The 113,478-nt window shown below is 67.3% G+C and carries 99 protein-coding genes and 3 pseudogenes (2 of these 102 cut by a window edge); 51 read left to right on the forward strand and 51 right to left on the reverse strand.

All coding sequences use genetic code 11. The annotated features are described in order from the left end of the window. On the reverse strand, nt 1–629 hold the 5' portion of the coding sequence (locus POR01S_RS11435) for a diguanylate cyclase (protein ID WP_042135899.1). The gene continues 436 nt to the left of window position 1, outside the view; only the first 629 of its 1,065 coding nucleotides appear in the window; it begins with the start codon at nt 627–629; its stop codon lies off the left edge, out of view. A 222-nt stretch (nt 630–851) separates the two neighbouring features. On the opposite strand from POR01S_RS11435, the gene POR01S_RS11440 reads away from it, so the two are divergent. Beyond that, nucleotides 852–1,289, forward strand: a complete 438-nt coding sequence (locus POR01S_RS11440; RefSeq protein ID WP_007159287.1) for an HPF/RaiA family ribosome-associated protein — start codon at nt 852–854, stop codon at nt 1,287–1,289. Between the two features lie 81 nt (nt 1,290–1,370). Further along, nucleotides 1,371–2,429: an oxidoreductase gene (locus POR01S_RS11445; protein ID WP_042135901.1), complete on the forward strand. Its 1,059-nt coding sequence runs from the start codon at nt 1,371–1,373 to the stop codon at nt 2,427–2,429. On the opposite strand, the gene POR01S_RS11450 is transcribed toward POR01S_RS11445, so the two are convergent. Both POR01S_RS11450 and rlmKL read right to left on the reverse strand, forming a co-directional pair. Further along, nucleotides 2,423–3,457: an acyltransferase family protein gene (locus POR01S_RS11450; RefSeq protein WP_042135903.1), complete on the reverse strand. Its 1,035-nt coding sequence runs from the start codon at nt 3,455–3,457 to the stop codon at nt 2,423–2,425. The two genes, POR01S_RS11445 and POR01S_RS11450, sit on opposite strands and share 7 nt — an antisense overlap. A gap of 167 nt (nt 3,458–3,624) precedes the next feature. Then, complete coding sequence (rlmKL, locus tag POR01S_RS11455) at nt 3,625–5,796, reverse strand: bifunctional 23S rRNA (guanine(2069)-N(7))-methyltransferase RlmK/23S rRNA (guanine(2445)-N(2))-methyltransferase RlmL (protein ID WP_042135905.1); 2,172 nt, start codon at nt 5,794–5,796, stop codon at nt 3,625–3,627. Nucleotides 5,797–6,113: 317 nt separating this feature from the next. Between rlmKL and rmf the strand changes: the two genes are divergently transcribed. Further along, nucleotides 6,114–6,329 carry a ribosome modulation factor gene (gene rmf, locus POR01S_RS11460; RefSeq protein WP_007159291.1) on the forward strand — a complete coding sequence of 72 codons (216 nt, stop codon included), beginning with the start codon at nt 6,114–6,116 and terminating at the stop codon, nt 6,327–6,329. A 119-nt stretch (nt 6,330–6,448) separates the two neighbouring features. On the opposite strand, the gene POR01S_RS11465 is transcribed toward rmf, so the two are convergent. Then, nucleotides 6,449–7,468 (reverse strand): quinone-dependent dihydroorotate dehydrogenase, encoded by a 1,020-nt coding sequence (locus tag POR01S_RS11465; RefSeq protein ID WP_007159292.1) that lies wholly within the window; start codon nt 7,466–7,468, stop codon nt 6,449–6,451. 185 nt (nt 7,469–7,653) lie between these two features. Here POR01S_RS11465 and POR01S_RS11470 point away from each other — a divergent pair, with 185 nt between their 5' ends. Continuing rightward, nucleotides 7,654–8,529, forward strand: a complete 876-nt coding sequence (locus POR01S_RS11470) for a DUF6685 family protein (RefSeq protein ID WP_042135907.1) — start codon at nt 7,654–7,656, stop codon at nt 8,527–8,529. Nucleotides 8,530–8,536: 7 nt separating this feature from the next. Here the strand turns inward: POR01S_RS11470 and POR01S_RS11475 are convergent, their stop codons facing one another. The 4 genes from POR01S_RS11475 to POR01S_RS11490 form a co-directional block, all read right to left on the reverse strand. Then, on the reverse strand, nt 8,537–9,106 hold the full coding sequence (locus POR01S_RS11475; protein WP_169742422.1) for a biliverdin-producing heme oxygenase: 570 nt from the start codon (nt 9,104–9,106) through the stop codon (nt 8,537–8,539). 27 nt (nt 9,107–9,133) lie between these two features. Then, nucleotides 9,134–11,545, reverse strand: coding sequence for a PAS domain-containing hybrid sensor histidine kinase/response regulator (locus POR01S_RS11480; protein ID WP_027602659.1), 2,412 nt, complete (start codon nt 11,543–11,545; stop codon nt 9,134–9,136). A gap of 99 nt (nt 11,546–11,644) precedes the next feature. Continuing rightward, entirely contained in the window at nt 11,645–12,106 is a 462-nt protein-coding gene (locus POR01S_RS11485) for a response regulator (protein ID WP_007159296.1), read from the reverse strand. A gap of 8 nt (nt 12,107–12,114) precedes the next feature. Beyond that, nucleotides 12,115–14,364 (reverse strand): ATP-binding protein, encoded by a 2,250-nt coding sequence (locus POR01S_RS11490; protein ID WP_042135911.1) that lies wholly within the window; start codon nt 14,362–14,364, stop codon nt 12,115–12,117. A gap of 214 nt (nt 14,365–14,578) precedes the next feature. On the opposite strand from POR01S_RS11490, the gene POR01S_RS11495 reads away from it, so the two are divergent. Then, nucleotides 14,579–15,604: an alpha/beta fold hydrolase gene (locus POR01S_RS11495; protein ID WP_042135912.1), complete on the forward strand. Its 1,026-nt coding sequence runs from the start codon at nt 14,579–14,581 to the stop codon at nt 15,602–15,604. Nucleotides 15,605–15,712: 108 nt separating this feature from the next. Here the strand turns inward: POR01S_RS11495 and POR01S_RS11500 are convergent, their stop codons facing one another. From POR01S_RS11500 to POR01S_RS11510, 3 genes are all read right to left on the reverse strand, one after another. Next, nucleotides 15,713–20,560: an NAD-glutamate dehydrogenase gene (locus tag POR01S_RS11500; protein ID WP_042135914.1), complete on the reverse strand. Its 4,848-nt coding sequence runs from the start codon at nt 20,558–20,560 to the stop codon at nt 15,713–15,715. Between the two features lie 192 nt (nt 20,561–20,752). Next, a complete protein-coding gene (locus POR01S_RS11505; protein WP_042135916.1) occupies nt 20,753–20,962 on the reverse strand; it encodes a SlyX family protein in 210 nt (69 codons plus the stop codon). Next, complete coding sequence (locus tag POR01S_RS11510) at nt 20,959–21,375, reverse strand: HIT domain-containing protein (RefSeq protein WP_042135918.1); 417 nt, start codon at nt 21,373–21,375, stop codon at nt 20,959–20,961. Before POR01S_RS11510 ends, POR01S_RS11505 begins: the two co-directional genes overlap by 4 nt. 368 nt (nt 21,376–21,743) lie before the next feature. On the opposite strand from POR01S_RS11510, the gene POR01S_RS11515 reads away from it, so the two are divergent. Both POR01S_RS11515 and POR01S_RS11520 read left to right on the forward strand, forming a co-directional pair. Continuing rightward, entirely contained in the window at nt 21,744–23,057 is a 1,314-nt protein-coding gene (locus tag POR01S_RS11515) for an OprD family porin (protein WP_042135920.1), read from the forward strand. 154 nt (nt 23,058–23,211) lie between these two features. Continuing rightward, complete coding sequence (locus tag POR01S_RS11520; protein WP_042135922.1) at nt 23,212–24,918, forward strand: proline--tRNA ligase; 1,707 nt, start codon at nt 23,212–23,214, stop codon at nt 24,916–24,918. Nucleotides 24,919–24,934: 16 nt separating this feature from the next. On the opposite strand, the gene POR01S_RS11525 is transcribed toward POR01S_RS11520, so the two are convergent. Both POR01S_RS11525 and POR01S_RS11530 read right to left on the reverse strand, forming a co-directional pair. Continuing rightward, nucleotides 24,935–25,222, reverse strand: a complete 288-nt coding sequence (locus POR01S_RS11525) for an acylphosphatase (protein ID WP_081875204.1) — start codon at nt 25,220–25,222, stop codon at nt 24,935–24,937. Further along, the gene (locus POR01S_RS11530; protein ID WP_027602651.1) at nt 25,219–26,469 is read right to left on the reverse strand and encodes a YihY family inner membrane protein; all 1,251 of its coding nucleotides are present in this window, start codon (nt 26,467–26,469) and stop codon (nt 25,219–25,221) included. The genes POR01S_RS11525 and POR01S_RS11530 overlap by 4 nt, the downstream gene beginning before the upstream one ends. Nucleotides 26,470–26,560: 91 nt before the next feature. Here POR01S_RS11530 and arsC point away from each other — a divergent pair, with 91 nt between their 5' ends. Beyond that, the gene (arsC, locus tag POR01S_RS11535; protein ID WP_042135924.1) at nt 26,561–26,914 is read left to right on the forward strand and encodes an arsenate reductase (glutaredoxin); all 354 of its coding nucleotides are present in this window, start codon (nt 26,561–26,563) and stop codon (nt 26,912–26,914) included. Further along, a complete protein-coding gene (gene wrbA, locus POR01S_RS11540) occupies nt 26,911–27,510 on the forward strand; it encodes an NAD(P)H:quinone oxidoreductase (protein ID WP_042135927.1) in 600 nt (199 codons plus the stop codon). The genes arsC and wrbA overlap by 4 nt, the downstream gene beginning before the upstream one ends. Nucleotides 27,511–27,525: 15 nt before the next feature. On the opposite strand, the gene hda is transcribed toward wrbA, so the two are convergent. Next, nucleotides 27,526–28,230 (reverse strand): DnaA regulatory inactivator Hda, encoded by a 705-nt coding sequence (hda, locus tag POR01S_RS11545; protein ID WP_017638945.1) that lies wholly within the window; start codon nt 28,228–28,230, stop codon nt 27,526–27,528. A 97-nt stretch (nt 28,231–28,327) separates the two neighbouring features. After that, complete coding sequence (locus tag POR01S_RS11550; protein WP_042135928.1) at nt 28,328–29,407, reverse strand: DUF2066 domain-containing protein; 1,080 nt, start codon at nt 29,405–29,407, stop codon at nt 28,328–28,330. 285 nt (nt 29,408–29,692) lie between these two features. Here POR01S_RS11550 and purM point away from each other — a divergent pair, with 285 nt between their 5' ends. From purM to POR01S_RS11570, 4 genes are all read left to right on the forward strand, one after another. Further along, nucleotides 29,693–30,754 (forward strand): phosphoribosylformylglycinamidine cyclo-ligase, encoded by a 1,062-nt coding sequence (gene purM, locus POR01S_RS11555; RefSeq protein ID WP_027596992.1) that lies wholly within the window; start codon nt 29,693–29,695, stop codon nt 30,752–30,754. Further along, a complete protein-coding gene (gene purN, locus POR01S_RS11560; RefSeq protein ID WP_042135930.1) occupies nt 30,751–31,419 on the forward strand; it encodes a phosphoribosylglycinamide formyltransferase in 669 nt (222 codons plus the stop codon). Before purM ends, purN begins: the two co-directional genes overlap by 4 nt. Before the next feature lie 15 nt (nt 31,420–31,434). Next, nucleotides 31,435–32,148 carry a DUF3108 domain-containing protein gene (locus POR01S_RS11565; RefSeq protein WP_007159312.1) on the forward strand — a complete coding sequence of 238 codons (714 nt, stop codon included), beginning with the start codon at nt 31,435–31,437 and terminating at the stop codon, nt 32,146–32,148. A gap of 352 nt (nt 32,149–32,500) precedes the next feature. Next, nucleotides 32,501–32,680: a hypothetical protein gene (locus tag POR01S_RS11570; protein ID WP_007159313.1), complete on the forward strand. Its 180-nt coding sequence runs from the start codon at nt 32,501–32,503 to the stop codon at nt 32,678–32,680. A gap of 229 nt (nt 32,681–32,909) precedes the next feature. Here POR01S_RS11570 and POR01S_RS11575 read toward each other — a convergent pair whose 3' ends face one another. The 3 genes from POR01S_RS11575 to POR01S_RS11585 are packed head-to-tail and all read right to left on the reverse strand — an operon-like array spanning nt 32,910 to nt 36,645. Next, nucleotides 32,910–35,135, reverse strand: a complete 2,226-nt coding sequence (locus tag POR01S_RS11575) for a xanthine dehydrogenase family protein molybdopterin-binding subunit (protein WP_042135932.1) — start codon at nt 35,133–35,135, stop codon at nt 32,910–32,912. Then, the gene (locus POR01S_RS11580; protein WP_042135934.1) at nt 35,132–36,118 is read right to left on the reverse strand and encodes an FAD binding domain-containing protein; all 987 of its coding nucleotides are present in this window, start codon (nt 36,116–36,118) and stop codon (nt 35,132–35,134) included. Before POR01S_RS11580 ends, POR01S_RS11575 begins: the two co-directional genes overlap by 4 nt. Next, nucleotides 36,115–36,645, reverse strand: coding sequence for a (2Fe-2S)-binding protein (locus POR01S_RS11585; protein ID WP_027602643.1), 531 nt, complete (start codon nt 36,643–36,645; stop codon nt 36,115–36,117). The genes POR01S_RS11580 and POR01S_RS11585 overlap by 4 nt, the downstream gene beginning before the upstream one ends. Before the next feature lie 318 nt (nt 36,646–36,963). On the opposite strand from POR01S_RS11585, the gene paoA reads away from it, so the two are divergent. From paoA to POR01S_RS11600, 3 genes are read left to right on the forward strand one after another with little or no spacing between them, the layout of a single operon-like run. Then, nucleotides 36,964–37,632 carry an aldehyde dehydrogenase iron-sulfur subunit PaoA gene (gene paoA, locus POR01S_RS11590; protein WP_027602642.1) on the forward strand — a complete coding sequence of 223 codons (669 nt, stop codon included), beginning with the start codon at nt 36,964–36,966 and terminating at the stop codon, nt 37,630–37,632. After that, nucleotides 37,629–38,609 (forward strand): FAD binding domain-containing protein, encoded by a 981-nt coding sequence (locus POR01S_RS11595; protein WP_042135936.1) that lies wholly within the window; start codon nt 37,629–37,631, stop codon nt 38,607–38,609. The genes paoA and POR01S_RS11595 overlap by 4 nt, the downstream gene beginning before the upstream one ends. Before the next feature lie 10 nt (nt 38,610–38,619). Beyond that, entirely contained in the window at nt 38,620–40,842 is a 2,223-nt protein-coding gene (locus POR01S_RS11600) for a xanthine dehydrogenase family protein molybdopterin-binding subunit (protein WP_042135938.1), read from the forward strand. Nucleotides 40,843–40,858: 16 nt separating this feature from the next. Here the strand turns inward: POR01S_RS11600 and POR01S_RS11605 are convergent, their stop codons facing one another. Next, entirely contained in the window at nt 40,859–41,755 is an 897-nt protein-coding gene (locus tag POR01S_RS11605) for a DMT family transporter (protein WP_042135940.1), read from the reverse strand. 22 nt (nt 41,756–41,777) lie between these two features. Further along, nucleotides 41,778–42,680 carry a DMT family transporter gene (locus tag POR01S_RS11610; protein ID WP_042135943.1) on the reverse strand — a complete coding sequence of 301 codons (903 nt, stop codon included), beginning with the start codon at nt 42,678–42,680 and terminating at the stop codon, nt 41,778–41,780. A gap of 104 nt (nt 42,681–42,784) precedes the next feature. On the opposite strand from POR01S_RS11610, the gene POR01S_RS11615 reads away from it, so the two are divergent. The 5 genes from POR01S_RS11615 (at nt 42,785) to POR01S_RS11635 (ending at nt 45,770) form a co-directional block, all read left to right on the forward strand. Further along, a complete protein-coding gene (locus POR01S_RS11615; RefSeq protein ID WP_042135945.1) occupies nt 42,785–43,741 on the forward strand; it encodes a LysR substrate-binding domain-containing protein in 957 nt (318 codons plus the stop codon). A gap of 54 nt (nt 43,742–43,795) precedes the next feature. Then, nucleotides 43,796–44,173, forward strand: coding sequence for a lysozyme inhibitor LprI family protein (locus POR01S_RS11620; protein WP_042135947.1), 378 nt, complete (start codon nt 43,796–43,798; stop codon nt 44,171–44,173). A 70-nt stretch (nt 44,174–44,243) separates the two neighbouring features. Then, nucleotides 44,244–44,900, forward strand: coding sequence for a DUF2726 domain-containing protein (locus POR01S_RS11625; RefSeq protein WP_042135949.1), 657 nt, complete (start codon nt 44,244–44,246; stop codon nt 44,898–44,900). Between the two features lie 16 nt (nt 44,901–44,916). Then, nucleotides 44,917–45,243 (forward strand): hypothetical protein, encoded by a 327-nt coding sequence (locus tag POR01S_RS11630; protein WP_042135951.1) that lies wholly within the window; start codon nt 44,917–44,919, stop codon nt 45,241–45,243. Between the two features lie 20 nt (nt 45,244–45,263). Then, on the forward strand, nt 45,264–45,770 hold the full coding sequence (locus POR01S_RS11635; RefSeq protein ID WP_255211828.1) for a GNAT family N-acetyltransferase: 507 nt from the start codon (nt 45,264–45,266) through the stop codon (nt 45,768–45,770). Nucleotides 45,771–45,990: 220 nt separating this feature from the next. Here the strand turns inward: POR01S_RS11635 and gntR are convergent, their stop codons facing one another. After that, a complete protein-coding gene (gene gntR, locus POR01S_RS11640) occupies nt 45,991–47,007 on the reverse strand; it encodes an HTH-type transcriptional regulator GntR (protein WP_042135955.1) in 1,017 nt (338 codons plus the stop codon). 186 nt (nt 47,008–47,193) lie between these two features. Here gntR and POR01S_RS11645 point away from each other — a divergent pair, with 186 nt between their 5' ends. Next, a complete protein-coding gene (locus tag POR01S_RS11645; protein WP_042135957.1) occupies nt 47,194–47,727 on the forward strand; it encodes a gluconokinase in 534 nt (177 codons plus the stop codon). A 61-nt stretch (nt 47,728–47,788) separates the two neighbouring features. Continuing rightward, nucleotides 47,789–49,141, forward strand: coding sequence for a GntP family permease (locus tag POR01S_RS11650; protein WP_007159329.1), 1,353 nt, complete (start codon nt 47,789–47,791; stop codon nt 49,139–49,141). 4 nt (nt 49,142–49,145) lie between these two features. On the opposite strand, the gene POR01S_RS11655 is transcribed toward POR01S_RS11650, so the two are convergent. The 4 genes from POR01S_RS11655 to POR01S_RS11670 all read right to left on the reverse strand — a co-directional run bounded on the left by POR01S_RS11655 (nt 49,146) and on the right by POR01S_RS11670 (nt 51,894). Beyond that, on the reverse strand, nt 49,146–50,699 hold the full coding sequence (locus POR01S_RS11655; RefSeq protein ID WP_052382656.1) for an alkaline phosphatase D family protein: 1,554 nt from the start codon (nt 50,697–50,699) through the stop codon (nt 49,146–49,148). A 62-nt stretch (nt 50,700–50,761) separates the two neighbouring features. After that, entirely contained in the window at nt 50,762–51,064 is a 303-nt protein-coding gene (locus POR01S_RS11660) for a putative quinol monooxygenase (RefSeq protein ID WP_027602631.1), read from the reverse strand. An 88-nt stretch (nt 51,065–51,152) separates the two neighbouring features. Continuing rightward, nucleotides 51,153–51,557, reverse strand: coding sequence for an RcnB family protein (locus POR01S_RS11665; protein WP_027597011.1), 405 nt, complete (start codon nt 51,555–51,557; stop codon nt 51,153–51,155). Nucleotides 51,558–51,642: 85 nt separating this feature from the next. Next, nucleotides 51,643–51,894 (reverse strand): hypothetical protein, encoded by a 252-nt coding sequence (locus tag POR01S_RS11670; RefSeq protein WP_027597012.1) that lies wholly within the window; start codon nt 51,892–51,894, stop codon nt 51,643–51,645. Nucleotides 51,895–52,066: 172 nt separating this feature from the next. Here POR01S_RS11670 and POR01S_RS11675 point away from each other — a divergent pair, with 172 nt between their 5' ends. The 3 genes from POR01S_RS11675 to trmA all read left to right on the forward strand — a co-directional run bounded on the left by POR01S_RS11675 (nt 52,067) and on the right by trmA (nt 56,030). Beyond that, nucleotides 52,067–53,458 carry an MFS transporter gene (locus tag POR01S_RS11675; RefSeq protein ID WP_042135961.1) on the forward strand — a complete coding sequence of 464 codons (1,392 nt, stop codon included), beginning with the start codon at nt 52,067–52,069 and terminating at the stop codon, nt 53,456–53,458. A 124-nt stretch (nt 53,459–53,582) separates the two neighbouring features. Continuing rightward, the gene (locus tag POR01S_RS11680; RefSeq protein ID WP_027602630.1) at nt 53,583–54,878 is read left to right on the forward strand and encodes an NCS2 family permease; all 1,296 of its coding nucleotides are present in this window, start codon (nt 53,583–53,585) and stop codon (nt 54,876–54,878) included. A 63-nt stretch (nt 54,879–54,941) separates the two neighbouring features. Next, a complete protein-coding gene (gene trmA / locus POR01S_RS11685) occupies nt 54,942–56,030 on the forward strand; it encodes a tRNA (uridine(54)-C5)-methyltransferase TrmA (RefSeq protein WP_027602629.1) in 1,089 nt (362 codons plus the stop codon). A gap of 506 nt (nt 56,031–56,536) precedes the next feature. Here the strand turns inward: trmA and POR01S_RS11690 are convergent. Both POR01S_RS11690 and ptrR read right to left on the reverse strand, forming a co-directional pair. Next, nucleotides 56,537–57,457, reverse strand: a complete 921-nt coding sequence (locus POR01S_RS11690) for a Gfo/Idh/MocA family protein (protein WP_027597016.1) — start codon at nt 57,455–57,457, stop codon at nt 56,537–56,539. A 50-nt stretch (nt 57,458–57,507) separates the two neighbouring features. Next, nucleotides 57,508–58,392 (reverse strand): putrescine utilization regulator PtrR, encoded by an 885-nt coding sequence (gene ptrR / locus POR01S_RS11695; protein WP_027602627.1) that lies wholly within the window; start codon nt 58,390–58,392, stop codon nt 57,508–57,510. Between the two features lie 109 nt (nt 58,393–58,501). Here ptrR and POR01S_RS11700 point away from each other — a divergent pair, with 109 nt between their 5' ends. The 4 genes and pseudogenes from POR01S_RS11700 (at nt 58,502) to POR01S_RS24300 (ending at nt 63,901) form a co-directional block, all read left to right on the forward strand. After that, on the forward strand, nt 58,502–59,647 hold the full coding sequence (locus POR01S_RS11700) for a YbfB/YjiJ family MFS transporter (RefSeq protein ID WP_027602626.1): 1,146 nt from the start codon (nt 58,502–58,504) through the stop codon (nt 59,645–59,647). Between the two features lie 152 nt (nt 59,648–59,799). Continuing rightward, nucleotides 59,800–61,446 (forward strand): acetolactate synthase large subunit, encoded by a 1,647-nt coding sequence (locus POR01S_RS11705; protein ID WP_027597019.1) that lies wholly within the window; start codon nt 59,800–59,802, stop codon nt 61,444–61,446. A gap of 622 nt (nt 61,447–62,068) precedes the next feature. Continuing rightward, a pseudogene (locus POR01S_RS24295) lies at nt 62,069–62,995 on the forward strand (methyl-accepting chemotaxis protein); the annotation flags it as partial. 201 nt (nt 62,996–63,196) lie between these two features. Next, complete coding sequence (locus tag POR01S_RS24300; RefSeq protein ID WP_426945175.1) at nt 63,197–63,901, forward strand: methyl-accepting chemotaxis protein; 705 nt, start codon at nt 63,197–63,199, stop codon at nt 63,899–63,901. A gap of 659 nt (nt 63,902–64,560) precedes the next feature. On the opposite strand, the gene POR01S_RS11715 is transcribed toward POR01S_RS24300, so the two are convergent. After that, a complete protein-coding gene (locus POR01S_RS11715; RefSeq protein ID WP_042135967.1) occupies nt 64,561–65,430 on the reverse strand; it encodes a LysR substrate-binding domain-containing protein in 870 nt (289 codons plus the stop codon). A 149-nt stretch (nt 65,431–65,579) separates the two neighbouring features. Between POR01S_RS11715 and POR01S_RS11720 the strand changes: the two genes are divergently transcribed. Beyond that, nucleotides 65,580–66,203, forward strand: coding sequence for a DUF998 domain-containing protein (locus POR01S_RS11720; RefSeq protein WP_156045020.1), 624 nt, complete (start codon nt 65,580–65,582; stop codon nt 66,201–66,203). A gap of 27 nt (nt 66,204–66,230) precedes the next feature. Here POR01S_RS11720 and POR01S_RS11725 read toward each other — a convergent pair whose 3' ends face one another. Then, entirely contained in the window at nt 66,231–66,491 is a 261-nt protein-coding gene (locus POR01S_RS11725) for a DUF2798 domain-containing protein (protein ID WP_042135969.1), read from the reverse strand. Between the two features lie 117 nt (nt 66,492–66,608). On the opposite strand from POR01S_RS11725, the gene POR01S_RS11730 reads away from it, so the two are divergent. Then, nucleotides 66,609–67,541, forward strand: coding sequence for a LysR family transcriptional regulator (locus POR01S_RS11730; RefSeq protein ID WP_042135971.1), 933 nt, complete (start codon nt 66,609–66,611; stop codon nt 67,539–67,541). A gap of 26 nt (nt 67,542–67,567) precedes the next feature. Here the strand turns inward: POR01S_RS11730 and POR01S_RS23115 are convergent, their stop codons facing one another. The 7 genes from POR01S_RS23115 to POR01S_RS11765 form a co-directional block, all read right to left on the reverse strand. Beyond that, complete coding sequence (locus tag POR01S_RS23115; RefSeq protein ID WP_052382657.1) at nt 67,568–68,269, reverse strand: ATP-dependent Clp protease proteolytic subunit; 702 nt, start codon at nt 68,267–68,269, stop codon at nt 67,568–67,570. Nucleotides 68,270–68,365: 96 nt separating this feature from the next. Next, the gene (locus tag POR01S_RS11740; protein ID WP_007159345.1) at nt 68,366–68,722 is read right to left on the reverse strand and encodes a YajD family HNH nuclease; all 357 of its coding nucleotides are present in this window, start codon (nt 68,720–68,722) and stop codon (nt 68,366–68,368) included. 78 nt (nt 68,723–68,800) lie between these two features. Beyond that, on the reverse strand, nt 68,801–70,420 hold the full coding sequence (locus tag POR01S_RS11745) for a bifunctional aspartate transaminase/aspartate 4-decarboxylase (RefSeq protein ID WP_042135973.1): 1,620 nt from the start codon (nt 70,418–70,420) through the stop codon (nt 68,801–68,803). Nucleotides 70,421–70,436: 16 nt separating this feature from the next. Then, a complete protein-coding gene (aspT, locus tag POR01S_RS11750; RefSeq protein ID WP_042135975.1) occupies nt 70,437–72,134 on the reverse strand; it encodes an aspartate-alanine antiporter in 1,698 nt (565 codons plus the stop codon). A gap of 486 nt (nt 72,135–72,620) precedes the next feature. Beyond that, nucleotides 72,621–73,052: a carboxymuconolactone decarboxylase family protein gene (locus POR01S_RS11755; protein WP_042135977.1), complete on the reverse strand. Its 432-nt coding sequence runs from the start codon at nt 73,050–73,052 to the stop codon at nt 72,621–72,623. Nucleotides 73,053–73,055: 3 nt separating this feature from the next. Beyond that, on the reverse strand, nt 73,056–73,694 hold the full coding sequence (locus POR01S_RS11760; protein ID WP_042135979.1) for an FMN-dependent NADH-azoreductase: 639 nt from the start codon (nt 73,692–73,694) through the stop codon (nt 73,056–73,058). Further along, entirely contained in the window at nt 73,691–74,140 is a 450-nt protein-coding gene (locus POR01S_RS11765; protein WP_042135982.1) for a GNAT family N-acetyltransferase, read from the reverse strand. Before POR01S_RS11765 ends, POR01S_RS11760 begins: the two co-directional genes overlap by 4 nt. 86 nt (nt 74,141–74,226) lie before the next feature. Between POR01S_RS11765 and pdxR the strand changes: the two genes are divergently transcribed. From pdxR to POR01S_RS11800, 8 genes and pseudogenes are all read left to right on the forward strand, one after another. Beyond that, the gene (gene pdxR, locus POR01S_RS11770) at nt 74,227–75,627 is read left to right on the forward strand and encodes a MocR-like pyridoxine biosynthesis transcription factor PdxR (protein ID WP_042135984.1); all 1,401 of its coding nucleotides are present in this window, start codon (nt 74,227–74,229) and stop codon (nt 75,625–75,627) included. A 349-nt stretch (nt 75,628–75,976) separates the two neighbouring features. Then, nucleotides 75,977–76,750, forward strand: a pseudogene (locus POR01S_RS24305) (CHASE3 domain-containing protein); the annotation flags it as partial. A gap of 261 nt (nt 76,751–77,011) precedes the next feature. Continuing rightward, nucleotides 77,012–77,608: pseudogene (locus POR01S_RS24310) on the forward strand (methyl-accepting chemotaxis protein); the annotation flags it as partial. 129 nt (nt 77,609–77,737) lie between these two features. Continuing rightward, nucleotides 77,738–78,931 carry a DUF2252 domain-containing protein gene (locus tag POR01S_RS11780; RefSeq protein WP_042135988.1) on the forward strand — a complete coding sequence of 398 codons (1,194 nt, stop codon included), beginning with the start codon at nt 77,738–77,740 and terminating at the stop codon, nt 78,929–78,931. A 228-nt stretch (nt 78,932–79,159) separates the two neighbouring features. After that, nucleotides 79,160–79,675 (forward strand): sigma-70 family RNA polymerase sigma factor, encoded by a 516-nt coding sequence (locus POR01S_RS11785; protein ID WP_027597031.1) that lies wholly within the window; start codon nt 79,160–79,162, stop codon nt 79,673–79,675. Next, the gene (locus tag POR01S_RS11790; RefSeq protein ID WP_042135990.1) at nt 79,672–80,625 is read left to right on the forward strand and encodes a FecR domain-containing protein; all 954 of its coding nucleotides are present in this window, start codon (nt 79,672–79,674) and stop codon (nt 80,623–80,625) included. The genes POR01S_RS11785 and POR01S_RS11790 overlap by 4 nt, the downstream gene beginning before the upstream one ends. 134 nt (nt 80,626–80,759) lie before the next feature. Continuing rightward, a complete protein-coding gene (locus POR01S_RS11795) occupies nt 80,760–83,156 on the forward strand; it encodes a TonB-dependent siderophore receptor (protein WP_042135992.1) in 2,397 nt (798 codons plus the stop codon). Nucleotides 83,157–83,269: 113 nt separating this feature from the next. Continuing rightward, complete coding sequence (locus POR01S_RS11800; protein WP_042135994.1) at nt 83,270–85,882, forward strand: excinuclease ABC subunit UvrA; 2,613 nt, start codon at nt 83,270–83,272, stop codon at nt 85,880–85,882. Here POR01S_RS11800 and POR01S_RS11805 read toward each other — a convergent pair. Then, entirely contained in the window at nt 85,879–87,102 is a 1,224-nt protein-coding gene (locus POR01S_RS11805; RefSeq protein WP_420893617.1) for an MFS transporter, read from the reverse strand. The two genes, POR01S_RS11800 and POR01S_RS11805, sit on opposite strands and share 4 nt — an antisense overlap. Before the next feature lie 113 nt (nt 87,103–87,215). On the opposite strand from POR01S_RS11805, the gene cobF reads away from it, so the two are divergent. Then, a complete protein-coding gene (gene cobF / locus POR01S_RS11810; RefSeq protein WP_027597036.1) occupies nt 87,216–87,977 on the forward strand; it encodes a precorrin-6A synthase (deacetylating) in 762 nt (253 codons plus the stop codon). Here the strand turns inward: cobF and POR01S_RS11815 are convergent. After that, complete coding sequence (locus POR01S_RS11815; RefSeq protein WP_042135998.1) at nt 87,944–88,489, reverse strand: GNAT family N-acetyltransferase; 546 nt, start codon at nt 88,487–88,489, stop codon at nt 87,944–87,946. The genes cobF and POR01S_RS11815 overlap by 34 nt on opposite strands. Nucleotides 88,490–88,592: 103 nt before the next feature. On the opposite strand from POR01S_RS11815, the gene POR01S_RS11820 reads away from it, so the two are divergent. The 3 genes from POR01S_RS11820 to POR01S_RS11830 all read left to right on the forward strand — a co-directional run bounded on the left by POR01S_RS11820 (nt 88,593) and on the right by POR01S_RS11830 (nt 91,710). Then, the gene (locus POR01S_RS11820) at nt 88,593–89,000 is read left to right on the forward strand and encodes a hypothetical protein (protein ID WP_042136000.1); all 408 of its coding nucleotides are present in this window, start codon (nt 88,593–88,595) and stop codon (nt 88,998–89,000) included. Nucleotides 89,001–89,089: 89 nt separating this feature from the next. Further along, nucleotides 89,090–90,454 carry a PepSY-associated TM helix domain-containing protein gene (locus tag POR01S_RS11825; protein ID WP_042136003.1) on the forward strand — a complete coding sequence of 455 codons (1,365 nt, stop codon included), beginning with the start codon at nt 89,090–89,092 and terminating at the stop codon, nt 90,452–90,454. Between the two features lie 647 nt (nt 90,455–91,101). Further along, nucleotides 91,102–91,710 (forward strand): FMN-dependent NADH-azoreductase, encoded by a 609-nt coding sequence (locus POR01S_RS11830; RefSeq protein WP_042136005.1) that lies wholly within the window; start codon nt 91,102–91,104, stop codon nt 91,708–91,710. Nucleotides 91,711–91,842: 132 nt separating this feature from the next. Here POR01S_RS11830 and hutC read toward each other — a convergent pair whose 3' ends face one another. The 7 genes from hutC to POR01S_RS11865 all read right to left on the reverse strand — a co-directional run bounded on the left by hutC (nt 91,843) and on the right by POR01S_RS11865 (nt 102,129). Beyond that, nucleotides 91,843–92,556: a histidine utilization transcriptional repressor HutC gene (hutC, locus tag POR01S_RS11835; protein ID WP_042136008.1), complete on the reverse strand. Its 714-nt coding sequence runs from the start codon at nt 92,554–92,556 to the stop codon at nt 91,843–91,845. A 76-nt stretch (nt 92,557–92,632) separates the two neighbouring features. Next, a complete protein-coding gene (gene hutH / locus POR01S_RS11840; protein ID WP_042136010.1) occupies nt 92,633–94,165 on the reverse strand; it encodes a histidine ammonia-lyase in 1,533 nt (510 codons plus the stop codon). Between the two features lie 3 nt (nt 94,166–94,168). Then, nucleotides 94,169–95,839: a urocanate hydratase gene (gene hutU / locus POR01S_RS11845; RefSeq protein ID WP_042136011.1), complete on the reverse strand. Its 1,671-nt coding sequence runs from the start codon at nt 95,837–95,839 to the stop codon at nt 94,169–94,171. Nucleotides 95,840–95,872: 33 nt separating this feature from the next. Further along, complete coding sequence (hutG, locus tag POR01S_RS11850) at nt 95,873–96,817, reverse strand: formimidoylglutamase (protein WP_042136013.1); 945 nt, start codon at nt 96,815–96,817, stop codon at nt 95,873–95,875. Continuing rightward, the gene (gene hutI / locus POR01S_RS11855; RefSeq protein WP_042136015.1) at nt 96,807–98,021 is read right to left on the reverse strand and encodes an imidazolonepropionase; all 1,215 of its coding nucleotides are present in this window, start codon (nt 98,019–98,021) and stop codon (nt 96,807–96,809) included. Before hutI ends, hutG begins: the two co-directional genes overlap by 11 nt. Before the next feature lie 746 nt (nt 98,022–98,767). After that, nucleotides 98,768–99,649, reverse strand: a complete 882-nt coding sequence (locus POR01S_RS11860; protein WP_042136017.1) for a transglutaminase family protein — start codon at nt 99,647–99,649, stop codon at nt 98,768–98,770. Continuing rightward, entirely contained in the window at nt 99,649–102,129 is a 2,481-nt protein-coding gene (locus POR01S_RS11865) for a circularly permuted type 2 ATP-grasp protein (protein ID WP_156045021.1), read from the reverse strand. The genes POR01S_RS11860 and POR01S_RS11865 overlap by 1 nt, the downstream gene beginning before the upstream one ends. 312 nt (nt 102,130–102,441) lie before the next feature. Between POR01S_RS11865 and POR01S_RS11870 the strand changes: the two genes are divergently transcribed. Then, on the forward strand, nt 102,442–103,647 hold the full coding sequence (locus POR01S_RS11870; RefSeq protein ID WP_042136021.1) for a zinc-binding metallopeptidase family protein: 1,206 nt from the start codon (nt 102,442–102,444) through the stop codon (nt 103,645–103,647). Between the two features lie 12 nt (nt 103,648–103,659). On the opposite strand, the gene POR01S_RS11875 is transcribed toward POR01S_RS11870, so the two are convergent. Then, nucleotides 103,660–104,028: a diacylglycerol kinase gene (locus POR01S_RS11875; RefSeq protein WP_007159374.1), complete on the reverse strand. Its 369-nt coding sequence runs from the start codon at nt 104,026–104,028 to the stop codon at nt 103,660–103,662. 109 nt (nt 104,029–104,137) lie between these two features. Beyond that, entirely contained in the window at nt 104,138–104,788 is a 651-nt protein-coding gene (gene erdR, locus POR01S_RS11880) for a response regulator transcription factor ErdR (protein ID WP_042136023.1), read from the reverse strand. 172 nt (nt 104,789–104,960) lie between these two features. On the opposite strand from erdR, the gene POR01S_RS11885 reads away from it, so the two are divergent. After that, nucleotides 104,961–105,857, forward strand: a complete 897-nt coding sequence (locus POR01S_RS11885) for a DMT family transporter (protein WP_042136025.1) — start codon at nt 104,961–104,963, stop codon at nt 105,855–105,857. Here POR01S_RS11885 and POR01S_RS11890 read toward each other — a convergent pair. Continuing rightward, complete coding sequence (locus POR01S_RS11890) at nt 105,850–106,587, reverse strand: tRNA-uridine aminocarboxypropyltransferase (protein ID WP_042136028.1); 738 nt, start codon at nt 106,585–106,587, stop codon at nt 105,850–105,852. The two genes, POR01S_RS11885 and POR01S_RS11890, sit on opposite strands and share 8 nt — an antisense overlap. 141 nt (nt 106,588–106,728) lie before the next feature. On the opposite strand from POR01S_RS11890, the gene POR01S_RS11895 reads away from it, so the two are divergent. Continuing rightward, complete coding sequence (locus POR01S_RS11895; protein WP_027597050.1) at nt 106,729–107,136, forward strand: quorum-sensing-regulated virulence factor family protein; 408 nt, start codon at nt 106,729–106,731, stop codon at nt 107,134–107,136. 15 nt (nt 107,137–107,151) lie between these two features. Continuing rightward, the gene (locus tag POR01S_RS11900; protein ID WP_042136030.1) at nt 107,152–108,231 is read left to right on the forward strand and encodes an LOG family protein; all 1,080 of its coding nucleotides are present in this window, start codon (nt 107,152–107,154) and stop codon (nt 108,229–108,231) included. Nucleotides 108,232–108,611: 380 nt separating this feature from the next. On the opposite strand, the gene recX is transcribed toward POR01S_RS11900, so the two are convergent. From recX to POR01S_RS11915, 3 genes are all read right to left on the reverse strand, one after another. Further along, nucleotides 108,612–109,064: a recombination regulator RecX gene (gene recX, locus POR01S_RS11905; protein WP_007159380.1), complete on the reverse strand. Its 453-nt coding sequence runs from the start codon at nt 109,062–109,064 to the stop codon at nt 108,612–108,614. Nucleotides 109,065–109,129: 65 nt separating this feature from the next. Next, complete coding sequence (recA, locus tag POR01S_RS11910; protein ID WP_007159381.1) at nt 109,130–110,173, reverse strand: recombinase RecA; 1,044 nt, start codon at nt 110,171–110,173, stop codon at nt 109,130–109,132. An 86-nt stretch (nt 110,174–110,259) separates the two neighbouring features. Further along, on the reverse strand, nt 110,260–110,760 hold the full coding sequence (locus POR01S_RS11915) for a CinA family protein (RefSeq protein WP_027597052.1): 501 nt from the start codon (nt 110,758–110,760) through the stop codon (nt 110,260–110,262). A gap of 163 nt (nt 110,761–110,923) precedes the next feature. Here POR01S_RS11915 and POR01S_RS11920 point away from each other — a divergent pair, with 163 nt between their 5' ends. The 3 genes in view from POR01S_RS11920 to POR01S_RS11930 are tightly spaced (at most 57 nt apart) and all read left to right on the forward strand, a layout consistent with a single transcriptional unit that may run on beyond the window. Beyond that, nucleotides 110,924–111,961: a LacI family DNA-binding transcriptional regulator gene (locus POR01S_RS11920; protein WP_042136032.1), complete on the forward strand. Its 1,038-nt coding sequence runs from the start codon at nt 110,924–110,926 to the stop codon at nt 111,959–111,961. A gap of 57 nt (nt 111,962–112,018) precedes the next feature. Further along, the gene (locus POR01S_RS11925; protein WP_042136034.1) at nt 112,019–112,801 is read left to right on the forward strand and encodes a sugar phosphate isomerase/epimerase family protein; all 783 of its coding nucleotides are present in this window, start codon (nt 112,019–112,021) and stop codon (nt 112,799–112,801) included. Further along, a protein-coding gene (locus POR01S_RS11930) for a sugar kinase (protein ID WP_042136035.1) crosses the window boundary here: on the forward strand, nt 112,794–113,478 show its 5' portion. It continues 245 nt past the right edge of the window; only the first 685 of its 930 coding nucleotides appear in the window; the start codon lies at nt 112,794–112,796; its stop codon lies off the right edge, out of view. Before POR01S_RS11925 ends, POR01S_RS11930 begins: the two co-directional genes overlap by 8 nt.

Genomic DNA, 113,478 nt, shown 5'->3' on the forward strand with positions numbered 1-113,478 from the left:
TTGCAGCGGGCGAATTCCCGGTGCAGCAGCTGATCCCAGTGGGTTCTGTTGTGCAGCCCGGTCATGCCGTCCTGCTTGCTGATCAGCTCCAGCTCCTGCTGGCGCCGCGACAACTGCTGCGCCAGGCGAAAGCTCACCAGGCCCAGGGCCCAGGGATAGGCGATGATCATCGGCAGGCAGGCATAGATCTGTGCGGTGGAGGTCTCGATGGCGACCGGATGGCGCAGCACCACGAGGCCGACCAGGATGCCCGCCAATTGCGCGACCAGCCCTCGGCGCCAGAACGCCAGGCCACCGGCGCCGAGCATGTTGAGACCGGTCATGGCGAGCAGCGTCGCGCTGGGCAGGAGGTTGAAGCCCATGCTCGCCGCCCAGAAGCCGGCCGAGCCGCAGTCCAGTAGCAGATTGCCCAGTTCGGTGCGATAGGGATCGCGCGCACGGACGGCGCGCCAATAGGCCAGCGGCGACCAGAGCAGCGCATTGGCCAGCAGCAGGATCCACAGTCCGATGGACACCGGCTGGGTGAGCTGCACCGAGACGATGCAACTCAGGCTGAGCAACAGACCAATCGCACGGGGTAGCCAGAGCCGCCGGGCAAAATTGCGGCCACGGGTGAGCACATCTGGCATTGACGATCCCCACTGCGACGGACGATGAAAGGTCGCGCATTATCAGTGGACAAGGGCAAAACGCCAGCGACCGCGACCTGAACGTCGTGTTCCGAACCTTACGACGCCCCTAGACACTGCCAGAAGGAAACATCGGGTGACACGCACACCGGACGAACAGCCTTGAACCTCGGCCTGACCGGCCTCATCCAATGGTCAGGCCCGTCAAAAAGAGGAAGCCGCATGCAAGTCCAAGTCAACAGTGACCACAACATCGAAGGCAGCGCCGGTTTGCAGAATTGGGTGGCGTCCGTGGTGGAAGACCGCCTGGATCGCTTCGACGAACTCCTGACCCGCGTCGAGGTGCACCTCAACGACGAGAACGCCGGCAAATCGGGCGCCCAGGACAAGCGGTGCCAGATGGAGGCCCGCATCAAGGGCCATCAGCCGCTTTCGGTGACGCACAAGGCCGAATCCCTGGAACAGGCGGTGGATGGCGCAGCCGACAAGCTGCACCGGGCCATCAGCAACCTCTCCGGCAAGCTGGAAAAGAAGCGGCTGTCGGGCGGTGAACTCAATGACCCCCTGGCCCTGGAAGATTCCGAAGAATTCCAGGACTCGCTGCGGCAGGACGAATTTCTCGAACGGGAGCAACTGGCTCACGATCACCAGTTGAAGTGATGCGCCGTTAGACGCTAGCGTTCAACCGAGGCCGCTCCCTGAGCGGCCTCGCTGTTTTCCACCCCGGCACAAGGAAGCCCCATGCCCTCCCCCTTTCGCGTCGCCCTGATCGGTTACGGCTTCGTCGGTCAGACTTTTCATGGCCCCCTGCTGAGCTCCATCCCTGGGCTCTCCCTGGAGCTGGTGGCCTCACGGGATGCCGCACGTGTGCAGGCCGATCTGCCCGGGGTGCGCGTCACCGCGGATTACCTGGCGGCCGTGAGGGATCCGGCCATCGACCTGGTGGTGATCGCCTCACCCAACCAGACCCATGCGCCTCTCGCCAGCGCCGCCCTGGCCGCCGGCAAGCACGTGGTGGTCGACAAGCCCTTTACCGTGACCCTGGCCGAAGCTCGGCAACTGGTCGAGGAAGCCGAACAGGCCGGCCGGTTGCTGTCGGTGTTCCAGAATCGTCGCTGGGACAGCGATTTCCTCGGCTTGCAGGCAGTCCTGGCCAGCGGCGCCCTGGGTGAGTTGACCAGCCTGGAATCCCGTATCGAGCGCTTTCGTCCCGAGGTGCGGACGCGCTGGCGCGAAGCCGCGCTGCCCGGCAGTGGCCTCTGGTTCGATCTCGGTCCCCATCTGCTGGATCAGGCGCTCTGCCTGTTCGGCCTGCCCGAGCGCCTGCAGGCGCAGCTGGTGCGGCAACGACCCGGCGCCCTCACCGACGACTGGTTCCAGGTGCAGCTGGACTACGGCGCTCGCCAGGTGACCCTGAGAGCCGGGATGCTGGCCGCCGGTGGCGTGCCGCGCTTTCTAGCGCAGGGCACCGCGGCCAGCTGGATCAAGCAAGGCGCGGATCGTCAGGAGGACGCGCTCAAGGCCGGCGTACGCCCCGGTGGTCCCGACTGGGGCCAGGATCCGGATCCTGGCTGGCTGATCGAGGCCAGCGGCGAGCGCCAGGCCCTGCCGACGCCGGCGGGCGATCACCGTCGCTACTACCTCGCCTTGGTCGAAGCCCTCGCCGGTCGCGCCGGCAATCCCGTCAGCCCGGCCCAGGCTTGCGCCCTCATGGCCCTGCTGGAAGCGGCGCAGCGTTCCTCGGCGGAAGGTCGGGCGCTGATGCCCGAACTCAGCGCGGCGGAACGCGCGGCCTACTGACCGGCCACCCACTGCGGGCGCCGTCCGGCCAGGCGCTCGCCCAGCTGGCGCAGGGTGCGCGACAGGCGGCGCTCGATCCACTCGTAGCTGGCCCAGGCCAGCAGCAGGATCACCGGCAGGCAGACCATCAGGGTCTGGTAGGGACTGAATCCCCACTGCTGGTGCAGCCAGTAGTCGCCCAGCCAGAGCACGATCACGTGCACCAGATAGACCGAATAGGACCAGTCCCCCAGCGCCTTGCACAGCCGCGAGCCGGCGAACCAGGGTTCGAGGATCACGCAGGCGCCGACCAGTACCGCACTGGGCACGCCCCAGGTCAGCAGGCGCCAGGGATGATCGGCGGGAAAAGCCACCAGGCAGGTCAGTGCCGCCAGGGCCGCCACCAGAGCCAGGGGTTTGGGTCCGCGCAGGGCGCCACGGCGATAGAGCGCCGCCAGGCTCACGCCTAGCAGGAATTCGAAGATGATCGGATTGCGATAGAAGCTGCTGACAAAGGACTCGCGGGCCAGCACCAGGCTGACCAGGATTACCAGCAGGCTGACCATCCCGATGCGCCAGCGCTCGGCCACACCAAAGGACAGGGCGAACAGCAGGTAGAACAGCATCTCGAAGTTGAGCGTCCAGCCCACCGGCAGGATCGGATAGTGGCCGAAGCCCGCCGGATTCTCGCTGGGAATGAAGAACAGCGAAAGCAGCAGTTCGCGCGCGGCGACGCCATAGATGGGCATCACGTCGCTGGCGAGATAGAGGATCAGCGCCGTCACCGCGGTGTACAGCCAATAGGCCGGGACGATGCGGGCGATGCGATGCCAGAGGAAGGTACTGCGCCTGAGCGGTCGGCCCGCGGTGGACAGGTGGATCACGAAGCCGCTGAGCACGAAGAAGATGTCGACCCCGACCTGTCCCCGGGTGGAGAGCAGATGGCCACCGAGGCTGTCGGCGTGGAAATCGAAGAACACCTGCATGAAGTGATGAAAGACCACCAGCCAGGCGGCCAGGGCCCTGAGAGCCTGCAGTGAAACCAGCATCGTAGAACCTTTCCCTCCTCATCCCGCCAGGCACGACCCAGCGCTGCGCCGTCATTGTGGACGGCACGGGCTGCTGGGGCGTTCGTGGGAAAAGGCTGGATTGCGCCGGTTCACAGGCTGAACAGCTCGATGCCCGACCCGTTCAGCGGCAGTTCAGGCGGCTGACCTCATTGCAGGCTGAACCGCCAGGCGCGATGGATCTTGGGATTGCGCGCGAAATCCGGATCCAGGGTGCTGGCGCTGATCTCTTCGACGCGATAGCGCTCGGCGAGACTCGCATCCAGTTCGAACTTGCGGAAGTTGTTGGAGAAATACAGCACGCCGTTGCGACTCAGGTGGGCCATGGCCGAGTCGAGCAGGGCGACGTGATCGCGCTGGACGTCGAACACCCCTTCCAGGCGCTTGGAGTTGGAGAAGGTCGGCGGGTCGACGAAGATCAGATCGTATTCGCCGCGATCGTTTTCCAGCCAGTGCAGGACATCGCCCTGTTCCAGGCGGTGCCGCTCGGAAAAGCCGTTGAGCGCCAGGTTGCGCCGGGCCCAGTCCAGGTAGGTGCGCGAGAGGTCGACGCTGGTGGTGCTGCGTGCACCGCCCACTGCCGCCTGCACCGTGGCGGCGCCGGTGTAGCAGAACAGATTGAGGAAACGCTTGCCCTGGGCTTCCTGGCGCAGCCGCAGACGCAGCGGACGGTGATCGAGGAACAGCCCGGTATCCAGGTAGTCGGTGAGGTTGACCAGCAGCTTGGCGCCCGCTTCTTCCACCTGCAGGAATTCACCCTGGGCGGCCTGGCGTTCGTACTGCTTGGTGCCGCTCTGCCGCTCACGGCGCTTGACCACCACCAGTGACGGATCGATGTTCAACGCCTGGGGAATGGCGGCCAGGGCGTCGAGCAGGCGCGCCTGGGCCTTGTCCGGGTCGATGGAGCGCGGCGGTGCGTATTCCTGCACGTGCACGCGATCGCCGTAGAGATCCACCGCCACCGCGTACTCGGGCATGTCGGCGTCATACAGGCGATAGCACTGCACGCCCTGGCTGCGGGCCCACTTGCCGAGCTGCTTGAGATTCTTCTGCAGCCGATTGGCGAACATCTGCCCGCCTTCGCTGAGCTTGGCCGGCTCCGCCGCCTGGGCATTGGCCGGGCGTTCGCCACTGCGACTGCCGGTGACGAACTGGCGGGTCTCCACCTCGAACATCAGCAGCTTGCAGGGCAAGGCGCCATTCCAGAAGGCGTATTGCTTGTGACTGCGGATGCCCATGCGCTTGCCCAGCTCGGGCGCGCCGGTAAAGACCCCTGCACGCCAGCCCAGGCAGGCCTGGCGCAGGCGCTCGCCAAGATTCTGGTAGAGGTACAGCAGGCTGGCTTCGTCACCCAGGCGCTCGCCATAGGGCGGGTTGCAGATCACCAGGCCGGTCTGGCCCTTGTCCGGACGCGGCTCGAAGCTGGCGACCTCGCCCTGGTAGACCCTGATCCACTCGGACAGCCCGGCCCGCTCGATGTTGTTGCGCGCCGGCTGGATCAGCCGCGGATCGGCTTCGTAGCCGCGAATCCAGGCCGGCGTCCTGGCCAGGCCCGCAGTGGCTCGCGCTTCAGCCTCCTGGTGCAGTTGCTGCCAGAGGGCGGGCACATGGCCCAGCCAGCCGGAAAAGCCCCAGCGCTCGCGGCGCAGGTTGGGGGCGATGTCCGCCGCCATCAAGCCGGCCTCGACCAGGAAGGTGCCCACCCCGCACATGGGGTCGGCCAGGGCGCCACCGGCCGCGGCCAGGGCCGGCCAGCCCGCACGGATCAGCACCGCGGCCGCCAGGTTTTCCTTGAGCGGCGCCGCGCCCTGCTGCAGGCGATAACCGCGCTGGTGCAGGCTCTGACCGGAGAGATCCAGCGAGAGGATGGCCTGGCCGCGCTCCAGGTGCAGGTGGACGCGCAGATCCGGAGCAACCTTGTCCACCGTGGGCCGCTGCCCGGTGCGCTCGCGCAGGCGGTCGACGATGGCGTCCTTGACCTTGAGGGCACCGAAATGGGTGTTGTCGATGCCCGCGCCCTGGCCGCTGAAGCCCACCGCCAGGGTGCCGGTGGGCGCCAGGTGTTCTTCCCATTCCACCCCGTGCACGCCCAGGTACAGCCCCTGGGGGTCTTCCACCGGGAAGCGCGCCAGCACCAGCAGCACCCGGTTGGCCAGGCGCGACCAGAGGCATAGGCGGTAGGCATCCGCGAGACTGGCCTCGCCGCGCACCGCCGCGGTCTGGCTGCGGGCCTCCTGCAAGCCGAGGCCCTGGGCCTCTTCCAGCAGCAGGGTCTCGAGTCCCTTGGGACAGGTGAGGATGAGTTGTTGCATCGCGGACATCGTTGAATCCATAGGTTAGCGCAAGGAACTTTCTGCCTTTGGTCGGATTGACCGATGAGGACAGCCCCTTGCGTGAAAGTTTGACTGCGTCTCAACAAGCCGCAGTGACGGCATTCCAGCGGCGGTTTATCGCCATTTCATTTCGATTTGATTACGGCTTATAGCTAAAAGGTCGTTCCCAGCCAGAGCGCCATTGGTTAGTAATTGACCACCCGCAGCGCGAAGGTGCGGGGCGGATGTCAGGACGCCGGCTCTGGCATCCAGGCCTGCAACGGGCCATGGACAATCTGCAAGTCAACCTACGAGGGCACTACCCTATGAGAAGACTCAAGCGTGATCCAATGGAACGAGCTTTCCAGCGTGGTTATCAGCACGGCATCGTGGGCAAATCGCGGGACCTCTGCCCCTTCACCCAGGACGCCGTCCGGCAGGCCTGGCTCAATGGCTGGCGTGAGGGCCGTAGCGACCAATGGGACGGCTACGTAGGCACCGCCGGTCTTCAACGCATGAATCAACTTCAAGCCGTAGGCTAATTCGATTTCACTAGCGGAAGCCCAGGGCTTCCCATAGCGTTCTGGTTGTTTTCCAGTCAGATCCTCTCCCAGGATCAGGGACCCGGTCCCACGGGGGCTCCCAGCGAGCCCCCTCCCCCTCAGGGGCGCGCTGCCGCGATGGCATCCACGGCTTCGCGGATCAAGGCCGGTCCGCGATAGATGAAGCCGCTGTAGAGCTGCACCAGACTGGCACCCGCCGCGATCTTCTCCGCCGCATCCTCGCCCGACAGGATCCCGCCCGCCGCGATGATCGGCAGCCGACCACCCAGCTCGCCGGCCAGCACCCGCACCACATGGGTGCTCTTCTCGCGTACCGGGGCGCCCGACAGACCGCCGGCCTCGGCGGCATAGGGCAGATTCTCCACCCCTTCGCGACCCAGGGTGGTGTTGGTGGCGATGATGGCGTCCATCCCGGCATCGCGGATCGCCTGGGCGGTCAGCACGATCTCTTCATCGGTCAGGTCCGGGGCGATCTTGATGGCGATGGGCACGCGGCGGCCATGCTGGACCGCCAGGTCTTCCTGGCGCTGGCGCAGGGCTTCCAGCAGGCTCTTGAGCGCGTCGCCGAATTGCAGGCTGCGCAGGCCGGGCGTATTGGGCGAGCTGACGTTCACCGTGATGTAGCTGGCATGGGCATAGACCCGGTCCAGCCCAATCAGGTAGTCGTCCACCGCCCGCTCCACCGGAGTAGTGGCATTCTTGCCGATGTTGATCCCCAGTACGCCCCGGAAGCGGGCGGCCTTGACCCGTTCGATCAGCGCATCCACGCCCGCATTGTTGAAACCCATGCGGTTGATGATGGCGTCGGCCTGCTCCAGGCGGAACAGCCGCGGCTTGGGATTGCCCGGCTGCGGCCGCGGCGTCACGGTACCGATCTCGATGAAGCCGAAACCCAGGCCGGCAAAGCCGTCGATGGCGGCGCCGTTCTTGTCGAGTCCGGCGGCCAGGCCCACCGGATTGGGAAACTCCAGGCCCATGACCTGGACCGGTAGCCGACCCGGCCGCCGGCCGAGCCCGGTCAGGCCCAGACGACCCGCGGCACCGATCAGGTCCAGCGCCAGATCGTGCGATCCTTCGGGAGACATTTTGAAGAGCAGAGGACGGAGCGCGTCGTACATGGCGGACTCACAGGCGATTCGGAAAGCGCGCATTATACAGGCTTGCCACCGGCCATACGTCGCTCGCTCCGGAGGCGAACGGTCACTCGCACAAAAGATCCTACCTTTCGGGAATCATTTGACGATAGCGCGGTCTTTCCCACGCTAGACTCGGTCGTGCAGTTCCTATCCGCCCCGGAGACCTCATGAGCAACAGTGCCAACCTCCTGGGCAGCCCCTGGTCTTCGCTGGCCTTGCATCTGCATCCCTCCCTGGCCAGCCGCCGGATCCAGCGTTGCCTGGAACGCCTGGCCGACGCCTTCGTCCCCTTGCCCGCGCCTACCGACAGCCTTTGGTGGGATGAAGGCCATCCGCTGCACCTGTTGCTCGGCTTGCCCCGCGCCGCCCTGTCCGGACCGACCCAGGAGATCAAGGGCCACGCCCATGCCCTGCTCAGTCAGTTGGTGGTCGCCGATACGCTGCAAGCCGCCGCCCTCGACCTGCGTGCCATCGATGGCCTCTGCCAGCGCCTCGGCGACAGCACGCTCGATACGGCGGTACAGCTGGAGGAACTGGCCGCCCTGCCCGCAGCGCGCGAGCAGGTGCGGATCATCGGCTATCGGGATTTCCAGGCGGCGCTCTATCGCACCTTGCCGAACCTGTCTGCGGAACAGCCCCTGCGTCTGCGCCAGGCCAGCTGGCGAGGTACCCGACTGTTCCTGGAAAACGATACGGCCACCACCCTCGCCTTCGCCAGCATCATCGCCTACGCCCGCATCCGCGGGATCGCCGTGGAGGTGCCGGCGCAGATCCAGTGCCTGCGCCTGGATCCGGCGGCCATCGACCGCCTGCAGGAGGCTTTCGCAGTCTATGCCCTGCCCAATGCGGTCTGGAACCACCCCGACTTCATCCAGGTGCTGCTGGGCCTGAAGCTCGACTATGCGCGCCTGCCACTGCCCGCCCCGGGCCAGGATCTGGAGTGGTTGCTGCTGCCCAGCGAGCTGGCGAGTACCCGGGTCCTCAGCGAGATTCTCGAACGCCTGGGCGCTGCCGAGGTGATCGGCTACCTGCAGGCGCTCTAGAGACCGCTCAGGGGGCGGCTACCGCCGGCGCATGTCGCTGCCCCGCCGCCAGAAAGACCTCGAAGGCTAGCCGCTGGCCGGCCAGCATCGCCGGATGCAGGCGCGCATCGCTGCCCGCCTCGTCCAGACGCTGCAGAAAGCCTGGCCAGGCGCCCTTGGGCGGCACGTGGCCCAGATAGGCCCGGGCGTCGCGCACCGCCTCGTCGGGACTCTCGCCGGCATGGCGATCCAGCATTCGCGACCCCAGCCGAGACCCTTCGAGGACATAGGCCACCCCCCAGCACTCGCCTTCGTCGAGCAGGCGCTCGAGGATGACGGGTTCGGGCTGCTCGGCGGCCAGGCGCTGCAGATCCTCTGCCAGCACCCCGGTGCGGCGACGCTCCGCCCAGTCGGGCAGCAGGCGCTGGATGCCGGAGCGCTCCAGCAGGTCTTCCAGACCGATCAGGGCCTGGGCATGGGCCTGCAGAAAGGCGGTGTAATGCAGCCGGGTCTGCAGCGCATAGCGGCCAAAGGTCGCATCGACCTGCTCGTGCAGGGCACCGCCCTCGGCGCGCAACATTTCACGGATGGAGGACACGCAAATACCTCAAGTTGGCGCCGGCCTTCAGAGCGGCGAAGGCTGGGGCTTCTCGCCGCGCAGGGCGGCCTGCAGCCGGGCTGCCAGGTCGGCCTCGCGAAAGGGCTTGGGAACGATGAAGGATTGTTCGGGATCGAGTTCGCCCAGTTCGGCATAGCCGGTGATGAAGACCACCGGCAACTGCGGCAGCCGCTTGCGCACCTGGCGGGCCAGTTCGGCACCGTTCATGCCGGGCATGGCGAAATCGGCCAGCAGCAGATCGATCTGGGGATCGCGCTCCAGCGCACTCAGGGCGGCGAAGCCATTGCTGGCCTCCACCACCTGATAGCCGAGATCGGCCAGCAGCGCGGCGGTCACGTTGCGTACCGCGTGGTCGTCGTCGACCAGCAGGATGCGGCGCTCGGCGGCCTGCTCGTCGCGCCCCAGGGCCGGTAGCCCGATCGGATCCTGGGCATCCTCCGCCTCGGTACGCGGCAGATAGACCAGCACCGTGGTGCCACTGCCCATCTGCGTCTCGATGCGGACCCCGCCACCGGACTGCTTGGCGAAGCCGAACACCTGGGCCAGGCCCAGACCGGAGCCCTTGCCCACCTCCTTGGTGGTGAAGAAGGGTTCGAAGGCCTTGGCCAGCACCTCTTCGCTCATCCCGGTACCGGAATCCTGCACCGCCAGCAGCACGTATTCGCCCGGTTCGGGTTCCTCGGGACGCTGCGGCGGCTCGCTGATGGTCTGGTTGGAGGTGCTCAGGCGCAGGGTGCCGCCGACCGCCATGGCATCCCGGGCATTGATCGCCAGGTTGAGGATGATGAGTTCGATCTGGGTCGGGTCGACCAGGGCGTGCCAGCAATCGGCGCGCAGGTGGGTCTCGATCCAGACACTGCCGCCCATGGTACTGCGCAGCAGCTCGAGCATGCCCTCGACGGTTTCATTGAGCTTGACCGGCTTGGGCGCCAGCCGCTGGCGACGGGAAAAGGCCAGCAGCTGGGCGGTGAGCTTGGCGCCCCGCTCGCCCGCTTCGCGGATGTTCTGCACCCGTCCCTGGGTCTTGTCGCTGGCCGCCAGGCGCGTCAGGTCGCGCTCGAGGAAGCTGGCGCTGCTGAGCACCACGGTGAGCAGGTTGTTGAAGTCATGGGCCACGCCCGCCGTGAGCTGACCCACGGCTTCCAGCCGCTGCATCTGCTGCAGGGTCGCCTCGACCCGCTCGCGCTCGTCGATCTGCTCGCGCAGCTGGCGGTTCGCTGCAGCCAGCTCTTCCATCGCCAGGACTTCCGAGGAGATGTCGCGCCCGGAGCAATAGGTCATGCCGGCATCCGGTACCGCCGTCCAGGAAATCCAGCGATAGCTGCCGTCACGATGGCGGATGCGGTTGACGAAGCGCTGGCTGGTCGCGCCGGTGGCCAGCTGCTTGAGTTCGTTGTCGGTGATGAAGCGCTCGTCGGGATGCACCAGCGCCAGCAGCGAGGAGTCCAGCAACTCCACCCGCGACCAGCCCAGGTTTTCTTCCCAGGCCGGGTTGAGCGCCACCAGGGTGCCATCGGGCTTGCACACCAGCAGCAGATCGCGGGTGAGGTCCCAGGTCCGATCGCGCTCCCGGGTACGTTCTTCGACGCGCTCGCCGAGACTGACGTTGAGCCGCTCGAGCTTTTCCGCGGCATCGCGCTGCTGGGTGATGTCGAGCATCACGCCCAGAAAGCGGGTGCAGACGCCGGCGTCGAAGAAGGGCTGGCCGCGGGTCTCGACCCAGCGCTGGGCGCCGTTGTCCAGGCGAATGCGGTATTCGCTGCGATAGTCGTCGTCGCGCTCATCGGCGCTCGCCTGGCGGACCGTATGCAGAAAGCGCTCGAGGCCATCGCTGCCGCACAGCCGTTCGAAGACCTCGAGATCGACCACCGCATCGGCCGGCAGCCCGAACATGGCCTTGCAGCGCTCATCCCAGACCAGGGTACGACTGGCCGGCAAATACTCCCACATGCCCAGCCGGGAGGCGTCCATGGCCAGGCGCGACCTGACCTCCAGGCTGTGCAGGGCTTCTTCGGCGCGGCGCCGCTCGCGGCGCTCGTGCACCACCAGCAATGCCCGCTCGACCGCCTTGGCCAGGAGCTCCATGCTCTGCTTGAGCACATAGTCGTTGGCGCCCAGGCGCATCATCTCCACGGCGTGCACTTCACCGAAGATGCCCGAGACGAAGATGAAAGGCGTTTCCGGCGCCAGCGCCCGCGCCACGCGCAGGGCCTCGGCACCGGAGAAGCCCGGCAGGATGATGTCGGAAAGGATGATGTCGTAGGTCTGCTGGCTCAGGGCCAGGGTGAGACCGGTACGCTCGTAGACGATCTTGGATTGCAGCTCGAAGCCGTGCCTTTCCAGCTCGATCAGGATCAGCTCGGCGTCGAGCTTGCTGTCCTCTACCAGGAGGATCTTGATCTGTTTCGAGAGGGGCATAAACGGACGTCGGCCTTGGATCTGTTCGCTCAGGGGAGCCGGGTCGCGCATATCTGCCGGTCGCGGATGACTGGATACGGATGCACTTATTTTCACTCGCTAACGGCCAATGCGCCTGGCGACACGGCGCGATCCTGGCGGCGGCTCGTTGAGTACGGCCCAGAACACGCCGAGGTCACTGATCGCGGCAACGAAATCACGGAATTCGACCGGCTTGACCACGTAGGCGTTCACGCCCAGTTCGTAGGCCTTTTCCAGATCGGGCTCCTCCCGCGACGACGTCAGCATGACCACGGGGATACTGCACAGCTCCGGGGTACCACGCACCAGGTCCAGCACCTCGAGGCCATCGACCTTGGGCAGCTTGAGATCCAGCAGCATCACGGCGGGATTGCCCGGCTCGCGATCGGCATAGGGCTCGCGGCGCAACAGGTAATCGACCGCCTCGGCGCCGTCACGCAGGACCACGACATCGTTGGCCAACTGGCTGCGCTCCAGAGCCACCAGGGTGAGCTCCAGATCGTGCGGATTGTCTTCGACCAGCACAATGGGTTTGAGCATGAATAGAACTACCTTTTGTGTACCGGCGACGGTCGTTGTTTGGGAAGGGCGAAATAGAAGGTCGCGCCCTCGCCTATGGCACCCTCGGCCCAGACGCGACCGTCATGGCGCTCGATGATGCGTCTGACACTGGCCAGACCGATGCCGACCCCTTCGAACTCATCGGCATGGTGCAGGCGCTGGAAGACGCCGAACAGCTTGCCCACATAATCCATGTTGAAACCGACGCCGTTGTCCCGGACAAAGATGATGTCCTCGGAATCGCTCGGCAAGGTGCCGATCTCGATCACCGCCGGCTCTTCGTAGCGACTGTATTTGATGGCATTGGCCAGCAGATTGCGCAAGGCGAGATGGACGAAGGCGGCATCGGCGATGACGACAGGCAGGGGGCCGATGTGCCACTCCACCTGCCGCTCGGCATAGTCCGGCGCCATCTCTTCGCGGATGGCTTCCACCAGGGCGGTGAGATTGACGTCGGAATAGCGGATCGCGGCCCGCCCCATCTGCGAGAAGCTCAGCAGGTTGTCCACCAGGCTGCCGGCGAAGCGTGCCGACGAACCGATGTTCTCCAGGAAGCGCCGCCCCCGGTCCGACAGCTTGCCACCCTCGATGTCGCCAAGCAGCTCGGCATAGCCGGCGATGTGGCGCAGCGGCGCCCGCAGGTCGTGGGACACGCTGTAGGAAAAGGCCGCCAGTTCCTTGTTGCTGCGCTGCAGCTCCTCGGCCAGCTCGGCCATCTCCTCGGCCTTGCGCAGGACGATCCCGCGCACCGCGTTGCGCAATTCGATGGCGCTTTCCAGCTCCAGCGGCGACCAGGGTAGCGACAGCCCGCGCACCGTCTCCTGCCAGAGCACGAAACTCTGCCGCGGCGACAGGCGCCCGTCGCTGCCTTCCTGCTTGGTCGGCCGGCCGGCCCAGTTGACCACCTGCACCAGCTCGCTGCGGAACCAGATCAGGTAGTGTGAATGCAATTCGGAAATGGGGACGGCGAGCACCCCGGCCGCATGCTGGGCCAGTTGGGGGAGCTCGGCGATGTCCTTGGCCAGGTTGTCGGTGACGAAGTGGTCCTTGACGTTGACCGACAGCCACTCGACCAGGCTGTCCACCACCTCGCGCGGCGGTACCTGGCCGATCAGCTCGGTCCCGTCGGAGGAGATGATGGCGGCGCCCTGCGCCCGGGCGAAATCCAGGAAGACCTGCGGCAGCTCCAATAGTCCCTGGCAGACGCTGTCGCGGTCGGCCATGGTCGAGAGCATCTGCACCATGGATTGGCGCAGCGCCAGCCGGCGATCGGATTCCGCATGGGTCTCGGCGGCATCGATCTGCAGCGACAGCACCCGGCCGAACAGCTCGCAGGCGGTACGCGTCTGGAAGGACACCCGCTGGGGTTGACGGTCATGGCAGAGCACCAGGCCCCAGAGGCGATCACCGACCACGATGGAGATGGACATGGACGCCAGGGTGCCCATGTTCCTCATGTACTGCAGGTGCACCGGCGACACGCTGCGCAGCTGCGCGAAGCTGAGATCCAGCGGCTGCCCGGTCAGCGGATTGGTCTGCGGCTGCAACGGCGAGGGCTGGTAGTAGGCGTTGCCGATCACCCGGATGCGGTTGGCCAGGTACAGGCGACGCGCCTGGGCGGGAATGTCCGAAGCGGGAAATCTCAGGCCCAGATAGCTGGGTACCCCGGGATCGCACTCCTCGGCCAGCACCTGCCCATGACCGTCCTCGTCGAATCGATAGATCATGGTGTGGTCGAAACCGGAAATACGCTTGGCTTCGCGCACCGCGAGCTTGGCGATGGCGTCGACGGTTTCGGCCTGATGCAGCTGTTCGATGAACACCCGCACCATGGGGTAGAGGGTATTGAGACCGAGACGGCTGTCCACCGGCGCCTCGAATTCGACGATCAGCACCCCGCCGAAACGGTGCATGAACAGCGCGAAGGTCTGCTGCCGCGGTCCCAGGGTCACATCGCCCTGATAGATGGGGTTCTGCTCTTCCTGGGTCAGGGCACCGAGCATGGCCGGCAGATCCCGTTCCGGCAGCAATTCGCCGAGGGTGCGACCCAGCACCTCCTCCACGGCGACCCCGAGGTACTCGCGGACGTTGGCACTGGCCTGGACGATGCGCAGAGCCGGCTCTTCCACGGCGAACAGGAAGCCATGTTCCTGGATACTGCCGGGAATATGGATCGGCTCGTTGGCGCAATCGGCCAGAGCGTCGGGCTGCGTCTTGGAGGGTGACTCGAGCGCCAAACCGGGAACCTCATGTGATCGGAAAGAAGCGCAGGGAAAGCGGTGCGCCGAAACGGAAACAAAGGTCATTCAGACTATCAGACCCTGGGCAGGAGGCGAAGCGAAACGGCGCGCAGCCTGGAGAGCGACATGCGCGGCGACACTGTCTCGCCGCGGGTTGGAATCTTCTCCGCCGGCCTTCGGTCGGAGCTGGTTTAGCCCCAGGATCCTGCCCATGTCCTTGCGCCGCGCCCTCCCCCTGGCCGCCCTGCTGCTGAGTCCGCTCAGTCAGGCCGAGCCCCTCTACGGCGAACGTCTCGAAGGCTTCGACTACGACTATCCGGTCAAGACCTTCAGCTTCGACTCCCAGCGCCAACCGTTGGAAATGGCCTATCTCGACGTCGCGCCGAGCGGAAAACCGAACGGCCGGACCCTGGTGCTGTTGCACGGCAAGAACTTCTGCGCCGGCACCTGGGCGCAGAGCATCCAGGTGCTGAGCGCTGCCGGCTATCGGATCGTGGCCCCGGACCAGATCGGTTTCTGCAAATCCAGCAAGCCAGCCCACTATCAGTACAGCTTCCAGCAGCTGGCCGCCAATACCCGGGCGCTGCTCGACCACCTGGGCATCGCCCGGGCGACCCTGATCGGCCATTCGACCGGCGGCATGCTCGCGACCCGCTACGCCCTGCTCTATCCCGACGCCACCGAACAGCTGGTGCTGGTCAACCCCATTGGCCTCGAGGACTGGAAGGCCCTGGGCGTACCCTATCGCAGCGTCGACCAGTGGTACGCCCGGGAGCTGAAGACCTCCGCCGACGGCATCCGCGACTACGAGCGCAGCACCTACTACGCCGGCCAGTGGTCCCCGGCCTACGAACGCTGGGTGACGATGCTCGCCGGTCTCAACAACGGCCCCGGCAAGGAAAGGGTCGCCTGGAACTCGGCCCTGATCTACGACATGATCTACAGCCAACCGGTGGTCTACGAATTCGCCCGACTGCGCATGCCCACCCTGCTCATGATCGGCCAGCGAGATACCACCGCCATCGGCAAGGACGCCGCGCCGGCCGCCATCAAGGCGCAGCTGGGTCATTATCCCGAACTGGGCAAGGCGGCAGCGCGGCGCATCCCCCGGGCGACCCTGGTGGAATTCGAGGACCTGGGCCACGCGCCCCAGATGCAGGCACCGGAGCGCTTTCACCAGGCCCTGCTGCAGGGGCTGAGCGCCCTCAAGGCATCCTCGACGCAGCCCCAGCCCTGATCGAATCCGAACGATGAAAAAAAGCGGCGTACCCGAGGGTACGCCGCTTTTTTTCATGCCCTGAGAGACGACGCTGCCCACGAACGCCATTCGTGGGCAGCGCCTGCCTCAGGCGCTGCTGCTGGCCAGATCCGCCAGTTCACGACTGGCGACGCTGTACATCGCATAGTCCTGACCGCTGGCATTGCGCAGATCCACCAGCAGACCCCGCCAGCGCTCCACGGCTGCCCGATGGCGCTCCAGCCACAGCGAGAGCCGCGCTTCCGGATCGCTCGGCGCCTCGCTCAGGTTGAGCATGGCGATGGTGATGGTGCGCTGCTGCACATCCACCTCGTCGCGGAAGGCCTCGCGCGCCAGGGCCTGCCAGGCATTGGCCACCGGCAGCTGGTTGAGCTGTTGCTGGTACCAGGCCAGGTCCAGCACATCACCCGCGGCGAACCAGGTAGCCGCCACTTCCAGCGGATCCTGGGCGGTGACCTCCGCCGCCTGGATGACCGGCAGCAGGGTATAGATGTGGTTGGTCCCGGCGACGACCCGCGCCAGCAGCTCGGGTACGCCCGCCTCGGTATAGGCGCGGAAGCGCTCTTCCCAGTCCTGGCGCGGCTCGCCCTGCAGCAGTTCGTCCAGACGCACCCCCAGGGCGGCGATGCGCGGCCCGAAGAAGGCCGCCACGGCGCCGGCGTCCAGGCCGCTGCGATGGCTGCGCAGGAACCAGCGGGTCGCCCGCCGGCCCAGTCGCATTAGTTCGCTCATCAGGCGCAGCTGCAACTCCGCCGGCACCTGATGATCCAGGGCTTCCACCTGACGCCACCAGTGCGGCAGATGCAGGACGTCGCGCATCACCACATAGGCGCGGGCGACATCGGCCGCGCTCATGCCGGTGGATTCGCACAGGCGCTGCACGAAGGTGATGCCCATGTGGTTGATCAGGTCGTTGGCGATCTGGTTGGCGACGATCTCGCGCTTCAGGCGATGGCGCGCCATGGCTTCGGGGAACTGCTCGGTCAGGCGCTGCGGGAAGGCGCCCTGCATGTCCCGGGCGAGGTATTCGTCGTCCGGCACCGAAGAGGCCAGCAGTTGCTCCTTGAGGTCGATCTTGCTGTAGGAGATCAGCACTGACAGCTCGGCCCGGGTCAGTCCCTGTTCCTTGGCGGCGCGCTCGGCGAGCACCTCGTCGCTGGGCAGGAATTCGAGGGTGCGATCCAGCTTGCCACGCCCTTCGAGGTCGACGATCAGCCGCTGGTATTCGGCCAGGTGCGTCCGCGCCCGGTATTCCGCCAGCGACAGGGCACCGGTCTGCATGTAGTTGTTGGCGACCACCAGTTCGCCGACCTCGTCGGTCATCTCGCCCATCAGCGTGTTGCGCTGCTTGACGGTCATGTCGCCGGCGGAGACCACGTCACCCAAGAGGATCTTGATGTTGACCTCGTGGTCGGAGCAGTCCACGCCGCCGGCGTTGTCGATGAAGTCGGTGTTGCAGGCGCCGCCGTGCAGGCCGAATTCCACCCGCGCCAGCTGACTCATGCCCAGGTTGCCACCCTCGCCGATGACCTTGGCGCGCAGGTCGCAGCCGTCCACGCGCAGGGCGTCGTTGGCCTTGTCGCCGATGTCCGCATGGCTTTCGAAGCTGGCCTTGACGTAGGTGCCGATACCGCCGTTCCAGATCAGATCCACCGGCGCCTTGAGCAGGGCGTTGATCAGCTCGTTGGGCGTCAGGTGATCGGCCTGGAGATCGAAGCGCGCCTTCATCTCGGGACTGATGGCGATGCGCTTGGCACTGCGCGGGAAGATGCCACCACCCTGGGAGATCAGGCTGGCGTCATAGTCGGTCCAGCTCGACCGCGGCAGGTTGAACAGCCGTTCGCGCTCGACATAGCTGCGCTCGGCGTCCGGATTGGGATCGATGAAGATGTGCAGGTGGTTGAAGGCCGCCACCAGCTCCAGGCTGCGCGAACGCAGTAGGCCGTTGCCGAAGACGTCGCCGGCCATGTCGCCGATGCCCACCACGGTGACCGGATCGGTCTGGACGTCGATGCCGCGCTCACGGAAGTGGCGCTGCACGCTGACCCAGGCGCCCCGCGAGGTGATGCCCATCTTCTTGTGGTCGTAACCCGCCGAACCACCGGAGGCGAAGGCGTCGTCGAGCCAGAAGCCATAGTCCTGGGCGATGCCGTTGGCGATGTCGGAGAAGGTCGCGGTGCCCTTGTCGGCGGCCACCACCAGATAGGGGTCGTCGCCGTCGTAGCGCACCACGGCAGCCGGCGGGACCACTTCACCGTCTTTCAGGTTGTCGGTGATGTCCAGCAGACCGCTGATGAAGATGCGGTAGCAGGCGATGGCCTCGGCCTGGATGTCGTCGCGGGAGCCGCCGGTGGGCAGACGCCGTGGCACGAAGCCACCCTTGGCGCCCACGGGGACGATCACCGAGTTCTTGACCTGCTGCGCCTTGACCAGGCCCAGCACCTCGGTGCGGTAGTCTTCCTCGCGATCCGACCAGCGCAGGCCGCCGCGGGCGACGTTGCCGAATCTCAGGTGCACCCCTTCCACGCGCGGGCTGTAGACGAAGATCTCGTAGCGCGGCACCGGGCGCGGCAGCTCGGGAATGGCCTTGGGATCGAGCTTGAAGCTGAAATAGGCCTTGGGCTTGCCAGCGGCGTCGGTCTGGAAGACGTTGGTTCTCAGGGTCGCCTTGATCAGGTCCAGGTAGCGCCGCAGGATGCGGTCCTCGTTGAGCACCGCGACATCGTCGAGGGCACTGAGGATGGCCTGCTCCAGGCGCTGCTGCTTGTCGTCCAGGTCTTCGCTGGTCATACGCCGCGCCAGGTAGAACTTCATGCGGAACAGCCGCACCAGTTCCCGGGCGATGTCGACGTGGGCGTTGAGGGTGGCGGCGATGTAGCCGATGTCGAAGCCGATGCGGATCTGCTTGAGGTAGCGCGCATAGGCGCGCAGCACCGCGACGTCCCGCCAGGGCAGCCCGGCGGTCAGCACCAGGCGGTTGAAGCTGTCGTTTTCCGCCTGCCCATCCACCACCTGGACGAAGGCGTCCTGGAAGGTGTCGTTGAGTTGCTGCAGATCCAGCTCCAGGCCGGCCACGGTGGTGAAGGCGAAGTCATGGATCCAGTAGCGGCGGCCATTGCGATGGCGCAGCTCGTAGGGAAATTCGCCGAGCACGCGCAGCCCGAGGTTTTCCAGGATCGGCAGGACGTCCGACAGCGCCAGGGGCGTATCGGCGTGATAGAGCTTGCAGTGCAGGATGTTGTCGCCGGTCTGGGTCAGCGGCTGATAGAAGCCCATGGCCAGACGGCGCTCGTCGCTGAGCGCCAACAGGTGGCGCATGTCTACCACGGCCAGGTGCGGCGCGAAGCGCTCGCGATAGCCGGCCGGGAAGCCCAGCGGATAGTCGGCGAGGATGGAGGTGCCCTGGGCTTCGCCGAAGCTGTCCACCATCAGGCTGGCGAAGTCGTCCTTCCAGCTGCGGCAGGCCTGCACCATTTCCTGTTCCAGGCGCGCCGGATCGACATCCTGCGGCTGTAGGGGATCGACGCGCAGGATGAACTGCACCCGCGCCAGCACGGACTCGGAGAAGAAGGTCCAGAATTCGCAGTCGGTGCCATGCAGGCGATCCATGAGGATCTGCTGCATGCGCTGGCGCACTTCGGTGGAATAGATGTCGCGCGGCACATAGGCCAGGCAATAGAAGAACTGGCCATAGGGATCGCGGCGCAGGAAGACGCGCACCTTGCTGCGCTCCTGGATCTGCACGATGGCCATGGCGGTGCTGAACAGGTCGTCCACCGGAGTCTGGAACAGATCGTCCCGCGGCAACCCTTCGAGGACCTGGGCCAGTTCCTTGCCCAGGTGGGCGCTGCTGTCGAAATCGGCGCGGCGACGCACCTCGTCGACCTTGCGGCGGATATAGGGAATCTCGCGCACGCTGTCGTTGTAGACGCTGGAGGTGTAGAGACCCATGAAGCGGTGCTCGCGCACCACCCGGCCAGTGGCGTCCACTTCGCGCAGGGAAACGAAATCAGGATAGGCCGGGCGATGCACCCGGCTCGGGTCGGCCGCCTTGGCGAAGGACAGCAGCACCGGTTCGCGCAGATAGCGCAGCGGCTCACCGGACAGGGTGATCTCGGCGGTCTCGGGGCGACCGCGCAGGCGCCGCGACAGGCCGAGCAGGGAGTCGGGCACATAGCGTTGCACCGCGGTCTCGCCGTCGCCTTCGACGGTGAATTCCTCGTAGCCGAGGAAGGTGAATCTGTCGTCGCGCAGCCAGTCGAGGAAGGCCTTGACCTCGGCCAGTTCGCCCTCCTCCACACCGGCCGGACGCCGATCCAGCCAGTTCAGCAGGTCGGCGACCTTGGCCTTCATGGCGGCATAGTCGCCGACGGTCAGGCGCACCTCACCGAGGATCTCCTGCAGCGCCGCCTCCAGGGTGCGCAACTCGCTGGTTGCGGCACAGCGGTCGATCTCGAGGAACATCAGGGCTTCGCGGGTCACCCCTTCGCCCTGCTGGCCCTTGGGCAGCAACTCGAGTAGACGACCCTGGGCATCCCGGCGCACGCTGAGGACGCTGTTCTGCAGGGTATGGACACTGTAGCCCTGGCGATTGAGCTCCATGCGCACCGAGTCGACCAAGAACGGCGAATCGGCGTGCAGCACCTCGACCACGGTGTGGCTCGATTGCCAGCCGTGTCGTTCGTAATCCGGATTAAAGACCTGAACCCGCGGCTCGGAGGGATCGAAGACATCCAGCAGACGCCAGGCCGACAGCACGCAGCCGACCAGATCGGAGAGCCGACGCTGAGTGAGTTCTTCCAGCGGGACGATGCCGAAGAACTGGGCGGTGAAGCGCTCCAGCTGTTCGAGGGTATTCCCTTCGACATGGGCCGCGAGGGCATTCTTGAGTTGTTGTTGGAAATCCGCTTGGCTGGCAGCGGTGAAAAACGCCATAACCGTACTCCGTCCTGAAGGTGCTGTGGGCTTCGCTCCGCAGAGGACAGGCCTCTCCCGGAGCGAGTTCCACAGGGGACGAGGCCGGACTGCACCAAAAAAGTGCAAAGATGCAGTGCGGCTAGAGTAGCCAACAAAGACAGCTATGCACGTACGTCAGGGCGACAACAAGATTCAGCTGCGGAACGGATCTCAATAGTGCGGTGGCGGCGCCTCGTCCGGCAGACCACCGCCACCCGAACTCTGCAGCTCGGCCTGGCGCTCGGCCAGGACGCGAATCTGGGCCGCGTAGCGATCCAGCGCCCGCTGCTGCTCGACGATGATGTCGTTGAGGGTCTGAATGGTGTCGTCCTGGAAGGCCTGGCGCATTTCCAGGTCGGCGATACGGTCTTCAAGGGTCATGCCTGTGTCTCCTCCGCGAGCAGCACCCGCCAGCGTTCCGCTGCGGCATGGCCGGCTTCCGCGGTATGGGGCTCGCGTGGCGAGTGCCCCCATACCGGGCCGGGCCAGGCCGGATCGCCCTCCTGCCGCAACAGGACGTGCAGGTGCAATTGCCTGACGACGTTGCCCAGAGCACCGATGTTCAATTTTAGATCCGGCTGCGCGTGGCGCAACACCTGGGCAACAAGTGTCACCTCTCGCCACAGTTGTGCCTGATCCTGGGGTGACAGGTCGAGGATCTCGGTAACACTTTCGCGCCGGGGTACCAGCACCAGCCAGTCATAGCGCCTGTCGTTCAGCAGCAATACCTGACACAGCGTCAAGGACGCCACTTCCAGGGTATCTCCGGCCAGCCGTGGGTCTATTTGGAACATCTCATCTCCTGCCAACACCTGTCGGCACTAAAAGTGTGCACAGCTTTGTGCAAGTGAAACCTTTGGTGTCACAAAGGTGCAACCAACCATTCCGAAACTGCCCATTGCTCGGGAAGCGGAGCAGCGATAGACAGGCGGGCTCAGGGATTGAGCGTTTGTGCACGCTTTTTGCTATCACGATCCGGGTACGACGATCGGACGGGAACTCTTAAAGAGCTTTCTTAAGAGTCACGGTTAATCCGCTCATCACACGCAAAATTTTGATGAAGCCTATCGCCCCTCCGAGAGAGGTGCTATATGTGCCGCCATTAGAACAAACAGCCACGGCTGACACGATGGCTGACTTTCAACCCAAAGGAGCATTTCTGATGCAAGCGATGAAGTGGAGCATTCTCGCCCTGGCCGTAGCCGCAGGGACCACTCAACTGGCTTTCGCCGACCAGCAGTCCGAATCCAAGGGCTTTGTCGAGGACAGCAAGCTGACCCTGCTGAACCGTAACTACTACTTCAACCGGGATCTCAAGAACGGCGCCAACGATCGTAAAGATTGGAGCCATGGCTTCCTGATGAACTACGCATCGGGCTTCACCCAGGGCACCGTGGGTGTCGGTGTGGACGCCTTCGGCTACCTGGGTCTGAAACTGGACGGCGGCCGCGGCCACGTCGGCTCCGGCAACCTGCAGATCGACAGCGACGGTCGCAACAAGGACGAGTACTCCACCGCTGGCGCCGCCGTCAAACTGCGCGTCTCCAACACCGTCCTGAAGTACGGCAACGTGCAGCCCACCTCCCCGGTCTTCGCCGTGGGTGGCAGCCGTCTGTTCCCGCAGACCGCTACCGGCTTCATGCTGACCAGCGAAGAAATCGCGAACCTGTTCCTGGAAGCGGGTCACATCACCGCTGCCCGTGACCGCACCAACACCTACCACGACGGCAACATGGGCGCGGCTTACGCTCCTGCGTTTACCACCAGTTCCGCCGATTACCTGGGTGGCAAGTACAAGATCAACGATCAACTGAACGCGTCGCTGTATTACGGCCGTCTGGAAGATCTGTGGAACCAGTACTACGCCAACGTCAACTTCGTGCAGCCGCTGGCAGCCAACCAGGCGCTGACCTTCGACTTCAACTACTACTACACCAAGGACGCTGGCAGCGCCAAGCTGGGCGACTTCACCAACAACGCCTACTCGCTGGCCGCCGCCTACAGCATCGATGCCCACACCTTCACCCTGGCCTACCAGGGCGTGAGCAGCGACTCGCCGTTCGACTACGTCGGCGTGGGTGGCAAGGGTGCTGGCACCGGCAACGGTGGCGACAGTATCTTCCTGGCCAACTCCATCCAGTACTCCGACTTCAACGCCTCCGGCGAGAAGTCCTGGCAGGCGCGCTACGACCTGAACATGGCGACCCTGGGCGTACCCGGCCTGAGCTTCATGGCCCGCTACATCTACGGTCACGACATCGACGCGCCCAAGGGCAGCACCGCCTACGCCGGCCTGTATCAGGATGGCGACAAAGAGCGCGAGACCAACGTCGAAGCCAAGTACGTCCTGCAGAGCGGCCCGGCCAAGGACCTGTCCTTCCGCGTCCGTCAAGCCTGGCACCGTGGCGACGCCAGCACCGGCGGCACCGTCAACGAGTTCCGTCTGATCACCGAGTACCCGCTGAACATCCTCTAATAGAGGCCAGCGTCACTCGCACGATCCAGCAGCCCGGCATACGCCGGGCTGTTCTTTTCCGGCCTCCGGTCGGCGCCACCCGCGTCCCTGTACGCCCTGCCCCACCCCGCCGTACAATGCCGGTCCCGTCTCGATGCCGACAGACCGCCTAGCCATGCGTACCAGCCAGTTCCTGCTGTCCACCCTCAAAGAAACCCCTTCCGATGCCGTGGTGATCAGCCACCAGCTGTTGCTGCGTGCCGGCATGATCCGCAAGCTGGCCTCGGGTCTCTATACCTGGCTGCCGCTGGGCCTGCGCGTGCTGCGCAAGGTGGAAGCCGTGGTGCGTGAGGAAATGAACGCCACCGGCGCCCTGGAGGTGCTGATGCCGGCGATCCAGCCCGCCGAGCTGTGGCAGGAATCCGGTCGCTGGGAGCAGTACGGCCCCGAGCTGCTGCGCCTGAAGGACCGTCATCAGCGCGATTTCTGCGTGGGCCCGACCCATGAGGAAGTCATCACCGACCTGATGCGCAACGAGTTGAACAGCTACAAGCAGCTGCCGATCAACCTGTACCAGATCCAGACCAAGTTCCGCGACGAGATCCGCCCGCGTTTCGGTCTGATGCGCGGTCGCGAGTTCGTGATGAAGGATGCCTATTCCTTCCACCTGAACCAGGCGTCGCTGCAGGAAACCTACGACGCCATGTACCAGGCGTACTGCAACGTCTTCAGTCGCCTGGGTCTGAATTTCCGTCCGGTGCAGGCCGACAACGGCTCCATCGGCGGCAGCGGTTCCCACGAATTCCATGTGCTGGCCGGCTCCGGTGAAGACGACATCGCCTTCAGCGACAGCTCCGACTACGCGGCCAACATCGAGAAGGCCGAGGCCCTGCCGCGGGAAGCCACGCGCGGCGCCGCCACCGAGGAATTGCGTCTGGTCGATACCCCCGACACCAAGACCATCGCCGATCTGGTGGAGAAATTCGGCCTGGCCATCGAAAAGACCGTGAAGACCCTGGTCGTGCGTGGCGCCGAGGAAGGCACCCTGGTCGCGCTGGTGGTGCGTGGCGATCACGAACTCAACGAGATCAAGGCGGCCAACCTGCCGGAAGTCGCCAGCCCCCTGGTGTTCGCCACCGAGCCGGAGATCCGCGCGGCCATCGGCGCCAGCCCCGGCTCCCTGGGCCCGATGAATCTGTCGATCCCCTGCATCGTCGATCGCTCGGTCGCCCTGATGAGTGATTTCGGCATCGGCGCCAACCAGGAAGACAAGCACTACTTCGGCGTGAACTGGGAGCGTGATCTGCCGCTGCCCCAGGTCGCCGATCTGCGCAACGTGGTGGCCGGCGATCCGAGCCCCGATGGCCAGGGCACCCTGGTGATCAAGCGCGGCATCGAAGTGGGCCATATCTTCCAGCTGGGCACCAAGTACAGCGAGGCGATGAAGCTGTCGGTACTGGGCGAGGAAGGCAAGCCCACCACCCTGACCATGGGCTGCTACGGCATCGGGGTGTCCCGTGTGGTCGCCGCCGCCATCGAGCAGAACCATGACGAGCGCGGTATCCGCTGGCCGGCTGCCCTGGCGCCCTTCCAGATCGCCCTGGTGCCGATGAAGTACGAGAACGCCGCGGTGAAGGAAGCGACCGATCGCCTCTACGGCGAGCTGAAGGCCGCCGGCTTCGATGTGCTGCTGGACGACCGCGACAAGAAGACCAGCCCTGGCGTGAAGTTCGCCGACATGGAGCTGATCGGCATCCCCCATCGCCTGGTGGTGGGTGAGCGCGGTCTCAACGAAGGCCTGGTCGAATACAAGGGCCGTACCGACAGCGACAGCCAGAACGTCGCCCTGGCCGAGATCGTAGGCTTCCTCAAGGCCCGCTGAGGGCTACCGCTCCAGGTCAGGCGTCCGTGCGCCTGACCTGGAAGTCGGTCAGGCCTGTACAGGCCACCTCCTCCAGCTCCACCCCGGTCACCTCGGCCGCTGCCGGTCCCTGCCAGAGCCAGAGTTCCAGCTGGGCAAGGGCTTCGATCGGACCTTCCAGGTGGCATTCCACCCGGCCATCCGCTAGATTCCGCACCCAGCCGGTGACGCCCAGTCGCTGCGCCTCCTGCCGCGTGCTCTCGCGATAGTAGACGCCCTGGACGCGGCCACTGATCAGGCCATGACGTGCCGATTTTGCGATCATCGCGGGGCTCCTCGTTCTTCCAGCACCGGCGCGACCTTGAGCCACTGGGCCACGCTTCCGGCGAGCAGTTCATGACGCTGTGCCTGCAGCCGCGCGAAGGCCTCCTGCAGCTGTGGATACCAGTCACCGGGAAAGCGTTCGGCAGGCGGCCAGCAATCCGGCGCCGGCGGTGCCCAGGGTGCGCGATCCAGCAGATCCAGCAGCGCATAGCCATGTAGGTCGCGGCAGAGCACCCAGTGGCCGCTGTCGTTCTGGCACACCAGGCGTTCCTGCTGCAGGAACGCCAGCACCGCATGCCATTCATGCTCCGGCAGCTTCCAGCCCGCCTGGTGCAGCCGCCCCAGATGCAGACTGGAACCGCTCTGCTGCCTTTCCAGAAAGGCCCGTAGCACGGCGAGCAGGATGAAGAAGGCCGGCAGCGGCGCGCGGCGCCAGTGATGGGTGGTGGACAGGCTGCAGACCACCTCCGCGCCGAGCAGCACGATCAGCCAGCAGACGTAGATCCACACCAGGAACAGCGGCACCGTGGCAAAGGCGCCATAGATCAGCTGGTAGCCGGGGAAATAGAAGACATAGAGGCCGAACAGACTCTTGGCCGCCTCGAACAGCACCCCGGTCAGGGCTCCGCCGATCAGCGCATGGCGCAGCGGGACCCGGGTGTTGGGCACGGCGGCGTACATCAGGGTGAAGGCGGCGATGCTGAACAGCAGCGGCGTGACCTTGAGCAGCGCCTGGGCGCCGGACATGCCGTAGGAGCCGAACACCAGGGCCACCGAGGCCAGGTAGGTGCTCATGGCGAAGCCGGCGCCCAGCAGCAGGGGCCCCAGGCTGAGCACCGCCCAGTAGAGCAGGAAGCTGGAGACCCCGCGCCGCGGAATGCGTACCCGCCAGATGTCGTTGAAGGTCTTTTCCACCGTCACCAGCATGAAGAAGGACGTCACCGCCAGGAGGGCCACGCCCAGCCAGGTCAGGTGCCGCGCCTGCTCGATGAAGTTGCGCAGGTACTCTTCCAGGGTCGCCCCGGTGGAGGGCACGAAATTGCGGAAGATGAAGGCCTGGATCTGCACTTCCGTGCCCTGGAAGGCGGGTATCGCCGAGAGCATGGCGAAGGTGACGGTCATCACCGGGACCACCGCGAACAGGGTGGTATAGGTGAGAGCCGCGGCATTGTTGGGGGCGCGGTCTTCGATGAAGCGGTCGGCGAGGTAGCGAACGAAGGACAGCAGTTCACGCAAGCGGGCCGGCATTGGCGGTTCCTCGAAAGGCACGGTCAAGGGCTGGCGCGGCAGTCCTCGCCAACCCGCTACAATGGGCATCTTACCTTCTATGGATCAGCCCATGAGTGAAATCGTCCTCTATCACAATCCGCGCTGCTCGAAATCGCGGGCAGCCCTTGCGCTGCTGCAAAGCCGCGAGCTAGCCGTGTCCGTGGTGCCCTACCTGGAAACGCCGCCGGATGCCGCCACCCTGCGCGCGCTGCTCGCCAAGCTGGGCCTGGAGGCGCGCCAGTTGCTGCGCACCGGCGAGGACGCCTATCGCGAATTGAACCTCGCCGATCCGGCGCTGGACGACGCAGCCCTGATCGCGGCCATGGCCGCCCATCCCAAGCTGATCGAAAGACCCATCGCCGTGCACGGCGAACGCGCCGTCGTCGGTCGTCCCCCCGAGCGTGTCCTGGAGATCCTGCAATGACCCCCGAAGCCTATGTCCTGGTGCTCTACTACAGCCGCCATGGCGCTACCGCCGAGATGGCCCGCCAGGTCGCCCGCGGGGTGGAGATGGGCGGCATGGCCGCGCGCCTGCGCACCGTGCCGGCAGTCTCCGCCGAGTGCGCCGCCGTCGCTCCGGCGGTGCCCGAGCAGGGCGCGGTCTACGCCACCCTCGACGACCTGCGCGATTGCGCGGCCCTCGCTCTGGGCAGTCCGACGCGCTACGGCAACATGGCCGCCGCCATGAAGTACTTTCTCGACGGCACCAACAGCCTCTGGCTGACCGGCGCCCTGGTGGACAAGCCCGCTGGCGTCTTCACCTCCACCGCCAGTCTGCATGGCGGCCAGGAGAGCACCCTGCTGTCCATGGCCCTGCCGCTGCTGCACCACGGCATGCTCATCACCGGCCTGCCCTACAGCGAGAGCGCCCTGCTGGAAACCAAGGGGGGCGGTACGCCCTATGGGCCGAGTCATTTCGCCGGAGCGGATGGCAAGCGCGCGCTGGACGAGCAGGAGACGACGCTGTGCCGGGCCCTGGGCAAGCGCCTGGCGACCCTGGCGGGTCGCCTGCAGCAATAGCGGTAGCCGGCGCGGCTACCAGCCCATGATTTCCTTGACGAAGGGAATGGTGAGCTTGCGTCGCGCCTGCAGCGACGCCTGATCCAGGCGTTCGAGCATGTCGAACAGGGCGTCCATGCTGCGGGTGTTGCGCGAGAGGATGAAGCGACCGACCTCGTCGGTCAGGTGCAGGCCGCGGCGGGAGGCCCGCAGTTGCAGGGCGCGCAGCTTGTCTTCGTCGGACAGCGGGCGCAACTGGAAGACCAGCGCCAGGGTCAGGCGCGACTTGAGATCGGCCAGCTGCACCGGCAATTGCCGCGGCGAGGCGGTACTGGAGATCAGCAGTCGCTTGCCGGCATCGCGCAGGCGATTGAACAGATGGAAGAGCGCCTCTTCCCAGCGCCGCTGCCCGGCCAGGGCGTCGAGATCGTCGAGGCAGACCAGCTCGCACTGTTCGAGGTTGTCGAACAGCTCGACGCCGTAGTCGGCCAGTTCGCCCATGGGCAGGTAGATGGCGCGCTCGCCCAGTTCTTCCAGGCGGTGACAGGCGGCCTGCATCAGGTGGCTGCGACCGGCACCCGCGCCGCCCCAGAGATAGATCAGGCTTTCCGTCCAGCCGGCGTCGGCATCGCAGAGACGCTCGACATAGCCGAGCGCCGCGGCATTGGCGCCAGGGTAGTAGTTGACGAAGGTGGCGTCGTCACGCAGACGAATGCCCAGGGGCAGCTGTAAAGGCATCATGCCGGCTCGAACGGCTCTTGGCAGTTTCGCGAGGGCGCCAAGTCTAACCAAATCCCGGGCCCCTCGCAGCAGCCGCTTCAGTCTTAGGTGTCAGCCCTCATGGCCAGCGGAAATACAGGGTGGTTCGCGCCGGTTGCGCGGCTGGCGCCGGCGGGGCCGCGGGCGGGGTCGGAGCAGCCGTGGCATCGACGGGTGCAGCCGGGGTCGCCGGTGCCGGAGCGGCCGGCGCCGTAGCGGGCTGCAGACCGGCAAGACCGAGTTGCGCCTGCAACTGGTCCGGATTGGCGGTGAGGTCGTAGGTCAGCTGGGTGCCGTCGACCTTGACCAGCCGGCTCGACAGGGGCTCCAGTACCTTCTGCAGCTGGGCATAGCGTTCGAAGTTGGAATTGTCGGCCACCAGGGTCAGCGGCTGGGTCGTGCCCGGGCGGGAGACGAATTTCTTCGACAGGCGCGCGGCGACATCCTGCAGCACCGCAGCGGCCAGAGCATCCTGATCGGCGGCCTGGCTGCTGCCCTGTTCGGCGGCACCGTTGTTCCACAGGCGCCACTGGGCCTGCCAGCCATTGCCCTGGGGTTTGGCGTGGACGGCCAGCAGGGCATTGGCGCCGTAGCGCTCGGAGGCCTGGCGCAGGGCGGTCGGATCGCTGGCGTCGATGTTGGCGGCGGTGCCGGCGAGTTGTTCGTTGAGGTCGGCCAGCGGCAGACGGATCGGCAGACCGGCGCGCTGGGCGCCGCGCTGGACCCCGGTGCTGGCGGGCTGGCCGTCACCGACCAGGGTCGCCCCGCTGTCGGCGTCGTTGAGCCACCAGATCATCACCACCGGACGATTGGCGCCCCATACCGAGAGACCCGCCTGACCCAGGGCCCGCTCGGTGGCGGCCGGATCGAAGTTGACCACCAGCACCTCTGGCGGACCGGCGTCGTAGCCGTACTGGCTGATCAGGGATTCGGGCGCCGCCAGGGCGCTGGCCAGCGCCGGGGTCTGGCCGGCCTGGGGGTTGCCGGTCAGGCGCCCGGCCAGGACCTGCAGGGCGCGCTTGAGGGCGGCATTGCGCTCGTCCGGCTGTTGCGAGGTCACCGGCTCGCGGACCTGGTAGAGGTTGTCCACCACCTCGGCGCGGGCGAGCGGACTCAGGACCAGCAGCGAAGCGAGCAACGGAAGGACGAGACGGCGCATGGCGATTCCATAGAAGGGGCAAGGGGCATACCTTAAAAGCCGCCTGACCCGCGAGCAAGGGCACTGGGTCGCGGGCCGCGCAGAAGGTAGCGGTGGAGACTGCCAGCCCGGCGAACGGGCAGGCGATCTGGCTCAGACCACGGCAGGCTGGCCGGGTGCCATCGCCGCCCGGACCGGAGGCCGCGGCGGGCCGCGTGCTTTGGCACGGCTTCTGGTAAAATCGCCCGCCTCATTGCCGGCTGGCGCCAGCCGGCTCGTTTCGCCATTAGCCAAAGGCCAGGATTCATGAGCAAACAACCCCAGCTGAGCTACAAGGACGCCGGTGTAGACATCGACGCCGGTGAGGCTCTGGTAGAACGCATCAAGGGCGTCGCCAAGCGCACCGCCCGCCCGGAGGTCATGGGCGGCCTGGGGGGCTTCGGTGCCCTGTGCGAGATCCCGGCAGGCTATCGCCAGCCGGTACTGGTCTCCGGCACCGACGGTGTCGGCACCAAGCTGCGCCTGGCCATGAACCTGGCCAAGCACGACAGCATCGGCATCGACCTGGTCGCCATGTGCGTCAACGACCTGGTGGTCTGCGGCGCCGAGCCGCTGTTCTTCCTCGACTACTACGCCACCGGCAAGCTCAACGTCGACGTCGCCGCCCAGGTGGTGACCGGCATCGGCACCGGCTGCGAACAGGCCGGCTGCTCCCTGGTGGGCGGCGAGACCGCCGAGATGCCCGGCATGTACGAAGGCGAAGACTACGACCTGGCCGGCTTCTGCGTCGGCGTGGTGGAGAAGTCCGAGATCATCGACGGTTCCAAGGTGGCTACCGGCGACGCCCTGATCGCCCTGCCCTCCTCCGGTCCGCACTCCAACGGCTATTCGCTGATCCGCAAGATCATCGAGGTGGCCGGTGCCGACATCGAGAACATCCAGCTCGACGGCCAGCCGCTGACCGAGCTGCTGATGGCGCCCACCCGCATCTACGTCAAGCCGCTGCTCAAGCTGATCAAGGACACCGGCGCGGTCAAGGCCATGGCCCACATCACCGGCGGCGGTCTGCTGGACAACATCCCGCGCGTGCTGCCCGAAGGCGCCCAGGCGGTGCTCGACGTGGCCAGCTGGCAGCGTCCGGCGGTGTTCGACTGGCTGCAGCAGCAGGGCAACGTCGACGAGACCGAGATGCACCGCGTGCTGAACTGCGGCGTGGGCATGGTCATCTGCGTGGCCCAGGAGCAGGTCGAAGCCGCCCTGCAGGTGCTGCGTGCCGAGGGTGAGCAGCCCTGGGTCATCGGCCGCATCGAACAGGCCGCCGCCGGCGCCGACCAGGTCGTGCTGAACAATCTGAAACAACACGGATGAGTCCTGCCGACTGCGCCGTGGTGGTGCTCATCTCCGGCCACGGCAGCAACCTGCAAGCCCTGATCGACGCCGCGACGCCGCCCGTGCGGATCGCGGCGGTGATCGCCAACCGCGCCGATGCCTATGGCCTGGAGCGGGCCCGGCAGGCCGGGATCGCCACCCAGGTGATCGATCACCGCGAGCATGCCGATCGCGAAGGCTTCGATGCGGCCCTGGCGGCCGCCATCGACGCCCAAGGCGCCGATCTGGTGGTGCTGGCCGGTTTCATGCGCATCCTCACGCCGGGCTTCGTGCGGCGCTACCAGGGTCGCCTGCTCAACATCCATCCCTCGCTGCTGCCGCTGTACAAGGGCTTGCACACCCACCAGCGCGCCCTCGATGCCGGCGATGCCTGGCACGGGTGCAGCGTGCACTTCGTCACCGAAGAGCTGGATGGCGGTCCGGTCGTGCTGCAGTCGCGGGTGCCGGTACGTTCAGAAGATACGGCGGAGAGCCTGGCGACACGGGTACACGCCGCCGAGCACCTCCTTTATCCTGTGGCCGTGCGGTTGTTCGCCGAAGGCCGTCTGCGGCTGGGTACCCTGGGTGCCGAGCTCGACGGCGAGGCGCTGCCGCCTACCGGGGCCGAGTTGCCGTCGCTGACGGCCGCGGCCTCCCCTTCCTGATCCAAGGAGAAACTGATGCGACGTCTGTTGTTCCTATTGGCCACCCTCTGCAGCGCCTCGGCCTTCGCCTTCGACCTGCAGCCGTTCACGGCCAGCTACACCGCCGACTGGAAGCAGATGCCGGTCAGCGGCTCGGCCGAGCGCTCGCTCGAGAAGGAAGCCGATGGCCGCTGGGAGCTGAAGTTCGAAGCCTCCATGCTGGTCGCCGGTCTCAACGAATCCAGCACCTTCCGCCGCGAAGGCGAAGCCTTTCTGCCGGATACCTACCAGTACAAGCGCAGCGGCCTCGGCAAGAGCCGCGAGAGCGAGCTGACCTTCGACTGGGCCGGCAAGAAGGTCACCGGCAAGGACAAGGATGATCCGGTCAGCCTGACCCTGGATCGCGGTCTGCTGGACAAGTCCACCTACCAGCTCAAGCTGCAGCAGGACGTGGCCGACGGCAAGAAGAGCATGAGCTACCAGATCGTCGACGGCGACAGCATCGACACCTATGACTTCCGCGTCATCGGCCCGGAGCGCATCCGCACCCCGCTGGGCCTGCTCGACACCATCAAGGTCGAGCGCGTGCGCGACCCCACCAAGAGCAGCCGCAAGACCGAGCTGTGGTTCGCCAAGGACTGGGACTATCTGCTGGTACGTCTCTACCAGCAGGAGAGCGACGGCAAGGAATACCAGACCAGCCTCAAGGAAGGCACGGTCAACGGGCGCACGGTGAAGGGCGCCAACTGATCTGGTCTGCAGGCAAAAAAACGTCCTCTTCGGAGGGCGTTTTCTTTTATGCGCCCACGCAGGTGTGATGGCTGCCCCTGGTGACAGGCGATTGGGTATCCAGCAGCCTTCTTCAGGCAGTGTGCCTCTTCTCCTATCGCGGCCATGGGCCGCTCCTACACGCTGGCAGGATTTTGTAGGAGCGGCCCATGGCCGCGATACCAACGCCGCGAGACGACAACCGCAAGCGCGACAGATTGTCGCAGAAGTTGTAACGACTTGTTGCCGAGATACGCCTTGGTCCGGAAGCGAAACGCTCTAGTATGGGTTTTCAAGCCCTGCCGTAGCGCGGGCTCGACCAAGGAGATTCAGCATGACCATTACCGTAACCGAACGTGACGAAGACCATATGTCCCGCGAAGCCCGTGGCCTGGGCATGCATCTGTGGGACGTGAAGCAGGAAGGGGAACTGGTCGGCGTCTACCAGAGCGAAGCCGCTGCCCTGGAATACAAGGAGCAGATCGAACACGAAGGCGCGTCGCACGCCGAGTGAGTCGAAGGATCTTTTTACCGACTGCCTGAAAAAGGCCCGCCTCTTGGAGGCGGGCCTTTTTCGTTTCAGGGTGGGACAAGGGGGTGCGGTAGGTTGGGTCGAGCGGAGTGAAGTCCAGCGTCACCTGGTCCAGCGGTGCGTTTGGTTCCCCTCACCCCAACCCTCTCCCAGAGGGAGAGGGGGTGGTTCAGCGCGGGGAGCTCCTTTGTCGGAGCCCAACAAGCTCCGGTCAGTGCACCAGCTCGTCGGCGAATACCTTGTCCAGGGTGATGGGCAGGTCGCGTACGCGCTTGCCGGTGGCGTGGAAGATGGCGTTGGCAATGGCGGCCGCCACGCCGACGATGCCGATCTCGCCGATACCCTTGGCGCCCAGCGGATTGACGATCTCGTCCTTCTCCTCGACGAAGATCACCTCCAGCTGCTGGATGTCGGCCTGCACCGGAAAGTGGTACTCCGCCAGGCTGTGGTTCATCCAGCGCCCCTCGGAAGTGTCCATCATCCCCTCTTCCTGCAGGCCCATGCCGATGCCCCAGACGATGCCGCCGGCCACCTGGTTCTCGCCGGTCTTGAGGTTGAGGATGCGGCCTGCGGCCACGGCGGTGACCACGCGACTGACCTGGACGCTGCCGAAGTCTTCGTCGACCTTGACCTCGACGAACACCGCCGAGTGGGTACCGGTGGCATAGTCGTCACGGCCTTCCGCCGGTTCGGCGCTGGCCAGGGTTTCCATCGATGGCGACCCCGAGGCCTTGAGGATGGCGGTGAAGTCGACGCGCCGGGCCGGATCGGTCTTGAGGCTGATGCCGCCATCGGCGAACACCACCTGCTCCAGCTCCGCCTTGGCCAGCGGCGAGTCATCCATTTCCTTGGCCGCATCCAGCAGTTGCTGGCGCAGCTGGTCGCAGGCCAGCTTGACGGCGGTACCCACCGAGGACACGGTGAAGGAACCGCCCTCCAGGGGTGCCTTGGGCAGGGTGGAATCGCCCAACTTGAAGGTGACCTTGTCCAGCGGCAGGCCGAGGTTCTCGGCGGCGATCTGGGTCATCACCGTGTAGGTGCCGGTGCCGATGTCGGAGGTGGCACTGGCCACCACCAGGCTGCCGTCGATGTTCATCACCGCCTTGGCGGTGGCGGGTTGCTGCATGGCTTCCCAGACCCCGGTGGCCATGCCCCAGCCCACCAGCTGGTTGCCGTCGCGCATGGAGCGTGGCGCCATGCTGCGTCGCTCCCAGCCAAACCGCTCGGCGGCCTGGCGATAGCACGCCAGCAGTTCCTTGCTGGAATAGGGCTTGCCCTTGGCCGGATCGGTGTCGGTGAAATTGCGGATGCGCAATTCCAGCGGATCGATGTCGGCAGCATAGGCCAGTTCGTCCATGGCGCTTTCCAGCGCATAGACACCCAGCACCGCGCCCGGGGCGCGCATGTCCAACGGTGTGTAGACGTCCAGCGCGGCCAGTTGATAGGCCAGCTTGACGTTGGGGCAGGCATAGAGCGACGCCGACCAGACCAGCACCATTTCGGTGAAGTCCTCGAAGCGCGAGGTGATGCCCAGGGCGCTGTGATCGATGGCCTGCAGCTTGCCGTCGCTGTCGCAGGCCAGCTTGAGCTGCTGGTAGGTCTCGGGGCGATAGCCGAAGGTGAACATCTGCTGGCGCGTCAGGGTCACCCGCACCGAGCGCTTGAGCTGCAGCGCGGCCATGGTCGCCAGCACCAGCTGGTACTGGGGACGCAGACCGGAGCCGAAGGCCCCACCAACGAAGGGCGAGATGACCTTCACGTCGCCCTCGCCCAGGCCGAAGATGTTGCTGACGAACTGGGCGCTGTTCTGCACGCCCTGGGTCTTGTCATGCACCGTCAGCTTGCCGTCCTTGTGGTAGATGACGGTGGAGGCATGCATCTCCATGGGATTGTGGAATTCCGCCGCGGAATGGTATTCGGCCTCGATCCGCACGGGCGCCGCGGCCCAGGCCGCCGGGGCGTCGCCGCGGTTGTCCGGCAATTCCATGGGCGCTTCGTGGGCCTGGTCGCGGGCCTGGGCCAGGTCGGTGGCGTGGTCTTCCTCGCTGTACTGGGCACGGATCAGCGAGGCGGCATTGCGCGCGGCCTCGAAGGTCTCGGCCACCACCAGGGCGATGGGCTGGCCGCTGTAGAGGATGCGATCGTTGTACAGCGGCCGGAAGGGCTTGCCGTCGGCCGCGTCCATGTCGGTGTAGCTCTCGTCGTAGCTGGCCATCTTCGGTCGGTTGAGATGGCTGAGCACCTCGAGCACACCCGGCTGGGCCAGGGCTTCGCTGACGTCCAGGCCAAGCAGGCGGCCCTTGGTGATGGTGGCGTTGACCACGAAGCCGAAGGCCAGATCAGGAACGCTGAATTCGCCGGCATAGAGCGCCTGACCGGTGACCTTGAGCGGACCGTCGACGCGGGGAACGGCTTTTTGCAGATGGACGACGGTCATTGCAGGGTACCTCCGGCGGCTTCGGTAAGGGCACGCACGATGGCGCGCCGGGCCAGTTCGATCTTGAAGCTGTTGTGGGCGAAGCCCTGGGCGCCTTGCAGCAGGCGATCGGCCAACTGGCCGAAGGTGGCCTTGTCCGCCACCTGGCCGACGACGGCCTGCTCGGCTTCTGGCAGGCGCCAGGGTTTGTGGGCCACGCCGCCCAGGGCGACGCGGACCTGCTTGATGCGCTCGCCGTCCATTTCCAGCGCGGCTGCCACCGAGACCAGGGCGAAGGCATAGGAGGCGCGGTCGCGGATCTTCAGGTAGGCGCTGTTGGCCGCCAGGCTGTCGGCCGGCAGGGTCACGGCGGTGATGAGTTCATCGGCGGCGAGGTTGGTATCGCGCTCGGGGGTGTCGCCAGGCAGTCGATGGAAGTCGGCGAAGTCGATGACGCGCTCGCCACTCGGACCGCTCACCTCGACCCGGGCTCCCAGCGCGGCCAGGGCCACGCACATGTCCGAGGGATGGGTGGCGATGCACTGCTCGCTGTGACCGAGGATGGCGTGGATGCGATTCTGCCCTTCGCGCGCGCCGCAGCCGGAGCCGGGCTCGCGCTTGTTGCAGGGGGTGCCCACGTCGTAGAAGTAGTAGCAGCGGGTACGCTGCAGCAGGTTGCCGCCGGTGGAGGCCATGTTGCGCAGTTGCGGCGAGGCGCCGGCGAGGATGGCCTTGGCCAGCAGCGGATAGCGCCGCTGTACCTCGGGGTGATAGGCGACCTCGGCGTTCTTGACCAGAGCACCGATGCGCAGACCGCCTTCGGCGGTGGTCTCGACCTCGCGCAGGGGTAGGCCGTTGACGTCGATCAGCTGCTCGGGGCGCTCGACGTTTTCCTTCATCAGATCCAGCAGGTTGGTGCCACCGGCGATGAAATGGGTCTGGGGGCCATGCTGGCGGATGGCGTCGGGCACGGCGTTGGGCTTGGCATAACCGAAGCGGTTCATTCGCGGCCCTCCCCTTGCTGGCAATCCGGACGCGCCCGCTCGATGGCGGCGCGGATGTTGCGATAGGCGCCGCAGCGGCAGAGGTTGCCGCTCATCTGCTCGGCCACCTCGGCCTCGCTGTGGGCATGGCCCTCCTTGAGCATGCCGATCGCCGAGCAGATCTGCCCCGGGGTGCAATAGCCGCACTGGAAGGCGTCTTCGGCGACGAAGGCGGCCTGCATGGGGTGCAGCTGGTCGCCCTGGGCCAGGCCCTCGACGGTGGTGACCTCGGCGCCGTCCTGCATGACCGCCAGGGCCAGGCAGCTGTTGATGCGGGTGCCGTTGACCAGCACGGTGCAGGCGCCGCACTGCCCGTGATCGCAGCCCTTCTTGGTACCGGTCAGATCGAGGTGGTCGCGCAAGAGATCGAGCAGCGTGGTCCAGGGCTCCACGGCCAGCTGCAACTGCTTGCCGTTGAGGGTCAGGGCGATGGTATGGGACTCGGGTTCGGCCAGGGGCTGGAGCTGGCGCGCGGGGGTGGCGTTCATGGCGGACCTCACGGTTAAAGCCGCGGGGTGCAGATTGCCCCCGTGGTCGGAATCAGGCGGTGACAGCGAAAGGCCACCTCAGGTAAGGGACTGCGCCCGACCGGAAGCGGTTCAGCACCCCTGCCCAGCGGTATTCAACGTCACGTTGAAGGTTGTTCAGCGAAGCGTTGGAAAGCCCGTGTCAGAGGGTTTCGCCCTGGTCAGGACACATCTGGTATGGCGCTTCGCTACGCCAGCGGCCCAGTGGCCTGAACCCCATAGGTTCTGGGGCAGTCATCAGAACTCCCGTGATGTGCCCCCAACGATGAGAATCCGACCATGGCTTCCGACTCCGATGCACGCTGGCGCCTGTCCCGGCGTCAGTTCCTCGGCACCTCCGCGGTGCTGGTAGCGACCAGCGCCATACCCGGCTATGGCTTCGCCCAGGCCAGCGGTGGCGCGCCCCTGACGCCCCAGGCCATCGCCGCCCGCCTGCCGCAACTGCTGCCGCTGACCCTGCAGATCAATGGCGAGGCGCGCCGGCTCCGGGTCGACAGCCGCACCACCCTGCTCGATGCGCTGCGCGAGAACCTGCACCTCACCGGCACCAAGAAAGGCTGCGACCATGGCCAGTGCGGCGCCTGCACGGTGCTGGTGAACGGCCAGCGCATCAACAGCTGCCTGAGCCTGGCGGCCATGCACGAAGGCGACACCATTACCACCATCGAGGGCCTGGGCAACGCCGAGCGCCTGCATCCCATGCAGGCGGCCTTCCTGGCCAAGGACGGTTTCCAGTGCGGCTATTGCACCCCGGGGCAGATCTGCTCGGCGGTGGCCCTGCTGGACGAGGTCAAGGCCGGCATGCCCAGTCACGTCTCGAAGCGCCTCGACGGGCCGATGCGGCTGAGCGAGGAAGAGATCCGCGAGCGCATGAGCGGCAATCTCTGCCGCTGCAGTGCCTATCCCAACATCGTCGCGGCCATCCAGATGGCGGGGGGCCAGGCATGAGAGTCTTCGACTATCAGCGCGTGCAGACCGAAGCCGATGCCAGCCGCCAGGGTGCGCGGGCCGGCAGTCGCTTCATCGCCGGCGGTACCAATCTACTGGACCTGATGAAGCTGGAGATCGAGACCCCCAGCCAGGTGCTGGACATCAATCGCCTGCAGCTGGACCAGATCAGCGCCACCGCGGACGGCGGCCTGCGCATCGGTACCCTGGTGCGCAACTCCACCCTGGCCGCCGACGCCCGGGTGCGCGAGCGCTACCCGGTGCTCTCCCGCGCGCTGCTGGCCGGTGCCTCGGCGCAGTTGCGCAACAAGGCCACCACCGGCGGCAATCTCCTGCAGCGCACCCGCTGCTCCTACTTCTACAACACCGCCATGCCCTGCAACAAACGCCAGCCCGGCAGTGGTTGCGCGGCACTGGGCGGCTTCAATCGGATGAACGCCGTCATCGGCGCCAGCGACCAGTGCATCGCCGTGCATCCCTCCGACATGGCGGTGGCCATGCGGGTGCTGGACGCCACGGTGGAGACCCGCGAAGCCAATGGCCGCACCCGGCGCATCCCCCTCGCCGATTTCCATCGCCTGCCCGGGGATACCCCGCAGATCGAGACGGTGCTGCAACCCGGCGAACTCATCACCGCGGTGACCCTGCCGCCGCCACCGCCCGGCATCCAGGTCTATCGCAAGGTGCGCGACCGTGCCTCCTATGCCTTCGCCCTGGTGTCCATGGCCGCCATCGTCGAGCTGGACGGCACGCGCATCCGCAGCGGTCGCGCGGCCTTCGGCGGCCTGGCGCACAAGCCCTGGCGGGTGGCGGCGGCCGACCAGGCCTTTGCCGGCCAGGCCGTGTACAGCGATCTGGCGGCCGTGGGCGATGCCCTGCTCGCCGGTGCCCGTGGCTATGGCCACAACGACTTCAAGCTCGAGCTGACCCGCCGCATCCTGCGCGCCGGCGTGGCCGACGCTCGCCAACAGGCCTGAGGACAGCAGCATGGAAATGAACGAACCCGCCGGCCGCAACCTGATCGACGAGAATCGCGGCGGCCTGATCGGCAAGCCCATCGACCGCGTCGACGGCCTGCTCAAAGTCACCGGCCAGGCGCCCTACAGCTTCGAATTCCGCAACGATCGCGTCGCCTACGGCTTCATCGTCGGCGCCACCATCGCCAAGGGCCGCATCAGCCGGCTGGACACCTCGGCCGCGGAGGGCGCGCCGGGCGTGCTCGGCGTGCTGACCTATCGCAACGCGCCGCGCCAGGCCGCCCGCGAGCCGGACAACAGCGGTCGCTTCACCCGGCCCAAGCCCTACCTCGACAGCGACCAGGTGCGCTATTTCGGCGAGCCGGTGGCCTTCGTGGTGGCCGAGACCTTCGAGGAGGCGCGCCTGGCGGCGGCTCTGGTGGAGATCGACTACGCGGCCGAACCGGGCGTCTTCGATCTCGCCGCCAACCTCGGCCAGGCGGTCAAGCCGCCGGATGCCGATCAGCCCACCGATACCGCCTCGGGCGATGTCGACGCCGCCTTTGCCCGGGCGCCGATCAAGCTCGACGAGCGCTATACCACGCCCTACCACATCCATGCGCAGATGGAGCCCCACGCCAGCCTCGCCCAGTGGGACGGCGACCGGGTGACCATCTATTGCTCCACCCAGTTCGTCGAGCAGGCGCAGAGTTGCGTGGCCAATACCCTGCAGCTGCCCAAGGAAAACGTGCGCATCGTGGCGCGCTATATCGGTGGTGGCTTCGGTGGCAAGTTGCCGATCTATGCCGACGCCCTGATCGGCGCCATGGCCGCTCGCGCCATCGGCCGGCCGGTCAAGGTCACCCTTACCCGCCAGCAGATGTTCCAGATCACCGACCATCGCTCGGCCACCATCCAGCGCATCCGCCTGGGCGCCGACCGCGAGGGCCGTATCCAGGCGATGGCCCATGAAGGCTGGTCCCATTCCGCCCGCGGCCTCACCTACTACGAACCCACCGGCCTGTCCTCGCGCACCCTCTATGCCGGCGACGACCGCCTGGTGGCGCACCGCATGGTCGAGCTGGACCTGCCCGAGTCCGGCTCCTGCCGGGCGCCCGGCGAAGCCGTGGGCATGCTCGCCAGCGAAAGCGCCATGGACGAGCTGGCGGTCATGCTCGGTCTCGATCCCATCGAGCTGCGCATCCGCAACGAGCCCAGCCAGGATCCGGAAAAGCACATCCCCTTCTCTTCCCGCAAGTTGGTGGAGTGCATGCAGGACGGCGCCCGCCGCTTCGGCTGGAGCCAGCGCAAGGCCACGCCCGGCCAGGTGCGCGACGGCGACTGGCTGATCGGCATGGGCATGGCGGCAGCCAGCCGCGCCAACATGCTCAGGCCGTCCCAGGCTGGGGTGCGCCTGGAAGCCGATGGCACGGCCACGGTCAAGACATCCATGACCGACATCGGCACCGGGACCTACACCATCCTGGCGCAGATCGCCGGCGAGTCGCTCGGCTTGCCGGTGGAGCGGGTCAAGGTGCTGCTGGGCGACAGCGACGACCCGGCCGGAGCCGGGTCGGGTGGCTCCTTTGGCGCCGCCAGTTCCGGTTCCTCGGTCTATGTCGCCTGCGAGAATCTACGGCTGAAGGCGGCAGAGGCGGCGGGCCTGGATCCGGCCAGTGCCCGCTTCGTCGGTGGTCGGCTGATCGCCGACAACGGCAGTCGCGACCTCGCCGAACTAGCGCGCCAGCACGATCTCCAGGCCATCGGCGAGATCAAGCCGGGCCAGACCCTCAAGGACTACTCCCAGCAGGGCTACGGCGCCTTCTTCGCCGAGGTGGGGGTGCACGCCCTCACCGGCGAGATCCGCCTGCGGCGCATGCTCGGGGTGTTCGCCGCAGGCCGCATCCTCAACGAGAAGACCGCCCATTCGCAGATGCTTGGCGGGATGATCTGGGGGGTGGGCAGCGCCTTGCACGAAGACGGGGTGATCGACGTTCGCCACGGGCATTTCGTCAACCATGACCTGGCCGACTACCACTACCCCTGCCACCTGGACATTCCCGCCATCGAAGCCCATTTCCTGCCGGAAGTGGACGACAAGGCCAATCCGCTGAAGATCAAGGGCGTCGGCGAACTGGGGATCTGCGGCGCCGGGGCCGCGCTCACCAACGCCGTCTACAACGCCTGCGGGGTGCGCATCCGCGACTATCCGCTGACGGTGGACAAGGTGCTGGCCGGGCTGAAGACGGCCTGACGGCGGGCGGCGCGGTTCAGCGCGCCGCCTTGCCCCCGGCCCGTGTCGCCAGCAGCACCCCACCGATGGCGATCACCATGGCCACCCAGGCCAGCGGCGGCAGGGTCTCGCCCAGCAGTAGCCAGGCGCTCAGGGCGGCGCCCGGCGGCACGCAAAAGAACAGCGCACTGACCCGCGCCGCCTCGCCGGCGCGGATCATCCACACCAGCAGGCTGATGGCCAGGAGCGAGTTGGCCAGCACCAGGTAGGCCAGGGCGCCGATGAAGGCCGGCGCCCAGTGCACCGGATTGTGCTCGAACAGCAGCGCCACCGGCGCGCAGCAGACCAGGCCGACGCTGTACTGCACCAGGTTGTTGGTGACCGGATGCTGGGCCACGCCCAGGCGCTTTTCGTAGAGCACGGCGCTGGTCATGCCCAGCAGCGCGCCGACCGCCAGGAAGATGCCCGGGACGGACTCCACGGCGACGCTGGCCCGGGCCAGGATCACCCCGATGGCGCCGAGCAGCCCCAGGGCCAGCCCCAGCCATTGCAGCGGCGTCACCCGCTCACCGACCAGCAGGGGCGCGCCCAGGGCCACCAGGATCGGCTGCAGCGAGGCCACCATGGCCACCACGTTGGCCGAGGCGCCCAGCACCAGGGCGCCATAGCTCATGCCGAAATAGACGCCCTGGATCAGAAAGCCCACCACGGCGAGATTCGCCCATTCCCGCCGGGTGCGTGGCAGCGGCGGACGCAGGATCAGGAAAGCCACCAGCAGCACGCTGAAGGCCAGCGCATAGCGCATCGCCAGCAGGGTGAAGGGCGGCGCATAGGCCAGACCCACCTTGGACACGGCGAAGCCGGCGGACCACAGGGCCAGGAACACCAGGGGAATGAGGCGCAGCAACCAGGGATTCAGCGAGGTGGACGACATCGGATGCTCAGGGCCAGGCGAGTCAGCGGGACGCGACTCGCGAGCGGGAAGGATAGCTGACGATCAACAGCCCGCTGAGCACCAGGGCCGCGCCGGCGAGAAATCCCGGACCCGGGGTCTCGCCCAGCAGCCAGACGCCCATCAGCACACCGAACAGCGGCGTCAGCAGGGTCAGCACGCCCAGGGGCGCCGCGCGATAGCGACTGAGCAGCACGAACCAGCCCAGCAGACTGATACCAGCGACGATGAACACCTGGAAGGCCAGACTCGACCAGGCCAGGGAATCCAGCCCGGCCAGATCCAGGCGCTTGCCGAGCGGCAGGGCCAGCGCCAGCAGCACCACGCCGGTCACCCCGAGTTGATAGAACAGGGTGCGCAGCGGCGGCGCCTCGGCCAGGGCACTGCGGCGGATCAGCACCGTGGTGGCGCCCCAGGCTGCGCCGCCGGCCAGGCCGATCAAATCGCCCTGCCAACTGGTGCCGCCGCTCGGCTTGCCGATCAGGAAGGCGCAGACCACCCCAGTGGCCGCCAGCAGCATGCCCAGCCACTGCCGCCCCGACAGCCGCTCCCCGGGCACCAGCCAGTGCAGGCCGCAGGCGGCGAACAGCGGCGCCGTGTAGATGAACACCACCATGTGCGCGGCGCTGGTGTATTTCAGGCCGACCGCCATGCAGAGGAATTCCAGGGCGAACAGCGACCCGGCGAGCAGCCCGGGAAGCAGCGTCTGGTCGCGACCCAGGCAGCGGATGCCGCGCCAGCGCGCCAGGCCATAGAGCAGCCCGGCCGCCAGCAGCGAGCGCCAGCCGATCTGCAGCAGCGGATCCACCTGCTCGGCGATGGCCTTGATCGCCGTCTGCTGCAGGCCCCAGACCAGGCAGAGCACCAGCATGACCAGCACGGCGGGGAGATCCAGCTCCTTGCGCATGAGCGTCGCTCCAGGAAAAAGTGAGCCTGCATGGTGAAGGTGGCTGAACAGGTCGGACAAACGATGTTTAATGGGCGTCAGGCTCAGGAAAACTAAGGCTCCGTGTGACGACCGCCCTCCCCCTCAATGCTCTGCGCGCCTTTGCCGCTGCCGCGCGACACCAGCACTTCGCCAAGGCCGCGGACGAGCTGCACGTCACCGCGGGCGCCATCAGCCGGCAGATCCGCCTGCTCGAGGAAGAGCTGGGGCAGCCGCTGTTCGAGCGCCTGGCCCAGGGCGTGCGCCTAACCGTCCAGGGGCGCGCCCTGGCGGCGGAGATCACGCCGCACCTCGACGGCCTGACCCGCGCCGTCGCCCGGGCGCGGGTCAAGAGCAGCGTCCTGACCGTCAGTGCGCCGCCCACCTTTGGCCAGGAATGGCTGCTGCCGCGCCTGGAAGACTTCCAGCGCCAGCATCCGGATATCGAGGTCTTTCTCGATGCCTCCTCCGCCATCGTGCCGCTGGGTACCGAGGGCGGTGCCCAGGCGGCGATCCGCTATGGCCGGGGCGACTGGCAGGACGGCGAGACGCGCCTGCTGCTGCGTGAGTGGATCTTCCCGGTGTGCAGCCCGACGCTGATCCCGGCGCCACTGACAGAACCCGCCGCCTTGCTGGCCTATCCGCTGCTGCATGCCGAATGGCCCGGCGACTGGCGTTCGGGCCGGCCCAGCAGCCGTTTCAACGCCTGGCAGGACTGGTTCGCCAGCCAGCAGGTACCCCTGGGCGAGAGTCTGCGCGGTCCGCGCTATTCGCTGAGTGGCATGGCCCTGCAACAGGCCGCGGCCGGCAAGGGCGTGGCCCTCGGCGGCTGCGTGCTGGCCCAGCGCCTGCTGGCGAGCGGCGCCCTGGTCCGCCCGCTGCCGGACCGGTTCAACCAGCTGTCGACCCAGGCCTACTTCCTGGTCTTGCCCAAGGGCCCGGTGGACGCGCCGGTACAGCGCTGGATCGACTGGCTGCTGGTGCAGATCCGCCAATTCCGCGAGACCCAGGGCGAGCCGCAGGAGACCGGCGGCGCCTGGTGAGAGCCGCGCTTTTACGGCAGTCTAGGCGGTCCGCCCCTGCAATAGTCAGCCTGCATGAACACCTGTCGCCTGTCCGCCCTGCTCGCCCTGCTGCTCTCGACCGCCGCCCTGGCCGCCGAGCAGCCCCCGGCCGACTGCGATCGCCAGGGCAGCGAGGCGCAGCTGGCAGCCTGCGCCTCCGGGGATCTGGCCCTGGCCGAAGCCCGGCTGGCCGACGTCTACGGCCGCCGCCTGGCCGCGCTCTCCGCTGCGCAACGACCCGCCTTCAAACGCCTGCAGCAGCTCTGGCAAAGCGACCGCGCCCCCCGCTGCGCTGACGCGACGCGCGGATTTCAGGGCGCCATGCAGCAGCTGCAGTATCTGAGTTGTCTGAAGTCGGTGACCCTGCTGCGGCTGGACGATCTGCAACGGCAACTCCCGCGGCGCGACTGACGCTTCGTCGCCACCGCTGCTGTCCGGCGCCGGAACTCACTATCATGGCGCCCCGCTGTTGGAGTTCGAGATGTACGAGCGTTACCTGCCCCTGCTGGTCCCGGCCGGACTGCTGTTTCTGGGGGCTTTGTGGTGGTGGCAGCGCCGTCGCCAGGCCGCCTTTCCCTATCGCCAGGTCGAAGCCCTCTTCACCCCCGCCGAACAGGCCTTTCTCGCGGTGCTCGACGAAGCCGTGGGTGACGACTACCGGGTGTTCGGCAAGGTGCGCATCGCCGATGTGGTCCAGACCCTGCCGCTGCGCGATCGCCGCCGCTATCTGATCGCGCAGAATCGCATCAACTGCAAGCACTTCGACTTCGCCATCTGCCGCCGCGACGACCTCGCCGTACACGCCGTGGTCGAACTCAACGACAGGTCGCACCTGCAGCGCCATCGCCAGCAGCGCGACCGCTTCGTCCGCGCGGTGTGCGAGGCCGCCCAGTTGCGCCTGGTGGAGATCCCGGCGGCGGCGCGCTATTCCGCCAATGCCGTACGCGACGCCGTGTTCGGCGGGCGCCGTCCGCGCCAGCGAACCGCAGCGCCCAGCCAGCCCCTTGCGCCGGAATGCCCGGAATGCCAGGCGCCCATGGTCCGCCGCCGCGCGCGCAGCGGTCGCCACCAGGGCCGGGACTTCTGGGCCTGCTCGAACTATCCGGATTGCCGCGGCCTGCTCGACATCGACGACTGACCAAGGGGCCCTTGCCATGCGCTATCCCACCACCCCGGACGGACGCTACTTCGTGGTCAGGGGCCGACTCTGGCGCTGCACCGACCCCAGCCTGCCCGCCGACCGCCGCGACCTGCTGACCCATGAACTGATGGATGCCCGCCGCCAGGTGGGCGTGGCCAAGCGTCAGGGTGACGAAGCCGCCCTGCGCAGCGCACGCGCCGCGGTGGACGCCGCCAAGCACGCCCTGGGCGAGCGCGGACCGGTCTGGTGGACCGATGGCGCGCCCGACTACAACCGGCGGATGGCCAGGAATACCCCCTATGCCGACTGGTACCGGCAGCTGGATGCCGAGGCTTCCTGACCCGCTCCGTGCGGCGTAAGGTGAACGGCCGACTCCTCTTGCGAGCACCGCTCTTGCGCATCCGTCCCGCCTTCGTCACCGATCTCGCCGCCGTCTGCCGGCTGGCCGAGCAACTCGCCGAGCAGCATCACCGGCAGGCCCCGGCGACCTTCGCCGAACCCTCCGGCGGCTGGCGCGACCAGGACTACTGGGCCGCCCAGCTGGAGCCGGAAGACGGGGTGCTGTTTGTCGCCGAGGCCGGTGACGAACTGGTCGGCTTCGTTACCGCGCGCCTGTCCGACACCCGCTCGACTTCCTTTCTGCAGCCGCTGATCCTCTGCCGGATCGGCACCCTGGTAGTGTCGGCCACCCACCGACGGCTGGGCGTGGGTGCCCGGCTGCTGGACGCCGTGGAAGCCTGGGCGCGGGACAACGACGTCGACGAATTGCGCCTGGAGGTCATGGAATTCAACGAGGACGCCCAGGCCTTCTATGCCCGCCAGGATTTCCGGGGGCAGTCGCGGATATTGGCCAAGGCGTTGCGGTAAGACCTGCTGCACCGCGATCGCGGTTATGACGGTCCGCGGAGCTGATGGATGCCAGAAGATGGATTATTCGTTGTCGGAGCAAAACCTTATCGCGGCCATAGGCCGCTCCTACAGAAGCGTCAAGCCCGGTAGGAGCGGCCCATGGCCGCGATAAGCAAAGTCATACCGTTCTGGCTGCATCGACGGACCGCCGTGGTCACGATCGACCCAAGCCAAAGCCCTACACACTCTCCCGACTCACCAACTCGAATCCCAGGTCTACGCAGGTCGGTTGGCTGCGGCCGTCCAGCAGCCCCAGCAGGAGGGTCGCGGCCTGGCGCCCTACCGCGGCGCGGGGGGTCTGGATGGAGGTCAGCCGGGGGACCGTGTGCGCCGAGCCGGGCAGGTCGTTGAAGCCCAGCACCGAGATCCGTTCGGGGATGGCGATGCCCAGCCGCTGCGCCTCGAACAGCGCGCCCTGGGCCAGGTCGTCGTTGCAGAAGAACAGGCCGTCGACATCCGGGCGGCGGGCCAGCAGTTCGCGAAACTGTCGGGCGCCCAGGCCCACGGACGACGGCTGCGGATCCAGTACATCCAGACTCGGGTCATAGCAGCCCGCCTCGCGCAGCACCTCGCGAAAGCCCTCCCCTCGGGCCAGTGCCCGCGGGTCGAGCTGGGCGGCCACATAGCCCAGGCGCTTGCGTCCGGCCGCCAGCAGATGCCGCGCCGCGGCGGCCCCGGCGGCGCGCTGGGAAAAGCCGACGCTGGGCACCGCCCCCGCCGGGTCCAGCTCCATCATGTGCACCCGCGGCACCCCGCTGGCCGCCAGCAGCTGGCGCGCGGCGTCGGTGCGGTCGAAGCCGGTCAGCAGCAGTCCCCGGGGCTGATAGGCCAGGTAGTTGCGGATCAGCTTTTCCTCTTCCTCGGGATCGTAGTGGTAGTTGCCGATCAGCACCTCCAGGCCACGGGGACGCAGGACCTCGTGGATGGCCTCGAGGGGCTCGATGAACAGGTGGTTGGACAGCGAGGGCACCAGCACCACCACCGAATGCCCCTGGGCCGAGGCCAGGGCACGAGCGGCCGGATTGGTGACATAGCCAAGGCGCGCGGCGGCCTCCTGCACGCGGGTGACCAGCTCCGGTGCCACGCTGGCGACACCTCGCAGGGCACGCGAGGCCGTGATGGGGGAAACACCGGCCTGCAGCGCCACCTCGGTGAGGGTGGGCCGACCGGAACTACGAGAACCCGTTCGATTCATTGTTATGGTTTCAGGCTTGTCAGAGACGGAGAACGCGCCTAAGGTAGCGCTGTCTCAGCAGACACTACAAGCCTGACGTGGCCTTCCGCAGCGCGTCGGCATTCGGCCTAACAAGATCGACAAGAACTGGAAGCCGCTGCCTTTTTCGCTTTTCGGGGTAGCGCTGTCTCCAGACCGGAGGTGACGATGAACACTCCCATTCCCGCGCTGGTGGTCATGGGCGTCGCAGGCTGCGGCAAGAGCAGCGTCGGCGCGGCCATCGCCGAGCAGGACGGTGGCCGCCTGATCGAAGGCGACGCCTTCCACCCCGCCGCCAACATCGCCAAGATGAGCGCCGGCATCCCCCTCGACGACGGGGATCGCGCCGGCTGGCTGACCCGCCTCGGTGAAGAACTGGCCGCTGCCGTGGCCGCGGGCGAACGCCCGGTACTCACCTGTTCCGCACTCAAGCGCCGCTATCGCGACCAGCTGCGCCAGGCCGTGCCCGGTCTCGGCTTCGTCTTTCTCGAACTGACCCGCGAGACCGCCGCCCAGCGCGTGGCCAATCGCCCGGGGCACTTCATGCCCGCCAGCCTGATCGACAGCCAGTTCGCCGCCCTCGAAGCACCCCACGGTGAACCGGCTACGCTGGTAGTAGACGCACGCGACAGCCTGCCCGCCATCGGCACCCAGGTGTCGGCCTGGTGGAACACCTCGATTCGCCTGGCCCAGCCGGCCTGACGAGACAGCGCTACCCAATCCAACCACCCGCAACGCCCACAACAACAATAGGAGAGGCGCCATGTTCGGCATGGACCACAACAGCTTCCTTCTGCTCGACGCCGCGGTCACCATCGTCGGCCTGGTGCTCCTGATCACCAAGTTCAAGGTCCATCCCTTCATCGCCCTGACCATCGCCTCGGGCTTTCTCGGCCTGACCTCCGGCATGCCGGTGGAAAAGGTCATGAAATCTTTCCAGGACGGCTTCGGCGGCGTGCTCGGCTTCGTCGGCATCCTGCTGGGCCTCGGCACCATGCTCGGCAAGCTGATGGCCGATTCCGGCGGCGCCGACCAGATCGCCCAGACGCTGATCCGCGCCTTCGGCATCAAGCGCGTGCACTGGGCGATGATGTTCGCCGCCTTCCTGGTGGGCATCCCGCTGTTCTTCGAGATCGGCTTCGTGCTGCTGGCGCCCCTGGTGTTCATCGTCGCCCGCCGTACCGGCTTGTCGCTGGTCAAGCTGGGCATCCCGCTGCTGGCCGGCCTGTCCGCCGTGCACGGCCTGGTGCCGCCGCACCCGGGTCCGCTGCTGGCGGTCGGGGTGTTCGGTGCCGACATCGGCAAGACCATCTTCTACGGCCTGATCGTCGGCCTGCCCACCGCCATGATCGCCGGTCCCATCTTTGGCGCCTGGATCTCCAAGCGCATCCCCGGCTCGGCCAATCCCGAGCTGGTCGCCCAGATCGCCCAGGAAACCGACAACCGCAACCTGCCGGGCTTCGGCATCACCGTCTTCACCGTGCTGCTGCCGGTGATCCTGATGTTGCTCAAGGCCTTCGCCGACATCTTCTTTGCCGCCGACAACCATTTCCGCATCTGGATGGACTTCATCGGCCACCCCATCACCGCCCTGCTCGCCGCCCTGCTGCTGAGCTTCTACAGCTTCGGCACCGCCTGCGGCTTCTCTCGCGAGAAGATCGTCAAGCTGCTCGACCAGAGCCTGGCGCCGGTGGCGGCCATCGTGCTGATCGTCGGCGCCGGCGGTGGCTTCAAGCAGATGCTGGTGGCCAGCGGCGTGGGTGAGGTGATCGGCAACCTGGCGGTGCAGACGCAGATCTCGCCGATCCTGCTGACCTGGCTGGTGGCGGCGGTGATCCGCGTGGCCACCGGTTCCGCCACCGTGGCGACCATCACCGGCGCCGGCATCGTCGCCCCCGTGGTGGCGCTGATCCCCGGCGTGAACAAGGAGTTGCTGGTGCTGGCCGCCGGCGCCGGTTCGGTGATCCTCTCCCACGTCAACGACGCCGGCTTCTGGCTGGTGAAGCAGTACTTCAACATGACCGTGGCCGAGACCTTCAAGACCTGGTCGATGATGGAAACCATCCTCTCGGTGGTGGCCCTGGCCTTCATCATGCTGCTGTCGCTGTTCGTCTGAGCCGCTAGACCGGGACGGCCCCTGGCCGTCCCGCCTCCACCACGAAGCTCGCCCGGGTGCCGCGCCTGGCATCCGGGCGCGTTCGGTCACTGATGGTGCGCAGATCCACCTGCAGCCGCTCCCGCGTCAGCTCCAGGGCCAGATAGCCACGCTCCCGGCTGTCGAAGAAACGCACCTGGGGATTCTCCGGCAACAGCGCCTGGAAGCGTCGGTAATCCGGTCCGTCCGAGGTGATGGAGGTGCCGACGAACTCGCTCGCCACCACCGGGCTCCGCTCGTCCTCCGGATCACGGTGCAGATCCGTCACCCAGAAGGAATGGATGTCCCCGCCCAGGGTCACCGGATTGGCGAGGCGACTCGCGGCCATGGCCGCCAGCAGGCGCTCGCGGGTGGCCGGATAGCCGTCCCAGCCATCGGTCCAGCGCGCCGGATCGCCATCCGGCAGGCGCTGCCGCAGGGGTGCCAGCAGCAGGTCCTGGGCAATGAGGTTCCACTGCGTACCGTTATGGCGAAAGCCGTCCAGTAGCCAATCCTCCTGCGCCCGCCCCAACATGCTGCGCGTGGTATCACGCAGGCCCGGGCAATCCGGCGCGACCAGATGGCCACCGCGGGTCCTGGCCGTCGCGCAGGCCGGTTCGCTGCGGTATTGCCGGCCATCGAGCAGATGGATCTCCGCCAGGTCGCCAAAGCGCCACCGGTCATAGAGGCGCAGCGCGCTGCCCTGGGTGCGCCAGGCGCGCAGCGGGGCGTGTTCGCGAAAGGCCTGGTAGGCCGCCCGCCGTCGCGCGGCGAAGGCGGCCAGACTGACCCGGGGATCCGCCGACCAGGGACCGGAATAGTCGTTCTGCACCTCGTGGTCGTCCCAGGTCAGCAGGCTGGTGACATTGGCATGCAGGTACTGCAGATCGGGATCGGTGCGGTACAGGGCATGGCGCCGCCGATAGCTGGCCAGGTCGCGGGCCTCCGGCAGGCCGTGGCGGCGGACCGCTGGCAGCAGCAGCGGCACATTGGATTCATAGATGTAGTCGCCAAGGAACAGCGCCAGGTCCGGCTGCTCCTCGGCCATGTGCCGATAGGCACTGAAGAAGCCCTTCTCATAGTGGGAGCAGGAGGCGGCCACCAGTTTGAGTCGCTGCGGCGCGCTGGCCGGCGGCGGTAGCGTGAGGGCGCGACCGATGCGACTCTGATGCCCCAGGGCGGTGAAGCGGTACCAATAGGGTCGCCCCGGCAGCAGACCCGCCAGGGTGATGGACACGCTGAAGGCCGCCAGGGACTGCGCCTGGACCGTACCGCTCTGCACCACCTGGCGCAGCCCCGGATCCGGGGCGACCTCCCACCGCACCTCGACCGGGGTACGCAGACCGCCCAGGCCATCCTCGGCCAGGGGATCCGGCGCCAAGCGGGTCCAGATGACGAAGCCATCGGCAGCGGGATCGCCACTGGCGACGCCCAGGGTGAAGGGATCCGGTTGCGGTTCACGCGCGCTGCACCCGGCGAACCAGGGCGCGCTCAGACCCAGACCGAGCAGACCCAGCGCTTGACGTCGAGAGGGATTCATCCAGGCCTCCACGAAAAGAGGCCAGGGTGACTCAGGCAAATGACAGCGCTATGTCGCCCGACTCAGGCCAGCGGCAACTCTTCCAGGATCATCACCTGGGGCGCCTCGGTGAGCAGGCCATCGAGATCGCTCAGCAGCTGCTTGAAGTGCGCGGTCTCCTCGTGCTCGGCCAGGGCCTCGCGGCTGGCCCAGCGCTCGATGAAGACATAGCGACCCTCGTGGCTCGGATCACGGTGCGGAGTGTAGAAATGGCAGGCAGCCTCGGCGCGGGAAGGGGCGACGATGGCGCGTAGGGCGTTCTCGACGGCTGCGGCCTGGCCGGGCTTGGCCTGCAGGATGGCGACGACGCGAATTTCACTGGTCATGCAAAAAACTCCGAAAATGATGCCTCAGCATGCCGCCTGGACACCCCGAATACCACCGGGGTCGAGAATCGGCCCCGGCTATGGTAGATCACTGCTTGGCTTTGACGATCTTGTCGATCACCGCATTGCTGCGCTTGATCAGTACATAGTCGGAGCCGATCTTGACCCATTGGCTGTCTTCGCCCGGCTGCTCCAGGCCGTGCTTCTTGAAGTCCTTGATCACGTACTCGTCGCGGATGTACTTGCGCGGCGCCCGGCCACCCTCTTCGAGTTCAAAGGTAGGATGATCAGGGTCATGAGTGACGGCATCATCGCTCTGATTGGCATCCTTCTTGTTGACCTTGTTCTGGTACTGCGAGCTGGTGGGCTCCGAAGCCGCCTTGTCGGCAGCGGGCTTGACCGGGGTCATGGCCTCGGGCGCGGCCTGGGCCTGCAGGGCGCCGGTCAGGACGACGGTACCCAGGGCCAGAGAGAGCAGCGATTGCTTGATCATGGGGGTGTTTCTCCTCTGCATTCGAGGTTTTGACCCCGGGGTCAGCGGAAAAGCTCCACGAATACCTACGGCTACGCCTTTGGCCTTACTGGCATTCGTCCCGGTCTGCCTTTACCAGGGTCAGCACCGGGGGCAACTGGCGTGAGCGCTGGGTGGAAAAGGCGTCCAGCGAGCAGCTCAGACGATAGGACTGCTGGCTGAGGAGTGAGGCCTCCTGACGCAGGGTCAGGAAGTTGAGGAAATAGCGCTGATGCTGGCGCTTGGCCTGGCTACCCCGTTCGAGCAGCCGCCGGGCTTCCGCCATGGCCATGATGTGGCTATCGATCACGTCCTTCATGCAACGGCTTCCTCATGGCGATGACGATTAGCGAACCTGTCTCCTCTGGACTTTAGCAGCCTGTTCGAGAGACGGTGGCAAATCCTTTGACTTTTTATCGGCAAGCCAGGGCTGGCGCGCCTTGCAGCACCTCAGGCAGAGTAGCCCACCCCTTGGCCTGAGGCGCTGCCCCATGGAACGCTGGAAGATTCTCGCCGGCCTGGTGAGCTTTACCTTTTTCATGGAAAACCTCGACGCCACCGTGATCGCCACGGCCCTGCCGCAGATGGCGGCGTCTTTCGGCCGTGATCCGGTGGACCTAAACCTGGGCATCAGCGCCTATCTGCTGGCCATTGCCGTAGGCATCCCGGTCAGCGGCTGGATCGCCGAGCGCTTCGGTCCACGACCGGTCTTTACCCTGGCTATTGGCGTCTTCACCCTGGCCTCGCTGCTGTGCGGGATGGCCCTCTCCCTCGAGCAATTCATCGCCGCGCGCATCCTCCAGGGGCTCGGCGGCGCGCTGATGGTCCCGGTCGGGCGGCTGGTGGTGCTGCAGGTCACCGAAAAGCACGAACTGGTGCGCGCCATCGCCCTCATCACCTGGCCGGGCCTGGTGGCTCCCGTGCTGGGCCCGCCCCTGGGCGGCCTGATCACCACCTATGCCGACTGGCGCTGGATCTTCTATCTCAATCTGCCGCTGGGGTCGATCGCCCTGCTGCTGGCCTGGCGCCTGGTGCCCGCCGACCTGCCGACCCAATGCCATCCGCTGGACTGGCGCGGCTTCCTGCTGCTGGGCGGGGCCTGCGTCGCCTTCATGTGGGGCGTCGAACGGCTCGGCCAGAACCATGGCAGCCTGGGCAGCAACCTGGCCTGGATGGGGATAGGGCTGATCCTCGGCACCAAGGCGGTGCGTCACATGACGAAGATCGAACGTCCGCTGATCGATTTTGGCACACTGCGGATTCCCACCTACCGCGCCGCCATCCTCGGTGGCGGCCTGTTCCGCGTTACCATCGCCACCGCACCCTTTCTGCTCCCCCTGATGTTCCAGCTGGCCTTTGGCCTCGACGCCTTCCAGGCCGGCCTGCTGCTCCTGGCGCTGTTTGCCGGCAACCTGGCGGCAAAGCCCTTCACCACCGCCGCCATGCGCCGCTTCGGCCTGCGCACCATCCTGACCATGAACGGCGTGCTCAGCGCGCTCAGCCTGCTGGCATGTGGCCTGCTCACCCCGGACTGGCCGCTGCCGCTGATCGTGCTGCTGCTGTTCGCCAGCGGCGTGTCCCGCTCGCTGCAATTCACCGCCAGCAATGCCCTGGCCTTCGCCGACATCCCGAAACCCCAGCTGAGCCATGCGTCCACCCTGTTCAGCACCAATTTTCAGCTGGCCATGGGCTTGGGCGTGGCCATCGCCGCCCTGCTGCTGCGCGCCTCGATGGAGTGGCACGGCCACCTCGATCCGCAGTTGTCGGACTTCCGGCTAGCCTTTTGCATAGTGGCCGTGCTCGGCATCCTGAGCACCCTGGATGCCTTCCGCCTGGCCCGCAACGCAGGCGATTCGGTCAGCGGCCACACCGCGAAAAGCTGACCGACCGGACAGTGCTCGACCCGATGCCGATTTGGGGGTAAGTCTTAGTGCCTTACCCGTGTTAACCGACCTGTTATGATGCGCGCCGTTTTTTCCGATCAGACCGGCGCGCACGAGGCATCCCATGCTGGAAAGACTCTTCCAACTCAAGGCCCACAACACCTCTGTCCGCACCGAACTGCTGGCTGGGGTGACCACCTTCCTGGCCATGGCCTACATCCTGTTCGTCAACCCGAGCATCCTCGGCGCGACCGGCATGGACAAGGGCGCGATCTTCGTCGCCACCTGCCTGGCCGCCGCCATCGGCTCGGCGCTCATGGGACTCATCGCCAACTACCCCATCGCCCTCGCCCCCGGCATGGGCCTCAACGCCTTCTTCACCTACACCGTGGTCCTGCACCTGGGCCATACCTGGCAGGTGGCCCTGGGCGCGGTGTTCCTCTCGGCGCTGATGTTCTTCCTGCTGTCGATCTTTCGCATCCGCGAATGGATCATCAACAGCATCCCGCTCCCGCTGCGCTCGGGTATCGCCGCCGGCATCGGCCTGTTCCTGGCGCTGATCGCCCTGCAGACCGCCGGCATCGTGGTGGGTAATCCGGCGACCCTGGTGGGCCTGGGCGACCTGTCCAAACCCGGTCCGCTGCTGGCCATCCTCGGCTTCTTCCTGATCGTCGTGCTCGAGGCGCGCAAGGTCACCGGCGCGGTGCTGATCGGCATCCTGGTGGTCACCGTGATCGCCATCGCCCTGGGCGTCAGCGCCTTCGGCGGCCTGGTCTCCATGCCGCCGTCGCTGGCACCGACCTTCCTGCAGCTGGACATCCGGGGGGCCCTGGACGTCGGCCTGATCAGCGTCATCTTCGCCTTCCTGTTCGTCGACCTGTTCGACAACTCCGGCACCCTGATCGGCGTGGCCAAGCGCGCCGGCCTGATGGGCAAGGACGGCCATCTGCCGAAGATGGGCCGCGCCCTGATCGCCGACAGCTCCGCCGCCATGTTCGGCTCGCTGCTGGGCACCTCCACCACCACCAGCTACATCGAATCGGCCGCGGGCGTTTCCGCCGGCGGCCGGACCGGCCTCACCGCCGTGGTGGTCGCGGTACTGTTCCTGCTGGCGCTGTTCTTCGCTCCCCTGGCCGGCAGCGTGCCGGCCTTCGCCACCGCCCCGGCGCTGTTCTTCATCGCCGTGCTGATGACCTCGGGCCTGGCCGAGATCGAGTGGGACGACCTGACCACCGCCGCCCCGGTGCTGGTCACCGCCCTGGCCATGCCGCTGACCTATTCCATCGCCAACGGCATCGCCTTCGGCTTCATCACCTGGACGGTCATCAAGCTGCTGTCCGGCCGTACCCGCGAGCTGAATTCGGCGCTGATCGTGCTGTCGATCCTGTTCGTCATCAAGCTGGGCTGGTTCAACGCCTGACCCTTCACCCTCGGGGCCCTGGTCCCGAGGGTTTCCCCGCCTTATCGTCTCTCCGGATCTACCATGTCCCAGCCTTCCTTCGCCCCCGCCGACTACCAGACCCAACTCGATGCCAAGGCCGGTCGCCTGCGCGACCTGCTGGCGCCCTTCCAGGCGCCCGAGCCGGAGGTCTTCGCCTCGCCGCTGCAGCACTACCGGCTGCGCGCCGAATTCCGCCTGTGGCGGGAGAACGAAGAGCGCCACTACGCGATGTTCGCCCCGGGCGACAAGCACACGCCGATCCTCATCGAGGACTTCCCCATCGCCAGCCAGCGCATCAACGACCTGATGCCCCGGCTCAAGGCCGGCTGGCAGGCGGACGTGGCGCTGTCGTTCAAGCTGTTCCAGGTGGAATTCCTCACCACCCTGAGCGGCGATGCGCTGATCACCCTGGCCTACCACCGCCCGCTGGACGCCGCCTGGCAGGCCGCCGCCGAGCGCCTGGCCGCCGACCTCGGTGTCAGTCTGATCGGTCGCTCCCGCGGTCAGCGCCTGGTGATCGGGCGTGACCATGTGCTCGAAGAACTGGAGGTGGCCGGGAAGACCTATAGCTATCTGCAACCCGAGGGCGGCTTCACCCAGCCCAATGGCACCGTCAACCAGAAGATGCTGACCTGGGCCCATACCGCCCTGGGCGAGCGCGAGGACGATCTGCTGGAGCTCTATTGCGGCAACGGCAACTTCACCCTGCCGCTGGCCAGCCGGGTCCGCAAGGTGCTGGCCACCGAGGTGAGCAAGACCTCGGTCAACGCCGCCCTGCACAACCTGGCCAGCAATGGCGTGGACAACGTCAGCCTGGTGCGGCTCTCCGCCGAGGAACTGACCCAGGCGCTCAACGAGGTCCGTCCCTTCCGGCGCCTGGCCGGCGTGGATCTCAAGAGCTACGACTTCGGCACCGTGTTCGTCGATCCGCCGCGCGCCGGCATGGATCCGGACACCTGCGAACTGACCCGCCGCTTCGAGCGCATCCTCTACATCTCCTGCAACCCGGAGACCCTGGCCGAGAACATCGCCCAGCTGCAGGACACCCACCGCATCACCCGCTGCGCCCTGTTCGACCAGTTTCCCTGGACGCACCACATGGAGAGTGGGGTGTTGCTGGAGCGGCGTTGAGCATCGAGCCAGCCCGCGCGGAAAAGGCTACGCCGTTTTCCACCCTACGCCGGGGCTGAGCGCCTTTCTCCCTTGGGAAGAGGGTTGGGGTGAGGGAAGCCAACAAGCCAAGCCACCCTTGTTGGGCTTCGCTGCGCTCAACCCAACCTACACGAGCCCGAGGTGGCGCCCCCTTGCCCTGCGGGAGAGGACTGGGGTGAGGGAAGCCACCGAGCCGTAGATTGGGTTGAGACAGCTCCACCGTCGAAACCCAACAAGCCAAGCCACCCTTGTTGGGCTTCGCTGCGCTCAACCCAGCCTACAAGAGCCCGAGGTGGCGCCCCCTCTCCCTCCGGGAGACGGCTGGGGTGAGGGAAGCCGTACCGTAGGTGGGTTGAGACAGCTCCACCGTCGAAGCCCAACAAGCCAAGCCATCCCTGTTGGGCTTCGCTGCGCTCAACCCAACCTACACGAGCCCGAGGTGGCGCCCCCTCTCCCTCCGGGAGAGGGCTGGGGTGAGGGAGGCCCTACTCGTGAAACTCCGCCACCGTCTCGCGTCGGCCATAGAGGAAGGCGTCGGCCACATGCCGTAGCGGCGCCACGTCCACGTCGGAGCGGTTCTGCGCCACCAGCTCGGCGAAGCGCGCATAGAGACCGGCGTATTCCTGGTCCGGGCCCTGGTGGCTCAGTTGGCCGTCCAGGTACAGCTCGCTGCCGCCCTTGCTCAGGGTCAGGCGACCCGCATCGGTGTCGACGTGGATGTCCCAGGTCTGGGGCCCGGTCTGCAGGAAGTCGAAGTCGGCGGCGATGGGCACCCCGGCGCTGTCGACGAAGGCCAGTTGCGCCGCCACCGGGGTCTGGCAGTTGCCGGGCACCTGCAGCGTCGCCTCCTTGAGAAAGAACGGCCGCGGCAGGATGGCGGTGACAATGGACAGGGCATTGATGCCCGGATCGAAGACGCCCATGCCGCCCGGTTCCCAGATCCAGGCCTGACCCGGATGCCAGACGCGCACGTCTTCCTTCCACTCGATCCGGACCGCCTGGATGCGCTTGCCTTCCAGCCACGCGCGCGCCGGCTGCACGCCCTGAGCATGGCGGGAATGCCAGGTGGCGAACAGCGAAAGACCGGCCGCCTCGGCCTGGCGCGCCAGGGCGTCCACCTCGCTCAGGGTCGCCCCCGGCGGTTTCTCCAGCATCACGTGCTTGCCCGCCGCCAGGGCCTCGCGGGCCTGTTCGTAGCGCACCGCCGCGGGCGCGCAAAGCGACACGGCGTCGATCGCCGGACCGTCTTCGAGCAGGGCGCTCAGGCTGGGATAGTGGGCGACGCCGTCGAGCTGGGCATTGCGGCTGGCCACGGCGACCAGCTCGTAGTCGGGATTGGCGGCGAGCGCCGGCAGGTGCTGGTCACGGGCGATCTTGCCCAAACCGACGATGGCTATTCTTATCATGATCGTCCTCGGTAGACGGTAGGAAACCGCCGCCTAGGATCGGGCAATCATCACACCAAAGCAACAGCTTCACGGTCGGTCTGCAGGCTCTCGCGCAACTCCAGCCAGCTGCGCAGATTGGCCCCCTCGCGGCCCTTGCGCCACATCAGCCAGGTGGTGGCCCGGGCGAAGCGTGCCTGGATTTCGTGACGCTGCACCCGCTCGCGACCGGGCAGGCTGTCGAGCATGGATTCCGGCATCAGCGCCACTCCGCCGGTGATCACGCAGGCCAGCATGCTGTGGTAGGACTCGATCTCCATCACCGGTCCGCTGGGCACCCCGGCGGCGGCGTACCAGGTGTCCAGGTAGCGACGATAGGAGCAGCCGGCGCGAAAACCGAACACCGGGCGCCCCGCCACGTCGGCGGGCGAACGCACCGGACCGAGTTCCAGTCCGGTGATCAGCACCAGGCGCTCCTCGAACCAGGGCTGGCCTTCCAGCGCCGCGTCGGGCGCCGGGCCGTCCACTAGGGCGGCGTCCAGGCGACCGGCCAGCAGGCCCTCGACCAGTTCGCCACTGGGGCCGCTGTGCACCTGCAGATTCACCTTGGGATAGCGCTGGTGATAGCGCGCCAGCAGCCCCGGCAGGTGGATGGCCGCGGTGCTGAACATGGAGCCCAGCACGAAGGTACCGGCCGGCTCGCCGCCCTGCACCGCGCTGCGCGCCTCGTCGGCCAGGGCGAACAGGCGATGGGCGTAGTCCAGCAGCCGGTGGCCGGCGGCGGTCAGGTGCAGCCGCTGGCGTTCGCGCAGGAACAGCTCCACCCCCAGTTTGTCTTCCAGCTGGCGCAGGCGCGTGGAGAGATTGGACGGCACCCGGTTGAGCCGCTCGGCGGCCTTCACCAGGGATCCCTCCTCGGCCACCGCCTGGAAGATGCGTAGCTCTGCGAATTCCAAGGATCACCACCTTTCTCTTTAGCTGAACATCTATTTCTTTATTATTCGTTTTTATTGATTAACTTCAAGGCCTAGGCTGTACCCATCCGCTCGCTACTGGAGTCTTGCGATGACCGCCACCACCCGCCTGCTGGCCTGCCTGCTCGCCCTGGCCACCGCCATGGGCATCGGCCGCTTCGCCCTCACCCCCGCCCTGCCGCACCTGATCGCCGAAGGCCAGATCGACCTCACCGGCGCCAGCCTGCTGGCCGCGGCCAACTACCTGGGCTATCTGCTGGGCGCCCTGGATGCGCTCTTCGCCCGCCGGACCCATGCGCGGCTGGTCGGCGGCCTCTGGCTCTGCGCCGGCCTGACCCTGGCGTCGCTGCTGGCCGATGGCCTGGCCGCCCAGGCGCTGCTGCGCTTCGGCACCGGCCTGGCCAGCGCCTGGGTGCTGGTGATGGTGACCGGTCTCAGCCAGCCCCTGGCCGCCGAAGCCGGCCGGCCGCGCCTGGGCGCCCTGGTCTTTACCGGTCCCGGGGTGGGCATCCTCATCAGCGGGTTGATGGCCCTCGTCAGCAATCGCCTGGGCGGTGGCTCCAATCAGCTGTGGCTGAGCTACGGCCTGCTCGCCAGCGTGGCGACCCTGGCGCTGCTGCCCCTGCTGCCACGGCGCGGTCCGGCCACCCTGCTACCCACCGCCGCAGCGCCGGCCAAGCGTTCCCCGGCCTTCAACCGCCTGATCCTGGCCTATGGCCTGGTGGGCGTCGGCTACATCCTGCCGGCGACCTTTCTTTCGCAGATGGCCGCCAGCCGCTTCCACGGCCAGTGGCAGGCCGACCTCTTCTGGCCCGGCTACGGCCTGGCCGCGGCCCTGGGCGTGGTGCTGGTCAGCCTGAGACGCCCGGGCACCGACACCCGGCGCTGGCTGATCGCGACCCTTTGGCTACAGGCCGCGGGCGTACTGCTCTGCCTCCTGCCGGGCAGCCTGGCGCTGTTCCTCGGCGTGCTGCTCTGCGGCGGTCCCTTCCTCGCCTGCATGCAGTTGGTGATGCAATACGGTCGCGAGCTGGCACCGGCCACGCCGCAACGCAACGCCGGGGTGCTCACCGCCAGCTTCGCCAGCGGCCAGTTGCTCGGTCCGCTGCTCGGCGCGGCGAGCAGCCATTTCGCCGGCGACCTGCAACCGGCCCTGGTGATCGCCGCGCTGGGCCTGCTGTTCGCCGGTCTGCAACTGCGCCGCGCCCGGGCGTCGCTACAGCGCTGCATCGCCTGAATCGTTTCCGCTGCGGCCATTCGTCACAGAAGTAAAACTGGGTGGTTCCTTGTTTTGAAATGTTTCGCCGTTCCTGAGTACAGTGATCGCCGCGCCTCATAGAGGAGGCGCCTCAGGCGCTCGCCATCCACCCTACAAGGAATACAACACTCATGATGAAGGCCTCCGATCTGGTCGTTCGCTGCTTGGAGAACGAGGGTGTGGAATACATCTTCGGCATTCCCGGCGAAGAGAACCTGGACCTGCTGGAATCCCTGCGTCGCTCCTCGCAGATCAAGCTGATCCTGACTCGCCACGAGCAGTCCGCCGGCTTCATGGCCGCCACCTACGGCCGCTTCACCGGCAAGACCGGTGTCTGCCTTTCCACCCTCGGTCCAGGTGCCACCAACCTGGTCACCGCCGGCGCCTACGCCTACCTGGGCGGCATGCCGATGCTGATGCTGACCGGCCAGAAGCCGATCAAGAAATCCAAGCAGGGGCGTTTCCAGATTCTCGACGTGTGCCGCATGATGGCGCCGCTCACCAAGTACACCCACCAGTTCGCCTCCGCCGACAACATCCCGTCGCGCATCCGCGAGGCCTTCCGCCTCGCCGAGGAAGAAAAGCCCGGCTCCGTGCACCTGGAACTGCCGGAAGACATCGCCGACGAGCACACCGAGAGCCTGCCGGTCCCGCCGAGCCTGAGCCGTCGTCCAGTCGCCGAAGCCAAGGCCATCGCCGCCGCCGTCTCCAAGCTGGAAAACGCCCGCAGCCCGGTGCTGGTGCTGGGCGCCGGCACCAACCGCAAGATGACCGCGCGCGTCCTGCGCCAGCTGATCGAGAAGACCGGCATCCCCTTCGTCACCACCCAGCTCGGCAAGGGCGTGGTCGACGAGCGCCATCCGCGCTTCCTGGGCAACGCCGCCCTCTCCGCCGGTGACTTCGTGCACCGTGCGCTGGAGTCCGCCGACCTCATCGTCAACATCGGCCACGATGTGATCGAGAAGCCGCCGTTCTTCATGACCCGCGGCGGTACCGAGGTCATCCACATCAACTTCCGCTCCGCCGAAGTCGATCCGGTGTACTTCCCCCAGGTCGAGGTGGTCGGCGACATCGCCAACGCCATCTGGGAGATCAAGGAGCGCATCGAGGTCCAGCCCACCTGGGACTTCGACCGCCTCCTGACCATCCGCGAAGCCAACGAGGCCCACGTCGCCGAAGGCGCCACCGACGACCGCTTCCCAGTCTATCCCCAGCGCCTGGTGGCCGATCTGCGCCACGTGCTGCCGTCCGACGGCATCGTCGCCCTGGACAACGGCATCTACAAGATCTGGTTCGCCCGCAACTATAAGGCCTACATGCCCAACACGGTGCTGCTGGACAACGCCCTGGCCACCATGGGCGCCGGTCTGCCGTCGGCCATGGCCGCGCGCCTGGTGCACCCCAACACCCCCATCGTGGCGGTGTGCGGTGACGGCGGCTTCATGATGAACAGCCAGGAGCTGGAAACGGCGGTGCGCCTGAAGATGAACCTGGTGGTCATCATCCTGCGCGACGACGGCTACGGCATGATCCGCTGGAAGCAGGCGCAGATGGGCTTCGAGGACTTCGGCCTGGACTACGGCAACCCGGACTTCGTCCGCTACGCCGAAAGCTACGGCGCCCACGGCCATCGCGTGGAAAGCGCGGCGGCCTTCGCGCCGCTGGTGCAGCACTGCCTGGACACCCCCGGCGTCCACGTCATCGACTGCCCGGTGGACTACTCCGAGAACGACCGCATCCTGCACCAGGACATCAAGGAGCGCAGCGCGGCGGTCTGACCGCTTAGCCCCGGCGATCCCTACGACGCCCCGGCCTCCAGGTCGGGGCGTTTTTCATGGCGCCCGAAGCAGCCAGCCAGTCCTCTCCGCCATCCAAGCTGGCGCCATATCGTCAAACTAATAGACAGGAAAAGCCTGCAAAAACAAACAGATACGATGTGGGACCACACAAGACCCTGCCGACTATCCGGGTAATCACACAGCCTATCGTCCGGACTCGAATATCGCGGCGATTCGCGTTCTATTAAGCAACCCTTAAGCACCGCGGTGAATGAGTTCTCGCCGTCCTTGAGCCGTCCTGACGAGCGCCCTGCCCTCGCCGAGGTCGCGGATCGGGACCCGACGGCAGATGGCTCGGTACCCGCAAAGAGTCCTTGGGGTCAATCCGTGGTTACCCGCACAAGCTGCCAAGCGCCCCCTTCGCGCCGTCCGGTCCTGCCGGCTGGCTGACGAATCGACAGAGGCCGCCGTAACCGCGAAGCACGAGGCGTGAGGCCCCCAGGCCCGCATCATCCAACGCTCCGCTATCCAGGTAGTCCACATGCAGCAAGTTGGCTGGAATCCATTAAGCAATATAAGCGTCAGGGCCAAGCTGGGCCTTGGCTTCGCCCTGCTCATCGGCATGATCCTGCTGGTGGCCTACACCGGCTGGTCGGCCACCGATACCCTGCGCGATCGCAGCGAGCGCATGAACGATATCGCCGGCTACAGCACCCTGGCCCGCGACATGCGCATCGAGCGACTGGTGTATTTCACCAGGGCCGATGACGCCCAGGCGGCCAAGTGGCTCGCCGCCCTGGACAAGACAGAAGGCCAGTTGCAGGCCATCGTCCCGCACTTCAACTCCCCGGCGAACAAGGCCCTGCTCGACGAGGCCGGGGCCGCGCTCAAACGCTATCGCGACTTCTACAACCAGACGATCACCGCCACCCGCGAGCGGGAATCCATCCGCAAGATCGCCAGCAATGCGGCAGAGGCGGCCAATGCCCAGCTGCTGGCACTGGCCGAAGAGGCGAATGGCGAGACCGGCCGCCAGGCCGATCGCCAGCAGCTGGCGGCGCTGTTCATCGGTGTACAGCGGATGAGGGTCGATTTCCGCGGCTACGCCAGCTTACCCGGGAAGGACACTGAGCAGACGGCACGCACCTCCGTCAATGCCACCCTCACCCAGGCCAAGGCGCTCGGCACCACGGCGTTGCCGACCGAGACCGTGCAAAAGCTGGTCGGTGAAATCACCGCCTACGGGCAGCGTCTCGACCAGCTGGTGGCCGCGCAGGCGCAGGTGGATCAGGCGCAGGGCGGTATCACCACCACCATCACCACCCTGCTCGGCATCGCCGACAAGCTCACCGCCATCCAGCAGGAATTCCGCGCGGCCGACGTGGCCGGTGCCCGTCAGCTGCTGTTGATCTGGCTGGCCGTCGCCATCGCCCTGGGCCTGACCTGTGCCTGGCTGATCACCCGCTCCATCGTCAAGCCCTTGCAGGACACCGTGACCCTGGCCAAGCAGGTTGCCAACGGTGACTTCACCCATCAGCAGCAGGTCACGCGCAAGGATGAACTGGGCGCCCTGCAGACCAGCATGCAAGGCATGACCGGCAACCTGCGGCGCCTGATCGGCGAGGTGCGCGACGGGGTGGTTCAGGTGGCCAGTGCCGCCGAGCAGCTGTCGGCGGTCACCGAGCAGACCAGTGCTGGCGTGCAATCGCAAAAGGTCGAGACCGACCAGATCGCCACCGCCATGCAGGAAATGACCGCCACCACCCACGAGGTGGCGCGCAACGCCGGGAATGCCGCCAAGTCCGCACTGGAAGCGAGTCGGCAGGCCCAGCAAGGGGAGCAGTCGGTGAGCAAGGCGGTCGACCAGATCGAGGTGCTGGCCCGGGAAATGGAATCGACAAAGGCCGCCATGGCCACCCTGCGCGGCCATGCCGACAGCATCGGCGGCGTGCTCGACGTGATCAAGGCGGTTTCCGAACAGACCAATCTGCTGGCGCTCAATGCCGCCATCGAAGCCGCTCGGGCCGGCGAGGCGGGCCGCGGCTTCGCCGTGGTCGCCGACGAGGTCCGCGGCCTGGCCCAGCGCACCCGCTCCTCGACGGACGAGATCGCCCAGCTCATCACCGGCCTGCACCAGAGCACCGACCGCATGGCGACGGTGCTCGACCACAACGTGCAGCTGACCGACAGCAGCGTCGGCCTGTCGCGCGAGGCGGGCGAGATGCTCAAGCGCATCACCCAGTCGGTCAAGGACATCGAATCGATGAACGAACAGATCGCCTGCGCCGCCGAGCAGCAGAGTTCGGCCGGCGAGGAGATCAGCCGCAATGTCACCAACGTCCGCGACATCTCCGACCAGACCGCGGCCGCCAGCGAAGAGACGGCGTCCTCGAGCATGGAGCTGGCCCGCATCGGCGTACGCCTGCAGGAGATGACGGCGCGCTTCAAGGTGTAGGTCTGGCGCCGGGGGCTTCCCTCACCCCGACCCTCTCCCCCAGGGAGAGGGGGCGCACCCGGTGTGGCCCGCGCAGGGTGGAAAACGGCGTAGCCTTTTCCACGCGGACGAACCCGCTGCGATAGCGGCTTCGCTGCAAACCAACCTGCAGATCGCTCACCCCTCCCCTCTCCCATGGGGAGAGGAGGCGCACCCGATATGGCCCGACGTAGGGTGGAAAACGGCGCAGCCTTTTCCACGCGGACGAACCCGCTGCGATAGCGGCTTCGCTGTAAACCAACCTGCAGATCCCTCACCGCGACCCTCTCCCATGAGGAGAGGAGGCGCACCCGGTGCGGCCCAGCGTTAGGGTGGAAAACGGCGCAGTCTTTTCCACGCGAAAGAGCCCGCTGCGATAGCGGCTTCGCTGCAAACCAGCCTGCAGGTCCCTCACCCCGCCCCTCTCCCATGGGGAGAGGGGGCGTACTCGATATGGCCCGACGTAGGGTGGAAAACGGCGCAGCCTTTTCCACGCGAAAGAGCCCGCTGCGATAGCGGCTTCGCTGCAAACCAGCCTGCAGATCCCTTACCGCGCCCCCAGGGAGAGGGAGCGCACCCGCTATGCCCCAGCGCAGGGTGGAAAACGGCGCAGCCTTATCCACCCTCGGGTAGCAACTCCCCTACTCCAGGCTGGCCTCTTCCAGCAACCACCGCTCGAAAAGCGCCAGCGTCGGATCGACGGCCTCCGCGGGACGGGTCACCAGCACATAGCGCTCGCGCAGTTCGGGCATGACTGGCCAGGGCGCCTGGAGGCGGCCGGTGGCCAGGTCTTCCTTGATGTAGCGCTGGGGCACCAGAGCCATGCCGAAACCGGCCTTGGCGGCCTCGATCAGCAGCGAATAGCGATCATAGGTAGGGCCGGTCACCTGGGCACCCAAGGGCAGTCCGGTGAGCGCGGCATAACGACGCCAGCTGTGCGGACTCTCCCGCTTGTGCAACAAGGGCAGACTGGCCGGCGGATGATCGGCCAGCCGCGGATGACAGACCGCGACCAGTTGCGCCTCGAACAGCCGTTGCACCCTCAGGCTCTGCCAGGCCGGATGCTCGTAGTTGATCGCGGCATGCAGGCCGCTGTCCTCCAGGGCGAAGGGCTGCGTCCGCTCGCGCAGGTTGACCTGGATCTCCGGATGGCGCTCGTGGAAACGCGCCAGGAGGGGGATCAGCCAGCGACCGGCCAGGGTCGGGATGACGCCGATCTCCAGCGTCGTGGCGCCGCGGGCCTGGGCGATCAGCTGCTGGGTATGGCGCTCGATGTCGGCGAGCGCCGTGCGTATATGGGCGGCATAGCCGGCACCGGCGGCGGAGAGCTCGACGCGATTGCCGATCCGATTGAACAGCCGGACACCCACCGCAACCTCCAGCTTGGCGATCTGCCGACTGATGGCGCCCTCACTCAGCGCCAGCTCCTGCGCGGCCCTGGCAAAGCTGAGATGGCGGGCAGCCGCTTCCAGGGCCACCAGCGCCGTGGTGCTGGGCAGGCGTCTAGTCATCGGCGGTCATCCTTGGCGGGGCGGCACAGGATGACGCCTGGGCAAGCTGCCTTGCAAAAAAATCCGTAACGCTCGCCGGCCCGCGCCTCCTAGCATGAGCGGACCTGAAGACCAAGGAAGCGCGAGCCATGATGACGAGGACGTCCACCTTGAACAGGGTCGACCGGGTTCTGCTGGGCATGGGTCTGGTGATTCCTGTCTGGCTGACGATCGGTGTAGGACTGACCGCCCTGGCCTATCCCGGCTATAGCCATGTCGACCACGCCCTGAGTCGGTTGGGCGCCATCGATGCGCCTACCCAGGGCTTTTCCGCCTGGATCAACAACCTGCCGCTCGGCGTGCTCTTCGTGCTGGTGGCCCTGGGCCTGGCCCGGCGCTTTCGCGGTTCGCGCCTGGCCCGCCTGAGTGCGGCCCTGATCCTGCTGCATGGCCTGGCGAGCTTCGCCACCGGCGTCTTTCCCTGCGATCAGGGCTGCGCCCCGGTGCAGCCCTCGCGCTCGCAAACGCTGCACAACCTGGCGGGCCTGGTGATGTTCCTGTCGCTGACCCTGGCCAGCGCACTCTGGGGCTGGCTTGGCAGGCGCCTGCTGGCCTCGCCGGGCTTTGCCTGCTTGTCGATCCTCTGTACCGCGCTGGCGCTGGTCACCGCGGCCCTGATGGCGGGAGCGGTCACCGACGGCCAGGGCTTCGGCCTCTACCAGCGCCTCAACTACGCCACGGGCGTCTGCTGGCTCGCGGTCCTGGCCTGGCTGGCCCGGCACGAACGCGGGTAACCGGCGGCAAGCGGCACGGCGGACGCCTCAGGCCTGTACGGTCAGGGCGACCAGCCGCGCCACCAGCGGTCTGACCAGCAGCACGCAGACGAACGCCGCAGGCATCGCCACCTGGTAGGCGTTCATCACATTCCTGAAGTAATGGGCATCGAACCCGAACTCGGCCAGGGTGATCACCAGGCACATCAGCAAGGCCATGATGGTCGACATATAGAGGGCGAACACATAGGGCGTCACGCCCTTGGGCAGGCGTCGTCTGGCGGGAAGCGCTGGAGTCTGGGAATTCATCGGCTAGTCTCTGGTGGATGGGCGAGGCCAAGCTAACAAGCAGCGGAACCGGCCGGTAGCCGCCTCGTCGTTGGTTCACCTTCAACAGAAATCAACGAATACAGCGACAGGGATCTCGTGGACATCCTGGGTTTGATCAGTACCTACATCAAGGTCGTGGAAGCCGGCAGCATCGCCGGGGCTGCCCGTGGCCTGGGCCTGAGTGCGGCCGCGGTAAGCCAGAGCCTGGCCCGGCTGGAGGCGCATCTGGGTGTGCGCCTGCTGTCGCGGACCACGCGCCGCCTGGCCATGACGGAAAGCGGGGCCCGCTATTTCGACCAGGTCCGACATATCCCGCAGGAGGTCGAGAGTGCCGCCCAGTCGGCGACCCTGGCCAGCGAACCCCAGGGAGCGCTGCGAGTGGCGACCACCGCCGCCTTCGGCCGGCATCTGCTGGCGCCGCTGCTGCCGGCGTTCAAGCGCCGCTATCCGGGCATCGACATCGAACTGATCGGCTCCGACCGGCGCCTGGATCATCGCCTGGAACAGATAGACGTCAGCCTGAGGATCAAGGCGCAGCTCAGCGACAGCCTGGTCGCCCGACGCATCACGTCCCGGGCCTTTCTGTTCTGCGCGGCGCCCGCCTATCTGGCACACGCGGGCACACCGCGCACTCCGGAAGACCTGCAGCAGCACGCCTGCCTGCTGTTTCGCTATCGCACCGATGGGCGCTATCTACCCTGGCGATTCGAACGCGAAGGCAAGGTCTTCGAGGCAGCCACGCGTCCCGGTTTCGTCTGCGACGACATCGACATGCTGGCGCAGATCGCGGTGAACGGCGGCGGCATCGCGCGCCTGGCGGACTTCGTCGCCCTGCCGCTGATCGAGCGCGGGCAGCTGGTACCGCTGTTCGGCGCGGCTAGCCAGGGCGCCACGTCGGCCCAGTCGGAAGCCATGGATATCTATGCCTGCGTCGCCGAACGTTCGGCGCTGACCGGCAAGGTGCGCGCCTTCATCGACTTTCTCGAAGAGGCATTGCAGACCCGCGACGGGACGGTGCCCGCTCACTGAACAGGCCTGCGTCGGCAGCGCTGCGGTCAGTGCCCCCCGCCGTCGGTGACGAAGTAGGTAGCCCGGTCCAGGCCGCGTGGCAACTGCTCAGGGGTTCGGTTGATCAGGCCGATGTCCTTGGCGGCATCGTAGCCCAGGCGCCGTCTGTTGCTCTCGGAGGACAGCAGGGTGGTGAGCTCCTCCGGGGCCAGCTTGAGGCAGCCCTTGTAGATCTCGCGGAATTTGAGGTTCTCACGCTCGACATCTTCGAACGCCTGCTTGGCCTGGTCAGGCTTCATGTACCCATTCACGGCGATGGACGTCGCGGCCGGATGCAGGAGAAAGGTGGACAACGGCGCGGCATAGCGATCCTCGGTCGCGCAGTAGATCAGCGTGGCGGAAGAGTCCGTCGCGGCGGCATTGATGGTGTTTAGATGCAGCGGATAGTGACGGATGAATTCGTAGGCCACATAGCCCGCCTCCAGGTCGCCACCATGGCTGTTGAGATAGAGATTGACGTTCTTGACGGCGGGGTATTTGAAAGCGATGTCGCTGAGGGCGGCCAGCAGGGAGCTGACCGCTCGATCGCTGATGCCGCTGTTGAAGTACACCGAGGCGGTGTCGGCAGTGGCCGCACCGCCCTCCCCGCGGATGACGGTCATGTCGGCCGCAGCCTCCGTCAGCCAGCTCGCGACCAGCAGCGCCAGGACGACCCTGGACAGCCGTGGCGCACGCGTCGAACGTCTCATCCCTGCTCGCTCCCTTCTCGGCATCAGGCCTGAAAAGGTAGATAGCGCGGCTTAAGGTCGGCTTAACCCATCGGGGTGCGCAGGTTCGCGCTGGCCTCAGTCCTTTTTCAGCAGCCCGGCCAGTCCGGCGAAGGGATTGTGGGTGGCCTGGGCCACCTTGGGCGAGCTCAGGGAGCTGTCGCTGAAGTACTGCTGATCGGTGTAGCGACTGTGCTCGTTGTCGTGGCAGTACAGGCACAGCAATTCCCAGTTGGAGCCATCCTGGGGATTGTTGTCGTGGTTGTGGTCACGGTGGTGCACGGTCAGCTCGCTCAGGCGCTTGCCGGAGAATTCGCGGGCACAGCGACCGCAGACGTGGGGATACATCTTCAGCGCCTTGTCGCGGTAGCCGCGTTCGCGCTCGCGCTGGGTCTCGGCGAGGATTCGATCCAGCTTCGAGGTATCGGTGGCCATGCTGCGTCCTGAGGGGTCGTGTCGGGAGGCTCAGTATAGCCCGCGCCTGGCCCCGCGGGTGATCAGGCACGAGTCCACTCAGGGCTTCGGCTGGGCGCCTCCCTCCTCCCCCTCGAATTCGGCGAAATACTGCTCCGCCATGGCCCGCAACGAGCGGCCGATGTTGGCGTACTCGTATTCGTTGAGGTTGGCGAGGGACACCCGGGCAGCCGGTTGCTGGGTGCCGAAGCCCTTGCCGGGCAGGAGCACGATGCCGGTCTCCCTGGCGATGCGGAACAGCAGGTCGCCACTGCTGAATTTGGCTTTCACCCAGGTGGCGAAGGCGTCGCCATGGAGCTTGCGCGCCAGGTCTTCCAGATCCAGCAGGGTGTAATAGTCGACGGCGTTGGGATCGTTCTCCGGGGCGACGCCCAGTTCGCGATAGAGGGCGGCTTCGCGGCGCCGCACCAGCTTTTTCAGCTCGGTCTTGTAGCCGTCGCTTTCGTCCATCAGGGCGAACAGCGCGAACAGCACCATCTGCACCTGCTGCGGCGTGGAGAGCCCGGCCGTGTGGTTGAGCGCCACGGTGCGGCTGTCGGCGACGAGCCGATCGAGGAATTTGAGGCCGCGCACGTCCGGCAGCAGGCTGCCGTAGCGGCGATCCAGGGAGGCCTTGGTCGCCTCGGGCAGTTCGGCCAGGGCCTGGTCGAAGATGCTGTCCTTGTGCGCGCCTATCACCCCCAGACGCCAGCCGGTGGCACCGAAGTACTTGGAGAAGGAATACACCAGCAGGGTGTTGCGCGGGCAGGTGGCGAACAGCGAACGGAAGTCGTCGGCGAAGGTGCCGTAGACATCGTCGGTGAGGATGAAGAGGTCTGGACGCGCCTCGGCGACGAGGCGGGCGACGGTGGCCAGGCTGCGGTCATCCATCTTCACCGAGGCCGGATTGCTGGGGTTGATGCAGAAGAAGATCTTGATCGTCGGATCGCGCAGCTTGTCGAGCTCGCTGTCCGGATACTGCCAGTTCGCCTGGGGATCGGCGTGGATGTGCACCTGCTCCAGCCCGAATTCTTCCAGCTCCGGGATCTCGATGTAGGGGGTGAAGGCCGGCATGCCGATGGCCACCTTGTCGCCCCGCTTGACCAGGCCGTTCTGCTGCAGCGAATGGAAGATGTAGGTCATGGCGGCCGTGCCGCCCTCCACGGCGAAGAGATCGACCGAGCCGGCGGGCATGTAGCCGCCGATCATCTCCTTGACGATGTAGTGGCTGACCACCTGCTCGGAGATCTTGAGCATGCGCGGCGGCACCGGATAGTTGGCGCCGAGGATGCCCTCCACCATCTCGTGGAGAAAGGCCGAGGCCGACAGGCCCAGCTGGTCGCGCACATAGCTCAGGCTCTTGGCCAGGAACAGCACGCCGGGCTGGTCGCGGTGTTCGGCGGTATAGCGCTCGAAGCGCGCCTCGATGCCATCGATCTGCGGCAGGCCGCCGACCCCGTGAGGCATGTAGGAATAGGACAGTTCCGCCTCGCTGGTGGCGAACAGGCCGAGGCGAAAGAAGGCCCGCCGCGGCAGGGTGGCCAGGAAGTTGGGATTGCCGCGACCGGCGTTGAGCATCAGGCGGTTCTCGCTGCCCGAGGCGAGCTTGATCAGTTCGTCCTTGAGTTCGAACGGACTCAGTTTGGCGTACTGGGCGTAATCGTCTTGAACTTCGCTCATGACTTGTTTCCTTCGGTTAGGCGAAGGCCACGACCAGTGGCCCGAGCAGGGTGAGAAACACGTTGGCCAGGGCGTAGGTGACCGCGAAGGGCACCGTGGGGATCGAGTTGCCGGCCTTGTCCAGCACCTCGCCGAAGGCGGGGTTGGCACTGCGCGCTCCGGCTACGGCCCCGGCGAACAGCGCCAGGTTGCGGTAGCGCAGCACATAGCGACCGACCAGGATGGTGATGACGATGGGCACCACGCAGACCACCACCCCGATGAGGAAGATGGAGAGGCCCTGGGTGGCGATGGTCTCCACCGCCTGGCGTCCGGACTGCAGCCCCACCACCGCCACGAAGCCGGCCAGGCCAAGGTCGCGCAACAGGGTCGAGGCCGGCAACGGCAGGTTGCCGCGGGTCAGGTGGCGACTGCGATACCAGCCAAAGACCAGGCCGGCGATCAGCGCCCCGCCGCCGCTGCCCAGGGTCAGGGGGATGGCGCCCAGGCGGATCACGACCAGGCCGATGAGCAGCCCGACGGCCAGACCGAAGCCATGGAAGACGAAGTCGGTCTTGTCGCTGGGGACGATGATGGAGCCGACCTGCTGGGCGACTCTCTGGATGTCGTCCGGGGTGCCATAGAGGGTGACCAGGTCGCCTGCCTCGATGACGGTATCGGGCTCCAGCGCCAGGGGCCGCCCGGCGCGTTTCACGCCAACCACGTAGACGCCGTGGCGCAGGGCCTGGCTGGCGGCCTGGCGGATCTCGGCCACGCGGCGACCGACGAAGGTCGGGTTGTCGAGGCTGACGTCGCGCTGCACCACCACCACGTCCATGTCGGGCGAGGACTGCAACTCGGCGCCCAGGCGCCCGGCGATGGCCACCACCCCGGCGCGCCGCCCCACCACCAGTACCACGTCGCCGGCTTCCAGCACCGTCGTCGGGGTCACCCCGACCAGGGCGCCGCCGCGCTTGATGCGCTCGATGGTGAGGGCCGCCTGGGGATCGCCCTGGTCGCTGACCTCCAGTTGTGCCACGGTCTGGCCGGCTGCCTGGTCGATGCGATAGAGCCGTCCCACCAGCGGCGGGATGGCGGGCAATTCCCCCGGGCCATAGACCTTGGCCCCGGCCAGCAACTCGGCCTCGGCCTGGGTCGCATCGTCGCGGATGCTGCGCCGCATGAACCAGGGCAGCACATTGACGCAGAGGATGATGGCGCCAAAGGAGCCGAAGATGTAGGTCACCGCATAGCCCACGGCGACGTTGCCCTGCAGTGCCTGGATCTGCTCCAGCGGCAAGTCGAGCTTGGCGATGGCGGCGCTGGCGGTGCCGATGATGGCGGACTGGGTCATGGAGCCGGCGGCGATCCCCGCGGCGATGCCCTTGTCGAGGCCGAACAGGCGGGCGCAGGCGATGACGGTCAGCAGGCCGCTGAGCGCCATCACCACGGCCAGGACGATCTCGCGCAACGATTGCCGACCCAGGGAGCGAAAGAACTGCGGTCCGCTCTCGAAGCCTACGGCGTAGATGAACAGCGCGAAGAGCACCGACTTGATGCCGTTGTCGATGCTGATGCCGATCTGGCTGATGACCACCGCCACCAGCAGCGAGCCGGCGACCCCACCCAGCTGGAACTTGCCGAACTGGATGCTGCCGACCCAGTAACCGATGGCCAGGGACAGGAACAGGGCCAGTTCCGGTGCCTGATTCAAGATCTGCCGCAGGTATTCCATGGGAGCCGCCTTCGACCAGGGATTCGAGAGCGGAACGAAGTGAAGGGGGGCCGGGCTGGCCTTCGAACGGCCCGGCGAGCCACGGCTCCACCTGCTACGCCACCTTGCCCTGCAGGAAACTCCTGACAGCGAGGGCGCCCCGCTGACTATAGTCTTGTCATATGAAGACCTATGTCTGCGGGACCCAAAGAACCTAAGCACAGCATTCTAGAGCTGTCAAAAGCGCAGCCACCGCGAATCGGCGCCGCGAAGACAGACTTCGCGGGCGTGAAATCCGCTCCCCATGGCGGGGCTCGGCAGGCCACCGGCAGCCCGCCGACACTGGCCTGGCAGGAAGGTCGAGCGCGCCAGCGCCTGGCGTTCTCCGGATGGAACTCACCTGGCACCTGTGCCCGCCACTCATCGGGTACTTCGGCGCGGTTGGTCCGGGTTTCAGCTGATCCTTTCGCCCTCGCCCTCGGCCGCTGCCCTTGGCCGCGTCACCGGCTAGAGCTTCATGCCCACCGCGAGCCGGTTGAAGGCGTTCATCAGCGCCACGGCAAAGGTCAGGTCGGCGATTTCCGCGTCGCTGAACTGCGCCTTGAGCGGTTCGTAGGCCGCATCGGGCGCGCCCTTCTCGGCGACGGCGGTCAGGGTCTCGGCCCACTCCAGGGCGGCGCGCTCGCGGGCATCGAACAGCTCGCTGATGCGCCAGCCGGCCAGGCGATCCAGCTTGGCCTGGCTGACGCCCTGCTCGCGCAGGGTTTCGGCGTGCTTGCCCAGGCAGAAGGCGCAGCCGTTGATCTGGGAGATGCGCAGGTAGATCAGCTCCACCAGTTCCAGGCCGAGGGCGCTCTGCGCCAGGGCCTGGCCCGTGGCGATCAGCCCTTGATAGGCGGCGGGCGAGAGGGTGGAAAACGGCAGTCGTAGTTGGCTCATGGCTTACTCCAGGGTCGTGGTCACAGGGTGGGCGAGATGGCGGAAGGGCACCTCGCGCGAGAGTTGTTCACGGGCGCTCGCCAGGGTGTCGGCCACCTCAGCCGGGTCGCCGACCAGGCCCTCCAGATAGCTGAAGTGCAGGTCGAACAGCCCGAGCGTGCCCAGGGCATGGCGCACGTAGGAGGTCAGGAAATCCGGCTGCCGTGCGCGTGGCCCGCGGTGATGACCGCCCGAACTGACCAGCAGATAGACCGGCCGGTCGGCCAGCAGGCCGCGCTTGCCCTCGGCGGTGGACTCGAAGGTGCGGCCGATGCGCAGTACGAAGTCCAGCCACAGCTTGAGCGCCGCCGGCAGGGTGAAGTTGTGCAACGGCGTATTGATCAGCAGCAGGTCACTGGCCTCCAGCTCGCCGATGAGGGTTTCGGACAGGGCGAATACCGGCGCCTCCGGTGGCGTTCGCCGGGTCAGGGCCTCGGCATAGTCGGCGCTCAGCGGTGGCAGCGGCGCGGTAGCCAGATCCCGCTCCAGTACCTGCAGGCGGGGATAGCCCTGGCGCAGGGCAGCCAGGAGTTCGCCGGCCAGCCGATGTCCTTGGGAGGCGGCCGGGCGCGGGCTGGCGTTGAGGTAGAGGACGGTCTTCATGCCGGCACCTCTCCGCTCAGACGCTCGGCGAAATGCAGGCCACGGGCGAGCAGGCCCTGACGGAAATAGAAGCGTTGGGCCAGGGGCATATGCAGCCCGGTATCCAGGATCAGATGGGAGCAGCCGCGCTCCAGGGCCTCGCTACGGACCGCTGCCAGCAGGCGGGCCCCCAGGCCATCGCGCTGGCGAGCCGGCGCCACCACCAGATCGTCCACATAGAGGAAACGACCGTAGAGCAGATTTTCCAGCTCGCGGTAACCGGCCAGGCCGACCACCTCGCCCTCCGCCAGGGCGGCCAGCAGCCGATAACCCTGGGCCGCCTGGCGCTGAAGTTGCGCCTGGTAGCGCTCGGCGTCGGCGAGATGGGGGCGCAGAACCTGCATCAGCGGCAGACTGGCCTGGCACAGGGGATGATCGGGCGGCAGTGGCTGGAAGGTCAGGGCCATGGTGAGGGTCTCCAGGAAAGATGCCGCCACTCTAGGCCGCCAATGGCCTAGGCTATAGAGCCAAGAAAGCTACAAACGACCAGGCCATGACCCTGAACGGCGCCCTCGACAGCCGCCTTGCCCTGCCGCTCTATCGCCAGCTCTACCAGCGCTTTCGCCAGGCGCTGGACGAGGGCCAGCTGCGGCCCGGTGACCGGGTCCCGGCGGTGCGCGCCCTGGCGGCGGAGTTGAACGTGGCCCGGGGCACGGTGGAAATGGCCTACCAGCAGCTGATCGCCGAAGGCTTTCTACTGCCGCGCGGTCCGGCCGGGACCATCGTCTCGCCGCAGTGGAGTCGCCCGACCGCTCCACCAGCGGCCGTACCCTCCTCGCCGACGGCCTCGGCAACCCATGCCGGCGGCGCGCCGTTGCCGCTGCAGCTGGGTCTGCCGGCGCTGGACGCCTTCCCGCGCAAGCTCTGGACGCGCCTGGCCGCGCGGCAACTGCGCAGCCAGGGACTGGAGGGTCTGGTCTATCCCGATGCCCGGGGTCACGCCGGCTTGCGCGCCGCCCTCGCCACCTACCTCGGCCTGTCCCGCGGGATCGCCTGTCGTCCGGAGCAGGTGTTCGTCTGCGCGGGCTATCGCGCCTGCCTGGATCTGATCGTGCAGACGCTGCTGGCGCCGGGTGCTGCCTGCTGGTTAGAGGAGCCCGGCTATTTCATCGCCCGCCGGGCATTGCAGGACGCCGGCGTGGAACTGGTGCCGGTTCCGGTGGACGCGGCGGGACTGGATGTCGCCGCCGGCCTCGACCGGGCGCCGACCGCCCGTTGCGCCCTGGTCACCCCCAGTCACCAGAGCCCGCTGGGCGTGTCTCTCGCCCTGCCCCGGCGGCTGGCACTGCTGGACTGGGCGGGGCGGCAGAACGCCTGGATCATCGAGGACGACTACGACAGCGAATACCGCTATCAGGGCAAGCCGCTGCCCGCGCTCAAGAGTCTGGATGACGGAGGACGGGTGCTCTACACCGGTACCTTCAGCAAGGTGCTGTTTCCCGGCCTGCGCCTCGCCTACCTCGTGGTGCCGCCCGCCCAGGTCGCCGCCTTCGGTCGCAGCGCCGACCGCTTGCACAACCACGCGCCCCTGCTGCTGCAGGGCACGGTGGCGAGCTTTCTCGAAGAAGGGCATTTCGCCCGCCATCTCAATCGCATGCGCACCCTCTACCGACAGCGCCGCCTGTGGCTGGCCGAGGCGCTGACGAGCGCGCTGGGCGACGCGATGCGGATCGACCTGCAGGCCGGCGGCCTGCACCTGCTGGCACGCCTAACCCAGGGCGACGATCGCCGCTGGGCGGAGGCCGCCCAGGCCGACGGCCTGGCGGTCCAGGCCCTGTCTCGCTGGTATCTGGAGACGCCCAGTGCCCAGGGCCTGCTGCTGGGCTTCACCAATGTCGTCAGCGCGGCGGAAGCCGTCGCCCTGGCCCGGCGGCTGGCTCAGCTGGCGCCCTGACCGCTCGCTGTTCGTCTCGGCCCTTCGCCCGTCCCGTCATCAGGGGCTGCCCCGAAGCGCAAAAATGTTTATTGCGTCACATAAAACTTTTTCAGGTGCGACCGCTCAAAGACCAGGCTCGGAGGCTCTAGCCTGCCACTCTTGATTGGAAACAAAGCCTTTTTCGGCACCCACTCCGCAAGTAGCGGCGCGAGCGGAGTCACCCGCGATACCTGCACTACCAGGAGCCACGCTTCCCTGCCGTCCACGCAAGACACGGATCAGTCGCGTTTCCCTCCGCTCGTTCGCTGTACTCCCAAAACGTTGCCCTCTGGGCGTGAGTCGACAACCTGGCGCGTGAGGCCTTCCCATGCTGCAACAGCTGACCATCGCGAACAAACTCAGACTCGGCTTCGGTGCCATTCTGGTCATCATCCTGGCGCTGATCCTGGCGGCCCGGCAGGGCTTCAACCAGGTCAATCTGGCGGTTCAGCAGAACATTCATTCCTACCATGTCCTGCAGGATTCGGACGCGGCCCTGCTGGCGCTGGTCAACATGGAAACCGGCATGCGCGGTTTCGCCCTGACCGGCAAGGAAGAGTTTCTCGAACCCCTGAACAGGGGCGAGCAGCGCTTCGCCGAGCAGTTGCAGGAGCTGACTCAGCTCACCCGCGACAACCCCGCCCAGCAGGCCGATCTGGCCCAGCTGGGCCAGGCCAAGCAGCAGTGGAATAGCGAGTCCGTCCAGCAGATCCTGGCGTTGCGCCGGCAGGTCAATGCCGGTACCCAGCCGCTGGATGCCCTGACCGCCCGCATCGCCACCGCCCAGGACAAGGGCAGGATGGATGGCATGCGCGAGTTGCTGGCGCAGATCAAAACCCGTGAGAACGCCTTGCTGGACGGCCGGACCCAGTCGATGGCCGACGCCAAGCAGCAGGCCATGGCGATCCTCATCAGTGGTGGCATCCTCGCCGCCCTGCTGGCGCTGGGCATCGCCTGGTCGCTGACCCGTACCATCGTCGGGCGGCTCAACCAGACCGTCGCCATCGCCCGCACCATCGCCGCCGGCCAGCTGGATTCGCCGATTCCCACTGGCGGACGCGACGAACTGGGCCAGCTGCTGACCGCCTTCGGCCAGATGCAGGACAAGCTGCGCGGCATGATCCAGGGGATCAAGCAGGGCACCGACCAGTTGGTGGCCGCCTCCCACAGCATCTCGGCCAATTCCCAGCAGCTGTCCGCCGCTGCCCAGGAACAGTCCAGCGCCGCCTCCAGCATGGCGGCTACCGTGGAAGAGCTGACCGTGAGCATCAACCACGTTTCCGACAACGCCGGGGAAGCCCACGACCTCTCCAGCCAGTCGGGCCGACTGGCCCAGGACGGTGGCCAGACCATCCAAGCCTCGGTGGACAGCATGAGATCCATCGCCGGCACGGTGCAGTCCTCGGCCGCCCGCATCGGCGAACTGGGCGAGCATTCCGAGCGGGTCTCCTCCATCGTCAGCGTGATCAAGGGCATCGCCGACCAGACCAACCTGCTGGCGTTGAATGCCGCCATCGAGGCGGCGCGGGCCGGCGAACAGGGACGCGGCTTCGCCGTGGTAGCCGACGAGGTGCGCCAGCTGGCGCAACGCACCACCAATTCCACCCAGGAGATCGCCGCCATGATCGAGAAGATCCAGGCGGCGACCCAGGCCGCCATGAGCGACATGGAAGTGGGCGTGCGCCAGGTCAACGGTGGGGTCGACCTGGCCAACCAGGCGGGTGAGGCGGTGGTCAGTATCAACACCTCTTCGGACAAGGTGGTGCGGGTGGTCAACCAGATCTCCCTGGCACTGCGCGAGCAGACCGCCGCCAGCCACGACGTCGCCCGTACCGTGGAGCGCCTGGCGCAGATGGCCCAGCAGAACAGCGAAGCCATCGGCGAGACGGTGCAGACCGCAGTGTCCCTCGACGCCCTGGCCAACGACCTGAATCGCCAGATCGGGCAGTTCCGCTGCTAGCGCCAGGCCTCCCCGCACTGCATTTCCATCGATCCCGGTACCTGGCCGGGATCACCTCGCCGAAACACCTCGCAACATTCTCTTAGCGCAACGGTCACAAAGGCGTCTCCCTCAAGGCCTGCGCCCTGCATGAAAACCCCGCGTCCCGTCGATCGTCTGCCCCGCCTCAACCAGCTGCGCAATCTGAAAATGGCCCGCTCCGCCCACGCCTACGTCCGCGGCAGCACGGTGCAGTTCTACGAGTGGCTGCACAGCCAGCCCGGCCGCAACCTGCCCAATGGGCCGGCGGTATGGATCTGTGGCGACTGCCATGCCGGCAACCTGGGCCCCACCGGCGATCTGCACGGCTCCACCGACGTCAACATCCGCGACCTGGATCAGACCGTGGTCGGCAATCCGGCCCATGACCTGGTGCGCCTGGCGCTGTCGCTGGCCACGGCGGCGCGCGGCTCCGACCTGCCGGGGGTGACCACGGCGCGGATGCTCGAAGAGATGATGCGCGGCTACGAGGTGGCCTTCGAAGACGATCTCGAACGCGAGGTCCCGCGCCCCGCTCAGGTCAAGGCCGGGATGCGCAGCGCGGTGCAGCGTACCTGGAAGCACCTGGCCAAGGAGCGCATGGAAAACACCCGCCCCAAGCTGCCGCTGGGCAAGCACTTCTGGCAGCTGAGCAAGGACGAGCGCAAGGCCATCGGCGAGTTGTGCGAGACGCCCGGGATCCATGCCCTGGTGACCTCGCTCAAGGGCCGCAGCCACGACAGCCGCGTCGAACTGCTGGACAGCGCCTACTGGGTCAAGGGCTGCAGCTCCCTGGGGCTGCGCCGCTACGCCGTGCTGCTGGGCGTGGACGACGGCGACGACCAGGACTACTGCCTGATCGACGTCAAGCAGGCGGTGGCCGCCGCCGCCCCGCGCGTGGCCCATGCCACCATGCCCCGCGACAACGGCAAGCGCGTGGTGGAAGGCGCCCGCCAGCTCTCCCCGGCCCTGGGCAATCGCATGCTGGCGGTGCGCATGCTGGATCACTCCTTCTTCATCCGCGAATTGCTGCCCCAGGATCTCAAGCTGGAGCTGGACGAACTCAGCGCCCGCGAAGCCATGAGCGCCGCCGCCTACCTGGCCCGCGTGGTCGGCCGCGCCCACGCCCGGCAGATGGACCTGGCCACCCGCGTCGAGTGGATGAGCGACCTGCAACGCAATCGCACCCGCACCCTGGATGCCCCCTCCTGGCTGTGGAGCAGCGTGGTGCAACTGGTAGGCGCCCACGAAATGGGTTACCTCGCCCACTGCCGCGCCTATGCGCTGGAGCATGCGCAGGACTGAGGCCGCCCTGAAACCGGTCTGGAGCTAATCGCCTCGGGCCGCGTTTTTCGCTCGCCCCTTCCCTGCCACCTGCCCGGTCCAACCCGGAGCGGCAGGCAGCGCCTACCTGACCCTCGCCCACCTGCCCGCTTCGTCGATCAGCTCGATCACGCATTGTGCGACCTTCAGCCTTTAACTAAAATGAGACGCTTTATCATTTAAGACTGGCGCTCGCGCCAAGGATCGTCCATGCGCCCTGCCCTGTCTTCCGGCTCGCCCACCGTCGCCCTGGATCGGCTCTATCGCGATCATCACGGCTGGCTCAGCGGCTGGCTGCGCGGGCGGCTGGGCAACGCGCCAGATGCGGCGGACATCGCCCAGGACACCTATCTGCGCATCCTCAGCTCCGGACGGCTGCCGCTGCGTGAAGACTCGCGGCGCTATCTGGTGCAGGTGGCCAAGGGGCTGGTGATCGACCTCTGGCGACGCCAGGAGGTGGAGCGCGCCTATCGCGAAGCCATCGCCCATCTGCCTGAGGCCCAGGTGCCTTCGCCAGAGACGCACTGGCTGATCGTCGACGCCCTGCTGCGCATCGATGCCATGCTCGACGGCCTGCCCGGCCCGGTACGGGAGGCCTTTCTACTGGCGCAATTCCAGCGGTTGACCCTGGCCGAGATCGCCGTGCGGCTGGGTCTGGCGGTGATCACCGTACGCCGCTACATCCAGCGCGCCCTGGTGGCCTGCCTGGTGGCCGGCGAAGCATGAATCCTCCCGCGCCGCAGCTGCTCGAAGAAGCGGCCGAGTGGCTACTGGCGCTGAACTTCGACGACACCGACGAGGCGCAGCGCCAGGCCTTCGAGCGCTGGCGGGCGCAGAGCGAGGCCCATCGCGCGGCCTGGGCACGGGCCGAGCGGGTCATGGGTACCTTCGCCAGCGTTCCGCTGGATATCGGTCAGCAGGCGCTACGCCGCGCAGGTGACCGCGCCCTCAGCCGGCGGCGCACCCTGCGCCTGCTCACCGCCCTGCTGGTAGGGGCTCCCAGCGGCTGGCTGGCCCTGCGCACCCTGCCGCCGGATGCGCTGGGCGCCGAGCTGAAGACCGCCATCGGCGAGCGTCGCTCCCTGCTGCTTGCCGACGGCAGCCAATTGGTGCTGAACAGCGACTCCGCCCTGGACGTACGCTTCGACGAAGGCATCCGCCGCCTGCACCTGCGCCGCGGCGAGGTGCTGGTGACCACCCATGCCGATCCGGTCATGCCGCGCCGGCCCTTCGTGATCGACCTGGCGCAGGGCGAGATCGAGGCCCTGGGCACCCGCTTCAGCGTGCGGTTGGAAGAGGGGTTGTGCCAGGTCGCGGTCTTCGCCCACGGCGTGGAGTTGCGTCCGCAACGGGGCGCTGCCGTGCGGCTGGCTGCCGGGCAACAGGCCTGGTTCGATGCCCGCGGCGTGCGGCGCCGCGCCCCGGTGGACGAGGATGCCAGCCTCTGGACACGCGGCATGCTGGTCGCCCACGACCGCCCGCTGGCCGAGGTGCTGGCCGAACTGGGTCGTTATCGCCCTGGCCTGCTGCGCTGCGACCCGGCCGTCGCCGGGCTGCGGGTGTCCGGTGCCCTGTCACTGGACGATACCGACCAGGCCCTGCTGGCGTTGCAACGCACCCTGCCGATCCGCGTCACCCGCCGCACCCGCTACTGGGTGGCGGTGGGCGCGCCCTGAACGTCAACGACGCCGCAAAAAAAAGTCCGCGCCCCCTGAGCACTTTGCCGCCCTCGTCCGGGATAGCTGCAGACACCCTCATGGGGAGCGGTGGCAGCCCGCGCCTGGTGCGCTTTAGAGGACGGCAACACGACATGGCAAAGATCCACCGGCAGCAATCCGGCACCCGAAGCTTCACCCAGCTGATCCTGGCCGTCGCCCTGCAGGGCGTCCCCCTGGCCGGTACCGGACTGGCCCTGCTACCCCTGCCGACCCTGGCCGCCGCGGAGGGGCGTGACTACCGGATTCCCGCGGGTCCGATGAACGCCGTGCTGGCGCGCTTCGCCGCCACGGCCGGCGTCCAGCTGGTGTTCGATCCGGCGCCGCTGGCCGGTCGCAGCAGTCCGGGACTGCAGGGCCGCTATACCCTCGACCAGGGCTTCGAGCACCTGCTGCGTGGCAGCGGCTATCGCTGGAGCGAGCGCGGTGCCGGTATCTACGCCCTGGAAGGTGGCAGCGCCGAGGCCGCCCTGGCCATGCCAGAGACCACCATCCAGGCCAGTGCCGCAGGCGGCGGCGCCGATGTCGGCTACCGGCGTCCTGTGAGCACCAGCACCACGCGCCTGGGGCTGAGCGAACGTCAGACGCCCCAGGCGATCACCATCCTGACCCGCGATCAGGTCGAGGACTTCCGCCTGCAGAGCATCAAGGAAGCCCTGCGCGCTGCCCCGTCGGTGACCGTCGAGCAGACCGAGACCGATCGTACCCAGTTCACTTCGCGCGGCTTCGACATCGACAGCTTCCAGTACGACGGCATGGGCATGCCCTTCGTCAGCACCACCCTGGTGGGCGATCAGGATCTGGCCGAATACGAACAAGTGGACGTCCTGCACGGGGCCAATGGCCTGATGAGTGGCACCGGCAACCCTTCGGCCGCGGTCAACTTCGTCCGCAAGCGGCCCACCGCCGAGTTCCAGGCCAAGCTCGGCGCCAGCGTCGGTTCTTGGGACAATCGCCGGGTGGATGCCGATGTCTCCGGCCCCCTGACCGAGACCGGCAACGTTCGCGGACGCTTCATCTACGCGCACGACAAGGGCAATTCCTGGCTGGATCGCTATGGCCATGAAAAGAACATAGCGGCCGGTCTGGTGGCCTTCGACCTCAGCGACGCCGACACCCTGACCCTGGGTTTCTCCCAGCACAACAGCGACGCCAACGGCAGCTCCTGGGGCAACCTGCCGCTGGCCGACGCGAACGGCGATCCGCTGCACTACGGCCGCCGCAGTTCCAGCATCGGTCAGAACTGGACCTACTGGAATCTGGACACCCAGCGGGTCTTCGGCGAATTCACCCACGACTTCGGCAACGGCTGGCAGGGTACCCTCACGGCGACCGGCGTGACCGAGCGGCAGAACGCCGACATGTACTACATCTTCGGCGTCAACGGCGACGACGCCACCGCCTTCGGCGACCACTCCGCCAGCAAGGCCCACCAGCTGATCGGCGAGGCCCGGCTGTCCGGTCCCTTCGAACTGTTCGGCCGCGACCACGAACTCACCCTGGGCGCCAGCTACGGCCGGACCCACCAGAAGTTGCGGGAAAAGATCCTCGCCGAGGACGGCTACTACCCCACCACCCTCTCCGGCTCCCTGGCCGGCGTTCCCGAGCCGTCGCTGCAATACACCGACGACATTGGTCATACCCAGGACTTCACCGACCGCCAGAAAAGCCTGTTCGCCGGCGCCCGCTTCAATCTGATCGACGACCTGCACTGGATCGTCGGCGCGCGGATGCTCAGCGCCGATGCCAGCGGCCTGAGCTACGGCGACGCCTACTACACCCGTGCCCATGGCGAGGTCACCCCCTACACCGGCCTGGTCTACGACCTGAGCCCGCAATGGAGCCTCTATGCCAGCTGGACCAGGATCTTCAGCCCGCAACACAGTTTCGGCCTGGATGGCCGGCTGCTCGATCCGCTGGAGGGCAAGAGCCTGGAAGCCGGGGTCAAGGGCGGCCTGTTCGACGATCGCCTGAGCCTGACCGCCGCGGTGTTCAAGACCGCGCAGCGCAACGTGGCCGCCACCTCGGTACTCGCCGGTTCGCGCTATCTCTACGACACCACCGACTACCGCAGCCATGGCCTGGAACTGCAGGTCTCCGGGGAGGCACTGCCCGGGCTGGACCTGCTGGCCGGCTACACCTATGTTCGCATCGACGACGCGGACGGCGAGCGGGCACGCAAATTCGTGCCCAGCCACACCCTGCGCGGCCTGGCGACCTATCGCCTGCCAGGCCTGCCCCAGGCCAAGGTCGGCGCGCGGCTGAGATGGCAGAGCGGTATCGAGAACGACAACAACAGCCGCATCCACCAGAACGCCTATGCCCTGGTGGATGTGTTGGGCAGCTACGATTTCGACGAGCACTGGAGCACCCAGCTCAACGTCAACAACCTCACCGACCGCAAATACCTGCTGTCGCTGTACAACAACGCCACCAGTGGCAACTACGGTGCGCCGCGCAACGCGACGCTGTCGGTCAGCTACAACTTCTGAGCCTGGGCAGGTGGGCGCCGAGACCTCTGTCCCGTCGCCCGCCATTGCCCTGCGATCCTTTGCCCCCTGACGCGGTCCGAGTCTGCACGCTCTCAGCCAAGGTTCCGCACGCCATGCCCTCCTCCCCCCGTCCCGGTTTCGTCTCCGTCCGCGGTGCCCGCGAGCACAATCTGAAGAACGTCGACGTGGACATCCCTCGCGATGCCTTGGTGGTCTTTACCGGGGTGTCCGGCTCGGGCAAGTCGTCGCTGGCCTTCGGCACCCTCTACGCCGAGGCCCAGCGCCGCTACTTCGAATCCGTGGCGCCCTATGCGCGGCGACTGATCGACCAGGTCGGGGTACCCCAGGTGGAAGCCATTGAGGGTCTGCCGCCGGCGGTGGCCCTGCAGCAGCAGCGCGGCCAGCCCAGCAGTCGCTCGTCCATGGGCAGCGTGACCGGGCTGTCCAGTCTGGTGCGGATGCTCTACTCCCGCGCCGGGCGCTATCCCGCCGACCAGCCGATGCTCTATGCCGAGGACTTCTCGCCCAACACGCCCCAGGGCGCCTGCCCCGAGTGTCACGGCCTGGGCCGGGTCTACGAGGTGACCGAGGCCTCCATGGTGCCGGACCCCGCGCTGACCATCCGCCAGCGCGCCATCGCCGCCTGGCCCACCGCCTGGGGCGGGCAGAATCTGCGAGACATCCTGGTCACCCTGGGCTATGACGTCGACATCCCCTGGCGCGACCTGCCGCAACATCAGCGTGACTGGATCCTCTTCACCGAGGAGCAGCCCACCGTCCCGGTCTATGCCGGCCTCACCCCCGAGCAGACCCGCGCCGCGCTCAAGCGCAAGGCCGAGCCCAGCTACCAGGGCACCTATACCGGTGCACGGCGCCATGTGCTGCACACCTTCGCCAATTCCCAGAGTGCCAAGATGAAGCAGCGCGCGGCGCGCTTCATGATCGGCCAGACCTGCCCGCTGTGCCATGGCAAGCGGCTGACCCGGGCGGCGCTCTCGGTGACCTTTGCCGGCCTGGACATCGGCGAGCTGTCGCGGCTGCCGCTGGACGAACTCACCGTGCTGCTGCGCCGGGTCGCGGCCGGCGATTTCGACGAGGCCAAGGACGCCCGCGTGCTGGACGCCCAGACCGGCAAGCAGGATCGCGCCCGGCGCAAGGCCGCCGGTGGCAGCGACCACGCCGGCGCGCCGGACGTGCGCCGCACCCCCGATCTGTCCCCGGAAAAACGCCTCGCCGCCCAGCGCATGGCCAGCGAATTGCTGGAACGGCTGCAGACCCTGACCCGCCTCGGCCTCGGCTACCTGGCACTGGAGCGCAGCACCACCACCCTCTCTTCCGGCGAGTTGCAGCGGCTGCGCCTGGCGACCCAGCTGGTGTCCCAGCTGTTCGGCGTGGTCTATGTGCTGGACGAACCCTCTGCCGGTCTGCATCCGGCCGATGGCGAATCCCTCCTGGAAGCCCTCGACGGCCTCAAGGCCCAGGGCAATTCGCTGTTCGTGGTGGAGCACGACCTGGCCACCATGAAGCGCGCCGACTGGCTGGTGGATGTCGGTCCCGCGGCCGGCGAAGGCGGTGGCCGGGTGCTCTACAGCGGTCCGCCCGCCGGCCTGGCCGACATCGAGGAATCGGTGACGGCGCGCTATCTGTTCGCCGCGCCGCAACGCGAGACCCGGCCTCCGCGCGAGCCCCAGGGCTGGCTGCGGCTGGCCGGGGTCACCCGCAACAACCTGCAGGGGCTGGACGCCGCCTTTCCGCTGGGCTGCCTGACCGCGGTGACCGGTGTCTCCGGTTCGGGCAAATCCAGCCTGGTCAGCCAGGCGCTGCTGGAACTGGTGGGCGCCGAGCTGGGCCAGCGCGCCGCCGAGGACAGTGACGAGGCAACGGAGCTGGACGCCGATGCCCTGCCCGCCACCACCGGCCAGGTGGTCGACGGCCTCGGCGGCATCCGCCGGCTGGTGCCGGTGGATCAGAAGCCCATCGGCCGCACCCCGCGCTCCAACCTGGCCACCTACACCGGCCTGTTCGACGGGGTGCGCAAGCTGTTCGCCGCCACCCCCGAGGCCCGGGAAAGAGGCTTCGACGCCGGACGCTTCTCCTTCAACGTCGCCAAGGGCCGCTGCCCGACCTGCGAAGGCGAAGGCTTCGTCAGCGTCGAGCTGCTGTTCATGCCCAGCGTCTATGCCGCCTGCCCCACCTGCCAGGGCGCGCGCTACAACCCCGAAACACTGGAGGTGCGCTGGCAGGGCAAGACCATCGCCGAGGTGCTCGGTCTGACGGTGGACGAGGCCCTGGCCTTCTTCGCCGAGGAAGCCACGGTGGTGCGGGCGCTGCGGGTGCTGGCCGATATCGGCCTGGGCTACCTGCGCCTGGGCCAGCCGGCCACCGAACTTTCCGGCGGCGAGGCCCAGCGCATCAAGCTGGCCACCGAGTTGCAGCGCACCAGCCGTGGCACCACCCTCTATGTGCTGGACGAACCCACCACCGGCCTGCACCCGGCCGACGTGGAGCGCCTGATGCGCCAGCTGCACGGCCTGGTCGACGAAGGCAATACAGTGGTGCTGGTGGAGCACAATCTGCAGGTGGTGGCCGGCAGCGACTGGCTGATCGACATCGGCCCCGGCGCCGGCACGGCCGGCGGCCGCATCGTCGCCTGCGGCACGCCCCGCGCGGTGGCGGACGATCCCGCCAGCCCCACGGCGCCCTATCTGCGCCCCCTGTTCGACTAGCTGGCCAGCGGTGCCAGGCTGCGGCGGCAGGCCGCCAGCACCAGCAGGGAAGCCACCGCCGCCAGGGCACCGAACTGGAAGGTGGCGGCGGAGCCGAGGAAGTGCCAGAGCGCGCCGGCGATGCTGCTGGCCAGCAACAGGGCGATGCCGCTGACCAGGTTGAACAGGCCGAAGGCGGTGCCGCGCAATTCGGCCGGGGCGGTGCGGGCGACCATGGCGGCGAGCAGCCCCTGGGTCATGCCCATGTGCAGGCCCCAGAGCACGACGCCCAGCGCCAGACCGGTCCAGCCGCTGCTGAAGGCCAAGGCCAGGTCCGCCAGGATCAGCAGCATCAGCCCCCAGGCCAGCAGCGCGCGGTGGCTGACCCGGTCGGATAGCGCCCCAAGCGGATAGGCCGACAGCGAGAACACCAGGTGCATGCCCACCATCACCAGCGGCACCAGCGCCAGGGGTACGCCCACCTGCTCGGCCTTGAGCACCAGGAAGGCTTCGCTGAAACGCGCCAGGGTGAAGACGCCGCCGAGCAGCGCCACCTGCCAGAAGGCCGCCGACAGCTTGCGCAGCTGGCTGCGGGTCAGCGGATTGGTGCGCGCCTGGACGATGGCCGCCTTGGGTTCGTCCAGGCCGAAAACCAGCAGGGCCACGGCGATGAAGGCCGGGATCACCGCCACCCAGAACACCGCGCGGAAATCGTTGGCCCAGAGCAGCATCAGCCCCACCGCCAGCAGCGGGCCGAGAAAGGCGCCGAAGGTGTCCAGCGACTGGCGCAGGCCATAGGCGGCGCCACGGATCTCCGGCGGCGTCACGTCGGCCACCAGGGCGTCGCGCGGCGCGCCGCGGATGCCCTTGCCGATGCGATCCATGAAGCGCGCGCCGAATACCAGGCCGGCCCCGCTGGCCAGGGCGAACAGTGGCTTGCTCAGGGCGCCCAGGCCATAGCCCAGCACCGCCAGGCCCTTGCGCTTGCCCAGGTAGTCGCTGAGTACGCCGGAAAAGATCTTGGTGTTGAGCGCGGTCGCCTCGGCCACCCCTTCGAGAATGCCGATATAGAGCACACTCAGGCCCAAGCCGGTGGCCAGGAACAGCGGCAGCAGGCTGTGGATCATCTCCGAAGAGATGTCCATGAACAGGCTCACTCCACCCAGAATCCAGACCCCTCGGGGTATCCGTCGCCAGCTCGCCGTCATCGTCACGCCCCTGTCCCCCTCGATCCCGTCCATCCCTGCCTGGCGGCAGGCAAACCGGTCGAAACTAGCATGACGATTGCCTGAGGCTCTACGGAAGTGACATCCCCCGTTACACTGGGCGCCGCTCCTTTCCTCGAGGCCACCCCATGAAAACCCTGCTGGTCATCGGCATCGGCGCCGGCGACCCCGACTACCTCACCCTCCAGGCCATCGCCGCCCTCAATCGCGCCAGTACCTTCTTCCTGTTCGACAAGGGCACGGAAAAGGACAGCCTGATCCACCTGCGCGAAACCATCTGCGCCCGCCACATCCGCCAGGCGGACTATCGCTTCGTCACCGCGCCCATCCCCGAGCGTCGCCGCGAAGGCGACTACCGCCAGGCGGTGGACGACCTCAACGCCGCCAAGCAAGCGCTGATGGTGGAGATGATCGAGCAGGAACTGGCGGACGACGAATGCGGCGCCTTCCTGGTCTGGGGCGATCCGGCGCTGTACGACAGCACCCTGCGCATCCTGGCGGCGATCCGGCGCGAAGGTCGGCTGGACTTCGAATACGAGGTGATCCCCGGCATCTCCAGCGTCCAGGCCCTGGCCGCGCGCCACCGGGTGCCGCTCAATCGCATCGGCCAGGCCCTGGAGATCACCCCCGGTCGGCGCCTGGAGCGCTTCCCCGCGCACCTGGACAGCCTGGTGGTGATGCTCGATTCCCACGAAGCCTATCGCCGCCTGGACGAACCCGGCCTGTATATCTACTGGGGTGCCTACGTGGGCACGGCGGACGAGATCCTTATCGCCGGTCCGCTGCAGGAGGTGGCCGAGGAGATCCACCGGGTGCGCAGCGCCGCGCGTGAAGAGCACGGCTGGATCATGGACACCTATCTGCTCTGTCGGGGGCCGGCGGACGCCTGAGGGCTGTCCAGGCGTCGATCCAGGTGAAGGGTCTGCCAGGGCAAGGCCGTCTCCCGCGCGACGACCTGAAAGCCCTGGTCGAGCCAGAAGGCTTCGGCCCCGGGCAGAAAGGGATGGGTGTGCAGGTAGAGGCGCTCGACCGCGTCGCGCCGCGCCTGGGCCAGCAGCGCCCCGAACAGCCGTCGCGCCAGGCCCTGGCGCCGCTGCCGGGGCACCACGAACAGCCGTACCACTTCGACCACCCTTTCACCGGGATAGGCCAGCTGGGGAAAACGTCGGTCGTAGGGTCGATAGGCGACGCTGCCGATCGCCTCTCCGGCGGCGCCCCGGGCGAGCAGCAGGCAGCCACGATCCGCACCATAGTGGTCGGCGAAGCGCTGTAGATCCTGGGGTACGGCATTCGCCTCGACCCGGCTACCGAACAGCTCGCGATAGCTCGCCAGCAGAAAACCCAGCGTCTCGTCATCCGCCACGGTGAGCCGTTCGAGGGTGATGGGTGGCGCTTCGCTCATGGTTCTGTTCGTCTCTCCAGCAGCGGCAGGGGCGCGACATTTCGGCGCAGGTTCGCGCCGGCCGGGCTGTGCGTGGCCCGCGACGATGATACAGTTCCCCGCCATGATAACCGTCCGTTCCCCGCGCGCTTCGCTCGCCTGGATGCTGCTCGCCTGCATCCTGCTGAACGGACTCGTCTGCGCCCTGGGCCATGGCCAGATGCTGGCGCGACTTACCTTGCCGGTCTCGCCTCCGCTGGCCCAGGGGCACGAGCATCACCACGGCCTGCACGCCCAGACCGCCCAGGACGACATGGCCGGCATGCATGCGGGCCTGCCGGGCGGCAGCGTGACCACCCTTTCCCCCACGGGTGACTGCGTCTTCGCCGCCACCCTGTTCCTCGCCACGCTGGCCGCCGTCGTGCTGCAGTGGCTGCTGCGTCCCGGCGATCCTCATCGTCCTCGCTATCAGAGCGCCCTGCCGCCGCCACCGCGCGCACGGCGCTCCACGCTGCATCCCCAGGCGCCCTGACACCCCGGCGACGAAAGACGGCTGTCCTCCTTTCTCGTAATCCTGCGCGTGGCCCCTTGCTGGCCGCGCGTCGCTCCGTGGTGAACGCTATGACTTCGCACCTCTCCGCTCCGGCCGCCAAGACGCCGGGGCCGCTGCTGCAGCTGTTGGCGCGGCTGCATTTCCTCATCGGCCTGTTCGTCGGTCCCTTCCTGCTGGTGGCCGCCGCCAGCGGCCTGATTTATGCTCTCACGCCGCAACTCGAGGCCCACCTCTATGCCGAGGCTCTGCACACCCCCAGTCGCGGCAAGCCCTTGCCGCTGGCCGAACAGATCCATATCGCCCAGGCCGCGGTAGGCCCTACCCTGACCCTAGGCGCGGTGCGCCCCGCGCCGGCCGAGGGCGACACCACCCGGGTGATGTTCAACGATCCGACACTGGGCGAGTACACCCACCGGGCGCTGTTCATCGATCCGGTCACCGGCGCCATCCGCGGCGATCTGGCGGTCTATGGCACCAGCGGCATCCTGCCGCTGCGCACCACCATCGACCAGTTCCACCGCAGCCTGCTGCTCGGCGAACCCGGCCGCCTCTACAGCGAACTGGCCGCCTCCTGGCTGTGGGTCGCGGCCCTCGGCGGCCTGACCCTGTGGCTGGTGCGCCGCCGCCAGCGCCGCCCGGCCCGCGGCCTGCACGCCAGCACCGGGGTCTGGCTGCTGGGTGGCCTGCTGTTCCTCTCCGCCACCGGCCTGACCTGGTCGCGCTTCGCCGGCGACAACATCGGCGTGCTGCGCGCCCACTACGGCTGGTCCACGCCGGGCGTGAAGACCGCCCTGGGCACCGCACCCGCGCCGGCCATGGTCCATGACGAGCACGCCGATCACCATGGCGCCATGCACATGGCCAAGGCACCGGCTCTGGATCCGGCCACCTTCGACGGGGTGCTGGCCAGCGCCCGCGCCGCCGGCATCGACGCCGGCAAGCTGGAGATCCGTCCGGGGCGCAGCGCCGACAAGGCCTGGACGGTGAGCGAGATCGACCGCCGCTGGCCGACCCAGGTGGACGCCGTCGCCGTCGACCCGACCAGCTTCAAGGTGGTCGATCAGGTGCGTTTCGCCCAGTACTCGCTGCCGGCCAAGCTGACCCGCTGGGGCATCGATGCCCACATGGGCGTGCTGTTCGGCCTGGCCAACCAGCTGGTGCTGGCGGTCGTCGCCCTGGGCCTGCTGGTGATGACCGTCTGGGGCTATCTGCTCTGGTGGCGCCGTCGGCCCAGCCGCGATCCGGCACAACCCGGCCTGATCACCCTCTGGCGCCAGCTGCCGCCCCTGCCGCGTCTGCTGGTCCCGGCGACGGCCCTGCTGCTCGGCCTGTGCCTGCCGGTGCTGGGCGGCAGCCTGCTGCTGTTCCTGGTGGTGGACGCCCTGCTGGGCCTGCGCGGCCCGGCGCTACGCACGGAGGCCGGTTCGGCCTGAGGTGGGGATGGGTGGTTGTTGGCCTTCGCCCTGACCTAGTCGGAGCGTGGAAAACCGCGCAGCGTTTTCCACCTGTGCCTACCTCGAACGCGTGGACAAGGCTGCGCCCTTGTCCACCCTACCCGCACGTAGCCACCCGCCCACACCAAACCGTCCCATCTCCCGCCGGGAGAGGGCCGGGGTGAGGGCCTGCCCAAGTCGCAGTCATAGCGTGGAAAACCGCGCAGCGTTTTCCACCTGTGCCCACCCTGGACGCGTGGACAAGGCTGCGCCGTTGTCCGCCCTACCCGCACGTAGCCACCCGCCCACACCGAACCACCCCCCTCTCCCTCCGGGAGAGGGCTGGGGTGAGGGCCCGCCCCAAATCGCAGCCGTAGCGTGGAAAACCGCGCAGCGTTTTCCACCTGTGCCCACCCCGAACGCGTGGACAAGGCTGCGCCGTTGTCCACCCTACCCGCACGCCGCCTCCCGCTCGCACCAACCAGCCCTCTCCCTCCGGGAGAGGGCTGGGGTGAGGGCCCGCCCAACACCAGTCGTCACGCCAGGAACCGCCTCCCAGACCATCCATCGGCACACCCTATCCGACGCTGGCGCACCCCAGCGAGACGCTTATAGTTATCGCAATCCCCATCCTTCGAGGATCTGCCATGCCCCATCTGTTGCACGTGATAGGTTCGCCCCGCCAGGATCGCTCCGCCTCGCTGGAAGTCGCCACTGCCTTCATCCAGGCCTGGCAGGGCAAACACCCCGATGCCGAGGTCGATACCCTCGACGTCTGGCAGTGCGACCTGCCGGAATTCGACGGTCCCATCCTCGACGCCAAGTACGCCGGCATCCAGGGCGAGCCCCTCAGCGGCGAGCAGGAGCATGCCTGGAAGGTGGCCAAGGCACTGGCACAGCGCTTCAAGGCCGCCGATGTACTGGTGTTCGGCGTGCCCTGCTGGAATTTCGGCATCCCCTACAAGCTCAAGCAGCTGTTCGACGTGGTCAGCCAGAAGGATCTGCTGTTCACCTTTGACGACCGCGGCCTCAACGGCCTGCTCGGCGGTCGCCAGGCGCTGGTGATCGCGGCCCGTGGTGCGGCCCTGGATCGCCAAGAGCACCAGGAGTCCTATCTGCGCACCTGGTGCGAGATGGTCGGCATCGACCGGATGCACACCGTGGTGGTCGAAAAGACCCTATTCGGGCCGGAAGTCGACCAGGCGTCGCGCGACCAGGCCAAACAGGACGCCGTGGCCCTGGTGAGCAAACTCTGATCGCTGACTGCAGGGGCCACCCTCACCCCACCCCTCTCCCCAAGGGAGAGGGGGCAGAGCGGCGCGGGCGAACAGTCGCGTAGGTTGGGTTGAGCACCGCGAAGCCCAACACCCCTCCCCGCGCCAGATCCCTCAGCGATGCCGGGTCGTCGAGCTCAGCTTGTACCTGTCGCCCGGATGCAGCAACCGCACATAGCTGACCAGGTGCTCGTCCGACCAAGTCCGGCGGATCATCGACAGGCAGGCCGCGCCCTCGGCGACGTCCAGCCAGCGTGCGGTCTGGGCGGTGGCCAGCACCGCCTCGACGATATGTTCCACATCGCTGATCGGACAGCTGGCCACCAGCACCTCGTTGGGCGTCTGGCGGCTGAAGTCGCTTTCCAGGTAGTGCGGCACCCAGCGCGGATTGACGTAGCGATCCTCCAGCTGGATGGGCAGGCCGTTCTCGCGGTGCACCAGGATGCTGTGAAACACCTGGCTGCCGATCCGCAGGCCCAGACGCAGGGCCACCTCGTCGTCGGCGGCGATGGCCTCGCTGCGCAGCACCTCGTTGGAATAGACATGCCCTCGGGCGCGCACCTCGGCGGCGATGTTCATCACCTCGTGCAGCGAGGACTCGGCCTTGCGCTCGATGACGAAGGTCCCGAGTCCTGCCTGGCGCGTCAGGTAGCCCTGCTGCACCAGGCGGGTGATGGCCTTGTTGGCGGTCATGCGGCTGACCGCGAAATCCCGCGCCAGCTGCTCCTCGGTGGGGATCTGGTGATGCACCGGGTAGGCACCACCCTGGATGCGTTCGAGCAGGAAGTCCTCGATCACCTTGTAGCGCGGGGGTGTCGTGCTGCTCACGCGAACTCCAGGCCGGAAAATGGAAAGCCGATGATAACGCGCGGTCCGGCGTTCTGGCTGCCGGACCGCGTCCGCCTCAGAGACTGGGCAGCAGCCGCGGCGTGACCAGCCCGTTCAGGCAACCGCTGGCCAGTAGCGCGCTGGCCGCCTCGATGTCCGGGGCGAAGAAGCGGTCTTCCTGGTAGTAGGGCACCCTCTCGCGCAAGAGGCTGCGCGCCCTTTCCAGGCGTTCCGAACTCTTCAGGCCATGCCGGAAGTCCAGGCCCTGGCAGGCACCCAGCCACTCGATGGCGAGGATGCCGCGCACGTTCTCGGCCATGGCCCACAGTCGCTTGCCGGCATTGGGCGCCATGGACACATGGTCTTCCTGGTTGGCCGAGGTGGGCAGGCTGTCGACGCTGGCCGGATGGGCCAGGGCCTTGTTGTCGCTGGCCAGGGCCGCGGCGGTGACCTGGGCGATCATGAAGCCGGAATTGACCCCGCCGTTCTCCACCAGGAAGGGCGGCAGCTGGGACATGTGCCGATCCATCATCAGCGAGATGCGCCGCTCCGACAGGGCGCCGATCTCGGCCAGGGCCAGGGCCAGGTTGTCGGCGGCCATGGCCACCGGCTCGGCGTGGAAGTTGCCGCCGGAGATGACGTCGCCCTCTTCCGCGAACACCAGCGGGTTGTCGGACACGGCGTTGGCTTCCACCTCCAGCACCTCGGCGGCCTGGCGCAACTGGGTCAGGCAGGCGCCCATCACCTGGGGCTGGCAGCGCAGCGAATAGGGATCCTGGACCTTGTCGCAATTGGCATGGGAGCGGGACACCTCGCTGCTGGCGGTGAGCAGCTCGCGATAGGCCGCGGCCACGTCGATCTGGCCACGCTGGCCCCGCGCGGCATGGATGCGCGCATCGAAGGGCGCCCGGGAACCGAGCATGGCCTCGACGCTCAGGCCGCCGCAGACCGTGGCCGCAGCGAACAGGTCTTCACCTTCGAACAGCCCGCGCAAGGCATAGGCAGTGGACACCTGGGTGCCATTGAGCAGTGCCAGGCCCTCCTTGGCGGCCAGGGTCATGGGTTCGAGACCCGCGACCGCCAGCGCCTCACGCGCCGGCAGCCACTGGCCCTGGTAGCGCGCCTTGCTCTCGCCGATCAGCACCAGCGACATGTGCGCCAGCGGCGCCAGGTCACCCGAGGCCCCCACCGAGCCCTTGAGCGGAATGTGCGGATAGACCTCGGCATTGATCAGGGCGATCAGCGCCTCGATGACCTGGCGGCGAATGGCGGAGAAACCGCGAGCCAGACTGTTGACCTTGAGCAGCATGATCAGCCGCACCAGGTCATCATCCAGCGCCTCGCCCACGCCGGCGGCGTGGGACAGCACCAGGGAGCGCTGCAGCTTTTCCAGATCCGTCGGCGCAATCCGCGTCGAGGCCAGCAGGCCGAAGCCGGTGTTGATGCCATAGGCGGTCCGGCCTTCGGCCAGGATGCTTTCCACGCAGGCCACGCTGGCGTCGATGGCGGCATAAGCGGCGGGATCCAGCTCCATGCGCAGCGGCTGCAGATAGGCCTGGCGCAGCTGGGCCAGATCGAGGGTGCCGGGTTTCAGGATAAGGGTGTTCATCGATCAGACTCCTTTGCCGATCATGGGCAGATTCAGGCCCTGCTCGCGGGCGCAGTCGATGGCGATGTCATAGCCGGCGTCGGCGTGGCGCATCACCCCGGTGGCCGGATCGTTGTGCAGCACCCGGGCGATACGGGCGGCGGCGGCGTCGGTGCCGTCGCAGACGATGACCATCCCGGAATGCTGGGAGAAGCCCATCCCTACCCCGCCGCCGTGGTGCAGCGAGACCCAGGTGGCGCCGCTGGCGGTGTTGAGCAGGGCGTTCAGCAGCGGCCAATCGGAGACGGCATCGGAGCCGTCCCGCATGGCCTCGGTCTCGCGGTTGGGGCTGGATACCGAGCCGCTGTCCAGGTGGTCACGCCCGATGACGATGGGCGCCTTGAGTTCGCCGCTGCGCACCATCTCGTTGAAGGCCAGGCCCAGCTTGGCGCGCAGGCCCAGGCCGACCCAGCAGATGCGCGCCGGCAAGCCCTGGAAGGCGATGCGCTCGCGGGCCATGTCCAGCCAGCGGTGCAGGTGGGCGTCATCGGGGATCAGTTCCTTGACCTTGGCGTCGGTGCGATGGATGTCCCCGGCATCGCCCGACAATGCGGCCCAGCGGAACGGACCGATGCCGCGGCAGAACAGCGGACGGATATAGGCCGGCACGAAGCCCGGGAAGGCGAAGGCATCGGCGACGCCGGCTTCCTGGGCCATCTGGCGGATGTTGTTACCGTAGTCGAAGGTGGGGACGCCCATCTTCTGGAAGTCGAGCATGGCCTGGACGTGCACGGCCATCGACTGCTTGGCCGCGGCGACCACGGCAGCCGGATCGGTCTGGGCGCGATCACGATACTGCTCCCAGCTCCAACCGGCCGGCAGGTAGCCATTGAGCGGATCGTGGGCGCTGGTCTGGTCGGTGACCATATCCGGGCGCACGCCGCGGCGGACCAGTTCCGGCAGGATCTCGGCGGCGTTGCCCAGCAGGGCGACGGAAACCGCGGCGCCGGCGGCGGTGTGCCGGGCGATGCGTGCCAGGGCGTCGTCCAGGTCGCTGGCCTGTTCGTCCACATAGCGGGTCTTGAGGCGGAAATCGATACGGCTCTGCTGGCACTCGATGTTCAGCGAACAGGCGCCGGCCAGGGTCGCGGCCAAGGGCTGGGCGCCGCCCATGCCACCGAGACCGGCGGTCAGCACCCAGCGGTCGCGCAGGTCACCCTGGTAGTGCTGGCGCCCGGCCTCGACAAAGGTCTCGTAGGTGCCCTGCACGATGCCCTGGCTGCCGATGTAGATCCAGCTGCCGGCGGTCATCTGACCGTACATGGCCAGGCCCTTGGCATCCAGTTCGTTGAAGTGCTCCCAGCTGGCCCAGTGCGGTACCAGGTTGGAGTTGGCGATCAGCACCCGCGGGGCATCGGCGTGGGTCTTGAACACCCCGACCGGCTTGCCCGATTGCACCAGCAGGGTTTCGTCGTCACCCAGCGCCTTGAGGCTCTCGACGATCCTGTCGTAGCACTCCCAGTTGCGCGCCGCGCGGCCGATGCCGCCGTAGACCACCAGCTCCTCGGGATTTTCCGCGACCTCGGGATCGAGATTGTTCATCAGCATGCGCAGCGGCGCCTCGGTCAGCCAGCTCCTGGCATTGAGCTGGGTGCCGCGGGGGGCGCGAATCTCACCTTCACGAAAGCGGGTCATGGGGTCTTCCTCTCTTGTTGTTCGCGGCAGGCCCTAGAGGTCCAGTGCCAGGGTATGGATCAGCCGCGCCGCGACCCGGGCCGTGCGGCCGTCCTGGTCGAGCGCGGGATTGAGTTCGGCCACGTCGGCCAGGCGCAACTTGCCGCTGGCCTTGAGCCGACGGATCAGCGGTTCCAACAGGGCGAGGCTGACGCCATGGGCGGCAGGCGCGCTGACCCCGGGCGCCTCGCCCGCGGGCAGCACATCCAGGTCGAAGGTGAGATAGAGGGCATCGCAGCCGGCGGCGAAGGCGTCCAGCTCGGCGCCGATGCGCTCCAGGCTGCCCTCGCGAATCTCGTGGTCTTCGCGGATCAACACATCCAGCTCGGCGGCACGCCTGAGCAGGGTGCGGGTATTGGCGGCCAGGCTCAGGCCCAGGCAGGCATAGCGAAAGGGCCAGTCGTGGCGGGCACAATGAGCGGCGATCTGGGCGAAGGGCGTACCTGAGGTGGGTCCCCGCGTCGGATCGCGCAGGTCCAGGTGGGCATCGAAATTGACGATGCCGATGCGCGGCTTGGGCAGCGTCTTGGCTAGGTGCAGCGCCAGGCCCGACCAGCTGGCCCAGGCCACCTCGTGACCGCCGCCCAGCACCAGCGCCAGATGACCGCCGTCCAGCAGACCGCGCACGGCCCCGGCCAGGCGCGTCTGAGCGCCTTCCAGATCACCGTCGGCGCAGCGGACATCACCGGCGTCATAGGCCGGGCCCTGCCGCTGCCAGGCGACATTGGCCAGGGCCCGCCGCAGGGCGACGGGACCCTCGGCAGCGCCCACGCGACCCTGGTTGCGCCGCACTCCCTCGTCGCAGGCGAAACCCAGCAGCGCCATACCCGGCGCGCTGTCCACGGCCAGCGGCTGGATGCACTGGTGCCAGCGCAAGGCGTCGGCTTCCGGATCGGTACGACCGGTCCAGCATTCCAGGGTCTGGCGATCAGCGAACATGCTGCACCTCCCCGGCGAAGACGCGCTGCCGCAGGCGCCCCGGACGCACCTCATAGGCCAGCTCGGCCGGCTGACCGACGTCCCACAGGCAGAGATCCGCCGGGCCACCCACCTGGATGCGGCCCAGTTCCGGACGCCCCAGGGCCTGGGCTGCATGGGCGGTCATGCCGGCCAGGGCTTCGCGGGGGGTCAGGCGAAACAGGGTGCAGCCCAGGTGCGCGATCAGGGTCGGCAGATAGAGCGGCGAGGTGCCGGGGTTGGCGTCACTGGCCAGGGCCATGGGCACCCCGTACCGACGGAGCAATTCCACCGGCGGATGCTGGGTTTCGCCCAGCATCAGGAAGGCGCCGGGCAGGAGCACGGCGACGGTACCGGCGGCGGCCAGGGCACGTACCCCGGCTTCGTCGAGATACTCCACGTGATCCGCCGACAAGGCGCCCAGCCGCGCGGCCAGAGCGCTGCCACCCAGGTTGGACAGCTGCTCGGCATGGGCCTTGATCGGCAGACCGTGCTCGCGCGCCGCCAGAAATACCCGCTCGCACTGGGCCGTCGAAAAGGCGATGCCCTCGCAGAAGACGTCCACCGCATCGGCCAGACCCTCGGCCACCGCGGCCGGAATCATCTCCCGACAGACCAGATCGACGTAGCCCTCGGCATCGCCCTGGAATTCCGGGGGTACGGCATGGGCACCCAGCAGCGTGGTGATCACCCGTACCGGCAGCGCCTCGCCCAGACGCCGAGCGACCCGCAATAGCTTGAGTTCGTCGGCCACCGTCAGGCCATAGCCGGACTTGATCTCCACGGTGGTGACGCCCCCGTCGATCAGCGTCCGCAAGCGCGGTCGGGCAACGGCGAAGAGTTCTGCCTCGCTGGCCGCCCGCGTCGCACGCACCGTGCCGAGGATGCCACCACCGGCCCGGGCGATCTCGGCATAGCTCGTCCCTTCCAGCCGCTGCTCGAATTCCCCGGCACGCTGGCCGGCATGGACCAGATGGGTATGGCAATCCACCAGCCCGGGCGTCAGCACCCCGCCTTTCCCGGCCAGTTCGGCCCCCTCGCCCTGCGCGGCCTGGAAGTCGGCTTCCGGCCAGAGTCCGACAATGCGGCCAGCCTCCACCCGCACGGCCATGGGCGTGGGCCAGGTCTGGAGGCCATCGAACAGGGTGACATGGCGCCAGAGCAGCGCTTGGGTAGCGACGGACATGGTGACCTCTCCGGTTAATGTATATACATTTAATCCAGAGTCGATCCCTCGTCAAGCACATGGAGTTGCTCCCTACCTGTGGCGCACGCAGAATGCTGATAGCGATGCTACGGAAGCTCAGCACCAGAGAAAGGCGATACTCATTTTGTATAGACAATAAGAAATAGCGGAGACGCAAGAGTGGGTCGCCTGTTGCCACGACCCAGCGAAGGCCGGCCTAACTAGGGCTCTATCTTGAAAATAACCACGGTCAGCGTCGCCTCTACTTCTACAAGCAGGTGCGACAGCTGATGGCGATCTTGCCCGGACTGATAGAGCTGCCTGCTCGAACACCCCCTCTCCCCGCGAGAGAGGGTTGGGGTGAGGGCGAACTTCGCCACGCAGTCCCAGTGGAAAAGGCTGCGCCGTTTTCCACGCTACAGCACTGCAGGTAGGCGTTTCGGAGACAGAGCTGAACGCCTGCTCGAACACCCCCTCTCCCCGCGGGAGAGGGCTGGGGTGAGGCAACCCTCGCCACGCAGTCCCGGTGGAAAAGGCTGCGCCGTTTTCCATCCTACGGCGCTGCAGGTAGGCGTTTCGGAGATAGCGCTGAACGCCTGCTCGGACTCCCCCTCTCCCCGCGGGAGAGGGCTGGGGTGAGGGCGACACTCGCCACGCAGTCCCGGTGGAAAAGGCTGCGCCGTTTTCCACGCTACAGCGCTGGAGGCAGGTGTTTCATAGCTGGAATGCTTGCCAAGCCAAGCACGCTACAGCGGCGTCACCGTCACCTCGACCACCGGATCGTGGTCGCCGCCGCCGAGGATCACCCCGCGCAGCGGCGAGACGTCGGTGAAGTCGCGCCCCCAGGCCAGGGTGATGTGCTCCAGGTCCGGCAGCACATCGTTGGTGGGATCGAAGTCGACCCAGCCCAGCAGCGGGCAATGCACGCTGACCCAGGCGTGGGAGGCGTCGGCACCGATCAGCCGCGGCTTGCCCGGCGGCGGCCGGGTCAGCAGATAGCCACTGACATAGCGCGCCACCAGCCCCAGGGCGCGCAGGCAGGCCAGCATCAGGTGGGCGAAGTCCTGGCAGACGCCATGGCGATGCTCCAGCACCTCGCGCAGCGGCGTCGCCACCTGGGTGGCGGTGGCGTCGAAGCGGAATTCGCGGTGGACTTTTTCCATCAGCGCCCGGCAGCCCAGCAGCAGGGGGCGGCCCGGTGGGAAGCAGTCCTCGGCAAAACGGGCGAAGATGCCGTCCAGGGGCACCGCCGGGGATTCGAAGCGGAAGTGATGGACGTCCAGCGGCACCCGGTCCGCGGGATAGCGCAGGCCATCGCGCACCTGTTCCCAGGGGGGCGAATCCGCCAGCCCGAGACCGGCGCGGGAGTCCACTTCCACCTCCAGCTCGGTGCCGACATAGAGTTCGTCGTGGGGCCGCTCGAAGGACAGCCGGGTCAGCGGATTGCCGAAGGCGTCCCAGGCGTCCTGGCGCTGGGTCGGCTGCGGCAGGATCACCAGTTGCCGGGACAGGCAGCGCTGCCAGGCGCAGTCGCGCGGCAACAGGTGCAGCAGCTGCTGCGACAGCGACACCGGCGCCTCGTAGCGATAGTGGGTGTCGTGCTGGATGCGATAGCGAACCTGATTCATCACATGGACACCGTGCGCTGGCTGACGGCATCGACATGGGCGAAGCAGCGATAGATGACCCGTTCGGACAGCTGGCTGCTGGCCTCGGCGATCTGTCGCAGCAGGCGCGCCAGGCCCTGCTGCACCTCGACCCGGCCGGCGTCGCCGAACAGGGTGTTCTCCAGGGTGCCGAGGTCGAAGCGGCGCAGGCGGTCGTAGGTATCGTGCAATGCCGGATCGCGGGGCAGGCCGTAATAGCGTTCCAGGTGCTCCACGGCGTTGATCAGCGCATGCAGCTGGAAACGGATCGAATAGGGGTTGTGCTCGTGCAGCATCAGCAGGTCCAGCACCGGGATCAGCTGGGGCGCCGCCTGATAGCGCGAGCGATAGGTGATGATGCTGTTGCCCAGCTCCAGTAGCCATTCCAGGCCCGCCGCGTCCCAGGTGGCGCCGCCTTCGAGGAAGTGCGCCAGGCTGCCGGCGAGGAATTGCACCCGTTCGATGCGCCGGCCGATCATCAGAAAGCGCCAGCTCTCGTCGTGGGTCATGTCGTCGAAGGTGAAGCCGGCCACCGCCGCCAGCGCCATCACCAGGCGGTTGAGACTCTGCAGCGCTTCGCCCGGCTCGCTGCCGACCTGGCCCAGGCCATGGGCCTCGCGCTCCACCTCGCGGATGGCGCGCCAGTTCTCCGGCGACAGCCGGCCGCGGACCTGGGCCGCAGCCCAGTGCAGCCGTTGCAGATTGGCGCCCAGGCCGCTGGGAAAGTCGCCCGGCCCCAGGGCGGCATGCAGCTGCTCCGCCAGCCGGCCGCCCGCGGGCAGCAATTCCAGGGCCGTGGCCAGATCGATGGCCGACTGCACCGCCGGCCCGCCGTCGTCGGCGTCCAGGTAGCGACTCAGGACGATCCGCAGCAGGCGCGCGGCATCCTCGCAGCGCTCGCTGTAGCGACCGTACCAGAACAGATTCTCGGCGGTGCGCGAGGGCAGGAAGGGGTCCTTGCGCACCAGGTCGCGCACCCCCAGCACCCGCGCCCCGGGCACCTCAGCGGCGCCGCGACTGCCGCCCAGCACCCAGGTGTCCTTGCTCGACCCGCCGCGCTGCATGGACACCACCGCGGCGCCTTCATGAGCGACCCGGGTCAGCCCACCGGGCATCACCCAGTAGCCGTCTTCGCTGGCCACCGCATAGACGCGCATGCCGATGGCCCGCGACTGCAGACTGCTGCCCTGCCAGACTGGCGCCTGGGACAGCTGGATGCGTTCCTGGGCCACATAGGCGTGGGGCGTGGCCAGGATGCGCGCGCGCAGTTCGGCCAGCCCCGCGGCATCCAGGGCCTTGCCGAACACCGGCTCGAAGCCCTGGGCCGGATAGGCCGGCTTGATCACCAGCTCCGCCAGCCGCGCCAGGGCCGCTTCGCGCACCGGCGTCTCCCCGCACCACCAGGTGGCGACGGAAGGCAGTGCCAGGGTCTCGCCCAGCAGGGCCTGGCAGACACCGGGCAGAAAGCCCAGCAGGCCGGGCGACTCCAGCAAGCCGCTGCCCAGGGCATTGGCCATGATGACATTGCCCTGGCGCACCGCTTCCAGAAGGCCGGGTACGCCCAGCGCCGAATCGGTGCGCAATTCCAGCGGATCGCAGAAGTCGTCGTCCAGCCGGCGGAACACCGCATGGACGCGCCTCAGCCCGCTCAGGGTCTTGAGATAGAGGCAGGCGTCGCGCACCGTGAGGTCCTGGCCTTCCACCAGCGGAAAGCCCAGTTGCCGCGCCTGGTAGAGGTGCTCGAAGTAGGTCTCGTTGTAGCGCCCCGGCGTCAGCAGCACCGCCAGCGGCGCCTCCTCGCCGGTGTCCAGGCCCGTGCTCAGGGTGCGTTGCAGCGCCTGGAAGTAGCCGTTGAGCGGCTGGACCTGCAGATCGCGGTGCAACTCGGGAAAGGCCCGCGCGACGATGTGGCGGTTCTCCAGGGCATAGCCGGCGCCGGACGGCGCCTGGGTGCGATCGGCCAGCACCCACCAGCGGCCATCGGGCGCCCGCGCCAGATCCACCGCGTAGACGTGCAGCCAGGTATCGCCCGGCGGACGCAGCCCCTGGCAAGCCCAGAGAAAGTTGTTGTGCCCGAACACCAGCTCCGGCGGCAGCAGCCGCTCGTGCAGCAGGCGCTGCTCGCCATAGAGATCGCCCAGCACCCGATTCAGCAGGCGCGCCCGCTGCGCCACGCCGGCGGCCAGGGGCGCCCACTCCTCCGCCGAGATCAGCTGGGGCAAGAGGTCCAGGGCCCAGGGCCGATCGCTGCCCTTGGGATCGGCGTAGACGTTGTAGGTCACGCCGTTTTCCTGGATCTGCCGGGCGATCAGGGCCTGGCGCTGATCGAGCTGGGCGGGTCGCAGCCCGGCCAGGTGCCCGTAGAAGCGCCGCCAGGGCGGCCGCATGCCGCCCCGCGGACTCCAGAGTTCGTGGTAGCTGCCGGTCATGTCGCTGGCATTGCGGGAAGCGTTCGGGGGCATGGTCAAGGGACGGCTGACAGGGTACGGAAGCGGATTCGGACGGCGCGCAGCGGCGGGGGCGCCGCAACGCCCGCGCCCGTTTCGATGGTCACTAGGGTAGTGGTGTGGCTCGGGATGCGCCACCGCAAACGCGGGCCACCGCGGCCAGCGGAGCGTCAGCGGTTGCCGGGACCGATCCCAGAGCCTTCGCCGGTCGTCCCAGGCGACGAACAACCCGGAACTCCAGGGTCTGGCCGCTCTACTAATTCGCTAGCAAGACGCCGGCGCTCCGCCGGCGTCCGACGCGGCCGCTCTCGCCAGGTATCAGCCCCCATGCGCAATTTTCTCGGAAGCTACAGTTCCAATCGTCAGCAACGCAACGCCCTGCGCGCCCTGCCCGTCCAGCGCAAGGTCGCCAACTGCACCTGCGGCCAGGCCATCTTCTTTCCCAACAGCGAATGCCTGGCCTGTGGCAACGCCCTGGGCTACGCCCCGGACCAGGGCACGCCGACGGCGCTGCTGCCGGGCGAAGGCGGTCTCTGGCAGTTGCCCGAGGCCGGCAGCGGCCTCTATCGCCGCTGCGCCAACCTGGACACGCCCGCTGCCTGCAACTGGCTGGTGCCGGCCGATTCCGGCAATGAATTCTGCGTGGCCTGCCAGCTCAACCACACCATTCCGGATCTGTCCTTCGAGGGCAACGGCGAGCGCTGGCGCAAGCTGGAGCTGGCCAAGCGGCAACTGGTCGCCCAGTTGCTGGGGCTGGGGCTGGGGCTGCAGGTGATCCCCCAGACCGTGGATGCCGAGCACGGACTCGCCTTCGACTTCCTCGCCCCCGACGCCACCGGCACCCCCACCACCGGGCATGCCAATGGCCTCATCACCCTGAACATCCTCGAAGCGGACGACGCCCACCGGGAAAAGGTCCGTGCCGACATGCACGAGCCCTATCGCACCCTGCTCGGGCATTTCCGCCACGAGGTCGGGCATTACTACTTCGATCGTCTGGTCGCCGGGACCGACTGGGAAGAGCCCTTCCGCGCCCTCTTCGGCGACGAGCGCGCCGACTATGGCGAAGCCCTGCAGCGCCACTATGAACAGGGCGCACCGGCCGGCTGGGAAAGCCAGTACGTCAGCGCCTACGCAACCATGCATCCCTGGGAGGACTGGGCGGAGACCTGGGCGCACTACCTGCACATGATGGATACCCTGGCCACCGCCGCCAGCCTGGGCATGAACGCCGGCAGCCTGCAGCTGGACTTCCAGCCCTTTACCCGCGAGGCGCTGTACGAGGCGGAAGACCGCAGCGACGACGAATTCCTCGGCTTCGCCAATGCCTGGATCGAACTGGCGGCCATGCTCAACGAATTGTCCCGCAGCATGGGCCAGCCGGACTTCTATCCCTTCGCCCTGCCCGCCCCGGTGATCGCCAAGCTGCACTTCATCCACAAGGTCATCCATTCGGCCCAGCCCAGCCTGCTGGAAAGGGGCCTCGCCGCGGACGACACGGCAGCCGGCGCCACCCTGGGCGCGACCCTGTGATCCTCGTCCTGCTCAGCCGAGCAGGACGATGCCCCAGACCACGGCGATGATGATCATGGCCACGAACTGCGCAGCACTGCCAAGATCCTTGGCATTCTTCGACAGTTCGTGCCAGTCCAGGGAAATGCGATCCACCACCGCTTCGATGGCGGCGTTGAACAATTCGACCACCAGCGACAGCAGGCAGACCGCCACCAGCAGCGCCCGCTCGCCGCGACTCACGTCCAGCCAGAAGGCCAGGGGCACCAGCACCACGTTGAGCAGCACCAGCGAACGAAAAGCCGCTTCCTGGCGAAAGGCCGTGCGCAGGCCGGCCAGGGAATAGCCGGTGGCGTTGATGACCCGGCGCAGACCGGTCTTGCCTTTGTAGGGAGAGATCACGAAAAAGCTCCATCCAGCAGGGGCGAACCGCCGCCGCGCGTGGACGGCAGGTGCGGAAAAGTGGAAAGCGGGCAGTCACGCCCACGCCGGGCGCCGCTGCCAGCGGACATCAGCCGGACGTGCTCTCCAGCTGCTGCAGCAGCAGGGCCGCCTGGGTGCGGGTGCGGACGCCGAGTTTACGAAAGATGGCCGTGGCATGGGCCTTGACCGTGGCTTCGGAGACATTCAGCTCGAAGGCGATCTGCTTGTTGAGCAGCCCCTCGCAGAGCATGGTGAGCACCCGGAATTGCTGCGGCGTGAGACTGGCGAGGCCGGCACTGGCGGCCTTGGCCTCCTCGCTCAGGGCGGCGGCGCCTTCCACCTGCGGTGGCCACCAGGTATCGCCATCCAGCACCTGACTGACCGCCTGTTGCAGGGTGCTCAGATCGCTGGACTTGGGAATGAAGCCACTGGCGCCGAATTCCCGGGCGCGCTGCACCACCGCCGGTTCTTCCTGGGCCGAGATCATCACCACCGGCACCTGAGGATACTGGCCGCGCAAGAGGACCAGTCCGGAAAAGCCATAGGCGCCGGGCATGTTGAGATCGAGCAGGACCAGATCCCAGTCGGTGCGCTCGGCCAGGCAGGTCTGGAGTTCGGCAATGTCGGCCACCTCGGTGAGCCGCGCCTGGGCACCCAGCCCCAGGGTCAGGGCCTGCTGCAGCGCGCTGCGAAACAGCGGATGATCGTCGGCGATCAGGATCTGGTAGGCAGCCGCCATGGTGTAGCTTTCCTTGTTGTCGTGAGCGCCCCCATCGACCAGGAAGCTGGCGCACGGGCTGCACGCAAGCATGCCGAACGGCGCGGACGGGAGCAAGGCCGGGCGGACCGCGGACGGTAGGCAAGGCCCTGCGGTTTGCGGCACAGTTGCCGTTTTGCCCAAGAGATGCCCCATGCCCAGCGCCGCCCTGCGTGCCGATCTGCTCATGTTGCTCACCGCCCTCATCTGGGGCAGCGCCTTCGTCGCCCAGACCGGCGGCATGGAGCACATCGGTCCCTTTCTCTACACCGGCCTGAGATTCGCCCTGGGCGCCCTCACCCTGGTTCCGCTGCTGCTGTTCCTGCGCCGCCGCGGCCGCCAGCAGCGCCTGACCCGCGACACCCTCAAGGGCGGCCTGCTGATGGGCCTGGTGCTGACCCTGGGCATCAATCTGCAGCAGGTGGGGCTGCTGTTCACCAGCGTGACCAACTCCGGCTTCATCACCGGTCTCTATGTCATCGTGGTGCCGCTGCTGGGGCTGCTGCTCGGCCAGCGCAGCCATCTGGGCACCTGGATCGGCGCCAGCCTGGCGGTGGTGGGCATGGGCCTGCTGAGCATCGGTGACAACTTCCAGGTGGCCTCGGGCGATCTGCTGCAACTGGCCGGCGCCCTGGCCTGGGGCGTTCATGTGCTGCTGGTGAGTCACTATTCCAGTCGCCACGACGCCACGGTGCTGTCGATCCTGCAATTCGGCGTCTGCGCCGTGCTCAGCCTCGCGCTGGCGCTGGCGTTCGAGCCGATCCAGTCGACGCGAATCGTGCTGGCCCTGCCCGAGCTGCTTTATGGCGGGGTGATCGCCGCCGGCATCGGCTACACCCTGCAGGTGTTTGCCCAGCGCGGCGCCATCGCCTCCCATGCGGCGGTGATCTTTTCCCTGGAGGCGGTGTTCGCCGCCTTCTTTGGTGCCTGGCTGCTAGGCGAAGCCCTCAGCGGTCGTGGCTACCTGGGTTGCGTCCTGATGTTCGCCGGCATGCTCGCCGCCCAGCTCTGGCCGCGCCAGGCGCCGGTCGAGGTCAAGCCGGTCAACTAGCGCGCAGGGTCTTCAGTTGCCGGCTGGCCGGGCTGTCCGCCGCCAGCGGCAGGTGATGCTTGGCATCCAGGTAGCGCTCGCTGAAGACATCCAGATAGGCCTCCAGCAGGCGTCCGGCCGGTGCCTCACCGGCCAGTTCCAGGCACAGGGCGGCGACCTCGGCGGTGCACAGGTGCTCGCCGCGAGTGGAGCGCCGCAACCGGTAGCGCGACAGCGCATTGGGCTGAAAGCTCAGCACCGGCAGGTGGTCCAGATAGGGACTCTTGCGAAACATCTTGCGCGCCTCGGTCCAGGTGGCATCCAGCAGCACGAACAGCGGGCGCTGACCGGGGGCCAGCGGCAGGCTCTCGACCACCCGCTCGGGCGCGGCGTATTCGCCGGGAAACACCAGCAGCGGTTGCCACTCGGGCTGCGCGAGCAAATCCGGCAGCGCCGGATCCACCGCCGTGCGACTCCAGCCGAAGGCGTGGGTGTCGGCCACCACGTCGGCGATCAGCCAGCCGGTGTTGCTCGGCTTGAGCGGCTCGACGTCGTGCATCAGCAGGCACATGCCGGCCTGGGTCTGGCGCAGGGGACGCAGGTCGCAGAGGCAGTGGCTGGGCGCCAGGCGGCAATTCGGGCAGCGCGCCATGCGCGAGCCACGAGCGATGAAGGGTTTGATGCTGCGCGCCAGGCGCTCCTGGCGCAAACGGGCCACGGCATGCAGAGGGGTGTCGCTGATCGGGGTCATGCCGGGCTCGCGGGCAAAAGCGCAGTTTACCAGAGCGATCGGGATGCCCGCGGCGGCCAGGCAGGTTACCCTGCGCAGACGCCTTGCGAACCCCCGCCCGCGACCACGGTCGAAACGGGCTCCTCTACGCTGGAGAACACGATGCCTCGTTTTGCTTTGCTCGCCCTGACCCTCGCCCTGCCCTTCACCGTCCAGGCGGCCGAGTCGCTCAAGGACCACGAGCTCAACCAGATGCTGCGCAAGGTGGCCACCGAAAGCAGCCAGGGCACGCCCCGCGCCATCAACGAGGACATCCTCGACCGCGGCTACACCGTGCAGGGCAAGCAGCTGATCAACAACCTCAGCGTCCGCCCGGCCCATGCCGCCCGCATGCGCGAGAATCCGGCCACGGTGCGGGTGCAGCTCGCCGAGAGCGTCTGCCAGAACAACGGCTATCGCCAGTTGCTGGCCCGCGGCGCCACCCTGGTCTATGACTTCACCGAATACCAGACCAACAAGCCGGTCATGGTCGAGCGCTTCCAGGCCGCCGACTGCGGCCTGGGCAAGTAAGCGGAGACTGCGGCCATGACCGAGGACAGCGACGACAGCTACCTGGCCCGCCATGTGGAGCCCAGCGCCGCGGACCTCGGTCAGCGCATCGACGAACTGCTGGCGCACGCCCTGCCGGGCGGCAGCCCCAATCTGGGCCTCTACCGCGAGATGCTGGTGACGGTGGTGCGCATGGCGCAGACCAATCCGGCGCGCTGGGACGCCAAGATCATGCTGCAGACGCTCAAGGAGCTGGAGCAGGCCTTCCGCACCCTGGAGCGCTTTCGCCGGCGGCGCAAGGTCACGGTGTTCGGCTCGGCGCGGACCCGCATCGATCACGGCCTCTATACCCTCGCCCGCGAGCTGGGCAGCGCCCTGGCCCGCCGCGACATGATGGTCATCACCGGCGGTGGCGCCGGCATCATGGGCGCCGCCCACGAGGGCGCGGGGTCCGAAGCCAGTCTCGGCTTCAACATCACCCTGCCCTTCGAACAGCGCGCCAATCCGACCATCGAAGGCACGGATCACCTGCTGTCCTTTCACTTCTTCTATGTGCGCAAGCTGTTCTTTTTGAAGGAGGCGGACGCCCTGGTGCTCTGCCCCGGCGGCTTCGGCACCCTGGACGAGACCTTCGAGGTGCTCACCCTGATCCAGACCGGCAAGAGCCCCCTGGTGCCGCTGGTCCTGCTGGACACCCCCGACGGCCATTTCTGGGACGACACCCTGGCCTATCTGCAGCGCAACCTGCTGGAAGAAGGCTACATCCTCCCCGCCGATCTCAAGCTGGTGCGCCTGGTGCGTTCGCCAGAAGCCGCGGCGGCCGAGATCGAGCAATTCTACGGCAACTACCACTCCACCCGCCGGCGTGACGGCCTGCTGCACATCCGTCTCAAGCACGCCGTGACCCCTGCCTGCCTGGAGCAGCTGGCCGCGGATTTCGCCGACCTCTGCCGCACCCCGGGCTTCACCCAGTTGGCCCCGGGCGAAGGCGAGGCCGACGAAGCCGAGTTCGCCCACCTGACGCGCCTCACCTTCGACTTCCACGGCCGTCACTATGGCCGTCTGCGCGAACTGGTGGACGAACTCAATCGACCGGAGCATTGGGCAGCCACCTAGGTTGGGTTGAGCGCAGCGAAGCCCAACGCTCTCCAACACCAGAATCGATGTTGGTCTGCACTCTGCTCAGGGCAAACCTGCGCGACCGAGGTTGATTGCTGACATCGCGGCCATGGGCCGCTCCTACGGACGCTGAGTTGAGGGTAGGAGCGGCCCATGGCCGCGACGGCGCTGAGCTCGAGTCGTTCCAGGCAAACGCACGGGAAATGGCGACTCCCTTTCCCTTCGGCATCACCGCGACGCGCGCCCTCACCCCAACCCTCTCCCTCAGGGAGAGGGGGTTAGCCGTGCGTGCGTTTGTCTTCCACAATCAGGCCTCACCGCGGGCGGGATGGACCTGCGGTCTGGGTCAAGCGCAGCGAAGCCCGGCACCCAAGGCACTACCGCCGGCTCAGCACCCGGTTGATCCCGTCCATGGCATAACCTCGGTAGGCCAGGAAGCGGCCTTGCTTGGCGCGCTCCTTGGCGTCGGCCGGCGGTGTACCGAACTTCCGGCGCCACACCTCTTCCAGCTGCGCCTGCCAGTCCACATCCGCTTCGCGCAGGGCCGTTTCCACCTGCTCTCTTTTCAGGCCACGCTGGCCCAGTTCTTCGCGGATCCGCATGGGGCCGTAACCGGAACGGGCACGGCTGGCGATATAGCTCTCCAGATAGCGACTTTCGTCGAGCAGGCCATCCTCGGCCAGGCGATCCAGCACCGGACCGAGCAGGCTTTCCTCGGCCCCGCGCCGCCGCAGTTTGCGCGACAGCTCTTCACGGCCATGCTCGCGACGCGCCAGGAGGTCCATGGCGGCGAAACGGATGGCAGCGGTGGTATCCAGTGGATTGCCCAAGGGTGATCCTCCTTATGCGAAAACCCCCGCACGGGGCGGGGGTCGTCTAGAGCACTGGCCGGCGATCAGAAATCGACGTCAGCGTCTTCTTCAGCGGCCACTTCGGCCTTCTGATTGGTCGGCTGGCTCAGCAGCTTCTCGCGGATCGCCTTGTCCACGGCGCCCTTGATCTCGGGGTTGTCTTCCAGGAACTTGGCGGCGTTGCCCTTGCCCTGGCCGATCTTGCTGCCCTGGTAGCTGTACCAGGCGCCCGACTTCTCGATCAGACCCAGTTGCACGCCCAGATCGATGATCTCGCCGTTCAGGTAGATACCCTTGCCGTAGAGGATCTGGAACTCGGCCTGGCGGAACGGCGGTGCCACCTTGTTCTTGACCACCTTGACGCGGGTTTCGCTACCGATCACCTCGTCGCCTTCCTTCACCGCGCCGATGCGGCGGATGTCGAGACGGACCGAGGAGTAGAACTTCAGGGCGTTACCGCCGGTGGTGGTCTCGGGGTTGCCGAACATCACACCGATCTTCATGCGGATCTGGTTGATGAAGATGACCAGACAGTTGGCGTTCTTGATGTTGCCGGTGATCTTGCGCAGCGCCTGGGACATCAGACGCGCCTGCAGACCCACGTGCATGTCACCCATCTCGCCTTCGATCTCGGCCTTGGGCACCAGGGCGGCCACGGAGTCGACGATGATGACGTCGACCGCGTTGGAGCGCACCAGCATGTCGGTGATTTCCAGGGCCTGTTCGCCGGTATCCGGCTGGGACACCAGCAGGTCGTCGACGTTGACGCCCAGCTTGCCGGCATAGTCCGGGTCCAGCGCGTGCTCGGCGTCGACGAAGGCGCAGGTGGCGCCCTGCTTCTGGGCCTGGGCGATGACCGACAGGGTCAGGGTGGTCTTGCCCGAGGACTCGGGACCGTAGATTTCGACGATACGGCCCTTGGGCAGACCGCCGATGCCGAGGGCGATGTCGAGACCCAGGGAGCCGGTGGAAATCGCCGGAATGGCCTGGCGATCGTGATCGCCCATGCGCATCACGGTGCCCTTGCCGAATTGCTTTTCAATCTGTCCCAAGGCCGCGGCCAGGGCACGCTTTTTGTTGTCGTCCATTAGATTCCTCTCGGAGAAAGAAGGGCCAGACGGCCGTGGATACCTGTATAAGTGAACAGTATTAAACCATAGTCGCCCCCTGGTTGCTACACCTGAGGGCCTTTTTCCTCGGTCAGAAACGCCAATAAAACCTCCAGCGCGCGGACCTGGGTCTGCTGGCGGACGGCGGCGCGATCGCCGGCAAAGACCTGCCGTTCAGTGCGCAATTTCTCGCCGTCGCGCCAGGCCAGCCAGACGGTGCCGACCGGCTTGCCCGGCACCGCGCCACCCGGCCCGGCGATCCCGCTCACCGCCACGGCGAAGCGCGCCCCGGCGCGCTGTTGCGCACCCAGCGCCATGGCCGTCACCACCTCTTCGCTGACCGCTCCGACCTGCTCGAACAGGGCCTCGGGCACGTCCAGCTGCAGGGTCTTCTGGCGGTTGGAATAGGTGACGAAGCCGGCCTCGAACCAGGCGGAGCTGCCGGCGATGCGGGTAATGGCTTCGGCGATACCGCCACCGGTGCAGGATTCGGCGGTGGTGACCTGGGCGCCGGCCGCCTGCAGGGCTTCACCGAGGCGTTGGGCCAGGCTGTCGAGGAGGTCCATCGAGAGCTTCCTGTGCAAAGAGACTTAGAAGGTGACCGCGGCAAGCGAGTGGCTGCGGCGACCACTGGTCGGCCTGCACCTTAGACCGGCTTGCCGCCGCGCGTGAGAAAAGATTTACTGAAACCGGTTTCAGGCACCTACAAAAATCTAACAGCGGTACGCCATGAACGATGTCTACCTCCCCGGTCCGCGCGCCACCCGTGCGACCATCGCCGAAGTGGCCGTCGCCGCCGGCGTGTCCAAGGCCAGCGTGTCCCGCTACATCAGCGGTGATCGCCGCCTGCTGTCCGACTCCCTCGCCGCGCGCATCGAGCAGGCCGTGGTCGCCCTCGATTTCCAGCCCAACCAGATGGCCCGCGGCCTCAAGCGCGGTCGCAGTCGCCTGATCGGCATGCTGGTGGCCGACCTGCTCAACCCCTACTCCACCGCGGTCATGCATGGCGTCGAAACCGCCTGCCGCCAGCAGGGCTATTCGCTGCTGATCTGCAATACGGATCAGGACGCCCGCCAGGAGCGCCAGCAACTGGCCGCGCTGCAGTCCTACAGCATCGAAGGCCTGATCGTGAACACCTTCGGCCAGCACGCCGCCGACCTGCGCCAGCTGGGCAGCCGTCTGCCGCTGGTGCTGCTGGACCGCGAACTGCCCGGCGTCGAGGCCGATCTGGTCGGCCTCGATAACCACCAGGCCATCGCCACCGGGGTCGCCCACCTGCAACGCCAGGGCTATCGCGACCTGCTGCTGGTCAGCGAACCCCTGGACGGCACCAGCTCCCGTCGCCAGCGCCTGACGGCCTTCGACACGGCACTGGCCGAACACCCCGGCTGCCGTGGTACCCATTGCGCCCAGGCTGACGATGCCCTGGCGCTGCAGACCGCCCTCGCCACCTTCCTCGCCGCTCCCGGTCCCGGTCCCAAGGCGCTGCTCACCGCCAACGGCGTGGCGACCCTGGCCACCACCCTGGCGCTGCAGGCCCTGGGCGAGCCCCTGTTCGAGCGCTTCGGTCTGTTGGCCCTGGATGATCTGGATTGGTTTCCCCTGGTGGGCGGCGGTATCAGCGCCCTGGCCCAACCGACCCATGCCCTGGGCGTGGCCGCCTTCGAGCGCCTGCAGCGGCGTATCGACGGCGATCGCAGCGCTCCGGTGCAGCAGACCTTCGGCGCGGAGTTGCGTATCCGCCAGTCGACTCGCGCCAGAACCTAGGGGCACCTTTCGTCTTTTTGCCCGTCTTTCTTTGAAACCGGTTTCAGGAGAACAACAATGCCACCGGAGATCGCCATCACCACCTCGGCCTTTGGCGCCGACGGGGTCCGAGCCCAGGGTCAGGCCGCCTGGCTCGATCTGATCGCCGCCGCGGGAGCCTCCCATGTGGAGATCCGCGCCGAACTCTTTACCGAGCCCCCCGACTTCGCGGCCCTGGGCGCCGCCATCCGGGCCGCCGGCCTGGGCTGCGTCTATTCCGTCCCCCTGGAGCTCTGGCCCGAGACCGACGCCGCGCTCTCGCCACGCCTCCCCGCCGCCCTCGCCGAGGCCCGCCTGCTGGGCGCCGATACGCTCAAGGTGTCCCTCGGGCACTATCGCGCCGCAGCCGAGCTGGCGGCGCTCGCCCCCCTGCTGACCGACGCCGGCCCTCAACTGCTGGTGGAAAACGACCAGACCGCCCAGGGTGGCCGGATCGAACCGCTGCGCGCCTTCATCCAGGCGGCGCGGGCAGCGCAGCTGCCGGTGGGACTGACCTTCGATGTCGGCAACTGGCGCTGGCAGGACGAAGACCCGCTGCAGGCCGCCCGCCTGCTCGGCCCGGACGTCCGTTACCTGCATTGCAAGGCGGTGCGCCGGCGTGCCGGTGGCCTACATGCGGTGCCGCCGGAAGCCGCGGACCTGCTGGCCTGGCAGGGGCTGATCACGCACTTCCCCAGCGGCCTGCGGCGGGCCATCGAATTTCCCCTGATGGGTGCGGATCTGCTGGCCGAGACCCGTCGCCAGGTGGCGGCGTTGCGCACCCTGGATGCCCAGGTTCAGGAGGCGCGCCGGCATGGCTGACATCGACATCCTCGCCTTTGGCGAAACCATGACCATGTTCGTCGCCGAGACGCCGGGCGAGCTGGCCACGGTCGGCCAGTTCGGCAAGCGCATCGCCGGCGCCGACAACAACGTGGCCATCGGCCTGAGCCGCCTGGGCTTCAAGGTCACCTGGCTGTCGCGGGTCGGCGATGACTCCTTTGGCCGCTTCGTGCGCGCCAGCCTCGCAGCCGAGGGGCTGGACTGCCGCCGCCTCAGGATCGATCCCCGGCACCCCACCGGCTTTCAGCTCAAGTCTCGCGCCACCGATGGCAGCGATCCGGTGGTCGAGTACTTCCGCCGCGGCTCGGCGGCCAGCCACCTCAACATCAAGGAAGACTTCGACCCCAGCCTGCTCCAGGCGCGTCACCTGCATGCCACCGGTATCCCGCCAGCGCTGTCGCCCAGCGCCCGCGCCTTCAGCCGGCACCTGCTGCAGGCCATGCGCGACGCCGGCCGCAGCATCTCCTTCGATCCCAATCTGCGGCCGTCGCTGTGGGACAGCGAAGACCAGATGCGCCGTGAACTCAACGACCTCGCCGCCCTGGCCGACTGGGTGCTGCCCGGCCTGGCCGAGGGCCGCCTGCTGACCGGCTACGACACCCCGGCGGACATCGCCGCCTTCTACCTCGACCGTGGCGCCAAGGCCGTGGCCATCA

The sequence above is a fragment of the Pseudomonas oryzihabitans NBRC 102199 genome, assembly GCF_000730625.1.
In the GTDB taxonomy this organism is placed as follows: Bacteria; Pseudomonadota; Gammaproteobacteria; order Pseudomonadales; family Pseudomonadaceae; genus Chryseomonas; species Chryseomonas oryzihabitans.

Bases quoted from the DNA above. Each gene is read 5' to 3' on its own strand.
- POR01S_RS11440 (WP_007159287.1), top strand. From the start codon at position 852: ATGCAAGTCCAAGTCAACAGTGACCACAACATCGAAGGCAGCGCCGGT.
- POR01S_RS11445 (WP_042135901.1), top strand. From the start codon at position 1,371: ATGCCCTCCCCCTTTCGCGTCGCCCTGATCGGTTACGGCTTCGTCGGT.
- POR01S_RS11450 (WP_042135903.1), bottom strand. From the start codon at position 3,457: ATGCTGGTTTCACTGCAGGCTCTCAGGGCCCTGGCCGCCTGGCTGGTG.
- rlmKL (WP_042135905.1), bottom strand. From the start codon at position 5,796: ATGTCCGCGATGCAACAACTCATCCTCACCTGTCCCAAGGGACTCGAG.
- rmf (WP_007159291.1), top strand. From the start codon at position 6,114: ATGAGAAGACTCAAGCGTGATCCAATGGAACGAGCTTTCCAGCGTGGT.
- POR01S_RS11465 (WP_007159292.1), bottom strand. From the start codon at position 7,468: ATGTACGACGCGCTCCGTCCTCTGCTCTTCAAAATGTCTCCCGAAGGA.
- POR01S_RS11470 (WP_042135907.1), top strand. From the start codon at position 7,654: ATGAGCAACAGTGCCAACCTCCTGGGCAGCCCCTGGTCTTCGCTGGCC.
- POR01S_RS11480 (WP_027602659.1), bottom strand. From the start codon at position 11,545: ATGCCCCTCTCGAAACAGATCAAGATCCTCCTGGTAGAGGACAGCAAG.
- POR01S_RS11485 (WP_007159296.1), bottom strand. From the start codon at position 12,106: ATGCTCAAACCCATTGTGCTGGTCGAAGACAATCCGCACGATCTGGAG.
- POR01S_RS11495 (WP_042135912.1), top strand. From the start codon at position 14,579: ATGTCCTTGCGCCGCGCCCTCCCCCTGGCCGCCCTGCTGCTGAGTCCG.
- POR01S_RS11500 (WP_042135914.1), bottom strand. From the start codon at position 20,560: ATGGCGTTTTTCACCGCTGCCAGCCAAGCGGATTTCCAACAACAACTC.
- POR01S_RS11505 (WP_042135916.1), bottom strand. From the start codon at position 20,962: ATGACCCTTGAAGACCGTATCGCCGACCTGGAAATGCGCCAGGCCTTC.
- POR01S_RS11510 (WP_042135918.1), bottom strand. From the start codon at position 21,375: ATGTTCCAAATAGACCCACGGCTGGCCGGAGATACCCTGGAAGTGGCG.
- POR01S_RS11515 (WP_042135920.1), top strand. From the start codon at position 21,744: ATGCAAGCGATGAAGTGGAGCATTCTCGCCCTGGCCGTAGCCGCAGGG.
- POR01S_RS11520 (WP_042135922.1), top strand. From the start codon at position 23,212: ATGCGTACCAGCCAGTTCCTGCTGTCCACCCTCAAAGAAACCCCTTCC.
- POR01S_RS11525 (WP_081875204.1), bottom strand. From the start codon at position 25,222: ATGATCGCAAAATCGGCACGTCATGGCCTGATCAGTGGCCGCGTCCAG.
- POR01S_RS11530 (WP_027602651.1), bottom strand. From the start codon at position 26,469: ATGCCGGCCCGCTTGCGTGAACTGCTGTCCTTCGTTCGCTACCTCGCC.
- arsC (WP_042135924.1), top strand. From the start codon at position 26,561: ATGAGTGAAATCGTCCTCTATCACAATCCGCGCTGCTCGAAATCGCGG.
- wrbA (WP_042135927.1), top strand. From the start codon at position 26,911: ATGACCCCCGAAGCCTATGTCCTGGTGCTCTACTACAGCCGCCATGGC.
- hda (WP_017638945.1), bottom strand. From the start codon at position 28,230: ATGATGCCTTTACAGCTGCCCCTGGGCATTCGTCTGCGTGACGACGCC.
- POR01S_RS11550 (WP_042135928.1), bottom strand. From the start codon at position 29,407: ATGCGCCGTCTCGTCCTTCCGTTGCTCGCTTCGCTGCTGGTCCTGAGT.
- purM (WP_027596992.1), top strand. From the start codon at position 29,693: ATGAGCAAACAACCCCAGCTGAGCTACAAGGACGCCGGTGTAGACATC.
- purN (WP_042135930.1), top strand. From the start codon at position 30,751: ATGAGTCCTGCCGACTGCGCCGTGGTGGTGCTCATCTCCGGCCACGGC.
- POR01S_RS11565 (WP_007159312.1), top strand. From the start codon at position 31,435: ATGCGACGTCTGTTGTTCCTATTGGCCACCCTCTGCAGCGCCTCGGCC.
- POR01S_RS11570 (WP_007159313.1), top strand. From the start codon at position 32,501: ATGACCATTACCGTAACCGAACGTGACGAAGACCATATGTCCCGCGAA.
- POR01S_RS11575 (WP_042135932.1), bottom strand. From the start codon at position 35,135: ATGACCGTCGTCCATCTGCAAAAAGCCGTTCCCCGCGTCGACGGTCCG.
- POR01S_RS11580 (WP_042135934.1), bottom strand. From the start codon at position 36,118: ATGAACCGCTTCGGTTATGCCAAGCCCAACGCCGTGCCCGACGCCATC.
- POR01S_RS11585 (WP_027602643.1), bottom strand. From the start codon at position 36,645: ATGAACGCCACCCCCGCGCGCCAGCTCCAGCCCCTGGCCGAACCCGAG.
- paoA (WP_027602642.1), top strand. From the start codon at position 36,964: ATGGCTTCCGACTCCGATGCACGCTGGCGCCTGTCCCGGCGTCAGTTC.
- POR01S_RS11595 (WP_042135936.1), top strand. From the start codon at position 37,629: ATGAGAGTCTTCGACTATCAGCGCGTGCAGACCGAAGCCGATGCCAGC.
- POR01S_RS11600 (WP_042135938.1), top strand. From the start codon at position 38,620: ATGGAAATGAACGAACCCGCCGGCCGCAACCTGATCGACGAGAATCGC.
- POR01S_RS11605 (WP_042135940.1), bottom strand. From the start codon at position 41,755: ATGTCGTCCACCTCGCTGAATCCCTGGTTGCTGCGCCTCATTCCCCTG.
- POR01S_RS11610 (WP_042135943.1), bottom strand. From the start codon at position 42,680: ATGCGCAAGGAGCTGGATCTCCCCGCCGTGCTGGTCATGCTGGTGCTC.
- POR01S_RS11620 (WP_042135947.1), top strand. From the start codon at position 43,796: ATGAACACCTGTCGCCTGTCCGCCCTGCTCGCCCTGCTGCTCTCGACC.
- POR01S_RS11625 (WP_042135949.1), top strand. From the start codon at position 44,244: ATGTACGAGCGTTACCTGCCCCTGCTGGTCCCGGCCGGACTGCTGTTT.
- POR01S_RS11630 (WP_042135951.1), top strand. From the start codon at position 44,917: ATGCGCTATCCCACCACCCCGGACGGACGCTACTTCGTGGTCAGGGGC.
- gntR (WP_042135955.1), bottom strand. From the start codon at position 47,007: ATGAATCGAACGGGTTCTCGTAGTTCCGGTCGGCCCACCCTCACCGAG.
- POR01S_RS11645 (WP_042135957.1), top strand. From the start codon at position 47,194: ATGAACACTCCCATTCCCGCGCTGGTGGTCATGGGCGTCGCAGGCTGC.
- POR01S_RS11650 (WP_007159329.1), top strand. From the start codon at position 47,789: ATGTTCGGCATGGACCACAACAGCTTCCTTCTGCTCGACGCCGCGGTC.
- POR01S_RS11655 (WP_052382656.1), bottom strand. From the start codon at position 50,699: ATGAATCCCTCTCGACGTCAAGCGCTGGGTCTGCTCGGTCTGGGTCTG.
- POR01S_RS11660 (WP_027602631.1), bottom strand. From the start codon at position 51,064: ATGACCAGTGAAATTCGCGTCGTCGCCATCCTGCAGGCCAAGCCCGGC.
- POR01S_RS11665 (WP_027597011.1), bottom strand. From the start codon at position 51,557: ATGATCAAGCAATCGCTGCTCTCTCTGGCCCTGGGTACCGTCGTCCTG.
- POR01S_RS11670 (WP_027597012.1), bottom strand. From the start codon at position 51,894: ATGAAGGACGTGATCGATAGCCACATCATGGCCATGGCGGAAGCCCGG.
- POR01S_RS11675 (WP_042135961.1), top strand. From the start codon at position 52,067: ATGGAACGCTGGAAGATTCTCGCCGGCCTGGTGAGCTTTACCTTTTTC.
- POR01S_RS11680 (WP_027602630.1), top strand. From the start codon at position 53,583: ATGCTGGAAAGACTCTTCCAACTCAAGGCCCACAACACCTCTGTCCGC.
- trmA (WP_027602629.1), top strand. From the start codon at position 54,942: ATGTCCCAGCCTTCCTTCGCCCCCGCCGACTACCAGACCCAACTCGAT.
- POR01S_RS11690 (WP_027597016.1), bottom strand. From the start codon at position 57,457: ATGATAAGAATAGCCATCGTCGGTTTGGGCAAGATCGCCCGTGACCAG.
- POR01S_RS11700 (WP_027602626.1), top strand. From the start codon at position 58,502: ATGACCGCCACCACCCGCCTGCTGGCCTGCCTGCTCGCCCTGGCCACC.
- POR01S_RS11705 (WP_027597019.1), top strand. From the start codon at position 59,800: ATGATGAAGGCCTCCGATCTGGTCGTTCGCTGCTTGGAGAACGAGGGT.
- POR01S_RS24300 (WP_426945175.1), top strand. From the start codon at position 63,197: ATGACCGCCACCACCCACGAGGTGGCGCGCAACGCCGGGAATGCCGCC.
- POR01S_RS11715 (WP_042135967.1), bottom strand. From the start codon at position 65,430: ATGACTAGACGCCTGCCCAGCACCACGGCGCTGGTGGCCCTGGAAGCG.
- POR01S_RS11725 (WP_042135969.1), bottom strand. From the start codon at position 66,491: ATGAATTCCCAGACTCCAGCGCTTCCCGCCAGACGACGCCTGCCCAAG.
- POR01S_RS23115 (WP_052382657.1), bottom strand. From the start codon at position 68,269: ATGAGACGTTCGACGCGTGCGCCACGGCTGTCCAGGGTCGTCCTGGCG.
- POR01S_RS11740 (WP_007159345.1), bottom strand. From the start codon at position 68,722: ATGGCCACCGATACCTCGAAGCTGGATCGAATCCTCGCCGAGACCCAG.
- POR01S_RS11745 (WP_042135973.1), bottom strand. From the start codon at position 70,420: ATGAGCGAAGTTCAAGACGATTACGCCCAGTACGCCAAACTGAGTCCG.
- aspT (WP_042135975.1), bottom strand. From the start codon at position 72,134: ATGGAATACCTGCGGCAGATCTTGAATCAGGCACCGGAACTGGCCCTG.
- POR01S_RS11755 (WP_042135977.1), bottom strand. From the start codon at position 73,052: ATGAGCCAACTACGACTGCCGTTTTCCACCCTCTCGCCCGCCGCCTAT.
- POR01S_RS11760 (WP_042135979.1), bottom strand. From the start codon at position 73,694: ATGAAGACCGTCCTCTACCTCAACGCCAGCCCGCGCCCGGCCGCCTCC.
- POR01S_RS11765 (WP_042135982.1), bottom strand. From the start codon at position 74,140: ATGGCCCTGACCTTCCAGCCACTGCCGCCCGATCATCCCCTGTGCCAG.
- pdxR (WP_042135984.1), top strand. From the start codon at position 74,227: ATGACCCTGAACGGCGCCCTCGACAGCCGCCTTGCCCTGCCGCTCTAT.
- POR01S_RS11780 (WP_042135988.1), top strand. From the start codon at position 77,738: ATGAAAACCCCGCGTCCCGTCGATCGTCTGCCCCGCCTCAACCAGCTG.
- POR01S_RS11785 (WP_027597031.1), top strand. From the start codon at position 79,160: ATGCGCCCTGCCCTGTCTTCCGGCTCGCCCACCGTCGCCCTGGATCGG.
- POR01S_RS11790 (WP_042135990.1), top strand. From the start codon at position 79,672: ATGAATCCTCCCGCGCCGCAGCTGCTCGAAGAAGCGGCCGAGTGGCTA.
- POR01S_RS11795 (WP_042135992.1), top strand. From the start codon at position 80,760: ATGGCAAAGATCCACCGGCAGCAATCCGGCACCCGAAGCTTCACCCAG.
- POR01S_RS11800 (WP_042135994.1), top strand. From the start codon at position 83,270: ATGCCCTCCTCCCCCCGTCCCGGTTTCGTCTCCGTCCGCGGTGCCCGC.
- POR01S_RS11805 (WP_420893617.1), bottom strand. From the start codon at position 87,102: ATGGACGGGATCGAGGGGGACAGGGGCGTGACGATGACGGCGAGCTGG.
- cobF (WP_027597036.1), top strand. From the start codon at position 87,216: ATGAAAACCCTGCTGGTCATCGGCATCGGCGCCGGCGACCCCGACTAC.
- POR01S_RS11815 (WP_042135998.1), bottom strand. From the start codon at position 88,489: ATGAGCGAAGCGCCACCCATCACCCTCGAACGGCTCACCGTGGCGGAT.
- POR01S_RS11820 (WP_042136000.1), top strand. From the start codon at position 88,593: ATGATAACCGTCCGTTCCCCGCGCGCTTCGCTCGCCTGGATGCTGCTC.
- POR01S_RS11825 (WP_042136003.1), top strand. From the start codon at position 89,090: ATGACTTCGCACCTCTCCGCTCCGGCCGCCAAGACGCCGGGGCCGCTG.
- POR01S_RS11830 (WP_042136005.1), top strand. From the start codon at position 91,102: ATGCCCCATCTGTTGCACGTGATAGGTTCGCCCCGCCAGGATCGCTCC.
- hutH (WP_042136010.1), bottom strand. From the start codon at position 94,165: ATGAACACCCTTATCCTGAAACCCGGCACCCTCGATCTGGCCCAGCTG.
- hutU (WP_042136011.1), bottom strand. From the start codon at position 95,839: ATGACCCGCTTTCGTGAAGGTGAGATTCGCGCCCCCCGCGGCACCCAG.
- hutG (WP_042136013.1), bottom strand. From the start codon at position 96,817: ATGTTCGCTGATCGCCAGACCCTGGAATGCTGGACCGGTCGTACCGAT.
- hutI (WP_042136015.1), bottom strand. From the start codon at position 98,021: ATGTCCGTCGCTACCCAAGCGCTGCTCTGGCGCCATGTCACCCTGTTC.
- POR01S_RS11860 (WP_042136017.1), bottom strand. From the start codon at position 99,649: ATGAATCAGGTTCGCTATCGCATCCAGCACGACACCCACTATCGCTAC.
- POR01S_RS11865 (WP_156045021.1), bottom strand. From the start codon at position 102,129: ATGCCCCCGAACGCTTCCCGCAATGCCAGCGACATGACCGGCAGCTAC.
- POR01S_RS11870 (WP_042136021.1), top strand. From the start codon at position 102,442: ATGCGCAATTTTCTCGGAAGCTACAGTTCCAATCGTCAGCAACGCAAC.
- erdR (WP_042136023.1), bottom strand. From the start codon at position 104,788: ATGGCGGCTGCCTACCAGATCCTGATCGCCGACGATCATCCGCTGTTT.
- POR01S_RS11885 (WP_042136025.1), top strand. From the start codon at position 104,961: ATGCCCAGCGCCGCCCTGCGTGCCGATCTGCTCATGTTGCTCACCGCC.
- POR01S_RS11890 (WP_042136028.1), bottom strand. From the start codon at position 106,587: ATGACCCCGATCAGCGACACCCCTCTGCATGCCGTGGCCCGTTTGCGC.
- POR01S_RS11895 (WP_027597050.1), top strand. From the start codon at position 106,729: ATGCCTCGTTTTGCTTTGCTCGCCCTGACCCTCGCCCTGCCCTTCACC.
- POR01S_RS11900 (WP_042136030.1), top strand. From the start codon at position 107,152: ATGACCGAGGACAGCGACGACAGCTACCTGGCCCGCCATGTGGAGCCC.
- recA (WP_007159381.1), bottom strand. From the start codon at position 110,173: ATGGACGACAACAAAAAGCGTGCCCTGGCCGCGGCCTTGGGACAGATT.
- POR01S_RS11915 (WP_027597052.1), bottom strand. From the start codon at position 110,760: ATGGACCTCCTCGACAGCCTGGCCCAACGCCTCGGTGAAGCCCTGCAG.
- POR01S_RS11920 (WP_042136032.1), top strand. From the start codon at position 110,924: ATGAACGATGTCTACCTCCCCGGTCCGCGCGCCACCCGTGCGACCATC.
- POR01S_RS11925 (WP_042136034.1), top strand. From the start codon at position 112,019: ATGCCACCGGAGATCGCCATCACCACCTCGGCCTTTGGCGCCGACGGG.